This window comes from Mariprofundus ferrinatatus (assembly GCF_002795825.1).
Lineage (GTDB): Bacteria > Pseudomonadota > Zetaproteobacteria > Mariprofundales > Mariprofundaceae > Mariprofundus > Mariprofundus ferrinatatus.
This window is the reverse complement of the sequence record NZ_CP018800.1, coordinates 111,313-223,499: the sequence shown is the minus strand read 5'-3', so window position 1 is coordinate 223,499 and position 112,187 is coordinate 111,313. Positions and strand designations below refer to the sequence as shown.

The following is a 112,187-nucleotide window of genomic DNA, read 5'->3' as shown; positions in this document are numbered from 1 at the left end:
GTGGTACGCGGATAGCGGTTGAGAATATCGGCCACCTTATCGAGGGTGCTGTTGAATGCAGGCTTCAGCTGTGCCGAGTTGTAGTCGAAGGAGACCTCAGAGTTCATGGTGATCTTCAGGTTCTCATTCTTCAAACGCTCGATCTCAACCTGGTTGGCGCGGCGCTCTTCCGCCAGCACGCGGTTGAATTCGGCCTGCTGGTTATCCATGTAACGGCCCACGCCGGCACCAATCGCACCACCTGCTGCCGCACCGATCAGTGCGCCGCGCAGTGCGCCGCCGGAGCGGTCCTGCTGATGCCCGATCACGGCACCTGCAATTGCGCCGATTGCCGCACCTGCCGCAGCCTTCTCCTTCGTATGCTTATTCGGATCATCCGGGCTGCTTGCACATCCGGCCAGAACCAGGCCTGCCGCAACCGCCATCATCATCATTCGTTTCATCAATCTATCCTCCGTAACACCTTAACTGTTTCAATCACCGGCAGGTCGAACTGCCGGCCGGAAACCTGCATGGCTTCCAACTTCACATATCTGCCTGATCTTCGCAAGCCTACCCGTTTCCCGATGAACATAAAGTAAGTACGGGATGAAATAATGCATCACACTTGCCGGATCGGCGAACTGTATCACTCACCCTCAGGCTAGATTCTATGACGACTATCACCAAGTGTAATTTGCGCACCGCCGGTACAGCTTGCCACCCCCTTCTGTTTTCATAGAGAGTGGGTGCATGGATGAATCCACCCTAAGACTTGCCGCATTTGTCGCCATCTTCGGCTGCATGGCTTTGGCCCAGACAGCTGCCCCGCGGCGCAGGCTCCGCTTCGGATATCGTCGCTGGCCCGCCAATCTCGGCATCGTGCTTCTTAACACGTTTCTGGTGCGCCTGCTCTTTCCGGCGGGCGCGGTTGGCGCTGCACTCTGGGCCGATGCAAACGCTGTCGGCCTGTTCAACCTGGTCGAACTGCCGCCAGCTGCGACCGTTGCTCTCTCGGTGATTCTGCTTGACCTGATCATCTACTGGCAGCATGTAATCTTTCACGCCGTGCCAATGCTCTGGCGCCTGCACCGCGTCCACCATGCCGACAACGACATTGACGTCACCACAGGCCTGCGTTTCCATCCGATCGAAATCATCCTCTCAATGCTGGTCAAAATTTCATTCATTATCGCAGTTGGCGCACCTGCCACTGCCGTAGTGATATTCGAGATCGTGCTTAACGGCATGGCAATGTTCAACCACGCCAATGTACGCCTGCCGAGACAGATTGACTCGGCCATTCGCCTGCTGCTGGTCACGCCCGATGTTCACCGCGTGCACCACTCCGTCATTCCTGCCGAGACCGACAGCAACTTCGGCTTCAACCTGAGTATCTGGGACCGCATTTTCGGCACCTGGAAAGCGCAGCCTGACATGGGGCACGATGGCATGACTATCGGCCTGACCCAGCTACAGCATGCGCCGACCCACAGTCTGGCATTTATGCTGCGCTTGCCGTTCCAAGGGGATTTGGGCCAGTATCCGAGCAGTAACCGGAAAAAGGAGCGGCTGGATGTGTGACGAGAAGGTAAACCGCTGCGAATGCGTGAATAAAACATTCGACAAGCTGAAGGTATTCGAAAACCTTGCCGCAGCCCAAAAGGCAACCGGCTGCGGCATCGAGTGCGAGGGATGCCTGCCCTATCTGAAGCTGATGTTTGCCAGCGGCGAAACCGCTTTCGATATCGACGACTCCCGCCTGGCGGATTTCCAGTAAGTGATGGATTCACGCAGCGGCATGAATATTCTGGTTCCGGCAGCCGCCTTTGTGGTCATTGTTGCCGGCATGCAGGCGGCAACATCCATGCTGGTTCCATTCCTGCTTGCCGCATTCATTGCCATCATCTGCCTGCCGCCACTGAAGTGGCTGACATCGAAAGGGTTCTCCCCGGCACTGTCTGTTCTGTCGATCACGCTGGTGCTTGTGTTGCTGGGAAGCCTGCTCGGTGCCTTTGTCGGCGCCTCTGTTGCCGAATTCACCAACAACCTGCCCATCTACCAGGCCCGTTTGAACCAGCAGACCAGTGATTTGATCACATGGCTTGCCGGATTCGGCATAAGCCTCGACACACAACTGCTTCGCGACAATCTCGACCCCTCCATCGCCATGGGCATGGCTGGCAAACTGCTGTCAGGACTCGGCAACGTGCTGGCCAACACCTTCCTGATCGTGCTGACGGTCATCTTTCTGCTTATCGAGATCACCGCACTGCCTCACAAATGGTCTGCCATGGGCGAACACGCACCCTCGACCGGCGGCTTTGAACGATTCGTCGGCACGGTCAGCTCCTATTTTGCCATCAAGACCTGGATCAGCCTCGCTACCGGCACCCTTATCGCGATCTGGCTCACCTTTGTCGGCGTTGATCATGCGCTGCTCTGGGGCCTGGTCGCATTCCTGTTCAATTTCGTTCCCAATATCGGTTCGATTATTGCCGCGGTCCCAGCTGTACTGCTGGCACTGGTACAACTTGGCCTCGGTGACGCCCTGCTGGCGGGGCTCGGTTTTGTGGCGGTGAATATCGTGATGGGCAATGCCGTGGAGCCGCGTTACATGGGTAAAGGCGTGGGGCTTTCAACCCTGGTGGTGTTCCTCTCACTGGTGTTCTGGGGCTGGGTATTGGGCCCTGTCGGCATGCTGCTCTCGGTGCCGCTGACCATGATCGTCAAGCTGGCGCTGGAAGCGCGTGAGGATACGCAGTGGCTGGCCATATTGATCGGCCCGGACATCGAAGCTCGAGATAGTTAAAGCAGGCTTCTACTTACCCTCTTTTTTCAGCAACTCAGCAAGGCCTGCAAGCCCCTTGAAGGTCGAGCCGCCTGCCTCGTCACGTTTCACATCCCCGTGCGCATCGGCCTCGAGATATCGCTGGTGTTCATTATCGTGGCAGTAGATGCAGAGCAGCTCCCAGTTGCTGCCGTCAGGCGGATTGTTGGCGTGGTTGTGATCTTTGTGATGCACCGTAAGTTCCTTTAACTGTTTACCTGAGAAATCCCGGCCACAGCGGCCGCAAACCCATGGAAACAGTTTCAGGGCCTGTTCACGATAGCTCTCGTTACCCATCAGCCAGAGGGCCCCTAGAAGTGCTGAGGCGTGAGCATCTCAACCTGCCCGACTCCAAACATCGCGCCCATTACCCCAAAGATAATCGATCCAATCACCGAAAGAATAATAAACGCCGGAATCGACGCGATTGCCGCCTTCACCATGAATATCACCATCGACATAAACGGCATCTTGATATCGATAATCGTAACCTCTTTACTCATTTCTCATCTCCTGTTTCGGTTGCAAGTCCGGAGTGACGCAGCAGTGCATCAACCGATGGTTTCCTGCCGCGAAATGCCGCGAAAGCATCCATGATCTCGCGACTGCCGCCAATCGAGAGCAGCTCTCTGCGCAGTCGCGCAGCAGTATCGCTGTTCAGGATACCCTCCTCCTCGAAGGTGGCATATACATCGGCAGAGAGCACCTCCGCCCACTTGTAGGAGTAATAACCCGCCGCATAGCCACCGGCAAAGATATGCGAGAAACCGTTCTGGAATTTATTAAAAGCTGGCGGGATCAATACCGCCACCTCGCCACGCACCCGGTCGAGCAGCGTCTGCACCGACCCTTTCTCCGGCTCATACTCGCTATGCAGTAGTACATCGAAGAGTGCGAACTCGATCTGGCGCAACATCATCATTGCAGACTGGAAATTCTTGGCTGCCAGCATCTTGTTGAACATGGCATCGGGCAACCCCTCCCCTGTTTCAAAGTGGTGGGCGAAGAGATCGACGACCTGCCGCTCCCAGCAGAAGTTTTCCATGAACTGGCTCGGCAGCTCCACCGCATCCCACGGCACACCGCGGATACCCGATACACCGAGTTCGGAGACTGTGGTCAGCATGTGGTGCAGACCGTGGCCGAACTCGTGGAAAAGGGTTGTCACCTCGTCATGCGTCCAGAGTGCCGGGCGGCTACCGACCGGCGCATCGAAGTTGCAGACCAGGTATGCCACAGGCAATTGCAGCGAACCATCCGCCTTCCGCCAGCGCACAATGCACTCATCCATCCAGGCGCCGCCGCGTTTATGGGCACGGGCGTAGGGATCAAGATAGAAAGCTGCGATCTTCTCATTCTGGCCATCGAAGAGTTCAAAGAAGCGGACATCTTTATGCCATTTCGGCACATCTTCCCGTTCACGGATAGAGAGGCCGTAGAGCTTCTCCACCAGTCCGAACATGCCGGCAACCACGCTCTTTTCGGGGAAGTAGGGTTTGAGCTCCTCCTGGCTGATCGCGTATTTCTTCAGCCGCAGCTTCTCAGAAGCGTAGGCGATATCCCACGCATGCAAGCCTTTAAGTCCAAGCTCGCCCGCTGCAAACGCCTTGAGCTCCGCCATATCGTTCTCGGCGGCAGGTCTGCTCTTCTCGGCCAGTTCGCGCAGGAAACCGGTCACCGCATCGACATCGGCCGCCATCTTGCTGGCCAGCGATTTGGCTGCGTAGTGGGAAAAGCCGAGCAGCTCAGCAGCCTCTGCACGAAGCCTGAGTATCTCGTCGATCACCGGCGAGTTATCGAGCTTGCCGGATGATGCGCGCGTAACATATTCCCGGTACATCGTTTCGCGCAGCGCACGGTTTTCGGCATACTGCATGAACGGGATATAGGAGGGTGCATCAAGCGTGATGAGCCAGCCACCCTGTTTACCGGCCTGCTCCGCACGCTGTGCCGCTGCCGCCAGCACCGACTCAGGAAGACCCGCAACATCGGCCTTATCAGTGATGTGCAGTTCAAAAGCGCGAGTCGCATCCATCACATGCTGTTCGAATGTGGTGGAGAGCTCGGAGAGGCGTATCTGGATCGCCTTGAACTGCTCCCTGTCCTCACCCTCAAGTTCTGCACCGGAGAGCTTGAAGTCGCGCAGCGCATGTTCGATCACCTGCCTGCGCTCTTCGGAAAGCAAACTGAAATCGTCACGCTCGCGCACCTTGCGGATTGCGGAGTAGAGCGCCTCGTTCTGCCCGAGTTCCGACGACCACTCGGTCATCTTCGCTACACCCTGCTGGTAGATCGGACGCAACTCTTCCGAGTCGCACACCGCATTGAGGTGCCCCACAGGGCCCCATACACGGGAGAGTCGTTCCTCGATCTCCTCCAGCGGCATCATCAGCGAATCCCAGTCCGGGGCGGCAATCTCCGTCAGCCTTGCGACAGTTTCGCGGGCGCGGGTCAGCTCGGCATCTATCGCCGGCAGCACATGCTCCGGCCTGATCTGGTCAAACAGTGGTAGTTCGGCGGTGATCCCTTTCAGGATCGGGTTGCTGGAAGTCTCATTCATGTCCGGAACGATAAGTCACCCCGCCCCCGACGCAAGCCCTTACGTTCTGCGTGAATCAAGTTAACTCATTGATTATCGAATGACTGTTTCCGGCGCCGGAAACAGCCATTCGAAGCCTCTAATATATACCAATAGAATCATAGAAGTGCGCAGACCTGGCAAACCCCCTACACTTCGGCGCACGGAGTGGTCCGGACGGTCGCGTTGGATGCTTGCATCCACCGAGGAAAGTCCGGGCTGCACAGGGCAGAACGCCGGCTAACGGCCGGTGGGGGCGACCCCGAGGAAAGTGCCACAGAAAACAGACCGCCGTGGCTTGCCACGGTAAGGGTGAAAAGGTGCGGTAAGAGCGCACCGCCCGGTCTGGTAACAGACCGGGGCACGGTAAACCCCGTTCGCAGCAAGGCCAAATAGGGAAGTATTGGCGCGGCCCGCGTTTGCTTCCGGGTAGGCTGCTCGAGCCTGCCGGTAACGGCAGGCCTAGATGAATGACCGTCATCCCGCTTGCGGGAGACAGAACCCGGCTTACAGGGCCACTCCGTATTTTATTCTTCTGTCGAATCCCGCTAGCGTTGGGAAACGATGATGATCAGGGACAAGAGATGAGCTTAAGCTTTACTGATGCGGCCAAGGCAAAGCAACTGCGGGAGTATTTCGCCCGCAACGGTCGCATCTATATTGTGATCGATGCGACCGGTGATGATGTGCAGGTGCCCGAATCGCTGATGGGGGACCCGGCGCTTCGACTGGTCCTCAATGCCCGTATGCCGCAGGCGATCCATATCCGTGACGATGCACTGGACTCCGACTTCTCCTTCTCCGGCACCATCTTCCCGTGCAAGATTCCGATGCATCGCATCTGGGCCGCCTACCTGCCTGAGGGCGATCTCGAGCAGGGTATTATCTGGGACGATGCCGTACCCGAAATGATCAGGGCAATTGTACAGGCGGTGCGCAGCAATCTCGCTGAATCCGAAGCGCAGGATGAAACCGGAGCAGAAGGAGAACAGTCTGCCGAAGGGCTCACAGGAGCCGCCAGCCCGGCAAGTTCGCCCATTACCGTCATCAACGGCGGCGGTGAGCAGAAACAGGGAGCCGAAGAGGCGCAGCCGCAAGCACGCAAGACAGGTCACCTCCGGGTCGTCAAATGATCAAACGTATTATATCCCTCCTGCTGCTTTTGCTTGTTCCGCAGCTTGTGCTGGCGGCAACCGATGCCCGCATGCAGATCGAGGTGGTTGCCAAGGACTCCAATACGGCTGAATTCCTGCGCGCCAATATCGACAAGGCAGCCGAGCTGGCACTGCCGAAGCTGTGGCAACGGATAGTCCTGCAGGAGGCGCTGAACAAGATTCCCGACAGCACCAATGCAATCCGTTTCCTGCAGCGCGCTACGCCATCCCAAAATGGCATGATGGTCACCTTCGATCAACGTCGCGTGCTCTCGTTCCTGAAACAGAACCGTATCCCGCACATCGCCGAACAGCCTGCCTGGAACCTCTCCGTACAACTCTCCAGCGCCTCGGGTCGTGCCATGCCGGAGTCGGCCGCCATGCTTGAACAGTTTGCGGCGGAAGAGGCCGAAACCTGGGGTTATGGCATCAATGCCGCCAAGGCGTCACTTGTGTTGCACTGGCGCTGGCTGGACAGCCGACAGGTGGAACTGAGTGTACGCGGCACTTCTAAGCTGGGTGAATTTTCGGAAACACGCGCGGCCGGTGCGGGCGACCCGTTCCGTCAGCTCAAGCCATGGCTCTCCAGCGTGCTGCTTAGAGCGCGTGATGCCTACGCATCCAATGCCCCCAAGGCCGTGCCTTCAGGAGGTATCGAAGCCGCCAATGGTGTCGCCATGCCGCAGAACAGGAGCGTGTTTCTGGTCGTTGAGCGGCATGCATCCCTGCCAGAGCAGGTGCTGTTTGAGGAGGAGCTTCGGCGTGATCCGCGCGTCCTCGAACTCTCTCTCAGGCAGACGAATCGTGATGGACAGCAATATCGCATGATCCTGAAGGGCGAGGATGAGCTGTGGCTTCCGCAGTGGTTCAAGCGCAGAGGGTTAAGCCTCACATCTTCTGTGGAAGGATGGGTGGCTCGCTAGGCTCGTGAATGGTCCATAACCGAATCCTCAACATCCCGAACATCCTGACGCTTGCCCGCATCGTCATTACCCCGTTTATCATTTTCGCGATCATGGAGGGGGAAGCGGTTTTCGCACTGATCCTGATGGGCATCGCCGGCATCACTGACATGCTTGACGGCGCCATCGCCCGCTACTTCAACCAGCGCAGCATTGTCGGAGCCTTCATGGATCCGCTGGCCGACAAGCTGATGCTGATTAGCACCATCGTGACGCTCTATTTTATCGAGGAGATCCCGCTCTTTCTCTTCCTTGCAGTCGTATTCCGCGACCTTGTCATTGTCGTCGGCGCCATCGCCTATGAAATGGTGACGGGGAAACTCGAGATGGAGCCGACCATGAGCTCCAAGATCACCACCTTCCTGCAGATCACGCTGGTGCTGACAGTGCTGGCTGATATGGCATGGGATTTGCCATCCGAACTGTTCGAGCTGACGGTCATCTGGAGCACCTTCACCTTCACCTGTATCTCAGGCGTCCAGTACATGGTGGTCTGGATGCGTAAGGCGGTCAGCGACGAAGGCGCCGGCTAATGACAACCAAGAAAAACCAGTTACGCCTGCAGCTTCCGCTACCGGTGAGTTACGATTATCACAGCTGGCTGCGCCACAGCGGTGTCGAAGAGGCGTGTAACCGGCTGGCGCTCTGGACTGTGCATGGCGGCCGCGTCTGGCTCGATTCCGTCACGGTGGCCGGCAAGAGCCACCTGCTGCGCACGATGGCGGCGGATCACCCGAGCATCGCACTTCTCGAGATCTGCGGTGATGAATACAGCGGCGCAAGCTGGCACCTGGTACAGCAGTGGATGAAAGGACTGGAGGCCAGAAGTCACTGGATGATCGATATCCAGGCAGGACCTCTGCCGCAGGCCGTGGCCCATGCGCTCTTCCACGTGCTCGAGCGGGCGCGCGATCTGCAGCGGCCGCTGATCGTGGCATGGCGCGGCAATGTCGACCCCCTGCCTCCGGAGCTCTCCTCACGCCTGCTGGCCATGGAAAAGATCACCCTGTCGCCACCGCGGGACGATGCGCTGCTTCTCCAGATCCTTGGCAACAGCGCAGGAAAACTGCAGTGGGATATCCGCGAGCAGGTACTGCAATCGATGCTCACCTACCTGCCACGGGATCTCGATATTCTTGTTTCATCGCTCAGGGAGCTGGAGCGCCTCTCCTTTGAACAGAAACACAAGCCGGGTCCAGCATGGGTAAAACAGCAGCTAATCCGAATTGCCGAAGAGCTGCATCCCCGGCTGCTCTAGCCCTTTAGCCAGCCATCCAGCGCTTCAAGCGCGCGCTCGGAGACCGAACGACGGCGCTCGGCCCTTGAAAAGCGGCGTTTTCCTTCGCGCTTCTTGCCCGGTGGAAGCAGCCCGAAATTGACATTCATCGGCTGGAAATCCGAAGTTCTGGTTTTCGAGATATGTGCCAGCAGTGAGCCGTGAGCCGTGATTTCGGGTGGAGCATCGGGCTCCTCGCCCCTGGCCATCGCGGCAAGAAACCGTCCTGCCATCAAACCCATGGCGGCAGACTCGACATAACCCTCCACGCCGGTGATCTGACCGGCAAAGAGAATACGCGGATCACTCTTTAACCGCAGGGTCCCATCGAGAAGGTCCGGTGACTTGATAAAGGTGTTGCGATGCAGCGACCCCAGCCGGAAAAACTCGGCCTGCTCCAGTCCGGGGATCATTGTGAATACACGCTTCTGCTCGCCGTAGGTCATCTTGGTCTGGAATCCGACCATGTTCAGAAGCGAGCCCATACGGTTATCGCGCCTGAGCTGCACCACCGCATACGCCTTTTCACCGCTCACCGGATGATCGAGACCGACAGGCTTCATCGGCCCGAAGCGCGGTGTATCCTCGCCGCGCTCGGCCATCTCCTCGATCGGCATGCAGCCCTCGAAAAAGGGGATATCCTCGAAATCCTTGAAAGCGACCTTCTCGGCGTCGATAAGCTCCTTGATAAAGGCCTTGTACTGCGTCTCATCCATCGGGCAGTTGAGGTAGTCGCCCTCCTCGCCTTCGGCGACATTTTTATCGTAACGGTTTTTCCAGTAGCAGATATCCATGTTGATCGACTCGGCATCGATTACCGGCGCAATGGCATCGAAAAAGCAGAGGCGATCTTCGCCGGTCAGCTTCTGGATCTCCTCATAAAGCGCATCGGAGGTGAGCGGCCCGGAAGCGATCAACAGCAGCCCCTCCGCCGGTATTTCGGTCACTTCGCCGTTGACGAACTCGATCAGCGGTTCGGCATTCAGCCTCTCCGTCACCATATCGGCAAACTGTTCGCGATCAACGGCAAGTGCGGTACCGGCCGGAATACGTGCAGCATCTCCGCAACCCATGATCAGCGAATCCATGCGGCGCATCTCTTCATGCAGCAGCCCTACGGCATTCTCGAGATGATCAGCGCGGAAGGTGTTGGAACATACAAGCTCGGCACATTTGGACGTGTTGTGGGCCGGCGTCATTTTCGCCGGCCGCATCTCGTGCAGCCGCACCGGCACACCGCGTCTGGCCAGCTGCCATGCGGCCTCGGATCCGGCCAGACCTGCACCGATAATTGTTACGGTTTGAATGGGTGAAGAGGAGTCGTTCATGGGCAGCAGGCTAATCGGAAACTTGCATCAGGCCAGCGAAAGAAACGCCTCCACCCGTTGCGGTTCAGGCATGTGCAGAGAGGGGATGGGAAGCAACGCTTCCTCACACGGATTGACGGCGCATAACAGCGTATGCGCGAATCCGAGGTGCAACTTACTCGATCAGGGAGTAGAGCAGATTGATCTCCTCAGGCCAGATCGTCTCATCAATCGTCTCCAGCACCATGGGGATATCGTTGAAGGCGTCGTGGTTCATGATAAAGCGGAAGGCATCAAGCCCCATTTCACCCTGTGTCAGTGAGTGGTGGCGATCCACCCTCGAGGCGAAGGCGGCCTTGGATCCGTTAAGATGCATGCCGCGCAGATATTCGTAACCGACAATATTATTGAACTCACCGAAAGTGTTCTCACAGTCGTCCATGGTACGCAGATCGTAACCGGCTGTGAATGTGTGGCAGGTATCGAGACAGACACCTACGCGACTCTTGTCATCAACCTGATCGATAATGGCTGCCAGATGCTCAAAGCGGAACCCCATGTTGCTGCCCTGACCGCTGGTATTTTCGATCACGGCGGTGACCCCTTGGGTCTGCTCAAGCGCCAGGTTGATCGATTCGGCAATTCGGGAGAGGCAGGCATCTTCGGAGATCTTCTTCAGGTGCGAGCCGGGATGGAAGTTGAGCAGCGGCAGCCCCAACTGCTCGCAACGCCGCATCTCATCAACAAACGCATCGCGCGACTTCTGCAGCCCCTCCTCTTCGGGGTGACCGAGATTGATCAGATAGCTGTCGTGAGGAAGCACATGTTTCGGTTCGATTCCGGCCTGCTCAAGATTCTCTTTAAATGCTGCGATACTCTCATTCGTCAGCGGCTTCGCCACCCACTGCCGCTGATTCTTGGTAAACAGGGCAAAGGCCTTCGCCCCGATCTCAACGGCCCGGCCCGGCGTGTTCTCGACACCGCCCGCAGCACTCACATGTGCACCTACATATTTCAAAACAGAACTCCGAATCTGGGATCGGGGCAGACTATAGAATCGGCGTGATGATCACACCCCCGCAACATCAAGATCAGCCTCTTCAGGGCAAGGGACACACGACTGCTCAAACTCTTCAGCCGGCAGGGGGCGGGCGAAATAGTAGCCCTGGAACTTCCGGCAGCCATACTGCTTTAGAAGCTCGAACTGCTCTTCGCTCTCCACCCCTTCGGCAATCACCTCCAGTCCAAGGGTCTCTCCGACCTTGATGATCGCCTGCACGATCGATTCATCGCTGGTATCAACTCCAAGGTCGCGAACAAAACTCTGGTCGATCTTAAGCACATCGAGAGGCAGCTTCTTCAGGTAGGAGAGGGAGGAGTAGCCTGTTCCGAAGTCATCCATGGCGAGACTGAGATCCGCCAGGCGCAACAGGTGGAGCTTCTCGATCAACTCCTCCGGATTGGCATGACCGATACTCTCGGTGATCTCCAGTTCGAGATTGGATGGGTTCACCCCGGACTCCTCGATGGTCTGATGCACCTGTCGGACAAAGCCCTCCTCCATAAACTCCTTCATACTGATATTCACTGAGAGCGTGTAATCCTTCATCCGCTCATTCTGCTGCCACTGATTGAGTTTCTGGCACGCCTCCTTCATGAGCCACTGCCCGACAGGAACAATCAGCCCGCTCTCCTCACAGACCGGAATGAACTCGAATGGGGGAATCATGCCACGTACAGGATGCTTCCATCGGATCAGCGCCTCGGCACCGATGGTGCGCCCCTTGTCATCCACCTGCTTCTGGTAGTGGAGGACAAACTGCTCCTGCTCCAAGGCATCACGGAGATCCGACTCCAGCTGGCTGCGCTTCTCCAGCGATGCCTGCATTGCAGGGTCGAAGAAACGTAAACCGTTACGCCCCAGCTTCTTGGCCTCATACATGGCGATATCTGAATTACGGAATATCTCCTCCACGCTCACATCCATACCCTGGAAAAGGGTGGCGCCGACACTGCCTGTGCAGCTGAAGTTCCTTCCTTGCAACCGGTAGGGCGCAGCAAGTGTGGCTACAAGCTTCTCACCGACATGCCTGGCACCCTCCACAGCCTGCTCTTTATCGCTTCCGAGCTCATGCAGGATGATCACAAACTCATCCCCGCCGAGCCTTGCAACGGTATCAACCTCGCGAAGAACCGCCTGCAGCCTGTGTGCCACCTCTTTAAGCAGCGCATCCCCCTGATCATGCCCAAGTGTATCATTGATGATTTTGAAATTATCCAGATCAATAAACAGCAATCCGCCATAGTGCCTGCTGCGTGCGCTCTCCTTCAGGTTGTGCTGCAGCTGTTCGACAAGCCGGCGCCTGTTCGGAAGCCCGGTAAGCGGATCGTAGTAGGCCAACCGCAGCACCTCCTCCTGAGCCTCCTTGACCGCAGTAATATCCGAGAACATGGATACATAGTTGACGAGCCGTCCTCGCTCATCCGTCACGCTGCTGATCGTAGCCCACTTCGGAAAGATCTCCCCGTTTTTGCGGCGGTCCCATATCTCGCCCTGCCAGACGCCATACTCGTTAAGGTGCCGCCACATCTCCTGGTAGAACTCATCAGTGTGTCGTCCCGACTGCAGGATGCGGGGATTCTTACCGATCACCTCCTCCCTGCTGTAGCCTGTGACCTGCAGGAAAGCATCATTCACCCTGAGAATATTGGCCGCCGGATCGGTGATAAACATCGCTTCATGTGCGTTAAAAACGGTTGCGGCTATCTGCAACTCCCGCTCGGCGAGCTTGCGCTGGGTCACATCGGAGACCGTGGCAATGACATGGTGATCATCGTTCATGTGAAGCGGGCAAAGCTCAACCTCGACAAAAAACTCTTCGCCATCCTTGCGCCGGGCAACGTGGTTATCTCCCTCACCCATACGCCTGCGCTGTTTCGGTTCTCCCTGCTGATACTCAACACGTCCGTCGCGATGGATGTCGACAAGTTCCGCGGGCATAAGGGCCTCTACCGGCAGCCCCAGCATCTCCTGAATGGAGTATCCGAACAGGTCAGCTGCAACGTTGTTGACTCGAATCATTCGACCATCCGCATCAATCACGATGATCCCCTGGGGAACTGTTTCAATCACGTGGTTGGCGTAGGCCTCACTCTGCCTCAAGTGATCATGAAGTGAGCCGAGCTTCCGCTCCTGCTGTTTGATGCCGTTCAACATCTGGTCAAATGCGTGAACAAGGGTGCCAATCTCCCCTGATGCCTTCTCTGGCAGCTCGACTTCCCGGGAGCCATCGGCAATGGCCATAGCACCATCGGTCAATTTCTCAAGCGGGGCAAACATCCGCCGCAACATGACTGTCATAATCAAACCAAGCAGCAGCAGAATCCCCAGAAACCCGAGCGAAAGCATGTTACGCAGCGTTGCCATCTGCTCATCTATCAGGGCGTCAGGGAGGCTATAGATCAGGGCCAGGTATCTTTCCGGCTGGCTCAGGTCGTAGTGGATCTTGCCGGCGGCCAGATGCACCTTCTCTCCTGCTATCGTGAGTGACTGCGTCTCGATCCCTTTGGGGTATTCCCCCAACCTCGAAAACTCTCGCAATTGCTGCTCGGGATTATGCAGCAGAAGACCGGGCATCTCCTGTTGCCAGCGGTAGCGCTGCCCCAGATCAAATCCGAATGCCTTCCCGGGATCAGGGTGGAAAAGAAAGTCCCCGTCCTGATTGGCCAAGTAACCCTGAACACCGGGGCGAACCGGCTTCATAATTTCGGCAAGGCCAGGGCCGATATCCAGATTCGCCACGACCATGCCGAACAGCTTCCCGTCCCCCGCAAAGACAGGCGCCGAAGCCCTGACTGTCTGAACATGGGGCTGTTGAACCTGGCCATGCTCGCGATTCAGGGTGATGTTGGAGATATATACGGATCCCTCGCTCAGCTTCAGCGATTCCCTGAAGTAGTCGCGATCGCCCTTTGCCTGCAGTTGCGCATCCGCTGCAACCACCAGCCCTTCCTGCTGCCGTTCAACGCGAACCAGCTCCCTGCCATGATCGGCCACACCGATATAACGGAGCTGGTAGTAACCGGGATTGGCCGTCAGGAAAGCCTTGAATATCTCCTGAAGTCGCTGCTTCCAGGCCGCTATCGTGTCGCCACCGTCCCGATCTGCAATAGCACCTCCTGTGGCACGGACAAGGGCCTGCACAGGCGGGGTCTGGGCCAGAAAGCGGGTCTGCTTGCGCAGCTCGTTGACATAAACCTGCAGATGGGCGCTACGGCTGCTTACCGCATCCTCCATCGCAGCCGCATAGGAAGCACGCAATGATTGGCGCTGATCGTTCTGGATCTTGAAGAAGAGAAGTGTCGCGCCGACCAGAAGAATGCCCAGAACGACAAACATCACCCTGCCCCGCAGGTTCACTCTATCGGCACTAGCCATATTTACTCATTCGAGTTTTCATCTCCTGAGGTCGCCTCTGGTCGGTTCGACATAAAAAGTTATATGCAAGCAAACAACATGCCATACCTTAGTTTTATCTGCTAGATAAGCCCCTTGTGGAAATAGCGGTTTAGCATGGTTTCGTTGCCAATCAGGCCACCACTATGAATATAGAGAGTGGGGCCCTCGAGCAAGGCGGGATGCTGCATCAATGTATGCCACATCTTTGCCCCGTAGATCAGGTCGAACGCGATACCCGCCGCTTTAAGCTCCCGCCAGATCGACAGCAGTTCCGGATAGGGTTTTGCAAAGTGCTGTTTTTTACTGCTCTCGATGATGCACAGGTTGTCAGGGATGTCGCCGAGGGCTCGCATCTGCAGATGCAAATAGTCGCTGTCTCCCACGACCGGCGTGGTCAGGATATTCAGATCAGGCAAAGCACATGCCAGGTAATAGGCAGTGGTTCCAGTGCCTGAAGGGGTCACAACATTGAGACTCGCCATCCCCATCTGCCTCTGCCAGCTGGTGATCTCCTCCGCCAGTATGTTGATGCCACGCGCTGCCAGCGGATCAGCTCCGCCCTGCGGCACCAACAGCTCCGATTCCTCCTGTGAATCTTGCAGATCAGATATCGCCTGGTGATAGCGCTCCGGGCTGACCTCATGCAGCTGCATGCCAAGCTCAATTGCCAGCTTGAAGTTGCCGGTTGGATGCTCTTTCAACCGCCCGGGAAGAGCCTTGGCAGTGTAGTGGAACTGCCAACCCTTCTGCCTGCATAGTGCGGCAATGGATAACATGGCATTGGACTGTGTCCCACCGTATGAAGTGAGACGCCGATATCGTTCAGCAGGCATCTGCATCAGGCTGTAGAGCTTACGGTATTTGTTGCCGGAGAGCAGCGGATCGATCAACTCATCGCGTTTGACGAAAAACTCGCGACCGCGAAACATGAAGCGCTCCACCGGAGCAGGCAGTGCGGCCGTCCCGTCCATCAGCTGCGGGTCAGCCGTGCGATAATATCCCGATGCTGCGGGTAGAGTTGCAGCAGGGTATGACGTTCAGCCATCTCGAAATCGTCAAAGTCGAAACCCGGCACCACCGTACAACCGACCAGCGCAAAACCTCCAGATGATACAGTCGCTCCGAACCAGTCGCCTGCCGCCACTACATGATGAAATGCTTCTCCCTGATCCGGATTGCGCCCGAGCTTTTTTCTGCTGTAGCCCCCCGATTTGTCGATCACATGTATGGTCAATCCATCACCATCGTAAAAGTGCCACAGCTCATCCTGGCGGATGCGGTGAAAGGCAGAAAAATCAGAACCTTCGAGCAGAAAATAGATACTGGTAGCAAAGGCGCGTGCGCCACCGAAGCGCGGCGGCAATCCGGCTGGCGGAACCGATTCAGCTGAGCGGTAAATTTCCCGGTACCACCCCCCTTCCGGATGCGGTTTAAGCGCCAGCTGATGAATGATTTTCTGAACCCTGCTCATGGGCCAACCCTATCCAGAGAGATCGAGATGGAAACTGCGGCGAAGTCTCCGGCTTGCAGATTGAAAAAATCGACTCCATACTCGCTTCATGCGACTGGTGCTCTTACTCTCTCTTATACTGCTTACGCCTGTTACTGTGCAGGCAGAGAACGGCCAGCCTGCCGGCACGCGCATCACCATCTCCGCCACAGCAGAGGCAGAGCTGCCCAATGATGAGGTGGTGATTCTCTACCGGGTGGAGAGAGAGGGCAAAGATGTGAATGATATTCGCCGGCAGGTCAACCGGATCACCACGGCGATCCAGAAGCGACTACAGCTCGAGAAAGGTGTGAAGGTCGAAACCACCAGCCGCAGAATGCAGCCGGTATGGCAATATCCGAAGAATAAACCGCGCATCCGCTCTTCATGGCATTTAACCCAGTCAGAACAGGTTACCAGCAGCAATCTGGATGCTCTACCCGAATGGCTCGATGCGATCGAAACCGAAGGGGCACAGCTCTCCAACCTGCAGTTCAGGATCAGCCGCAGTGCCACACGCAAGGCCCAGGATGCGTTGCGGATGCAGGCAATCGAGACATTCAGAAACAAAGCCGCCACTGTCACCAGAAGCCTTGCCGCCAAAAGCTTCCGCATTATTCGTCTGAACAGCAGCAGTCAGGCACCGCAGCCGGTGGTCTATCGGAGCGAGATGGCAATGATGGCCAAGGCTGCTGATGCAGCGCCTCCCTCGTTGTCTTCCGGTGAAGGGATGATCCAGATCACGGTGAATGGTGAAATTGAAGTGCCGTTCACTGATTTTCCAGCGAAATAGCGAGCCCCGCAGCTTGCTCACCTGCCAGATGCCGTATTGTGTGCTATGATCCATGCTGAAGTAGGGAGAGGCGTCAGCTTGAAACATAAAATCCTCATCGTTGATGATCAGGCCTCCCTGAGGGATGCCTACGGTGAAATCCTCGAACATGCAGGGTTCAACGTCTGCAAGGCCAAAGATTACGATGCTGCCATTGCCATGCTCAATGACGGCTCCATCGACCTTGCCCTTCTCGATATCCTGCTGGAGGGGAAATCAGGCCTTGATCTCCTATCCTACATCCGGGGGCATCACCCGATCTGCCCTGTCATTATGATGTCCGGTTATGCGGATAAGAAAAACACCATCGAGGCATTGCGGCAGGGCGCTGCAGACTATCTTGAAAAGCCTATCGCACCGCTTGAACTGGTCCACAGCATCAGGCACAGGCTCAATTACCGCGCCCTGGAAAATGAGAATCAGCAGCTGCAAGAGTATCAGGCGATGCATCATCGGCTGAAGAAGAGTGAAACAGAGGCCCGTATGGCCAATGAGCGCCTCAACTTTCTTCTCACCTCGACTGCAGCGGTCATCTACTCGGCAAAAACCAACCATCCCTATGGCACTACATTTATCAGCGACAACATTAAACGCATGTGCGGACATGATGCCGAAGAGTGTCTTAACACCCCCTCATTCCGAATTCACGCCACCCATCCGGATGACCTTGAGTCTGTGGAGAGTGAACTGGAAAAGGCGCTTGAGCGGGGCAACAACCGTTTCGAATACAGGTTGCGCCACAAGGATGGCCACTACTTCTGGGTTGCGGATGAAATTCGTCTGGTGAAAAACCCGTACGGGGAACTTGAGTTTCTGGGGTTCATGTCCGATATCACAGAGCACAAACTGCATGAAGACAGGATCAGGGAGATGGCCTACTCGGATCTTCTCACCGGCCTGCCGAACCGAAGTCTCTATTATGACCGACTGAAGCAGTCCATTGCACAGGCGCATCGTAACAGAACAGAGATGGCAGTACTGTTCCTCGATCTGGACTATTTCAAGCCCATCAACGACGAGCTGGGCCATGAGTGGGGGGATAAAGCGCTCATCGAGGTGAGCAGAAGGTTGCTGGAGTGTGTGCGTGAAACGGACACGGTAGCGCGTATTGGCGGCGACGAATTCAGCATTATTCTTGTCGATATTGCCTCGGAAGAGGCAGCCGCTGTTGTTGCCGACAAGATTATCAGCCGCATTCAGGAGCCGATGATACTCAAAGAGAACAGCTATGTTCTCGGAGTCAGCATCGGTATATGCATGAAATCTCATCAGGATGTGGATGCCGAGGCCTACATGAGGCTGGCTGATGATGCCATGTATCAGGCCAAGCAGATGGGGCGCAACCGCTACTGCATCCATCGTCCCGGCGACGAAGGCATGAACGATGCAACAACCCAGGAGCTCATGGTAGAGAAAGCGCTGCGTCATGCCATTAGCAATGACGAACTGGTGATTCACTATCAGCCCAAGGTGGGGCTTGCAGATGGCATGATCACCGGCATGCATGCACTGTTGCGCTGGGATCGCGGCAAAGAGGGCATGTTCTATCCCGACCAGTTTCTCCCTGTAGCCAACAGAACAGGCCTGATTGTGGCGATTGGCGAGTGGGTGCTGCGCAACGCCTGTGAGCAGAACCGGACCTGGCAGGATGAGGGGCTTCCGATTGTTCCTGTTTCAGTCAATGTGACGGTCGAACAGATCAGGCATCCTGACTTCAGCGAAGTTGTGGCCCGGATTCTCGAAGAGAGTCGCCTTGAAGCCAGCATGCTTGAGCTGGAGATCAGCGAAAGCACCCTGATGCAGTACGGGGCTTTAGCCATCCCCACCCTGAACCAGCTCAATGAACTGGGTGTCAGAATCACGATCGACAATTTCGGGGCAGGCTACTTCTCGCTGCAGGCCCTGCAGGCCATGCCGGTGCACGAACTGAAGGTGAACCGCTCGCTTATTAAGCAGATTGGAAGCGGCAATGACAGCAGTCAGATTACCAATGCAATTATTTCCATGGGCCATATCCTGAATCATCAGGTGGTTGCCGAAGGGGTGGAAACGGCCGATCAACTGCAATTTTTACGTGAGCATAAGTCCGATGGCATGCTGGGCTACCTCTCCAGTCCGCCTGTGCCTCCGGACGAGTTCGTGCGCCAACTGAAAAACAGAAGGTCGATGCTCGATCATTGAGGTCGTAAAAGCCTGTTACGCATAAAAAAGGCGGAGTTTCCCCCGCCTTTTCTGATCCGCTGAGATAGTCAGTCAGCTGCGGCTGGTGACTTCCAGAAGATGATATCCGAACTGGGTTTTCACAGGCCCCTGCACGGTGCCGACTTCGGCAGAAAACACCACCTTGTCAAACTCCGGCACCATCATTCCCGGGCCGAACTCTCCCAGATCGCCACCGTTACGGCCTGAGGGACAGCGTGAGTTCTGGCGCGCTATCTCCGCAAAGTCTGCTCCGGCTTCAATAGCCGCCTTCAGTTCTATACATCTATCTTCGCTATCCACCAGAATGTGGCGGGCTGTTGCTACTGTCATGAATCACCTCGAAAATTTTCTGCACCCTATCAGTTCATTTTCTTCGTTCAAATTGAAGCAGTTTTTTCTTCCAGTCGATGCCGCAGGCAAAACCGCCAAGGCCATCGGCTGCAATGACGCGGTGGCAGGGAATAAGGATCGGCAGCGGGTTGGCCCCGAGCGCCTGACCCATCGCCCGCGGGGATGTTTTCAGTTCATGGGCCAGTTCACCATAAGTTCGCACTTCGCCTGATGGAATATTCAACAACGCCTGCCGCATGATCTGCTGAAATGGGGTCGCCGGTTCTGCCAGTGGTGGCAGCGAAGTGATCTCGCGATCGAAATATGCAGCCAGCCAGCGCGATACGGGATCTTCACCGCATTCGGCCGAGGAGGAGCTCTCCAGCATAACCCGATGGCATCTATTGCCATCCCACTCATAAGAGATGGGGCCGAGCGGTGAATTGAACAGATAGGTCATCGCGCCACTCTATGGAAGCTGGTGCGCGCTGGCACCCAGAATCCTGTTCAGTGCGTGCCGACTGCGAGAATGCCGACTAGGCTGCCGCAATGGATTGGTCTCTCTTCTTCTCCGCACTGATCTCCTCCACCCTCTTTCCGGGCGGCTCTGAGGTATTGCTGCTCTATCGCCTGAACGAGGGTGGAAACGCAGTGGCGCTCGTATTGATCGCCACTGCAGGCAACGTGCTCGGCAGCCTGATCACCTATGGCATGGGGCGTCTGGGCAATGAAGCCGTGCATAAAAAATGGCTGCGCATCTCCGAGTCACAGACCGAACGGGCCGAACTCTGGTTCGGGAAATATGGCCGGCCATCGCTTCTTTTCGCATGGCTGCCCGTTATTGGGGACCCACTCTGCCTTGTGGCAGGCCTGCTGCGCTGCAGCCTGATTACGTTTGTAGTACTGGTATCGATTGGAAAGCTGGCCCGCTACGCCGTGCTGGCAGCACCGTTTGTTTGAAGCGTTCGGATCTGAAGAAACAGTGGCAGCGAACTTTACCCAGTGGTGAACAGCCCTCGAAGAGCAACCGCGAGCATCGTATCTGCTAACCCTAAACTCGTTTTACCCACATCACGCCACATTAAGATGTTTGGGAATGGTGAAGCTAAACCTGCTGCCCTTACCAAAGGTGCTCTCTAAGGCATGCCCTCCCTTCAATAGATTATGAATAATGAGCTTGGTCAAATACAGGCCGAGGCCTGTGCCACCCGCCACAGTAGATAGAGGGGTATCCAGCCGCTCAAATGCTAGAAACACACGCTCTTGATCCTCTTTCTTGATGCCAATACCCTCATCCATCACATCTACCTGTATGTTTTCACCATCTTCGCTGGCGCAGACCGTGATGACCCCCCCTGTGCTGTATTTCACAGCATTACTAAGATAGTTGAGCAGGCACTTGATCAACCACTCCCTGTCCGAGTGAATGGAGATGTCGCCATTTTGTTTAACATATATCCTGATTCCTTTCCTCTCGGCTGCCGGTTTAACCTTTGCAACCGCCTCATTGATAATCTCAATCATCGAAAATGACTCTGCTTTGGCCTTTACACTTCCTGACTCAAGCAAAGACACCTCGAACACCTCGGTTATTAGTTCCAGCAGCTGTTGCCCCGCAGCCTCAATGCGAGTCACGCGGTCCAGCTGGATATCGGTGAGCTTCCCCTCCATGCCATGCCTCAACATGGAGGCGAAACCGATAATGGCATTCAAAGGGGTGTGGAGCTCGCTCGACATCGTGGAGAGAAACGCGGATTTAAGCTTATCCACCTCTTTGAGTTGGTTGTAGGCGATGGTCAATTCGCGAGTTCGCTCACGCACCCTCTTCTCAAGCATCTGATGTGCATGCAGCAGCCCTTCCTCAGCGCGCTTACGCCCGATGATATTGGTGTAAAGAGAGAGGCGACTGATGAGCAGGTTGTCATCAATAGGTTTGGTCAGATAATCAATGGCCCCCACCTCGTAGCCATGTTTAATGAACTCTTCGGCTTTAAACACAGCGGTGATGAAAACAATGGGTATCTCCCTGGTTCGGCTTGTCATCTTCAGGTGCTTGGCAGTCTCAAAGCCATCCATTCCCGGCATCTGCACATCCATGAGTATCAGATCGACCGGTTGTTCGATAACAATTTTCAGGGCTTTTTCACCCGAGTCAGCCTCTATGACATGAATGTTTTTCACCCGTTTAAGCAATGAGTGCAGCGTAAATAGGTTATTGGGGTTGTCATCGACAATGAGAACATTATAGGGGCTGCCATCAACACCATTGAACTCTTTTAACCCTGCCATCTATAAAGCCTCCTTTACCCATTTCCAGCCCTGAATATCGATTGCCGTCTCACATATTTATCGCCTCTGGGAAAACGTCCCGATACAGAGAGCGCCAGAACACGCGGCATCTCCTCGCCACACGCAAAGCTATCACTCAACAATAGCGGCGAAATCCTATGCGTCTAACGCCCTTCTTATTGTTCTGCCAAGCTCATCAACGTCGTAAGGCTTATAGAGAACGATAGCATCGCTCGAATGAATATCGCCAAGCCGCTCCTCTTCTTTGTTATATCCTGTGGTAAAAACAACCTTAATCTCAGGACGAATCTTCTTCATAAGCCCAACTGCTTCAACACCTCCAAGCTTTGGCATCATGATGTCGGTAACAACGATGGAAACTTCATCTTTATTGGCCTTGAAAACATCAACGGCCTCTGAACCATCCGAAGCTACCAACACCCGATAGCCAATCGATTCAAGCACCTCTTTGCTTGTCTCGAGAATGTTTTTTTCATCATCGACCAGCAGGATTAGCTCACCAACCCCTCTCTCGCTTACCTCACACTGGCGAGGGGAAAGCTCAATCTCTTCTGCCTCCTGTAAGGGCAGGTATAGCAGGAACAGTGCCCCTTCACCTTCAACGCTCTCAACCTCCATACAGGCCTGGTGGGCATGCATCGCCCCACTGACCATTGAGAGGCCGAGCCCTGTCCCCTTGCCGATTTTCTTGGTTGTATAAAAGGGCTCGAGAATATGAGGCAGGTCATCCGGGCTGATACCCGTTCCATTATCTCTTATGGCGAGACAAGCGAAGTTGTCAGCGTCGACTTCAGGGTGCCTGGCAAGAAAATCGTCATCAGCAGAAAACTCACTTAATTTGATAGATATCAAGGGCCCTTCGACCGTCATCAATGCATCACAGGCGTTGTTGATGAGATTGATCAATGCCTGCTGAAGAAGGTTCGCGTCCCATTTGACTGTCATGGGGACAGCTCCAACATCCAAGTCCAGCCGGATATGTTCCGGTAGCGAAACCCGATGTACTTTTATGACCTCCTTCAGAAAGAGAGGCAAGTTGATCGGTGTTTTCTGGATCACCCCTTTACGTGCGAAAGAGAGCAGGTTTTTAATCAACTCAGCACTTTTGAACGAGAGTTTCTCAATAATATCCAGCTTCTCAATCACCTCTGGAAGCTGTGAGGCTAGTTTTTTTGCCAAATATAGGTTGCCTGTAATTCCGGCCAATGAATTATTAAATTCGTGGGCAATTCCTCCCACCAGTGTTCCAAGCGCCTCCATCTTCTGAGCCTGATAAAAGCGATTCTCAAGCTCCTCATTCTCGCTCAAATCCTGCTGAAGGCAGACAAAGCCGGTGGTTTCACTCAACTGGTTCTTGATGGGTGAAATCGTCACCATGGCCGGATAGAAACTGCCATCCTTTTTCCTGTCGATCATTTTGCCATGCCAGACCTGACCGGAAAGTATGGTATTCCACATCTTTTCATAAAAAATCGCTTGTTGCTTGCCACTCTTAAGAACCTTCGGCTTCTGCCCGACAACCTCATCACTGCTATATCCGGTAAGTTCAGAGAAGGCAGGGTTCACATATTCGATGATACCGCTGCAGTCTGTGATAAAGATGGATTCACCAGCTTGCTCGACAGCCTGAGACAGCCTTCGCAGTACGGCTTCCGCTTCCTTGGCTTTGCTGATATCCACTATCATTGCAGTCAGATAATCAATGCCACCCTGCTCTTTGCATACGCTGCGCACTGCGAAATGAGTGTGAACAACTTGGCCGCCTTTGTGAATAAACCGTAGTTCGATCGTATAGCCATCAGTCTCGCCGCTTAATAATGCGTTGATAGAATCCTCATCGAGGTTTTGATCATCAGGGCAAACCAACCCAGACCAGGGCATGTGCATCAACTCATCACGGCTGTAACCCAGCATGAGACACAGGGCATCGTTCACCTCTTGCCAGCTCCTGTCGGGGTTAACAATCGCCATGCCTACAGTAGAGCGTTCGAAATAAGAGCGGAAACGCTCCTGGCTTTCAAATTCGAGTGTTTTTAGCGCCTTTCGAAGTGCCGTTTCACGTTCAAATATTTTACGGTAAAGTCTGATACGGTTAAGCAACTGGTTCTCATCCAGTGGTTTTGTCAGGTAGTCAATTGCACCCACTTCATAGCCATGCTTGATAAACTCAGCGCTCTTGAATACCGCTGTGATAAAAATAATTGGAATATCCCTCGTGCGCCTGGTCATTTTCAAATGTTCTGCAGTTGAATAGCCATCCATCCCGGGCATTTGGACATCCAGAAGAATCAGGTCGATGGAATTCTCAATAGTGGTTGCAAGCGCAGCCTCGCCGGAGGAAGCCTGCACGATTTCACAATCATCCAGTCGCCGAAGCAGAGACTCCAGCGTAAACAGGTTATTTGGATTGTCATCTACAATCAGGATTTTGAAGGGAATATCATTGCCCCCTGTCAGATCAACCATCGATAAACCTTCTTCTCTTTGTTTTCAGCTTTAAAAAAACGATTACCATCACCCAGACTCAGTGACTCTTTATCCCCCAGAGTTAGAAAACCATCGCGATGCAGGGAACGCGAGAAGAGCTGCATCACTCGATTTTGCAGCTTATTTGAGAAATAGATAATGACATTACGGCAGAGGATAAGTTGAAATTCATTAAAGACCCCCTCATCGACCAGCGAATGGCGGAAGAAGAGCACCTTATTGCGTAATTCCGGCGCAATTTCGAAGATGTCGCCGTGCTTTTCAATATAATCCGTAAACTGCCGAGCACCTCCACTTAATCGATAATTCTCCTGATACTCATCCATCTTCTGGCACGAATAGAGGGCATTTTTTGCCTCATAGAGAATGTGTGAGTTGATATCCGTTGCGTAGATGGTGGTCTTTTGCAACAGCCCAGCTTCTTTAAGCAATATAGCCAGCGAATATGCCTCCTCTCCACTTGAGCAGCCAGCCACCCATATCTTGATATGCGGAAAGCTTTCCAGAAACGGGAATGCCTTCTGGCGCAGGTAGTCGAATTGCTCAGGAGACCTGAAGAATGTAGTCACATTGATGGAGAGTGCGCTGAACAGCTGCTCAAAGGCCTCCGGATTGGTCAAAACATCCCGCTGAAGCGTGAAGAAATCAGCAGCGCCGGATGATTTAAGCATCACCTCGATTCGCCGCTGCAGGGTGCCAGATTGATACTCGGTGAAGTCATAACCGTACTGCTCCCTGACAGCTTCTAGAAAGAAGCTGATCGTGTGCAGGTCGGGCAGGCTGTTCTTGATCACAGCACTGGAAAAAAAACTCTGAATTCCTTTCCTGCTAAGAACATGATCGTAATTGCCGCTGTTGATGCCATTTTGTGGCAGTTTCTTTGCCTCGCACTCTTCAGGGGACTCAATCAATACGGTTGCGCCTTTATCGCGTAGAACCTTCAATGCTTCCACACCATCATCGCCATAACCGCAAAGCAGGGCGACCATCAGGCTGGACTCATATTCGTGCGCCAGTGACTCAAACAACACCTGAATCGATGGGCGGGCAAAGCGGACTTTACGGTCGCGCGTCAGATAGACCTGCTGATCATGGATGCGAAGCTGATGGCCGGGAGGGGCGATATAGATGGTAGCCGGCTCAACCGGCATCATATGGTGCGGCATGAGCACGCTGTATTCGGTGCGCATTTTCAACAGTTTATCCAGAAGGTTTGGCTGATCCTCGGAGACATGTTGAACAATAAAAACAGTCAACTCAGATAATTGCAGCGATTCGATGATATGAAGAATTTTCGCAAGGCTGTCTGCCGAGCCACCTAGAGCTAGAGCCTTGAATGCTGGATGCCTTTTGTTCTCACTTATTGCCAGATCATTTCTGGAGTTGATTTTCAGTTTATTCAAATAATGAGAAAGACTCGGATGATGGGTTCGTATGCGTAATGGCTCCTCACCCGAGGAGTAAGATGCCAGCACTTTGATCAGCTTCTCCGGAAGCAGTCGGGCATCAAAGAAGTTAACTTCAGTCGCCATGCCTGCTGAGTCGTTGATGGCACTGATAAGCTCCTTCTGCTCTTCGGGTGCTGAAAGCTCGCCCATAACCAGCAGGCGCCTTTTTCCTCCACCATCATGGACAGATAGGCTCATCTCCCCTTCTCAATCCAGGCATGGCTCAGCTTAATCAGCCTTTCGTATTCGACAGGTTTGGAGAGATAGTCATTGGCACCGATCTGCAGGCATTTTTCACGATCTTCCTTCAGCGCCTTGGCAGTTAACACGATAATGGGAATGCCTTTCAATGCATCATCTGCCCTGATCTTGCTGATCGCCTCATAGCCATCCATCTCCGGCATCATGATATCCATCAGGATCAAGTCGAACTGCTCCTCCTTCAGTTTCTTAAGCGCACTATTACCATTGACTGCATCAACAACCCTCGCACCGTGTTCCTCAAGCGCCGAAGTAATCACAAAGAGGTTTCTGGCATCGTCATCGGCAACAAGGATATTACTCCCCTTGAGTACCTTCTGATCAGCATGAACAGGGTGCGGCTGGGCCGGGATGGCTGGAGCCAATTGCTGATTAGAAGTCGTGCGAAGGAAGTGTTCAATATTTTCAATCAACCGGCTTTGCGCCCCGGAAGACTTGACGATGACCGTATCTGTAAACTTGGCAATAGCTGCCTCATCATCGGCATCTGGGGCTGAGGTGGCGCCGATAACGATAGATATATCGGGCCACCGACTCCTTAACTCGGCACAGATATCCAGCATCGCTCCTTTAGAGGGGACTGCATCAACGATGGCAAGCAGCTTCTCCTCTGCACCTATCGATTCAAGGGATTCATCCGAATCACTCATATCGATGGCCTGAACGCCCATCGTTTTCGCCAACTCCAATATTTCCACATAAGAGATCGCTTCGCCTGCATAAACAAGAATAGATTTCACCCCGCTGCTGATCGTCTGAAGAATGGCATGGGCCACATCGGTGATGTCATCACTTGTGACCGGCTTCTGCAGGTACTCCAGAGCACCTTGCTTCAGCAGGGCCTCGTCTTTATCCCGGCCGGACACGATATAGACGGGAATAGTCTTGGTATGAGCGTTCTTCTTTAGGCGGGCAAGCAGGTCAACGCCATCCATGTCCGGCAGTCCAAGATCGAGGATGATGCCAGCAGGGTGGTATTTGGCGACCATCTTCAACCCCTCTTTACCGCTATGCGCAACCACCGTTTTGCAGCCATTTTGACGGTTAATGTCGATAACAGCTTCACAAAAGTCGCTGTCGTCATCGATAAGAAGAATTGGACGATCTTCATCACGGAGCTCTGCACGATCATCTCCTGCTGCCTCTGCATAATCCCGCGCATCTACGGAGGCAGGAGCCTTCGCCTGTTCCATTTTCCCGGGCAGGTGAACGGTAAATGTGCTCCCCACGCCCTCTTTACTCTCCACGCTCACCTTTCCGTTGATCAGCTCTGCAAATTTCTTGCTGATGGAGAGTCCAAGACCTGTGCCTCCGAACTCTCTGGAGATGGAGCCATCCACCTGCTGGAACTCATTGAAAATAAGCTCAAGTTTATCTTCAGGGATGCCAATGCCGGTATCGCTGACCGAAATTTTGATCGGCAGCTCTTCATCCTCGATCATTGCAGCAGTAAGGGTTACAGATCCCTTTTTGGTGAATTTCATGGCGTTGGAGAGAAGGTTGCGCAGGATCTGCAGAAGTTTGTTTTTATCGGTGTTTAGTGATCCATGCAGCCGATCGTCAACAATAAGGCTCAGCCCTTTATTTTTTGCGCTATCCTCAAACTGGCTCCTCAGCTCATCCAGCAGCTGAGTGGAGTCAAAGCTCTCCTGAATCAGTTCGAACTTACCGGCCTCCACCTTCGAGAGGTCGAGGATGTCATTGATCAGGCGCAGCAGCTCATTGCCCGAGTGGTGGATAACATTGGCCCGTTTGACATCCTCATCATCGAGATGCCCGTTCTCATTGCGCATCATCATTTTGGAGAGAAGAATGACCGAGTTGAGAGGGGTGCGCAGCTCATGCGACATATTGGCCAGGAACTCCGATTTATACTTATTGGAGAGCTCCAACTGCTCAGCCCTTAGGGTGAGTGCCTCTTTTGACTCCTGCAGCTCTTCTGTCTGCATCTGCAGTTGCTGCTGCTGCTCCTCCATCTGGGCATTGGTCTGCTGCAGCTCCTCTGTCTGTTGCTGCAGTTGCTGCTGCTGCTCCTCCATCTGGGCATTGGTCTGCTGCAGCTCCTCTGTCTGTTGCTGCAGTTGCTGCTGCTGCTCCTCCATCTGGGTGTTACTCTGCTGAAGGGCACGGCTCTTCTCTTCAGAAACCTTCAGAAGGGTCGAGATTTTACCACTCTGGATGGCCATGTAGATCAGCGATGCAATGATACTGGCTGATTCGTCAAAGAATTGCTGTTTAAGCTCGGTGAATGGCTCAAATGAGGCGAACTCAACAACGCCACACAGCCCACCCTCATAGATCAGCGGGAAGGTAAAGGTATTCAGCGGGGTCTCACTGGTGGTGCCTGTACTGATCTTTCTCTCTTTGGGGATCTCCTTGAGCAGGATCGCTTTGCGCTCACGTGCAACCTGGCCAATAGCCCCCTCTCCCAGCTTGTAGTGGGAGGAGAGGTTGGCTCGCTCGGTAAACATATAGGAGCCTAGAAGATCAAGCGTCTCCCCTTCATCTGATTCACTGTAGAGATAGATTACACCATGGCCGGCATCGACATAGCGGCCGATAAAGGAGACAGCCTTTTCCGCCAATTGCTGCAGGTTATTCTCACCTGAGAGCTCACGGGCAAGCTGTGTAAGCCCGTCGGAGAGCCACTCCCGGATCTCATTCTCCTCCCTGTTTTTCTTCAGGGTGGCAGTCATATTATTGATAGCCATGCTCAACTTGTCCTTGTCGGAGAGAACGTGAACCTGCTGTGAATAATCACCTGAGGAGATCGTGTCGACCTGTGTGGTCAGCGCCTCCAGGTTGGCTATTACGCTGTCACTCGATTTAAGCATGGCACTGATCTCATCATCCGCCCTGTAGTCTATCTCCTCACGTCGCAGTTCACCCTGACTCAGGCGCTGCATCTGGCGGGTAAGGGTTATCAACGGGCTCAGCAGGCTGTTGATGGAGAGACGGCCGGAGATAAACACGAGCAGAAGCGTCATAACAAAGATGATGGCTGATATGGTGACGAACTGGTTGAGCTGGGCCAGCACCACATCTTCATCAATCATACCTAGCAGATACCAGTAGTTGGTTTTGTCCTGGGGGTTGGGGTAGATCTTGGTAAAGCTGATAACCTTATTATCCAGCTCAATAAGACCGCTCTCCTTTCCGGAGATGGCGGCAAATATTTCGGGGTGCTCGCTGGCAAAGCTGACATGGTGACCCAGAAGGTGGCCCCATGACTTCTCCGCATCGGAGTTGTAATAATAGAAGCCATCTGCCGAGATCAGCTTGTAGTCGCCATCACTGCCTTCATCGACGCTTCTGACAAACGAGAGAATGTAATCGGCATATATATTGATCACCGCCACACCGTACTTCACATGGTTGGCACCATATACCGGACGGGCATACCTCAGCACCGGGATGTGGGGCTTCTCGATTTTGCCATACTCCCTGTTAAGGTCCAGTGACGAGGTGTAGAGCCCATCTTCTTCCATCATATAGGTTTCACTGAAGTAGGCCTCATGGTGCCTGTCCTGAAGGTTGCGCCCTTTCTCAACCTGCACTTTCCCTGCTGCCCTGTCACTACGGATACTGATGACCTCAGCCCCGTTGTTATCCAGGAACCGGATCTTGTAGAGATAATCGTAGTTACGCATAAACGCTTCGAATGCGTCTGTCGTGGAACTTTTCCAGATGGCGGCACTGCCGGGAACCTTCAGATCCTGCCAGTAGAGGTATCGTTTCAGCCCGTAATAGCTGGATATAAAGTTCATGTCATTGGCAACCAGAGACAAGAGCTCCATGGTGCTGCGGGAGACATCGTCCGTCTTCTCCACCACCTGCGCCAATGCATGCTGGCGATAGGCCTCCCTGGCTGACTGATAGCCGTAATAGCCGACAACCGCGATAGCGATCGTTACAACCAGATAGAAGAGGGTGAACATTTTCCTGCGGATAGCCAGCTTCTCAATGCCGGTTTTGCGCAATATTGCCTCACTCCATCTCATCTCAGGCTCCTATCTTAGCTGTTCGATCAAGCGCAGCTTTCTGGTCACCCAGCTTATGAGCTGCTGCACATCGGCCGGTGTCTTTCCTTCAAAACGCTCTGCAGGAGGGGCAATTGTAGTGATATCAAGGCTTGCCTTGAGCGTCTGCAGCTCGGCAAAGGCCATCCCCACCATATTGAAAACATCGGATGGCTCTACATCTTCACTCTGCTCAAATGCTGAAAAGTCGGTGCGCCCGATACCAACCTGCCCCTGCAGCCGCTGAATCTCACCCATTAGTGCAAACACGGAGGCCAGTGTATCGACAGGCTTGGCACCTTCGACCTTTGCTGGAGGGAAGGTCTGATCATCGACAAGGCGCTGGCGAAGAATGTCATCAACATCATGATCAATCTTCATGACAACAGCGAACACATGATTGGGTGAAATCGGCTCTTGATTAAGCAGTTCAATATTCAGCGATATCTGGTGAAGCTTGTTGAAAACATCAATCGGCCTTTTTCCTGAATAGCTTTTTGCGGCAGAAACCTGAGCTGAGATGCCCAGACGGGTCTTGATAATTCTAAGTTCTGTGAGGATTCTCTGGGCCTGTTCATAAACCAGCTCTGAGTCCACAGACATCTTCGGTTCCAGAGAAACTATGCTGAAACGGGAGAAGCCGTTCTTTTCCCGCAAAATCTGGACTTTGGTCAGTACAACATAGGCCTTCTCAAAAACGTGGCGCGGTTTCAACTCAGCCTTGTAGGGCTTCGGATGAATTCTTGCGGAGATCTTGAAGTGCTTGAGCAGAAGCTCCACCTCTTTCTCAATCTGAACCGCCTCTGCATAGGCCTGGGATGGGCTGATAAATACCGACATCTCCTGAGCAACAGTCGTACCTGCATACAGGAATAACAGCCCCACCAGACAAACGAGGTACTTCATCATAACTCGGAAACAGATCATCGATCACCTCCAAGCCAATTTTTCCTCTGCAGAAACCAGTAACCGAGCAGAAGCGCCACAATGGCACTAATGAGGGTGTATAACAGTCCGAAATATGTAAGCGCTGAGGCTTCCTGAATACGCCCTACTCTCAAGCGGCGCTCCACATCTTCAAAGGTGGCCAGCTCGACGCGGATCTGATCCATGATTGACTTCCCGGTACCCGCCTTCACCATGTTAATTACTTCACCCAGTTCCACCAACTTCTCATTCATCTTTTTGCGCGCATTGATCTCGGGAGTGCCTGCCATAATCTGCCATTGACTGGCATCCTGAAACAGCGCCTCAACATGAGGAATAGCCTCCTGTGATTGCCTGCGGCAATAGCTGGTTAATTGATCAAAATACTTAATAAGCATTTCGCGGCCACTGTCATATGGCTCGAGAAACTCATCCTGACCAGTGATCAGAAAACCGCGTTCGCCTGTCTCCATATCAACCATGGCCTTGGTGACCTGAAGCAGCAATAGGCGTCCTTCAGTCAGACCATCCCGTTTGAAAACCTGATCAAGCAGGTCTGCCCGAACTCGAATGCGATCTAAAATCTTCTTACCTGTGCGCTCAACCAGCATAGCCTGCAGCCTTGCCATGCTGCCGCCTGTTACATCTACCTCGCGACGCTTATTTATCTCGGGTATGGCGGCCTGTTCCTTCCATTGATTGATTAGCCGTCCAATCTTCCGGGCTTGCTCTACCTGAGGTGGATTGTCCGCCACCAACTCTGAAAGATAGCCAATGGCATTATCGATCTTGTTATCAGCCAGATTGTAGGGTTCGAGAAAACGCTCCTCACCGGTCAGCAGGAAGCCGCGCTCGGAAGTTTCCATATCGACTATCAATTTTGCAATCAAACCGGCCTGCTCTATCACCTGATCAGTATGATGAACCCACTCATTTTTTTCTTTTATGAGTATCATTGAAACCGAACTAACCAACCCAATAGCAAGAACCAGTAAAAAGGGAGCGGATGCCTTGAGCCAGGGTCTTCTTGTGTCTGGAATCATGTCGTCTTATTGACAGCCACGGTCAATAAAGGGAGGGGCACGCCATTAAGAAAAACCAAGCACCGGCAAGAACCTAAGCGAAACATTAGCACCCCCAAGACAACCAGGCCGAACCTGCCCATAGGCCATTTATGCATCTCGTGACAATACATATTAATTATAGATGAATAATCCCTCTGTTTCTACAAGGTTCTATTATCAGTCATGAGTCAGCCTTCGCTAAAGGCCAGCTTTTCTGGTTTTGTAAGCAAAGAGGGAGAGGGGGGTGGTAACTACACAGAAGCGCCATTGAATTGCATGAGTGCGGAAAACAACAATAGCGGCAACTCCTGTTCATGCTTCAAACTCCCGAATCACCCTGTCATGACAAGAGCTGCAGCCAGAAGGGCAGTGTCAGCAGCGACAGCGCAGTGGTCAGCGTCACCGCTTCGGCATAGAGAGCCACATCGAGCTTGAAACGGTCACAGATCACAAGCCCCAACACCATCGTCGGCATGGCACCCTCAATCACAACGGGGGCCAGGTATTCATCCGGCATACCGGTACCGATAGCTGCACTCCATGCAATCAGGGGCATCAGAATTAACTGAATCAATATAACCGGGAGCAGAACCGGAATTCGTGCCATCCAGCCGGACTGCCAGCGCAGTGCCATGCCGACGGAGAGCAGCATCAGGGGAACTACGGCAGCCCCCAGCGTAGATAGCGTCCCATCAAACCAGACCGGTATCGGCACCTTGGCAGCACTTAATGTGAGGCCAGCCAGTGCAGCCCAGACAGCCGGTACCCGGAAGAGGCTGACCAGCGGATGCATACCCTCGCCGGAGCCACCATAATATCGCGCCAGAATGATACCGATGGTGAACAGCAGCGGGGTTGAGGCCAGCAGGTCGAAATGAATCGCCACCACCCGGGCCCAGTCACCGAATGTTTGTGAGAGAACCGGAAGGCCCAGATAGGAGAAGTTGCCGAAGGCACTGGCCAGCAGCAGTGCGCCGACAGCGCGATTGGCCTGTCCGGGAAGGAATGCACGAACCAGCTTGCCATTGCCATAGAGCAGGAAAGCAGCCAATAGCGACAGCAACACGCTAAGCAGTGCCACGACAGGAATACGAATCGTATTCAGCCCGACAGGGAACTGCCACAGCACATGCAGTACCAGGGCAGGCAGGAAGATATGGTAGACCGATTGTGCCAGATGAGAGCGGATCGTCTCGGCGGATTTCCCGCCAAGCACCATTTTCCAGGCAACACCGGCCACAATGATAAGGGCCATTCCAAGCAGGACATTCAACATGGGGAGAGACTACACCTTGGGCCGGATCGTCACTATGCCGGAATAAGTGGGGGTATCAGACTTTGTAACGACGCTGGAGATCGCGTTTGATATCGCGCTCTTTCACATCCTGGCGCTTGTCGTGCATCTTCTTGCCACGGGCGAGTCCAATCTCGAGTTTGGCAAAGTTGCGCGCATTGAAATAGAGCTTCAGCGGCACCAGCGTCAGCCCCTTCTCCTTCAACTTGCCGAGCAGGCGCTCCAGCTCTTTCTTGTGCAGAAGCAGCTCTTTCGTCCTTGCGGGGTCTGCAGGGTTGTTCTGGTAGGCGGGCTTGTAGGGGCTGATATGGCAGCCGATCAGCAGCACCCGGCCGTTACGGATAATGCAGTGCCCCTCGGCCAGATTGGCCTGGCCGGCACGGATCGACTTCACCTCGGGGCCGGTCAGAATGATGCCCGCCTCAAAGGTTTCCAGAATATGATATTCGTGCCGAGCACGACGGTTAACAATAGCCATGGACGGGATGCTAACCCGAATTCCTCAAGTGGCCAGCAATGCTGTTGTGATCAGGGCCTAATACCCACCCCAGCGCTTCTTACGGCGAACCCGCACATAGGGCAGCAGCAGCCCGAGCAGAACACCGGCCAGGATTGCGCCGCCACCAAGCATAAACCAGCGCTGGTGGGCACTGTTGGTCAGGTCCTCGGTATTTTCGCGATACTCCTCAAGCGCCCGTTTTGCCTCAGCCGAGTCGGCCTTCAGCGACCGGTTCTCCTCAAGCATTTCGGCTGTCTCGGCAGAAGCTTTTTTCAACAGCGCAAGTTCTGCCTCAATCCTGTCCTTCTCCCCTCTCAGGTTATCCCTGTCGGATTCAGCTGCAGCCAACCTCTTTTTCAGTTCACCCAGCTGATTCAACTCCTTCTCGAACTGTGCAAGGCGATCTCTGGCTGCCGGTGTATTCATCAGATAGCGGCTGAGAATCCACCCCTCCTTGCCATCGGCTGTCCTGATATGTGCGTAGCCGTCCGCAGATTGGCCCAGCAACTCCACGGCCGTACCGCTGGAGAGCATGCGAACAATCTTGTGGCCGGTGCTCTGCCCTGCACGCATCGGCAATTTGGCCTGATCAACGATATAACGTGTTTCAGCCTCGGCCGCCCCAGCAAAGGCGACGAAAAATAGTAGTGTGATCAGAACTCTCATGAAACCCATACCCCTGAAAAATCAGCCCATTATCGCGATTCCTGTGGCAAAATCCAAGTTTTTAGGCGACCCTTTCACAACTCTCCCTGTATCCGGAGGGAAGAAGGAGGTGCCTCTTGCCTGAAGATCACAACATACCATGGTCAAATCCCGATGACAGCACCATCGCCCGCCTGCTGAGGGATGCGAAAACAGTTGCCGTCTATGGCTGCTCGCCAAAAGAGCATCGCACCAGCCATCAGATCGCGGCATTCCTGATCAAGGCGGGATACCGCGTTTACCCCGTGCATCCGAAAGCCGACTCGATCCTCGGCCAGAAAGCCTATCCGGATCTCGCCTCGATCCCTGAGCATGTCGATATCGTTAATGTCTTCCGCCGGGCTGAGTTCACCCCTCCGGTAGCCAAAGAGGCTGTTGCAATGGGTGCCGGCTGCCTCTGGTTACAGCAGGGCATTATCAATGCGGAGAGCTGGAAAATCGCGACCGATGCAGGCGTGGAGTGTGTAATGGATCGCTGCATCGCAGTGATGCACCGGCTACTGCTGAGATAGACCTTTCAGGTATTCGCGGCGAATGGTCTCCACCCTTTTCCGATTGGCATCGAAATCGGAGTGGCCAACACGGGAAGCAGAGCGCAGATGAATCACCCCCGCCTGCCGGTCAAGCCGCGCTTCGAAATCATCGATAAAACGGAAAAGCCTGGAGCTGTAGGTTGCATGCAGGTAACCATCTCTCTCCTGTTCAATCGTACCGCCAGAGTGAATAACAGCCTGCCTGAGCAGTTGCCACGCCCGCTTTTGCGAGTGGCCGCTGAAGATGGCAATGGGTTCACTTCTGTTTCGCACGTTGGCGGACAGGATGGCTTCACTGCAGAGGCAGTTCGGCTTGTCCGGGCAGGCTCGAAGCATGCCATCCTGCAGCCCTAATGTTTTCGGTGGTGACTGCGACTGGATGGCCATGGCTGCAAACGCAGTCAGCGCCAGAAGCAGAATGGTGATCACTGCAATTGCCATTTTTTTCAGTTTCGCCTCCCTTGTCGGGGTATCTGACCGTTCCCTGTGATGCCTATCATAGCCATCTACAGGCGCGCTGTGAAAAGTTTGCTATAATCGAAGCATCGTTCCAAGGAGGTCTGTATGAAAGCTGCATCCATTCGATTATTATATCTGTTTATAGCACTAAGCCTGCTCTCTTTGCCCGCCACCGCCAACGCGGCCAGCAAAGAGGAGATTAATGCCAAGGTCAGGGCAACCCTGACCACATTTTACTCACAGGTTAAATCCGGCAAGGAGCTTGCAAACAAGGCTGTCGGCATCCTCGTCTTCCCCGAGGTATTCAAGGCCGGCATCGGCATCGGCGGTGAATATGGCGAAGGTGCGTTACTTGAGGGCGGAAAAACCACCGGCTACTACAACACAGCTTCAGCCTCCATCGGCTTCCAGCTGGGGGCGCAGATGAAATCTCAGATTATCATGTTTATGACCCGGGATGCGCTCACGAGCTTTAAATCCAGCGACGGCTGGAAGGCCGGTGTCGATGGCAGCGTTGCAGTGGTCACCGTTGGAGCCGGGGGTGATGTTGACACCAACACGATCAAGGATCCGATTATCGGCTTCATCTTCTCCAACAAGGGACTGATGTTCAACCTCACCTTTGAGGGCTCCAAGATCACCAAACTCGACAAATAGCATCTCAACGACCAGATCAGGGGCCCGCCTGTGCGAGCCCCTGTTGCTTTGACAGCCAGCCGTTACAATCGGCTCATGCGAATCCTTCTTCTCTCCGCCTATGATGCGGCCAGCCATCGCCAGTGGCGACAGGGGCTTGCGAACAACCTGCCGGAACATGAATGGTGCGTATTAGCACTCCCTCCCCGCCATTTCTCATGGCGGATCCGTGGCAACGCTTTTTCCTGGGCCGGCGAACAGCGACAGATGCTGAACGAGCCATACGACCTGATCCTTGCAACATCGATGGTCGACCTTGCCACCCTGCGCGGCATCGTCCCCGGCCTTTCCACAACACCCGCCATCATCTACTTTCATGAAAACCAGTTCGCCTATCCTGAATCTGGCCATGCGCACCCGAGTGTGGAGGCACAGATCACATCCATCTACTCAGGACTCGCCGCCGACCGGCTCGTCTTCAACTCGGCATATAATCGCGACAGCTTCCTGGCCGGGGCCCTGGCGCTGATCAGGAAGATGCCGGACCACGCCCCAACCACCCTGATCGATTCACTGGCGGCAAAGAGTCTGGTGCTGCCGGTGCCGCTGGATGAGGCATGTTTTGCCCGCCGTGAAAGAAATAAAGAGGGGCCGACGACCCTGTTATGGAACCACCGCTGGGAGTATGACAAGGGGCCTGAACGGCTTCTCCTGCTGATGCAGAAGCTGGAAACAGCAGGCCTGGACTACCGCATCCACATTATCGGCCAGCAGTTCAGAGCTATGCCTGAGAGTTTCGATGCCATGCGCATGCAGTTTTCGCACCGCATAGGCAAATGGGGCTATATCGAGGATCGAGCGGCTTATCTACATATTCTCCGCAGCAGTGACATCGCAATCTCGACTGCCCTGCACGACTTTCAGGGCATTGCCATACTGGAGGCAGTTGCCTGCGGCTGCACTCCTGTCGCCCCCAGGCGGCTTGCTTATCCGGAATTTATTCACGCGGGTTATCTGGCCGAATCATGCGCAGATGACGCCGACAGGGAGGCTGCAGCGATGGCGGATAGAATCATCGCCCTTTCAAAACATACGGAACCGGCAGCCATTGATATCTCGAAACTGGCATGGCGCCACATGAAGCAGCGCTATCGGGCGCTTCTCGCCTCTGCATCGACCTGAATCAAGACATCAGAGAGATGCCTGTGAAGTGAGCATGCATCATCATCAGGGCGACATAGATAATTGAACTCACCACCAGCGCAATGCCATCCTGCATCAAGGCCATCTTGCGGCCAGAAGGCCTTGCTCCACGCCGGTTTGCAGAGGCCATGGCAAACAGGGAGTAAATCAGGAACGAACCGAACAGCAGAAGCGACGCGGCATCGCCGTTGGCAAACAGGTGGCCCGTTGCCCAGAAGGTGATGCCCCAGAGCATCGGGTGGGCGGTGATTCGTCTCAGACTCGTCTCCAGCTTGAAAGAGACCAGGGCAACAAGTGCGAGAAGCATCATCAGCCCGGTGACATGCATACCCCACGAAGGCGGTTCATACACCTCTATGAAATCAGCATCTCCCTTGCCGAGCACGATCAGCACAAGGCCCGCCAGCGAAGCCAGTGCAAAGATGCCCTTATAGCCGTTGTCGCCAAACTTCCCGACAAGAGAGGAGCGCAGTGACCCCATCGCCGGTATCAGGTGGATGGCAAAAAAGATGACCAGTCCGACAATTAACAGTTCCATATAAACATCTCCCCTTCGCTTGAATTTATCTGCTCCGAAACGTTATGGTTCCTGCGTTAAGAATATATGAAAAGAGGAGACATAACAGAGCAAATGCGCATATACATCCGTTCTCTGCTGTTTCTTCTGCTGTCCACGCTTGCCGCCTGCTCGCTGGAGAGCGGGGCACCCGTCTTAACGCAGACTCAGCTACTGGATGCCATCAATAGCGGAGAGAAAATTCTCATCCTCGACGTCCGTACGCCAGAGGAATATGCGCAAGGATATATTCCCGGAGCCAGGCACATTGACCACCGCGAAATCGATGGGCGACTGCATGAGATTGCCGGTTACAGACAGCATCCGGTTGTGGTTTACTGCCTCTCCGGCATGCGGGCATCCATGGTGGAATCAGCCCTGCTGGAAAATGGATTCGAGCGCGTATTCCATCTGCAGGGCGACTGGTCGGCATGGAAGACAAACAACCTTCCGGTCGCAATACCGGAGCCTCAGACGGGTCAACTGTGAGTACTCATCCGCACCAATTTAGATTATAGTTCCGGCCTTTATTGCTGGACTAATATTTTCTGACTGAGAGAAGCAGCCCATGAGTTCTAAGAAATACATGACAGGTAGCCTTGACCTGACCAAACACGATACCGGCACCGGCGCCCACCGCTCCCGCAAGCCGGTATATATGGATTTCCTGCCGCCATGTAATCATGCATGTCCTGCCGGCGAAGATATTCAGGCATGGCTGGCTCTTGCACAGGCCGGCGAATATGAGGCTGCCTGGCAAAAGCTTCTGGAGAACAACCCGTTTCCTGCGATCCATGGTCGCGTCTGTTACCACCCATGCGAAACCGCGTGCAACCGCAACTACACAGATGACACGGTAAGCATCCATGCCGTCGAGCGCTTCCTCGGCGATCTGGCAATGGAGAAGGGGTGGAAGCCCGAGTTTACGCCGAAACCAGGGGGTAAACGCGTTCTGATTGTCGGCGCAGGCCCTTCCGGCCTCTCGGCTGCCTACCATCTGATTCGGCTGGGCCATGAAGTGGAGATCCGTGAAGCGGGCCCGGTGGCCGGCGGCATGATCCATTTCGGCATTCCCGCCTACCGTATGCCGCGTAAAGAGCTCAACCAGGAGATTCAGCGCGTTGTCGACATGGGCGCCAAGATCGTTCTCGACTGTCGGGTCGAGGATATCGAGAAGGCAAAAGCTGAAGGTGGCTTCGATGCGGTATTTATCGCAGTCGGTGCACATCTGAGCAAGAACATTGAGATCCCCAGCCGCGATGCACGTAAGATGATGGATGCGGTGAGCTTCCTGAAGAGTGTTGAAAACGGCGAAGACCTGCAGCTGGGCCGCCGCGTTGCCATCTACGGCGGCGGCAACACCGCCATGGATGCAGCCCGTACCGCCAAGCGCCTGGGTGCCGAAGAGGCCGTAATTATCTACCGCCGCGACCGCGCCAGCATGCCTGCCCACGATTTCGAGGCGGATGAGGCGATTGAAGAGGGCGTGAAGATCAACTGGCTGCGCACCATCAAGGAGATCGACTGCACCACCATGACCGTTGAGGTGATGGAGCTGGATGCGGATGGCCGGCCGCAACCAACCGGCAGGACTGAAACACTTGAAACCGACGCACTGATCATGGCCGTTGGCCAGGATACCGATACCGGCTTCCTGAAAAAGGTGGAAGGCATTGAGTTCAACTGGGACGGCACAGTGATTGTCGGCCCGAACATGATGACCGGCGCGGACGGCGTATTTGCCGGCGGCGACATGGTGCCGAGCGAGCGTTCCGTGACCATTGCAACAGGCCACGGCAAGAAGGCAGCCCGCTATATCGATGCATGGCTGCGCGGTGAGAGCTACCAGCCGGCAGCCAAGCACCCGATCGTCGAACACGACAAGTTACAGCTCTGGTACAGCACTGAAGCGCCGAAACGCAAACAGGGCGAGCTGTCGCCTGAAGCACGGCTTGGTGGCTTCGAGGAGATCCTGCAGGGCTACTCGGAAAAAGAGGCGCTGTTTGAGGCCAAGCGCTGCCTCTCCTGCGGCAACTGTTTCGAGTGCGACGGCTGCTATGGCTCCTGCCCGGAAGATGCGATCATCAAGCTGGGCAAAGGCAAACGTTATCTATACGACTACGACAAGTGCACCGGTTGCGCCGCATGTTTTGAGCAGTGCCCGTGCCACGCTATCGAAATGGTCAAGGAATAAGGACGATCCCACATGACAGAGAAGAACAAAGCCAAACAGGTTACCTTTGACGGCGGCAGTGGTGTCGCCCATATCGCCTACCGAGTAAGCGAAGTCTGCTCGATCTATCCGATCACGCCATCCTCTGACATGGCCGAACAGTGCGACCAGTGGTCTGCCCAGGGAAAGAAGAACATCTGGGGCCAGGTCCCCGATGTGATTGAGATGCAGTCCGAAGGCGGTGCAGCAGGCACCGCTCACGGCGCACTGCAGACCGGCGCACTGACCACAACGTTCACCGCATCACAGGGACTGCTGTTGATGATCCCCAACATGTACAAGATTGCCGGCGAGCTGACATCAACAGTCTTCCATGTGGCCGCACGTTCGCTGGCCACACAGGCACTCTCCATCTTCGGTGACCATCAGGATGTGATGGCTGCCCGCTCCACCGGTTTTGCCATGCTCTCGTCAGCATCGGTTCAGGAAGCGCACGATGCCGCCCTGATTTCACATGCCGCCACCCTTAAGGCACGCATTCCGTTCATGAACTTCTTCGACGGCTTCCGCACCTCCCACGAAATCAACAAGATCAGCCTGATCTCCGATGAACAGATCAGGATGATGATCGACGATGAACTGGTTTACGCGCATCGCCGTCGCGCCCTTGATCCTGACAACCCGTTTATCCGCGGCACCGCACAAAACCCGGATGTATACTTTCAGGGCCGCGAGAGCGCCAACCAGTTCTACAATGCAGTCCCCGGCATCGTGCAGGAGACCATGGACAAGTTTGCCGATCTGACCGGTCGTCAATATCATCTTTTCGACTATTTCGGCGCCGATGATGCCGAGCATGTGGTCATTATCATGGGCTCCGGAACCGAGACGGTTGAAGAGACCATCAAAGTTCTTAATGCACAGGGAGCAAAACTTGGCGTGATCAATGTGCGCCTATACCGCCCCTTCTCCCGCAAGCACCTGATTGCAGCGCTGCCTGCATCCGTGAAGAAGATTGCAGTGCTCGATCGCACCAAGGAGCTGGGAGCCTGCGGCGAGCCACTCTATCAGGATGTGATGGCATCACTTTCCGAGTCGGTGATGATTGGTGAACTGGCGGCACTGCCACGCGTAATCGGCGGCCGATACGGCCTCTCCTCCAAAGAGTTCACCCCAGCCATGGTTAAGGGTGTTTTCGAAGAGCTGGCGAAGGATAATCCGAAAAACAGCTTTACTGTCGGCATCAATGATGACGTTACCCATACCAGCATCACCTATGACAAGCGCTTCAATATCGAGCCAAAGCATGTCACCCGCGCCCTTTTCTACGGCCTGGGCTCTGACGGCACCGTTTCGGCGAACAAGAACAGCATCAAGATTATCGGTGAGAACACCGATCTGAACTGCCAGGGTTATTTTGTTTATGACTCCAAGAAGGCGGGTTCACAGACCGTATCGCACCTGCGTTTCGGTTCCGACCCGATTCGCGCCCCCTATCTTGTTGATTCGGCCAACTTTATCGCCTGCCACAAATCCACCTTTATTTCACAGGTTGAGATGCTCGACAAGGCGGCAGAAAACGCCGTATTCCTGCTCAACAGCCCTACACCTGCCAACCAGGTATGGGATGAACTGCCGAAACAGGTCCAGCAGGCGATCATCGATAAAAACATCGACTTCTATGTGATCGATGCCTCGACCGTTGCCCGCGATGCAGGCATGGGACGTCGCATCAACACCATCATGCAAACCTGCTTCTTCGCCCTCTCCGGCGTGCTGCCGCGTGACGAGGCGATTGCACAGATCAAGGTTGCCATTGAAAAGACCTATGCCCGTAAAGGCATGGATGTCGTTCAGCAGAACTTCAAGGCAGTGGATGCAGCCCTCGACCATCTTCACAAGGTGGAGGTCTCTGCAGTAGTCAGCAGCCACCGTGACATGGATTTGATGGTGCCGGTTCAGGCTCCGGAGTTTGTCCAGAATGTGATCGCACCCATGCTGGCCGGCAAGGGTGATGATCTGCCTGTTTCCATGATTCCGGTTGATGGCACCTACCCTTCTGGCTCGGCACAGTGGGAAAAACGCAACGTTTCCGATTTCGTACCGAAATGGGAACCGGATGTGTGTATTCAGTGCGGCAATTGCAGTTTTGTCTGCCCGCACAGTGTCATCCGTGCCAAGTTCTACCATGAAGATCACCTGGAGAGGGCACATGACGGGTTCCCGTCCGCACCGGTATCGGCTCGCGGCTTCCCGGAAACACGCTACACGCTGGAAATCTACCAGGAAGATTGTACCGGCTGCGAAATGTGCGTGCATGCTTGCCCGGCATTCGACCTGACTGATGAAACGAAGACAAAGAAGGCGATCAACATGACGGCCAAAGCGCCGCTTATGGAACAGGGGCGCAAGGATGTGGAGTTCTTCGAAAGCATCCCTTACAACGATCGCGCTACGATCGACTACTCTTCTGTTCGCGGCGCCCAGTTCCTTGAGCCTCTGTTCGAGTTTTCGGGTGCATGCTCAGGCTGTGGTGAAACACCGTATGTACGCCTGCTGACCCAGCTCTTCGGTCCGCGGCTGCTGGTTGCCAATGCCACCGGCTGCTCCTCTATCTACGGCGGCAATCTGCCTGCAACACCCTGGACATCGAACAAGGATGGCAGGGGACCAGCATGGTCGAACTCGCTGTTCGAGGATAATGCAGAATTCGGTCTCGGCATGCGTATTGCCGCCGACCACCATGCCCATATGGCCAAGCAGCAGGTGGAGGCATTGAGCGAATTCCTTGATCCGCACTTTATGGATGAACTTCTTAATGCCGACCAGTCAATCGGCTATGAAGTTACCAAACAGCGCGAACGTGTTGAGAAGCTGAAGCTGGTACTCGAAGGCATCGACGACCCGCGTGCCAAGAACCTGCTGACGGTGGTTAACCATCTGGTTCGCCGCAGCGTCTGGCTGATCGGTGGCGACGGCTGGGCCTACGATATCGGCTCAGCGGGCCTCGACCACGCGCTTGCATCTGGCCGCAATATCAACGTACTGGTGCTCGATACCGAGGTCTATTCCAACACCGGTGGCCAGGCCTCCAAGTCGACGCCGATCGGTGCAACCGCGAAGTTCGCATCGGCTGGTAAGCCGGTTGGCAAGAAGGATCTGGCACTGCAGGCAATCTCCTACGGCAATGTCTACGTTGCGCGAGTAGCCATGGGTGCCAACCCTCAGCAGACACTGCTGGCGATGCGTGAAGCGGAAGATTATCCGGGCCCGTCCATCATCCTTGCCTACAGCCACTGCATTGCTCACGGCATCGACATGACACAGGGACTGCATCAGCAGGATATGGCTGTGGCTTCCGGCTACTGGCCGCTGATCCGCTACAACCCGATGCTGCGCCAGGCCGGCAAGAAGCCTTTCGTACTCGATTCCCCTACGCCAACAATGAAGGTGCGGGATTACGCATACACCGAGATGCGCTACAAGCTTTTGCAGCGCAATCATCCGGAGGAGGCGGAGCGCCTGATGAATCTGGCTCAGGAGTCAGCCGATCTGCGTTGGGCAACCTACGAGCATATGGCTGAACAGGATCCTTCGGAGTTCCAGCCGATGAAGTAACAGCGCCTCCCCGGTTTTCCGGGGAGATGCCTGTTGCATCAGCCTTCTAGTGTCAACTGACAGGAGAGCAAGTTATGGACTATGACATCCTGATCGTCGGTTCCGGTCCTGCCGGACAGCATGCCGCGTGGCAGGCTGCACGCATGGGCAAAAAAGCGGCTATTGTGGAGCGTAAGCCGAGCATCGGAGGCGCAGGCCTGCAGACCGGCACAATTCCATCCAAGGCACTTCGCGAAGCAGCCTACCTCGCATCGCGTGCCAGCGACCACGGCATGCGCATCGCCTCCGGTGCACTCTCGACAACCCGCTACGGCCTGCTTGCCGATGCTGTTCGCCGAAAGGAGATGGTCATTGCACAGCAGGAGTCGGTGATCGTTAAAAGGCTGCTTAAATCCGGGGTATCGGTCATCCCGGGCGAGGCCTCTTTCTTCGATGAGCACACCCTTGAAATCATTGACGCCAAAGGCAGGTCCAAAACCCTTTCAGCCGAGGTGATCGTACTGGCCACCGGCTCCAGGCCGCGCCGTCCATCGCACATCCCGTTCGACAAGAAAACCGTGCTCGACTCAACCTCGATTCTTAATCTCAAAAAACTGCCGAAAAGCCTGCTGGTGGTCGGCGGCGGCGTTATTGCCTGTGAATTTGTTTCGATCTTTGCCGCTCTGGGCGTAGAGGTCACGATTGTCGATTCTCACGAACAGCTGCTCTCCTACCTCAGCGAGGATGTTGTCGGTGTGCTGGCCGAATCATTTGAGAATATGGGTGTGCAACTTCATATGAAAGAGCGGGTGGCTGCCATCAGCTGCGAAGAGGGGCGCACCCTTACACTTCTGGAATCAGGAAAGAAGCTCTACTCCGAAGCAGTACTTTACGCACTGGGCCGGGAACCGAACTCCCAGAACCTGAATACCCCCAAGATCGGCATCGAACTGGATAACGGCTGGATTGCCGTTAATGAGGATTTCCAGACCAGTATTCCCCACATCTATGCCGTTGGCGACCTGATTGGCAGGCCCGCGCTGGCCTCCACCGGCATGGAGCAGGGGCGCGCTTGTGTGCTGCATGCCTTTGCGGGAAAGACACACGCCATGCCAGAGCACCTGCCGATGGCAATCTATGCCATCCCGGAACTCTCCTGGGTCGGCAAAACCGAGAAAGAGGCCAAGAAAGAGGGGCTCAATTACGTGGTCGGACGCGGCTACTTCAAAGAGAGCGCCCGCGGCCAGATCAGTGGCGATACCATCGGATTGGTAAAACTGATTGTCGATGCCGAATCGCACAAGCTGATCGGTGTCCATATTGCCGGCGAGCATGCCAGTGAACTGATCCATACCGGCCAGTTACTGATGCATTTTGGCGGAACGGTGCATGACCTGGCAGCCAATGTATTCAACTACCCGACACTTGCCGAGTGTTACAAACTTGCGGCTCACGACTGTCTGGAAAACCTGAACAGCTGACATCCGCTGCCAGCAAGGGGCTGCAACTCCGAAAATAAGGGTGTATAGTGGTGCTTCTATGGAAGACACCATGCACAGACCCGCTGCATGGACAATGTTCACTGCGGCCCTTCTGCTTGCCCTCTCCGGCAACATCCAGCATTCACAGGCTGAAGACGCCGCTTCAAAACCGTATCCCGAAACCCTGGCGGTGATGCAGATGCTCTATGGCATCGAGACTCGCGCAGAGTACCGCTTCAACCTTTTTTCAGAACGCGCCAAAGAGGATGGCTATGGGAGAACCGCCCATCTCTTTAAGGCCATCTCCCTCTCCGAGAGTATCCACGCGGCGCATTTCAAAGCGCTGATCGAAGAGCTGGGTGGCACAGTTGCCATGGTTGATTTCTCTTCGATTAAGGCTGAAAGCACGAAAGAGAACCTTGAATACGCTGCGACAACAGAGCTTGCCGAAATCAACAACCAGTATCCCAGATACATCGATCGCATTAACCCGGAAAATCATCAGCAAGCGATGGAATATGTTCGCTTTGCATGGGAGGCGGAGAAACATCACCGCGCCCTGATCGTGAAAGTCCATAGCGGCGCCGATCTCTTTTTCGACAAGCTCTTATCCAGCATGGATGCAACCAGCTCGCGTTATTACGTCAACCGGAACTGCGGCACTACCGTCAGCAAACTGCCGCCGGATGCGTGTCCTGTCTGTCACCTTCCCATTAATAGCTATGTCGAGGTAGCCCGCCCCTGATCTGCACGACCTGTAAATAAACTCAGTCTGAAACATTTTCTGTTACAATAGGGTTATGCCACTTCCCCCCTCGCCCGGCCGGCTTCTGCTGCTTATCGTACTTTCGATTCTGGCCGGTACGCTGCTGCTCTCGCTGGTCCAGCTGGGTGTGATATCCCTGATGGTGGAAAAACTTGGCATTTCTCCAATGCAGGGCATCCTGTTTCTGATTTTTTCACTGATAGGCAGCGCGCTGAATCTGCCACTGGTGTCGATCAAGGCGATCATGCCGGATAACGGCATCAACGTTGAAGTGGCCCAGAAGGTGCTGGGCATTCCGGTACCGAAATTTCAGGGCAAGACCATGATCGCCATCAACGTCGGCGGCTGCATGATTCCGATCGTCTTCTCGGCAAGCCTGATTTACCGCTTCCCGATCGGCACGCCTGAACTCCTGCTCTCGGTCGGTATCTGTTCAATCATCTGTTATCTCTCCAGCCGGCCGATCCCCGGTGTCGGCATCGGCATGATGCCACTTGTCGCTCCCGTCACTGCCGCCATTATCGCAGTGAGCTTTGGCGGCGAATATGCTGCCCCGCTTGCCTATATCACCGGCACACTGGGCGTACTGGTCGGAGCTGACCTGATGCATATCCGTGATATCGCCCGGCTCGGCACACCCGTCGCCTCCATCGGTGGTGCCGGCACCTTCGACGGCATCTTTCTCACCGGCATCGTGGCTGTACTGTTAACTTAAGCAGCAACAAAAAAGGCTCCCTCGGGAGCCTTTTTCAGTTCATCAAAACCGTTAAATGTGAATCGCCCGGTCGTCGGAATCGAGCACCGACTCGTGGATCATCTCCGACAGTGTCGGATGCGGGAACATGTGGTGTGCCAGCTCCGCTTCAGTGGTTTCAAGCGTCTTGGCAACACCAAGCGAAACGATCATCTCGGTCGCCTCTGCCCCTACGATATGTGCACCGAGCAGCTCCCCGGATTCGGCGTGGAAGATCGTTTTGACCATACCCTCGGTCTCAGCCAGCCCCATCGCCTTGCCGTTGGTGCCGTAAGGCATTCGGCCGACCTTGTAGGGGATTCCCTCATCCTTACACTGCCTCTCGGTCTTTCCGCATGACCCCACCTGCGGCTGGCAGTAGGTGCAGCCCGGCACATTTCCATAATCGACCGGGTGCGGATGTTTACCGGCAATAGCCTCGACGCAGACAATGCCCTCATGGCTTGCCACATGCGCCAGTGCAGGGGCCCCCACCACGTCACCGATCGCATAGATGCCCGGATGATCGGTACGGTACCAGTCGTCAACCGCAATGGTGTTGCGCTCAATCTGCATGGCGGTGTTCTCCGCACCAATGGCATCGGTATTACCAATCACACCGACCGCCACCAGGCAGACATCGCCCTCAACCGTCTCTCTCTTGCCCTTGGACTCATACTCGACGACTGCCTTGCCATCCACGTTCTTAGCCGAAGATACCATGGCGCCGGTAATGATCTTGATCTTCTGCTTCTTGAAGCTGCGCTCAACCACACGGGAAATTTCGTGATCCTCCAAAGGCAGAATCTGATCTGCCGCCTCAATCACAGTCACATCGGAGCCCATCGCCTTGTAGAAATAGGCGAATTCCATGCCGATGGCACCGGAGCCGATCACCACCAGCTTTTCGGGCAGTGCCTTCGGGGCAAGTGCCTGCTTATAGGTGATGACCACCTCATGGTCGACCTCCATACCCGGGAAAGCGCGGGCGCGGGCTCCAGTCGCAACAATCACATGCTTGGCCGTGACCTGCTGCGAATTACCTTCGCTGTCTTTGACCATCAATCTGTTGCCGGCCTCGAATGAGGCGTATCCCTCGATATGGGTCACCTTATTCTTCTTAAACAGGAAACCGATTCCCTTGTTGAGCTTCTCGGAGATGGTACGCGATCGTGCCACCGCCTTGTCGAGATCGGGGTTGGCTTCGCTCACCCCGATACCCAGCACATCACCACTATGCTTGATGATGTTAATCACTTCGGCAGTGCGCAGAAGCGCCTTGGTCGGGATGCAGCCCCAGTTCAGGCAGATACCGCCCAGATGGGTCGACTCGATACATGCCACCTTCATGCCAAGCTGAGCAGCCCGAATCGCAGCCACGTATCCGCCTGGCCCGGCACCGATCACCACAACATCATACTCTCCATCGGGATTGAACAGACCGGCAGATTTTAGATGCAGCGTCTCCGCCTCATCAGCATCGTGCACCGCATGCGAGGTAATGGAAGCCGGGTGCATGTCCGGCACCGACTCAGCCCCGAGTGTGTCCGCCTCTTCAGACTCCTCATCCTCCCTGATCTCGATCGCCCGGTCAGGGGTCAGGCCGTCAGGCTCATAATCGTCGGCGACATCTTCATCCTCTTCGCGAATTACGGCGATCGGGGCACCCACTGCGACGATCGAACCTTCAGGCTCAAGAATCCTGTGCAGGATACCCTCGTCGACAACCTCCATCTCCATGGTCGCCTTGTCGGTCTCGATCTCAGCCAGCACTTCGCCGGAAACAAGTTCATCGCCCTCTTTCTTCAGCCAGCGGGCAATACGTCCTTCGGTCATGGTCGGGGACAACTGGGTCATAAACAGATCAATCGGCATACGCTTCCACCTCATGGAAAATCACCGCTTCGACACTAGGGCACAAGACGGTTCGAATCATATTTTTCAGACAGTTGACCTAGATAAGCACACTGGCAGGCATTTCGATATGCTTCTTCAGGGCGGCCATGAATTCGGCTCCGACCGCGCCATCCACCACGCGGTGATCGCAGGAGAGGGTCAGTGTCATCATCTTCTTTACGCCAACCGCGCCATTTTCAACCACAGCGCGCTCTTCGGTAGCACCAACAGCGAGAATCGCCCCCTCCGGCGGGTTTACAATCGCAGCAAACTGACTGATGCCATACATGCCGAGATTTGAGATCGAGAAAGTGCCGCCCGAATACTCCTCCGGCTGCAGTGCGCCGGCTCGCGCTCGCGTAGCAAGCTCTTTCACTTCGGCAGAGATGTCGGCAATCCCCTTCTGTTCGGCGAATCGAATCACCGGGGTAATCAGGCCACCCTCTATGGCTACCGCCACCGAGATATGGGCATGTTTGTGTTGCAGGGTATGGCTGTCTGTCCAGCTGGCATTGGCAGCAGGCACGTCAGCCAGCGCTTTTGCCACGGCTTTGATAATAAAATCATTCACGCTGAGCTTGAAAGCACCATCTGCCGCTTCATTGAGCTGCGCCCTGAGATCCATCAGGCGATCCATTGCCACATCGAGGCTCAGGTAGAAGTGCGGCACCTGCTGCTTCGACTCGCTCAGTCGACGGGCAATCGCCTTGCGCATCATGGAGTTCTCAATGCGCTCGAACTCATCTTCGTGGTAGGGCAGTGGCCCCGCCGGTAATGGCCTCGACGGAGGTGCGACAACAGCAGGAGCATTCCCCCCGATATTGATGCCACGCCTGACCGCACTCTCGACATCGGATCGGGTGATACGACCATTTGGGCCTGTGCCTGTAATCGCGGCCAGATTAATACCCTTCTGTTTGGCAAGCCTGCGCGCCAGCGGGCTGGCCTTGATACGACCTTTTTTAGCTACGGGTGCCGGTGCAGCAGCAGGAGCCTTCCCGGCCACTGCAGCAACAGCTGGCGCTTCGACCTCTGTCTGCGCGACCGGGGTTTGCGCTGCAGCCCCTCCTCCTTCCGGAACATAATCGGCAGGTACATCTTCACCCTCTTCCGCAATCACGGCGATCACACTGCCGACGGGAACCACGGAACCTTCGGGGGAGATGATTTTGTGCAGGACACCCTCTTCAACCACCTCCATCTCCATGGTCGCTTTATCGGTCTCCACCTCTGCCAGGATCTCTCCCGATTCCAGTGTATCCCCCTCCTTCTTCAGCCAGCGGGCAATACGCCCTTCGGTCATTGTTGGAGAGAGCTGAGTCATAAACAGATCAATCGGCATTATTTCCCCTTACGCTTTTCCGCACGCCACACGGGCGGCTTGGACTATTTCGGCCACACTCGGCAGCGCCATCGCTTCCAGGTTGGCGGCATACGGCATCGGAACATCCTTGCCGGTCACCCGGATAACCGGCGCATCAAGATCATCAAAGCCCCGCTCCATAATGCGCGCGGAGATCTCGGCACCGATACCGGCAAAACGCCACCCCTCTTCGACGACTACGGCACGATTGGTCTTGGCCACCGAGGCCAGAATCGTATTCTCATCAAGCGGCCTGATCGTTCGCGGATCGATCACCTCGGCCTCGATACCCTGTCCGGCCAGGATTTCGGCTGCCTGCAATGCAAAACCGGTCATGCGCGAATGCGCTACGATGGTGACATCGCTTCCTGCCCGTTTCACATCAGCCACGCCGAGCGGAATAATGTACTCCTTATCGGGAACCTCTCCGACATCACCGTAGTTGATCTCGTTCTCGATAAACACAACGGGATCATTGTCGCGGATTGATGCTTTTAGCAGCCCCTTCGCATCCGCCGGATTGGAGGGCATCACCACCTTCAGACCGGGCACGTTGGCCAGCCAGTTCTCCAGACTCTGCGAATGCTGGGCGCCAACGCGGGCCGCGGAACCGCCCGCACCGCGAAATACCATCGGCACATCATACTGGCCGCCGGACATGTATTTCATCTTTGCTGCCGCATTAACAATCTGGTCCAGTGCCAGAATGGCGAAGTTCCAGGTCATAAACTCGATAATAGGTCTCAGCCCGGCCATGGCAGCACCTACGCCCAGGCCGGCAAACCCGAGCTCGGTAATCGGTGTATCAATAACACGCTTTGGCCCGAACTTCTCCAGCATCCCCTGCGAAACCTTGTAGGCGCCATTGTACTCGGCCACCTCTTCGCCCATGAGGAATACGCGATCATCGCGTTTCATCTCCTCGACCATTGCCTGGTTCAGTGCTTCACGATAGGTCATCTTGCTCATCTTCAGTTCACCTTGCCTGGATAGGGATATGCATTCTCGATCGGGTCGTTATAGATATCAGTCCACAGTTCGGAGACGTCCGGTTCCGGCTGCGCCTCCGCATCTTTGGCAATCGCCGCAACCTGCTGCTTGATATCCTTGTCTTTCTGTTTGAAGTGCTCTTCGGTAGCCAGCCCGGCATCGATCATCTGCGCCTGCAGGCGTGCAATCGGATCGCGGCCGCTACGCCACTCGTCCACCTCTGCGCGTGTCCGGTAGGTTGCCGGATCGGACATCGAGTGCCCGCGGTAGCGGTAAGTGATCGCCTCAACCAGCATCGGCCCCTTGCCTGAGCGCGCATGCTCCATCGCTTCTCGCATCTTCTTCTCGAACTCCAGCACATCCATGCCGTCAATCTTCATGCCGGGAATCTTGAATGAGATGCCACGCTTGAAGAGATGGGTCTCTGCCGATGCGCGATCCAGCGAGGTGCCCATGGCGTACTGGTTATTTTCGACCACGAAAACGATCGGCAGCTTCCATAGCGCAGCCATGTTGAACGATTCGTAAACCGCACCCTGATTGATTCCGCCATCGCCCATAATACAGATGGTCACACGGCCATCATCCTTGTACCAGCTGGAGAAGCCGAATCCGAGGCCGACAGGCACCTGCTCGCCGACAATGCCATTGCCACCGGCAAAGTTCCTGTCGATATCAAACATATGCATCGAACCGCCCTTGCCTTTGACTATGCCGCCGGAACGGCCCAGCAGCTCTGCCATCACGGCCGTCGGGTCTGAGCCGCGCGCCAGAATATGGCCATGATCACGATAGCTGGTCATCATGTAGTCGGTTGGCTCGGAGGCCTGATGCAGGCCGACGCAAACCGCTTCCTGCCCATTGCAGAGATGGCAGAATCCGCCGATCTTTTTCAGGCCGTAGAGCTGGCCTGCTTTCTCTTCGAAGCGGCGGATAAACAGCATCTGGTCATGGATCTCATGCAGCCTCTCTTGCGGAAAAAAAAGACCATCGTGAGTGATACCAGCTTCCGATTTCTGCTTTGCAGACATGATGCCTCCGGCAAATAGTAGTTGGCGAATGCTGCCGCCAGCTCACAACTCCAGCAACCACAACTGTTTTATACACATTTTTGCGACATGGCTCACAGAGCTGCGGCGTATTGAGGGCAGCGTGAGAGGGCTCTGAGCAACCATTATCAATTTAGAGGAAGGTAACAGCCATGACAAGAACCGTCTCCTTCAATAAAGGTGAATCACTGATCAAACAGGGAGATCATGGAACCACCGCTTACCTGATCCAGAGTGGCTGGGTCCTTATCGAACAGAAAAAAGAGGGGGGAACCATCTTTCAGACCAAGATAGGAACCGGCGAGATTATTGGTGAACTGGCACTGGCTGGACTGGTAACACAACGCAGCGCTTCGGCAACAGCCATCACTGACGTGACAGCCGAAATCATCGACAGAGGGGCCCTGATTCGCATGGTTAACGGCCCGGCAAATAAGCTGACGCCTATACTGGCCGCATTTCTTTCGCGGCTGAAAAGTACCATGGTTGATGAAAAAGATGCGCTCAAAAACAGTGCCGGCGAAAGGCCGCACGCCTTGGTCGTCGGCCTGAACAGCATCTCCAGGCAGGCTCTTTGCAATCTGCCTTGCACTATCTCACACCTTCCCTGGACACTGGGTGCCCATGTTCCACCACAAAGTGTGACAGATCTGTTTCGAACAGCATGCGAAGCTGATATCCAGCTGACCAAAGCCAACAGAAGAATTCGTGAGCACCATATCAGCATTGAGGCAGGCGAGCAGGCGAGCCTGCAACTGCGTTTAATGCAGCATGGCGATTATTGCGAAGTGAATGAGAAACGTGTGGGATATGGTGCATCCAGCAGTATCGAACCCCTGCCAACCGGTTATCACATGATCCGCTTCGGTGACCCCATTGACCCATATGAGTTCGGTATCGAGGTTTTAGAATAAGGGGCTTTCAGCAGCCCTGATCTACGAAGAGGATCCCATGAACAGTGATCGACGGCTCGTCTATTCAACCGAAAATGGCCCGCTCGACAAGCCGATGCGGGGCAAAAAAAGCGGGCGCAAAAAAATGTCGCCGCAATCGTCCTCGCCTGCAATCACAAGCCCGGGCAAACAGGGTGTTCGTATCCGACGCGAGTCAAAGGGGCGCGGCGGCAAAACCGTTTCGATCATCGACGGCCTGGCACTGGATGGAAGTGAACTGAAGGTGTTGCTGAAAAAACTGAAAGCGCAGCTCGGAACAGGCGGCGCGGTTAAAAACGGCAGCCTTGAAATTCAGGGTGAACATCGCGAAAAACTTATGCAGCTGCTGGAACAAGAGGGCGTCAAAGCCAAGCTCTCCGGCGGGTGAGTTCAGGAGCCAAAGGATTCAGCACAAAAGAAAAGGCGGAGTTTGCACTCTCCGCCTTTCAGGATATCTGTTGAGGAAACTTCTTACTGCTGCTGACAGTGTGTGATAACTTACAACACGATGATGACAAAACCGTGACATGGCTCACAACTGGAAAGATTCCCTTCAACGTTATTTATGCACACTCTCAAATAGCGGAAAATCCTCGAACACCTGGTGGCCATTTCGCTTTGCTTCGGCATTCGCCTCTACAATCTGATCCAGCGGCATGGAGGCATAAGACTCGCAGGATTTGCGGTGCCGACAGTCGCAAGCAACACAGGCTGTCAGCTCATTCTTGAAGCCGCGGCCTTTGCCATGCTTGAGGCACCAGATCAGCCCCATGGCTTCAGAAGTTCACGACCAGCGTAATAGCCGTCTCTACATCCAGCTTCTTGATGCCGGCAGGAACCTTGCTGTTGTGTTCAAGCTTCACGGCAATCTTGCTTGAAAGATGCGAATTCAGGGCATGTTGCAGGCCGGTAATCGATTCAGTAGCCCAGCCGCTCTTGCCACCTTCGGTCGAGATTTCCTGCGTAAACAGGGCCGAATCGCTCACCTTCCAGTTCAACCCGGTTGCAGAGCGGATAATAGCCTCACTCTTCTTGGTACGGTCGGTGAACCGGGTCTGCCTTAAACCGCCACCCAGCTCGAACTTCCAGAGCAGGGCATCTGTTTTTACCAGATCACGGCCATAACCGACTGTTTCACTGAAGCGGCTCCGAAACCCTGCAAAGCGGTCGCTCTCGAAACCGAGGCGGCCAAAGACGTAACCGCGCTCTGAGAACTTCCAGTCCTCCTGCAGACTGGCCTTGTAGGTTTCGGCCGTCGTTCTGTTGCGATCAGTAGAGTTATTGGCACTGCCGGTCAGTGTGCTACGCACTATTTCGCCATCGTGCACTGACTTGGCCTTGGCATTCACGGTCAGGGTCTGGGTATTGCCCGAGGTCTGCACTGCGCCAAGTTCGACATTGTTTTTCCAGGCGCTTGCCTCCTCTTCTGCAATGGCGGCAATCGGAGAAATCATCATTATGGATAGAAAGGGGATAACTGTCTTTTTCATCATGGCGCGCAGACTAGGGGCACAAATCCATAATTCCAGCTAGAAATGCTTGCTTACAGTGTAATTCAAGATTAGAGAGCTATCATATCGTCGGCAGTTGGCATGATTGCCCGGCAGGCAGAGAGGGGGGAGCAAATTGGGGAGTTCTGAATGAACAGCGTGTTGATCTCGGTCACGCTGTATCTTATTTCTGCCAATATCATGGCCGGGGTCATCTATGTGTTCGGCCAGAAAAAAGTGGGGCTGTTGTGGCTTGAGTATCCGTTCATCTATACGCCGCTGATTATCTTCCAGTTCCTGATGCCTCAGTTTATGTCTATTCCGGATCTGGCTGAAACTGAGAACGCCCTGAAATACTTCCTGTTTATGCTGCAGGGGTTCAGTTGCGGCGTTATCGGGGCGATGATTCTTCTTCCCCGCTTCTTCATTCCAGCCACCACAACGATAGAGAAGCTGAAGGTCACAGCGCTGAGCAGCCTCGCCATGGGGGGAGTGTACCTTATTACACGCTGGATCTTCTTTGAGGCACTACGCTTTCTTATCCCGCAAATGCGCGGCGGTTAAGCACTTTGTGGCGGCTCGGAGTGAGTAGTCTATAATCATAGCAGTGGAGGCAGTGTATGGAAGACCTCAAAGGCTCAGAATCATGGCGCATTTTCAGAATTATCAGTGAATTCACTGAAGGCATTGAAACCCTCAACAACCTGCCCTTCTCGATCACCATCTTTGGGGCGGCGAGGGAAAAACCCGGTGACAGCTACTATGAAGCCACTGTGGAAATTGCCCGGAAACTTTCACTGGAGGGCTTTGGCATCATCTCGGGCGGTGGCCCCGGCATCATGGAGGCGGCCAACAAGGGGGCAAGAGAAGGGGGCGGCAGATCAATCGGGCTGAACATCTCGCTTCCAGAGGAGCAGACCCCCAACAGCTACCAGAATATCTCCATCAATTTCCGCTATTTCTTCGTTCGCAAGGTGATGTTCGTTAAATACTCGATGGGTTACATCTGTATGCCCGGCGGCTTCGGCACGCTCGACGAGTTTTTCGAATCGTTGACGCTGATGCAGACGCAGAAGGCATTTCCGCTACCGCTGGTGCTTTTTGGCAGCGATTTCTGGCATGACCTTCTCGAATGGGTGCGTAACACGGTACTGGATGCCGGTTATATCTCCGAGGGTGACCTGCGGCTGGTGACCGTCACCGACGATATTGATGAAGCGGTTGCGATCATGTGCAGGCACCGCACCTGGAAACAGCATCAGGTTGAGATCGCCGCTACCGACGGCCTGTAACTGTCACCCCTCAGAGCGTGATGTAATCTCAATCAGGTGATACCCGAACTGGGTTTTTACCGGCCCGTGCACCTTATTCAACTCAGAACTGAACACCACATCATTAAACTCTTTGACCATCTGGCGCTCGCGGAATGTTCCGAGATCACCGCCACGGCTGCCTGACGGACAGCTTGAGTGCTGCTTCGCCAGCTCGGCAAAATCACCCCCGGCTTCAATCTCCGCCTTCACTGCCTCGCACAGTTCACGATCCGTCACGAGAATATGGCGCGCCGATGCTGTTTTCCTCTTCCTGTTCCATCCGAACATAATAACTCCTTACTGCTCTTGCTTTTCAATTAACTGTTTGATGACGAAACCTGCCAGCATAAAACCGAACAGGTTCGGCATATAGGAGATGGTTCCATTCACAGCTCGCGGAAGCCTGTTTGCATCATTGCCGACAGGTTCCTGAGGCAGCGGCTTGATCGGAAACTCGCCTGAAAAAACCACCGGGTAGTCCAGTGAGGCCCCGGCCCGGCGCAGCTTGCGTCGAAGGTTGACCGCCAGGCCGCAGTTATAGGTTCGGTCCAGCGTGGTGATCTCGGCTTTCGTAACATCGAGTCTGCCGCCTGCGCCGAGGCTTGAGGCGATGGGGAGCCCCATCTTCTGGCATGTGGCCACCAACAGGGCCTTGCAGGCCACCGAATCGATACAGTCGATCACATAATCGAAATCACCAGCGGCAAGAAATGACTCCATATTGTCATAGCCGAGAAAACCGACATGGGCATTGAGTCGAATCTCCGGATTGATATCCCTGATTCGCTCGCCCATCGCCTCTGCCTTTGCCTCTCCAATAGTGCTATGCGTACAGACCAGTTGCCGGTTCATGTTGGAGAGGCCCACGGTATCATGGTCAACAATCGTCATGGCACCAATACCAGCGCGGGCAATCGCCTCGCTCGCCGCACCTCCAACGCCGCCAAGACCAACCACCAAGATGTGCAGCCCTTCGAGATAATTGAGACCCTCTTTTCCAACGAGGATTTCGGTGCGCTCCTGTGCGTGAGTCATATTCTGAACAGCTCCATGGTGTTGGCATTGCAGGTGCGTACAAGCGCCTCTGCATCAATGCCGCGAAGCGTAGCAATATGGTCAACTATTTCGATCAGAAAAGCAGGCTCGTTTCGCATACCGCTGCGGGCACAAGGTGGCTGATCAGGCGCATCGGTTTCGAGCAACAGTCGCTCAATCGGCAGCGCCTTTACAATACCCTGCAGCCTGGTCGCCCGCTCATGTGTTACGGCCCCGCCTATACCGAGATAGAAGCCCAGATCAAGCAACCTCTCAGCCTGCTGCCGGGAGCCTGAAAAGCTGTGTACCACGCCACGCAGGCCCGGATAACTTTTCATTTCATGGATAACCGTATCAACGGTTTTATAGGCGTGAACAATGACCGGCAGTTCAAATTCGGCAGCCAGACGAAGCTGTCCCCGAAACCAGGACAGCTGTTCATCCACGCCAAATTTGCATAATCCGGCATCGAGACCGCACTCTCCGACAGCCACAGCATCTTCAAGAAACGCCGGCAACAACTCCAGGTCATCATCGCTGTGCCGGTCGCAGAACCAGGGGTGCATGCCGAAGGAAGGAAGGATCGATTCATGCTTTGACGCGAGCGTTTTCAGTTTATCCCAGCCCTCCCGGCTGACCGCAGGAACAATAAACCGCTCAACCCCTGCCACTCTGGCCCGCTCGACCACTTCTGCTCTGTCGACATCAAAGCGCGCATCATCAAGATGGCAGTGGCTGTCGATCAGCTGCATCACCCCCATCTCCGCTCACTCACCGTGGAGGATTAAAACAGGCTTTCGCAACCGGACCACGTTGCCGACTCTTCACTTGGCCTGCCGTCAAGCAACCCCTGACACGCATCATTGCCGCTGCCGCCATCCATCATATCCTGACCATCGCGATCGAAGAGCTGGTCGTCGCCGTCACCACCATTCAGCTTATCGTTTCCGTACCATCCATATAAGCGATCATCGCCGCCGTTGCCGAATAGCCGGTCGTCGCCATGTTCGCCATAGAGGGTGTCATCGCCGTCGCCACCCTCAAGATGGTCGTCTCCCGGGCCGGCACTCAGTTTATCCTTGCCGGGGCCTCCCGTGAGCTTGTCATTTCCCTTATCACCCGTGAGTTTGTCATTACCCTCACCGCCATCAAGCTGGTCGTCACCGTAGCCACCCAGCAGCTTATCCTCGCCCGCCTCACCGAACAGGCGGTCATTGCCACGACCACCCTTGATCTCATCATCGCCACTGCCGCCACAGATCACGTCGTTGCCGCTTTTTCCGTCGATCTTGTCGTTGCCGCCAAGAGCTGCAATCACATCATCCCCTTCCGTACCAGTGATCCTGTCCTCTTTCTCAGTGCCGACAATCGTCGCGGTAAGTCCGTCACACGTTTCGGCGTGGGAAAGTGACGGCATCAGCATGATTGCTGGCAGTAGAAACAGATGTAACAGGGGTGTTTTTCTCAAGGAGACCTCCTTTGCCGGAAGCAGAAGCATAAACAGGAAGCATGCCGATTGCATACTGCCTCTGTAGAGCGGCACTCATTGCGATATTTTCAGCAGCATGATTAAAGGGGCATGCCCCCTTCTCAGCTCAGGCCTCCGCAGCCTGCATCTTGGCAACCTCGGCATGCACCTCCTGCATGTCGACCGCCCTGATCTGTCCGATCAGCTCCTCCAATGCCGGTTTCGGCAGCGCTCCGGCTTCGGAGTAGAGCAGCACATTCTCCCGAATCACCATCAGGGTCGGAATGGAGCGGATATTGAAGTGGGCACCCAGCTCCTGCTGCTGCTCTGTATTCACCTTGCCGAAGAGAATATCGGGATGATTTTCCGATACGGATTCGAAGGTCGGCCCGAACATCTTGCAGGGGCCACACCATGGCGCCCAGAAGTCGAGCACCGTGATATCGCTTGCATCCACCTTCTGCTTAAAATTCTCTTTGGTCAGTTCTACCGTAGCCATCTAGACCTCCTTAAAACAGCTGTATCATCCCTGACTTACCCTGACGTTTATCGGCCAGCCAACGTCAGGCAACTCTCAGGAGTCCGCATTATATTATGATTTGCTAATATATCAACCCCCGGCAGATATCCGGCGCTGTTGATTGGCACAGAAGCAGCTGCTCTGGCAAGCTGCGGGGATGACATTATACGCATCCGATCTCCCCGAAGTGCCATTCCGGGCCATGCATGACGTTCACCTTGAAGAGGTGGAGATGATCAATGCCATCGATGCCTTGATTGAAGACCTCGAGGCGGGCGATGCTGCTGCATATACCCTTGATGAAAGGCTGGCCGGGCTTCTTGCCCATACGAAAGCGCATTTCTCCAATGAGGAGCGGCTTATGCTGGAGGCCCGTTTCCCGCCCTACCCGGTGCATAAGGGTGCGCACGATCTCTTCCTTCGCGAACTTGAGGCTGCGATTGCTGACTGGAACGCGACACATCGGATTGTGGCGATCGCCGCCTTCATGCGCGGCCGGCTCCCCGACTGGATGAAGGATCATATCGGCAGCATGGACTTTGTAACCGCGCGCTTTCTCGCCATGCGGGAATAAGCGGCTGATGCGGGCATGAACAGCCTTGAACAACTTGTTATCGATAACGCCTATACCCGTGCCCTGCCGGGTGATCCGGAGCGTGCGAACTTCACGCGTCAGGTAACAGGTGCCTGCTATTCGTTTGTTCAGCCGACCGCTGTCAAAGCGCCGGCATTGCTCGCCTGCGCAGATGAGGTGGCAGAGCTGCTCGGTATCTCAAAAGAGAGTTGTAAATCCGTGAAATTTACAGAGCTCTTCTCGGGCAACCGGCTGCTGCCGGCCATGGTGCCCTACGCCAGCTGTTACGGCGGCCACCAGTTCGGCCACTGGGCGGGGCAGCTGGGCGACGGCCGCGCCATCAATATCGGTGAAGTGATCAATGCAAAAGGCGAACGCTGGAGCCTGCAACTCAAAGGGGCGGGTCTCACACCCTATTCGCGCAATGCCGACGGACTTGCCGTTCTTCGCTCCTCGCTGCGCGAGTTCCTCTGCAGCGAGGCGATGTTCCATCTCGGTGTTCCGACCACGCGGGCACTGTCACTGATCACCACGGGCGAAGGTGTACTGCGTGACATTCTCTATAACGGCAATGCCGGTTATGAGCCCGGAGCCGTGCTGTGCCGCGTCGCCCCCTCCTTCACACGCTTCGGAAACTTCCAGCTCTTTGCCGCACGCGGTGAAATCGAACTGCTGCAAAAGCTGCTCGACTACACCATCCTCACCGATTTCCCCGGGATTGGTGCACCTGCACCGGCAGTATACCTGGCATGGTTCGAAGAGGTGTGCCGGCGCACCGCCGAGCTGATGGTGCACTGGATGCGGGTCGGATTTGTGCACGGGGTGATGAATACCGATAACATGTCGGTGCTGGGGCTGACGATCGATTACGGCCCCTACGGCTGGCTGGAGGGATACGATCCGGAGTGGACCCCCAACATCACCGATTCCGAGATGCGCCGCTACCGCTTCGGCAACCAGCCTCAGATTGCCGGCTGGAATCTGGCCCGGCTTGCAGAGGCGCTGATCCCGCTGACCGGATCAGTTGAACAGTTGCAGCAGGCGATGCAGGTCTATTCAACCACTTACGAAAACGGCTGGTTCTCCATGATGGGGGATAAACTCGGGCTCTCGAAAATCACCCGGGAGGATGAACCTTTGATCAGGGAGCTGTTGGGTATTCTGCCGCTGGTTGAAACCGACATGACCATCTTCTTCCGCAAGCTCGCCGATATTGAAACCGGCCATGATCCCGAACTGCGCAGCGATGAACAGTTGATCGCACCGCTGCTGGATGCCTACTACGATCTCGGCGCACTCGACGAGAGCTACCGCACACGCTTTGCGAGCTGGATGCGCAACTACATTACGCGCCTGTGCCGGCAGGGGAGCGGTGATGCCGAGCGTCGCCAGAAGATGCATGCGGTGAATCCGAAATACGTACTGCGCAACTACCTGGCCCAGCAGGCGATCGACAGGGCCGAATCCGGCGACAGCTCGATGATCCACGAACTGCTGAACCTGCTTCGCCGCCCCTATGAGGAGCAGCCCGAAAACGAACATTTTGCCGCCAGGCGTCCCGAATGGGCGCGCAACCGGGCAGGCTGTTCCATGCTCTCCTGCAGCTCCTGAACGACCTGTCGGCTGCAGCTGCTACAGGTTTCTTATTCCCCTGCTATGATCATATATGATCAGGTGGTTCACAGGCGGAAGTGCTGCGGGAGGCTGGTATGGTGACGAATATTGCAAAGGCGATCCTGTCCGTTCTGCTGGCGGCAGTGGTCAGCGGCTGCGCCCTGGGCATCTCCGAGATTCCGGTGGCCGAACTTGAGAAGAGGTATGCCAGCAACCCGCCCCTCTATATCGATGTTGACGGTCTGCAGGTTCACTACCGGGAAGAGGGAAAAGATAACGATCACACCCTTGTGATGCTGCACGGCATTCTCGCATCACTGCACAACTGGGAGGTATGGAGCCGGGAGCTTGCAGGCAGATACCGGGTGATTTCGCTCGACCTGCCAGGCCATGGCCTGACTGGCCCGGCCAATTTCGAATACAATACGGAGAATTACATACAGTTTATCAACAGCTTTGCGTCCAGGCTCGGGCTTGAAAAGTTCACGCTGGTGGGCAACTCGCTGGGTGGCTATTTCGCCTGGAACTACGCCATCAGATATCCGCAGCAGGTGGAGAAGCTGGTGCTGATCGATACCGCCGGCTTTCCGCTAAAGAAGATCCCGTTCCCCGTCAGGGCATTTACCGCGCCGCTTCTGGGCGAGATATCCATGCATTTCACACCCCGCATTGCCTCCTCCATACTGCTGCGAGAGGTCTATGCCGAACCCTCCAGAATCAGCGAAGCGATGACGGAGCGCTACTACGAACTGCAGCTGCGGCCGGGAAACCGCAGGGCTTCTCAAACACTGTTTAAACGTAACCTTGAGATACTCAGGCAGGAGCCTTCGGGGCTGGAGCAACTGACCATGCCGACCCTGCTGATGTGGGGCGAACAGGATCACTGGATTCCCGCCGACCCTCATCTGAAGCGGTGGCAGCAGGCTCTGCCCCATGCAAAGGTGGTTATCTATCCCGATGCCGGACATATGCCGATGGAAGAGATCCCGGTGCGTTCGGCCCGCAATCTTCACCAGTTCCTGAGCGGAGCGGAGATTACTGACACATCCGAATAGCGGTCAGATCAGCGTCAACTGCTCCTTCGACGGCTCTAGTGCCCAGTCAACAGATGCCATGCCATGGGCCTCAAGATAGGCATTGGCACATGAAAAGTGCCGGCAGCCGAGAAAACCCCGATGGGCGGAGAGCGGCGAGGGGTGTGGCGCCGTAAGGATCAGGTGCTTGCCGCCCTCTATCAGGGCCGCCTTGGATTGTGCAAAGCTGCCCCAGAGCATGAAGACCAGATGCTCGCGGTTTGCGCTCAGGGAAGAGATCGCAGCATCGGTAAACTGCTCCCACCCCTTACCCTGATGGGCGCCGGCCCTCTTCTCCTCCACCGTCAGCGTCGCATTGAGCAGCAACACCCCCGCATCTGCCCAGGCGGCGAGACAGCCATGGCCGGGAGTCACGATGCCGAGATCTGAAGCCAGCTCCTTGTGGATATTGCGCAGCGAGGGAGGAACAGCCACACCATGCGGCACCGAGAAGCTGAGTCCGTGCGCCTGATTCGGCCCGTGATAGGGATCCTGCCCCAGAATCACCACCCGGACCTTTTCGAAGGGTGTTGCTGCGAAAGCAGCAAACCAGTGACTCCTGGCCGGATAGATCGTGCCCCCCTCCGCCTGTCGGGCCTTGAGGAATGCCTGCAGCTCCAGCATGTAGGCTTTGTCGAACTCAACCCCCAGATGGCGCCGCCATGACTCGTGCAGCATCATTTTCACTCTTTATTCACCTCAACCGTTTCCGGATTCCCGGCCTGTTTCCAGCCGCCGCCAAGAGCCTTGTAGAGCTGCGTCAGGCCCGTGTGGATTCTCACATTGCTGATGACAATCTCCTCACGCGTTGTGATCAGGGCACGTTCAGCATCGAGCATGACCATAAAATCCTCTTCTCCGGCCTCATAACGCAGGCGGGCAATCTCAAAGGCGCGTACTCGCGACTGCTCTGCAAGCCGCAGCCCCTTCAGGGTAAGCCACTCGTTGCCATATCGCGTCAGTGATGACTCGGCATCCTCGAGCGCCAGCAGCAGGCTCTGCTCATAACGGGCAAGCGCTGCCTTCGCTTCGGCTTTTGCCACATCAACACGGGCTGAGATCGCGCCACCGGCAAAGAGCGGCCAGCCCAGTGCTGCCCCAAGCGAACGGGTCATGGTGGCCGGCGTAAAGAGGTCGCTGAACAGGCGGGCACTGCTGCCGATCGCGCCGGTCAGCGAAAAGTCCGGAAAAAGATCGGCTGTTGCAATACCGATGTTGGCCGTGGCAGCAGCAAGTTCGCGCTCCGCCAGCTGAACGTCAGGCCTGCGCATGAGTATCTGAGAACGCAACCCCACGGGCACCCGATCGACCACATCGGGCATCGGGCCTGCCTCAGAGAGTGCCTCGGCATGAAATTCCGGTGCCTCACCGGTCAGCACGGAGATACGGTAGATTAGCGCCATCGCTTCCGCCTCAAGGCCCGGCAGCTTTGCCTCGATGCTTTCGCGCTCTCCCTCTGCCCTCGCCAGGTCGAGCCCGCTGCTTGCCCCAAGCTCCGATTGCGCACGCGCGATCGCCTCCACCTCGCCGAGCAAGGCAATGTCGCGCCGGGTCATGGCCAGACGGGATTGCACTCCGCGCAGTTCGAAATAACCGGCCGCAACCTCGGCGGCCAGCGAAAGCGTGAGCCCCCTGTGGGCGGCTTCAGTGGCTCCGACCCGGGCCTCGGCCGCCTCTACGCTGCGGCGGGTGCGTCCGAAAAGATCGATCTCCCAACTGGCATCGAGCGCTGCACTGAAGGTGTTTCGTGTTCCGGTCGTTGCCCCGAACACATTCTGTCGGCTGTACCGGCTGCGGCTGGCTGAAGCGCCTGCATCAATGCCCGGATAAAAACCGCCGGCCGCTTCGCGCCGCAGCGCTCTGGCACGTTCAACATTGGCGAGAGCCACTGCCATGTCGCGATTGTTCACCATCGCCTTCTCAATCAGCCCTGTGAGAAGCGGATCATTAAACTGGCGCCACCATCCGATATCATCGGCCGCAACGCCTGCAACCCGGAGGGCCTGTTGGCTATGCCAGCTGTCGCTGTGCTTCTGAGCAGGGGTCTCGTAATCGGGCCCGACCGCACAGCTGTTCAGAACAAGGATTGCCGCCAGCAGGGAGAATCGTTTCATATCCTCTCCTCATGCTCGACAAGTTCGGCCTCAAGCCGGCGACCCGTGGCCCTCGGTGATGAGGTGTGGCTCGACCAGAGTCGATAGATCACGGGTACGATAAACAGGGTAAAAAAGGTCGTGACCAGAACACCGGCCAGAATCACCGTGCCGATCACCAGCCGCGTTTCGGAACCTGCCCCTGAAGAGAGGATTAACGGTACGGCACCCATCGCCGTGGTCAGCGCAGTCATGATGATCGGACGCAACCGTTTGCCGGTCGCCTCGATGATGGCGTCGCGGAACTCGACACCCTCGTCACGCAACTGGTTGATAAATTCGACTATCAGGATGCCGTTCTTGGCGGCTATACCGATCAGGATAATCAGGCCGATCTGGCTGTAGATATTGAGGCTCATGCCGAAGCCCCAAAGGGCAGCCAGCGCACCGGTAATCGCCAGCGGGACGGTGAGCATGATGGTCAGCGGATGCAGGAAGCTTTCGAACTGGCCGGCCAGAACGAGAAAAGCGACCATCAGCGCCAGCGCAAAGACGAGATAGATCGACGATTCGCTGTCGATAAAGTCCAGAGATGGCCCCTTGTAATCAATCGTGGCTCCCGGAGGCAGCTCTTCGCGCACCACCCCCTCGAGATACTCCAGCGCCTCGCCGAGCGAATAGCCGTCAGCAAGGTTGGCCTCCAGCGTAATCGCGCGCTGCCGGTTGTAGCGGTTGAGCGTGCTGCTGTCAGCGAATTCGCTGATTTCGACGAGACTGGCAAGTGGGATCAGCTGGCCGCTGCGTTCAGAACGCACCCGGATGTTGGTTATGTCGGAAGGCTGCTGCTTGAGCGCCTTCTCGCTCTCCAGCAATACATCGTACTCCTTGCCCCGGTCGATATAGGTGGTCACCCGACGCCCGCCCATCAGCGTCTCCAGCGTGCGATTGATCTCGCTCACCGAAACACCAAGCGCATCGGCCCGATCCCGGCGCACCTGCAGGCCGATCTGCGGCTTGGTCTCATCGTAGTCATGATCGAGAGCGACAAGTCCCGGGTTTTCAGATGCCCTGGCGATCAGAATATCGCGCCAGCCAGCCAGCTCCTCGTATGTCGGGCCACCGATCACGAACTGCACCGGCTTACTTTCACCGCCGCCGAATGCCTGCCGCACGGTAGAGAACACACGTACGCCGGGAATATCTGCAGTGAGCCTTTTCACCTGCTCGAGGTAATACCAGATCGGTTGGCGGCCGCTGTTCCAGTGGCTTAACACAACAATACCGCGGGCGTCGCTGTAGTTGGCAGTGGTGCCGAAACTGCCTGGGGCGCGCATCAACAAACGCTGGAACTCTCCGGTCTCGGTAAACGGCATCAGGCGCCGTTCGATCTCATCCATATGTTCACGCACGTAGGCATAGGAGGCCCCTTCAGGTCCCTTGATCATGATGTAAAAGACTCCGCGATCCTCTTTCGGCGAGTACTCCTGCGGAATCTGGCGCAGCAGCAACATCGCCAGCAGCAGCATTACCGCGATGACCAGCAGCGCCAGTGCGGGGCGATCGAGCAGCGTATTGAGCTTATGCAGATAGAACTCGCGCAGGCGTGAGAAGGAGCGGTCAATGCGCAGGCTCAGGCCGCCACTTTCACTGCGCCCCTGCAGCAGTTTGGAGGCGATCATCGGCGCAATGGTCAGCGCGGCAAAGGTGGAGAAGACAACCGCAGCGGTAATGGTGATGGCAAACTCACTGAACAGTCGCCCGATATCTCCCTCCATAAAGGTGATCGGTATAAAGACCGCGGCCAGAACAGCGGTCGTGGCGATCACGGCAAAACCGACCTGGCGGGTACCGCGAAAGGCCGCGACCAGTCTCGACTCCCCCATCTCCATGCGGCGGTGAATATTTTCCACCACCACAATCGCATCATCCACGATCAGGCCGATGGCAAGCACCAGCGCCAGCAGGGTTAGCAGGTTAATCGTATATCCGAAGGCATAGAGCACTGCGAACGTTGAGATCAGCGAGATCGGCACCGTGACCGCAGGCACCAGCGTGGCCCGCACATTGCCGAGAAAGAGGTAGATCACCACGACCACCAGCAGCACGGCAATGAGCAGGGTTTTAAATACTTCGTTGATGGCGTTGTCGATAAACAGGCTGGAGTCGTAACTCTGCTCCATATGCATGTGCGGCGGCAGCACCTCGTTCACACGCTGCATCTCTGCCTGGGCGAGCCTTGCAACCGACAGGGTATTGGCTTTCGACTGCTTGACGATTCCGATACCGACCATCCGGATACCGTTGCCGCGCAAGGTGCTGCGCTCCTCGGTCACGCCGAGTTCTACCCGTGCCACATCGCCAAGCCGCACCAGATAGCCGTCGTTTCCGCCTCTCAGCACCAGACCGCGAAAATCATCGACGCTGCTGTAGCTGCGCTGCATGCGCACCGTAAAATCACGTTTTTCCGACTCCAGAACACCAGCAGGAAGCTCGACATTCTCCTGCCGTAACACCTGCTCGATATCGCCCGCCGTCAGCCCGAATGCCGCCAGCCTGTTGCGATCCAGCCAGATGCGCATCGCCTGCTCCTTGCCGCCACCGATTCGCACACGCGCCACACCATCGAGAGAGGCAAAGCGATCCTCAACATAGCGTCTGGCATAATCGGTCACCTGCATGGTGGTCATGTCCTTGCCGGTCAGGTGCATCCATTTGATGATCCGCTCGTCGGCATCGGACTTGCGGATATCGGGCGGGTCAGCGCCATCAGGAAGCTCATCCATGATGCGCGAAACACGGTCGCGGATATCATTTGCGGCGTCATCGATATCGCGACTGATGTTAAAACGGACCGAGATATCGGAGCGGCCATCGAGGCTTTTCGAGGTGATCGAACGGATCCCCTCGATGCCGGCAATGCGTCCCTCGATCACCTCGGTAATGCGTGTCTCCACGACATTGGCGGCAGCACCACGATAGTCGGTGGTGATCGAGACAATCGGCGGATCGATGTCCGGATACTCGCGCAGCGGCAGATTGCTGAATGAGAGAATGCCGAAGACAACCAGCAGCAGGTTCAGCACCACGGCCAGCACAGGCCGCCTTACGCTGGTATCAGACAGCCACATCACTGCCTGCTGTCAGAAGATATTTGAACATGTCGATCATGCCGCTGATTACCGGGCCGCTTCCGCGGCACCATCACGCTCCGGAATCGCCGTCCATGTTTCGCTGATGCTCACCGGCTTACCGTTCTGGACAAAGCCCATGCCGCGTACCACCACCAGCTCACCGGCCTTAAGCCCCCTGCTGATCTCAACCAGACCACCCGCGCGCAGACCGATCTCTACCGCCCTGATCTCCGCCCTGCCGTCAGCACCGACCAGGGTAAGGAGATGCTTCTCCTGCTTCTGCGTAACCGCCTCTTCCGGAACCACAACGGCCTGCCGCTCATTCTTGCGCAGCACCACCCGCATCAGACTTCCGGGCAGCAACAGCCCCTCCGTATTGTCGATCACGGCACGCAGGAAAATGGAACGGGTCACAGGATCAATCCGCGAATCGATGGCGGAAACCAGGCCGGTGAAACGCTTGCCGGGTTGCGCCTCGCCCGTCGCCTCAACGGCAGAGCCTGCCTTCAGCCCCTGCAGCTGGGTGGACGGGATGGTGAAATCGAGCTTGATCGCGCCGGCCGCGTCGAGGGTGGTAATCACCGTGCCGGGCTGCACCAGCGCGCCGGGACTCACCCGGCGGATACCGAGCCTGCCGTCAAACGGTGCGGTAAGGGTCAACTCGGCAATGCGTGCCCTGATCTCCTGTATGTTGCTGGCCGAAATCGCGGCAAGAGTTCTGCGCTCATCCAGATCGCGGCCTGCCGCGGCCTTGCGTGAGAGAAGTGTTTCAAGCCGTTGGATCTCCCGCTTGTGCTCGGCAAGCTGTGCCTCGGCGGCGGCAAGCTGCGCCAGCTCCTCATCCTGATCCATGCGTACAATCAGATCGCCTTTGCGCACCAACTGGCCGTCACTGAAAGCGACCTCTTCGAGCCTGCCGGCCACCCGTGCGGTAATCGTGACAGCTTCGCCGGCCTGCGCTGTTCCAAGCGCTTCGACCCGGTCGTGCAGGGTGACAGCATATGTCTTCAGCACCACAACCGGCTTGCCGGTGGCCTCTCCGGAACCACTCCCCTGCTCCGAACAGCCGCCTGCCAGCAGTGTCAGCAGTGCTGCAATCAAAAGGGGGGGAGAGAACCGGCAGAGATTCATATCGTGATGCTCGCAATAATATGTGACATATCAGCGTACTCTATGGCTAAAAAACATGCATGCGAAACTACTTTTACAATGATCATCGAAAAGCGACAAATTGTCGCATGGATGCAGCCACCTCCTCCGGCTTGGTCTATAATAGTCATACAGGAGGCGGCCTATGCAGCGACCTTTACAGATTACCGTCCACAATCTCTCACTCTCCGATGCAGCCGAAGCGCGCATTCAGGGCAGGGCAGACAAACTGGAGCACTTTTCAGAACGCATCATCGGCTGCCGTGTCACCGTCGATGCCCCGCACCATCACAAACAGAAGGGGGAGAGCTACGAAGTCCGCATCCTCATCACGCTTCCCGGCGAAGAGCTGATGATCAAACATGAACCGAATGAGGATATCTATGTCGCCATCCGCGACGCTTTCGATGCCGCAGAGAGAAGACTCAAGGAGCACAGCGAGAGGCGCAGCGGCGAGGCAAGGCTGCACGGCGGCAGCTAAATCCGATAACGGAAGCGACCATGCCACTGCATGATATGGTGCGCGATCAGATCGAGCATCGCGGCGTACACGATGCGCGCGTGCTGGAAGCGATGCGGACGGTGCCGCGCCACCGCTTCGTGCTGCCGCAAGACAGATGCGACGCCTATGGTGATTTCCCGCTCCCCATCGGCTTTCACCAGACCATATCGCAGCCCTATATCGTGGCCTACATGTGCGAGCTGGCCCGCCTTGAGCCGAGCGATCACGTGCTCGAGCTGGGTACCGGTTCGGGTTACAACGCCGCCGTCATCTCCCGGCTTGTCGATCACGTCTATTCCATTGAAATCGTTCCGGAGCTTGCCCGGCGCGCTGCTGAAAAGCTGCGCCAGCTGCACTACGACAATATCACTGTCCGCCTCGGTGACGGCCACGATGGCTGGCCGGAGGCAGCCCCCTTCGATGCCATTATCGTCACCGCCGCGGCAGAACAGGTTCCACAGCCACTGCTCGACCAGCTCGTTGAGGGGGGGCGACTGGTGATTCCCGTCGGCAGCCCCTTCTCGTCACAGGAGCTGATACTGCTGGAGAAACGGCAGGGGGTGATCAGGGCCGCACCGAAGCTTCCGGTCCGTTTTGTACCGCTGACCGGAAAAGGGCAAACGCAGGATTGATGTTGTCCGATAGCAGAATATGATTTCGCTGCTAAGATAAGAGTTAGCAATGGATGCTTCGGGGGCATGGAGCAAAGCAACCCCGCTCGTGACGGACCAATGGCAAGAAGAGCAAAAACATGGATAGAGACTATTTTGGCCCTCCCCTGGTGGGCTACCGGTGTGCTTGCAGCGGGATCTCTGCTTATCCCTTACTTCATACAGGCGATTTTCCCTGCCGGTGCGACCCAGGCGGGTTTCGCCTTTAAGCGGGGCATTGTCAGCGGCGCCGAGCTGCTCTCTTATTTCCTGGCGGCAAGCCTGTTCATTGTCGCACTGTACGGTCTCGGAAAGGCACTCTTCGCAGGCCGCCCCTCCGGCAATAGAGCCCGCACAAAAGCTGCTCCGGCCACCCCCGATGCGGCTGTGAAGGCTCCGGCAGAAGCAGCAGATGTTGCCGGGGAGGCTGCTCAGGAGTGGAGCCTCGAGCTGTTGCAGTCGCTTTCAAAAGGCCGCTTTAAAACGCTCTGCAGGGCGCTGTTCGAGGATCTGGGGCTGCTTGCCCGGGAGAGCGACTGCGGCGCCGATCTCGACCTCTATGCAGGAAATTCGCCGGAGTCGCCTGTCGCCATTGCCAAGTGCAAAGCGAGCAGTGATCCCGTGAATGCCGGCGACATTCTGGAGTTCTGTGGCATTGTCGATCAGACCGGTATCGGCAAATCATATTTTGCCACCGCCTCGTCGTTCACCGAAGATGCACGCAATTTTTCAGAGACCTGCGACGTCTCTCTGATCAGCGGCTTGCAGCTGCTCAGGCTGATCACCTCACGCTCTCCTGCAAAATCCGCCGAACTTTTCGAGCTCGCCACCGGTGAAGCGGCCGGAAACCTCAACAACTAAACGCTCACTCAGGTTTACGCCAACCCCTCTGAAGCGTTCACTTCCCGTTCACTGTTGAGGAGCTCTTCCCTACGGTCCCTGGCCAGCAGCATGTAAACGGCCGGCACCACAAACAGGGTGAACAGCGTGCCGATGGAGAGGCCGGTAAATATCACCAGCCCCATGGAATAGCGCCCGGCCGCACCCGCACCACTGGCCAGTACCAGCGGAATAACCCCCAGCACCATCGCTGCCGTGGTCATCAGAATCGGACGCAGACGCACACTGGACGCTTCGATGATTGCATCGAGTTTCGACCTGCCTTTGAGCTGCAGTTCGTTGGCAAACTGAACCATCAGGATACCATGCTTACTGATCAGCCCCATCAGCGTCACCAATCCTACCTGTGTATAGATATTGATCGAGGCGAGGCCGACATTGATAAACAGCAGTGCCCCCAGCAGTGCCAGAGGAACGGAAACCAGAATCACCAGCGGATCGCGGAAACTGTTGAACTGGATGGAGAGCGCGAGAAAGACAATCACGATGGCGAACAGCATGGTGAAGACAAATCCGCCCGACTCCTGCATATACTGGCGCGACGGCCCGGCATAATCGGCCGTGTAACCGCTGGGCGCCTCCTCATTCAGGATGTTGCGCATAAAATCGAGCACCTGCTGCTGCGATACACCCGGCGCATACACGCCCATGATCGTGGCTGAATTGAGCTGCTGGAAACGGTTGATCGACTCCGGCACCACCTCATAGGAGATCGATGCGATGGTGGACGCGGAAATCATATCTCCGGCCGGTGTCCGGATATAATAATCAAGCACCTGCTCGGGATTCAGCCGGAACTCCTGCCCGACCTGCGGCATCACGCGATAAGAGCGGCCGCCTATAGAGAAATAGTTCACATAACCGCCTGCAAGAGCTGCACCGAGGGATGCGCCGATATCCTGCTGGGTCAGGCCGAGGCTGGTCGCCATGTCACGATCCACCACCAGTGTACTCTGCGGTTTATCGATCTTCAGATCGGAATCAATAAAGAAAAACATGCCGCTGGCCTGCGCCCTGGCCAGCACCTTGCCGACAATCTCATTCAGATTCTCGAAGGACTCGGTGGTTTTGATAACAAACTGCAGCGGCAGACCGCCGGAGCCGGGCAGGGCCGGAAACTGAAATGCGGCAACATGTGCACCGGCAATCGTATTCCACTTCTGCTGCAGAATCTGCTGCAGTTCTGCAGCGCTGCGGTCGCGCTCATCCCACGGCTTGAACATTACGCCGCCAATCCCCTGGTTGATCGTTGGCATGCCGGTGAGCTGGAACATCTGGTCATATTCGGGCAGATCCCTTGCCAGTTCGAAGGCCTGATCGGCATAGACCCCCATCTGCTGGGCGGTGGCATTGGGGGCGCCGGCAACATGGGCCAGTACAATGCCCTGATCCTCCTGCGGCGCCAGCTCCGCCTTGGAGGTGGCAAACAGATAGACCACTCCGACCAGCAGCAGCCCCCCCATCACCACCATCACAGGCCATGTCGCCAGTGTGCCGGTTAACCTGCGCCGGTAGGCGTCGTGCAGGCGTGAAAACTGGCGATCAATAAAGATCACCAGCGGGCTCTGCTGCTGTTTGGGCCTGAACATCTTGGAGGTCATCATCGGCGAGAGGGTGAGCGCCACGATGCCGGAGATGGTGACGGCACCGGCCAGGGTAAAGGCGAATTCACTGAACAGGGCGCCGGTAAGGCCGCCCTGAAAACCGATCGGCACATAGGCGGCGATCAGAACCACGGTCATGGCGATAATCGGACCGCCCAGCTCGCGCGCGGCCATGATCGCCGCCTCAAACGGGCTCTTGCCCTCATGGTGCATATGGCGATCGACATTCTCCACCACGATAATGGCATCATCGACCACCAGCCCGATGGCCAGCACAAGCGAGAGCAGGGTGAGCAGGTTGATGGTGTAACCGAGCGACTGCATAATAAAAAATGCGCCGACCAGCGAGAGCGGAATGGCCACCAGCGGCACAATGACCGCACGCCAGTTGCCGAGAAAGATGAAGACCACAAAGGCGACAATCAGCAGCGCCTCAACCAGTGTTTTGATCACCTCGTCAATGGAGCTTTCAATAAACCTGGTACCGTCATAGACAATCTTGCCGGTCAGGCCGTTGGGCATCTCTGCCTGTATGGCCGGGAAGGCGTCGCGCACGCGCTTGATCACCTCCAGCACATTGGCATCGGGAGCCACCTTGATACCGATAAATACCGACTTCTTGCCGCCAAAGGCCGTGGTCAGGTTATAATCCTCCGCCCCCAGCATCACATTGGCGACATCCTGCAGGCGTACGATGGCGCCGTTGCTCTCGCGGATGGCCAGCTGTTTGAACTCATCCACCGAGTGCAGGCTGGTGGCCGCATTGAGTTCAACGCTGACCATCTGCCCCTTGCTGCTGCCCAGGGCCGCGAGATAATTGTTTGCCGCCAGGGCCGCGTAGACATCGGAAGCTGAAATGCCAAAGGCCGCCATGCGGGCGGGATCGAGCCATGCTCGCAGGGCAAACTGGCGTGCCCCGATAATCTCGGCGCGCTGCACCCCCTCGATACCATCGATCTGCGGCTTCACCACGCGCAACAGATAGTCCGTGACACTGTTGCTCGCCAGCACATCACTGAAAAATCCCATGTACATCGAGGCAATGGTCTCGCCGACCTGCACGGTGAGCACCGGCTGCTGCGCCTCGGCAGGGAGCTGATTCAATACGGCATTCACCTTGGCGTTGATATCGGTCAAGGCCCGGTTGGAGTCATGATTCAAGCGCAGGGTGGCGGTGACAGTGGAGGCCCCGCTGACACTGACGGATGAGAGATAGTCAATGCCTTCAGCCTGTGCAACGGCACTCTCCAGCGGCTGGGTGATAAAGCCGGAAACCGTCTCGGCATCGGCACCATAATAGGCTGTACTCACCGTCACCACGGCATTCTGCGTTTCCGGATATTGCCGAATCGGCATATCAAGAATGGCCTGCAACCCCAGCACCAGCAGCAGCAGGCTGATGGTCGTGGCCAGGACCGGCCTGCGGATAAAGATATCGGTGTAGCGCACCCTACCTCTCCTCCGGCTTCGGTGCCGCTTCGTTGGCAGGCAATACGGCATTGTTAATAATCAACGGTGTGCCGTTTTTCAGCTTCAACTGGCCGGAGGTCACGACTGTATCCCCCTCCTCGATCCCCTCCAGGATGGCGACCTGGTCACCGCGTTTTTCACCGGTCTTCACAAACACCTGTTGTGCCAGCAGCCGGGGCTGAGAGTCGGGCTGTTCAGCACCCTTCTCAGCCCTGGCGACAAACAGGGTGGAGCCGTAGGCGTTATAGCTGATGGCCGTCTGCGGCAGCGTCAGCAGCCGCTGAGGTTCGCCGCTATTGATCCTGACATTGACGAACATGCCGGGCAGCAGCATGCCGTCTCTATTGTCGATCCGCCCTTCGATGCGCACATTACGCGTCGAGCTATCCACAGCGGCATTGATGGCGCTGATCGTGCCGGCGACCTCAGCCGTCTCATCCTGAGCCCGGGAGACGCTGATACCCTGGCCCGGCTCCAGCAGCGGAATGAATTTCTGCGGCAGATTGAAATCCACATAGAGGCTCCGGCTGTTCTGCAGGCTTACAATCGGCTCGGCCGGATTAATAAACTGCCCCTGGCTGATGCGACTGACTCCCAGCCGCCCTGAAAATGGCGCCCGAATATGTTTTTTATCTATAACGGCCTGTTGCTGAGACTCCTGCGCCCGGCGACTGGCCAGCTCCGCTTGCGACGCATCCAGCTGTGCCTGACTGATGGCGTGAATCTTGAACTGTTGCTGGTTACGTTTGTGGTTGATCTCCGCCAGCTTGCGGCTTGCAGTCAAGGCCTGCAGATGCGCCATCTCCTCGGCGCTGTTCAACTCCAGCAGCAGATCGCCCTGTTGCACCTCATCACCGGATTTAAAATGGATCTCCTTCACCATACCCGACACCTCTGCGCTGATATCGACGCCTTGCACTGCACGCAGGCTGCCCACCGATGCGAGCCGGGGCTGCCATAACTGCCGCTCCACCTGCACTGCCGTAACCGTGGCGGGGGGCTGCGCATTGGCCGACAGGAACTGCTTCATCATGCTGGCGACAAACAGCTGATAACCGACAATCGCAGCGAACACGCAGCCAACGCTGATCAACATAATAGTCATGCGTTTACTCATAGTTTTTCTCATTGCTGTTTCTCCATCACATCCGCATTTCCACTGCTATGGCCCTGTTGCCAGCCGCCGCCGAGCGCAAACATCAAGGCGGCTGTGTCGTTAAACATCGCAGCGCGAGCCCTGATCAGGTTGATGCGCAGCTGCTGATAGCGCTGCTGGGCATCGAGCAGCATCAGCAGGCTGACCGCCCCCTGGCTGTGCTGCTCCCGCACTATGGCGAGTGTCTCGCCAGCCAGTTTTTCCGCCTCTGTTTCCAGCCGCAGCAGCCTTCCATCCAGCGCAATGGCGGAGAGGGCATCCGCGACATCTGCAAAGGCTGTAAGAACACGCTGGCGATAGTCAGCCGCCGCCTGATCGAAATCGGCCAGGGCGGCGCGTCTTCTGGCGCGCAGCTCCCCGGCCCGGAACAGCGGCTGGGTCAGGCCTGCCCCCAATCCCCAGACCACCGAGCCGGCATTGAAGAGATCGGCGATTTTTGTTGCCTCTGTTGCGTAGCTGGCGGACAAGGCGAGCTTGGGATACATGTTGCTCGTTGCCACGCCGACCCGGGCATTGGCCTGGTGCAGTGCCGCTTCGGCGGCCAGCACATCGGGGCGCCTGCGGGTCAGCTCTGAAGCTATCGTCAATGGAATCTCATCGGGCAGCACCAGCTCATCCATCGCCATTTCCGGCTGGCCCTGTCCATCCGGCATGTTGCCGGTAAGCACGGCAAGCTGGTGGCGCATGGAGGCCACGGCCTTCTGCAGGGGAGGCAGCTGGCTGCGGGTTTGCGCCAGCGTGGTGCGCTGGCTGAGCAGCTCCGCCTTGCCGATGACACCAAGTTCAAACTGCTTTTCGCTCATCTCCAGCAGGCTGGTGGCATCCGCAATAATCGCTTCGGTTGCCTTGACCTGCTCACGCAGCGATGCCTCGGCTACTGCTGCCGTAACGATATTGGTGATCAGCGTCAGCCTTGCCGCTTCAAGCTGACAGGCCTCATATGCAACGCCCGCTTCACCCAGCTCCAGGTAGCGCTGGCCGCCGCCAAATGCATCAATGCTATAGCTGAGCTGCAGCGCGGCATTATGCACCGTGAAGATGCGCGGGTTGCCGGCATTGCCGAATGAGGCCCCTGAGATCCTCTGCCGTGAGCTGTTCAGTGCGGCGTCGGCCCTGGGAAACAGTACCCAGGCGCTGTCGGCATCCAGCGTTTCACGCGCCGAGATCAGTCTCGCTTGCGCTGCCGCCAGTGTCGGGCTGTTGGCCAGCCCCTGCGCAACAAGTTGCGACAGTGACCGGGATTGAAACAGCTGCCACCACTGCTCCGGGACGGCATCGCTGGTCACAAGCTTCGGCGACGCCCCGCCATCGTGCCCGGCTGTGACTGCGCTGCCGTAGGTTGCATCCTTTGGCGGCTCCGGCGCCTTGAAGTCGGGGCCCACGGCACACGCTGAAAGAAGCAGCATGCAGGTCAGATAGGGGGTGAAGGGCTTCACGACTGCGGCCCCTGGCGGGCATCAGAAAACCAGGTGGTCTGATCTATGCACTGCTGCGCCATGCGCCGGCAACGTGCAAAGACCGCCTCTGGGTTCTCCTCCTGCCAGCCGTAACCTTTGAGGAAATTGCTGTAGTTGGTGTAAAAGTATCTGTCGCTCTCATCCGCACCATCGGGACAGAGTGTGCTGGCATATCCGGACTGCGCGGTGCTGGATAGCCCTACACATAACCCCCACATGCCATGGGTAAGGTGGCTCGCCAGCTGCTCAACCTGGTTCCGATCCAGCTGCTCGTAGCCGCTCAGGCTCGTCTCGATCGCCTCAACCACGATGCCGAGAAACATCCCGGCCAGCTCCACATGCAGCTGATTCAGCTCATTGGCCCTCTGCTTTGTCGCCCTTCGCCAGACCGACGGCATCAGCGAGAGGTTATCAATCTCAATCAGGTCGGGGTGGCGCATGGAGATCTGCCAGCTGCAGAGCGCCGTGGTGATGATCTTCTCTATAGCGCTGACGGGCTGATCGGCGATGGCGTTGAAGACGATCCTGTGCTCCAGGACCAGCGTCAGCGCACAAGCGACCAGCAGATCCTCTTTGCTCTCGAAGTGGGAGTATATGGTGCCCATCGAATATTTCGTTTCGCTGGCGATATCGGCCATGCGCAGATCCAGGAAGCCACGCTGGGAAAGCAGCGCAATGCTCTTCTCGATGATCTCCCTCTCCCTGAGTTCACGCTTTTCTCGCCGCTGCATAGCCACCCCGCCGGATTTCCGAATAATATTCGAATATTAATCGAACATTGCTCGCGGGTTCAACTGCTTTATTTCTAAGGGTTATATCTATTGAAGAAATGTATCAGGCTATTTCTTGCACGGACCAAGTCGTTTGCCGGTGATCCGGCTTGTAATCTCCATGCCTTGCGTTGTTATCTGCATCGAGCCCTGCATCGAATCGCCTGTATAGGTTGAGCTACCGTTCATCTCGGAAGGGACACCCTGACTGCTGCAGCGCATGTGCCATGTCACCGTGTTACCGGAGACGGTCTGCTCAACCGTTTCGCAACTCTTATTACCTTGCTCCTGCGTGGGAACCATCATCTCGTTGGTGAGGCACTGCCGGTAGATTACAGGTGGCATGGCAGGCATCCCTTCAGGCATGCCACGCATCTCCATCTGGCTTGTCATCTCCCACTCGCCCTCTTCGAGCAGTTGATCGTCAGAGCAGGCCGTGGCTGAAAAACAAACCAGCAGAGTGAGAGAGAGCGCATTGAAATGATTCATTCTGGCCTCCGCTGATAATCGTTACCTGAAGTTACTATAGCAGAAAATGGAGCCATTCGGCTTGCGATTCATCATTTCGACTGGCCGGTATGGGTGAAAAGATGGATAGATTCGACGCAAAGGCGTAACGTGCAGCCAGCTGGCCAGTTGGAAGATACGGCTAGCGTCCAAAAAATGACCCTTCTTCAGCAGTCTGGCTGACAGGCATCCCACCACCGAACTGAGTCAGCCCATCACTGCAGACCGTTCAGTGGCTTGTAAAGCATTGCCAGGAGCAACCATCATGAGCAAAGAACATAAAAACAGCAGAGAAGGTAAGAAGCACGCAGTTTTGACGAATAAAGAAAAGAGAGCAGCAAAGAAGGCCAAAAAATCGGCCCAGGCCCATTCAGGAGAGCCGCAACGTATTCAGGCTGACCGGGTATAATAAAAGGGAGCCGAATGGCTCCCTTTTTAACTGATGCCTGAGAAGGCAAAAGCCTTTATTGCTCTTCAATCCAGCCGTTAAGCGCTTCGACAATCATCTTCGCCTGCTTGGCGTTGGTGATATTGAACTTGGAGCGGGGCACATATTCGCCGTTACGCTTCTGGTAGCGGCGGATGGTGAACTTGTCCTCACCGTAGGCTTCGGTTTTAAAATCCCAGTTCGCATAGCGGAACATAATCGTGGTCCATGCCCCCTTGCTGAGGATTACTTTGTCCAGCTGCTTGGTGGTAAGGATACCGCCCTCTTCAAAATCGATGGTCAAATCATCAGGTGTCATAGGGTTCTCTCTCTCGTGTCGCGGGGTGGAAAATCGGGCGAACCCTAACGTCCCGCCCCTGTTTTGCACTGGCCGATTCGGGCCGGGCCGCAAAATACCGCTTCGCGAGTGCGTTGACCGCCCCCATTATCTCCATTCCCGACAAAAACATGTGGTTGAATAATCGTCCGATTGAGAAGACCCTGAAGAGATGTTTCATATAGTGGATGATGATAACTATATTCGCGAGTTCCTCAGCGAATTACTCATCCTTCTAGGCCATGGGGTCGAATCGTTTGCCTGCCCGCTACAATACCTGAGCTACATGGAAAGCCCGGGGTTCACCCGGCCCATCTGTGTATTCACTGATATCAGGATGCCGGAGATGAGCGGCTATGAGATGATTGAAGAGATCCACAGGCGTTATCCCGAACAGCGCATTGTCACCATCTCCGGTTATTCACAGGAGAAGCCCCCCGGCCTGCGCACCTGTCAGTTTATCGGCAAGCCTTTCAACCCTGCGGACATTGAACAGCTGGTGACCACGCTGGCCAAGTGCCATGCGATGGATGGCGCCCCTGACGCGGGAGGGGATGTTCGCGGCGGCGCACCGGATGAGTCCTGGAAGTGCCCTATAAACTGTTTCGAGTGTGACAGAAACAAACGACCCGCATAGCGCCTGACACACAACAACCCATATATAGAGCTCATCACCTTTGTCCCGATATTCCGGAAGAATTGAAATCCTGTCGCCTTTTTTCAACATCGCGCACCTCCTTGATAAGGAAGGTTATATTGTACCAGGCGAAATACCCTTTGCCAGGCAGAAATTTCAATGAAATTCCCGTTTATGATAAGACGAAAAAAGGGGAGCCGATGGCTCCCCTTTTTCTTTGCACTGGCTACTGATCAGACGATCAGCCGCGAGTAACTTAGCCGCACTTACTGTCGCCGCACTCGAGACAGCAGTTGCAGTTATCAAGCCTTACAACCGCCATGGCGCCGCACTTTCACATGACGGATGTTCCCATGCTATTCAGCCGCTCTAATCCATTGATGCGATTGCCTCGAACTTGCGTTCCAGGATCGAGTACCTGCTTTGACTGACTGCATCAGGAGGAAGCTGCCCGGCCAGAGCGATAAACAGATCGGAATCTTCCGCCCACTGTTTGAAGGTGTATGCAATGAAGCGGCGTAGTAATGCATCGCTTTCTTCGATTTCGGCGTATAGCTCTTCACGGCCATCGATCAGCGTTACGATATCCTCGAAATCATGGCTGGCCAGATAGTCTCCATTACCGCGACCATTAAAGGCCTCAATCTTGGTTGCGATGAAGTAAGGGGCGCTCACTCGCCTGATAACGGCGCCATCGGCCAGCCGCTCCTCAACCGCATGGACTATGGCATCGCTATACCAGCGGTTGCTGAACCCAAGTATCTCTTCATCATCGGGCATCAGGTCGATAATAAGGTCACCGCTGCGCCAGCGACAACGGATGCCACTTTCAACATCCGGAGTGAACCCTCTCTTTTGCATCTCTGCTTCAATATCGTGAAATTCCAGAGCGCTTGCCACCTCTACAATCAGATCAACATCCATCGTAGCGCGCACATCAGGCGCAGCTGTATCGGTAATCAGCAGGCCGGTTGTGCAACCGCCCAAGAATACCACCTGCTCCCTCAGATCACCCAACCTGTCAGCGACCAGCCCTAGCATAGCCAGGTTAGCGTTCCTGTTCAGGCCCATGCATTTAACCGCTGTCTCAGCAGATTTTCAGCGATTTCGCGCTCGCGGACCCGCCCGTCCCGGATAGCATCGACCAGTGCGAGTAGCTCATAGAGCGCCGCATCCCGCTCTGCAGCCATCGGCACTGACCTGTAGAGCGGCGAAAACGATGGGCCGCGATCCTTACCCTCAGCATGAGGCCATACGGGTGGATTCTCATCGTTCAGGTGCAGCTGATCGGCCACCGGCGAAACCGCATAGGCAGTCTTCATACCCCGGACAATTGCGCCGTGATCCGGTGGGAAGGCGTATTTCACACCATGAATCAGAAACTCCCCCAACGCCTTGCGATTAGGCATTGGTTGCTTATCCGGGCCAAGCTGCACAAGCAGGCGCGCCTGCAGGGCACGCTTGACTCCGGCATTGATCTCCGATGCGCTCATAGCCAGTTCATTAGCTAGCTGTACGTAACGCCATGGCCGCCCCTTAAGAGCCACCAACTTGAGTACAACAACGATATCCTGTGGTTTAAGAATCATGATGCATACGCTATTCGCGATTCGCGAATCGTGCAAGAGGCCTAAAGCACAGGTACAATCTCGACAAATAAGCGGTAAAAGATTGCGTTCTCGCCTTTACGAAAAAAGGGGAGCCGATGGCTCCCCTTTTTCTTTGCACTGGCTACTGATCAAATGATCAGCCGCGAGTAACTTAGCCGCATTTGCTGTCGCCGCACTCGAGACAGCAGTTGCAGTTATCAAGCCTTACAACCGCCATGGCGCCGCACTTGTCGCACTGTTGCCCTTTGGCAACGGCATCGGTGCCCAGCTTCTCTTCGGCCTCCTGACGCTTGGCCTGCAGCTCGGCGTTGTTGAGCTGCCCCTCCATCATGCCGATGGAGATCAGGTGCTGCTGGATCACCTCGCCGATCTCGGCCACGATCGAGGGCATATATTTGCCGCCGCGCTTGTAGTAGCCGCCGCGCGGATCGAATACCGCCTTCAGCTCCTCGACCAGGAAGGTGACATCGCCGCCCTTGCGGAAGATCGCCGAAGTGATGCGGGTCAGCGCCACGATCCACATGAAGTGCTCCATGTTCTTGGAGTTGATGAACACCTCGAACGGGCGACGGTGGCGGGAGCCATCCGGCTCGGTCACCCAGACATCGTTGATGGTGATGTACATGGCGTGCTCGGAGTTCGGCGTTTTGATCTTGTAGGTGTTGCCTTCGAGGATATCGTCGCGCTCGAGCAGTGGCGCGATATGGTGGACCGTCGCCTCCTCCTTTTTCGCCTCACTCTCGGGCTTCTTCACCTCGTAACCGGTGATCTTCTTCTCGATTTTAATTGCCATCATTTACCTCCGTGCATGCGCGGGACTCTCTTCCCGGTCGTGCCCAAAATGTTGCAGCGTGTTCTCATGGTTGCCTTTCATGTCCGGACGCTGCGGCCGGTGGTTGCGGGTGTTCTCATATCCGCCCGAACAAGCGACGGGAGAACCAGCCAATACCCACAGATTTCTGGCGGGAGAGGAGCCATCCGTAGCCCCTCCCCCGTAACTTCACAACTGCGACACAGGAGGTGTCGCCAAAGATGACAAGCGCGCTTTTCATCTTTGTGAGGATCGGGAAAAGGACGCTTTTGCCGATCCGTAAAAGGGGGCGGGCAGGAGCCCGCATCCCGGGTCAAACCATCAGAACTTACCGTAATACCCCTCTTTCAGTGCATCGAAGAGGTTGGCGGCCGTGTGCATCTCGCCGTCGTACTCGACCTCCTCGTTGCCCTTCGCCTCGATCTCGGTGCCATCCTCCAGCTTGAACTTGTAGGTGGTGTTGGCGAGATCGGTCTCCTTCACCAGTACACCCTGGAACGCCTCGGGGTTGAAGCGGAAGGTGGTGCACCCTTTCAATCCCTGCTCGTAGGCGTAGAGGTAGATATCCTTGAAATCCTCATACGGGAAGTCGGTCGGCACGTTGGCGGTCTTGGAGATCGATGAGTCCACCCAACGCTGTGCTGCGGCCTGGATATCAACATGCTGCTTCGGCGTCACCTCATCTGCGGAGATAAAGTAGTCCGGCAGTTTGTTCGCCACATCATCGGTAAACGGCATCGCGTCGGCATTGACCAGCTCGCGGTAGGCGAGCATCTCGAAGGAGAAGACATCCACCTTCTCTTTACTCTTCTTGCCCTCGCGGATGATGTTGCGTGCATAGTGATGCGCGAAGGAGGGCTCGATACCGTTGGATGCGTTATTGGCCAGCGAGAGCGAGATGGTGCCGGTCGGGGCGATCGATGAGTGGTGGGTAAAACGGCACCCCTTGTCGATCATCGCCTCGATCATCGCCGCATCCTCTTCCGAACCGGTGGCGAGGAACTTCTGCATATATCTGGAGTACTTCGCCCACAGGACCTTACCGGCCAGCCTGTCGCCGATACGGATGCCGTCGTTGGCCATCTCGGGACGCTTGGCCATCATCTCCGGCGTCACCTGATACTCCTGCTCAAGCGCGGGGGCAGGCCCCTTCTCATCGGCCAGCGCAAGACCTGTCTGGAAACCGGTACGCGCCATCTCGTAGGCGATCTGCTCGGTGAACTGCAGCGATTCCGGGGTGCCGTAGGGGGTGCGCAGCATGGTCAGGGCGGAACCGAGACCGAGGAAACCCATACCGTGGCGACGCTTGGAGAGAATCTCCTCGCGCTGCTTCGGCAGCGGCAGGCCGTTGATATCGACGACGTTGTCGAGCATGCGGGTGAAGATCGCCACCACCTTGCGGTAGGCCTCCCAGTCGAAATGGGCGCTGTCGGTGAACGGCTCGCGCACGAACTTGGTCAGGTTGACCGATCCGAGCAGGCAGGCGCCGTAGGGCGGCAGCGGCTGCTCGCCGCAAGGGTTGGTGGCACGCACATCCTCGCAGAACCAGTTGTTGTTCAGATCGTTCACCTCATCGATCAGGATGAAGCCGGGCTCGGCGTAGTCGTAGGTGGAGGCCATGATCACATCCCAGAGCCGCTGCGCCTTCATGGTGCGGTACACCTTGCAGGCGACATGACCGCGATCGTCCTTCACCGCATCTTTCGGCGGGTTGGCCACATGTTTGAATACGATGCGTGTCTCGGCATCGTCGATCTCGGTCTGGCTGGCCGGGAACACGAGATCCCAGTCGCCATCGTTCTTCACCGCCTCCATGAAGTCGCGGGTGATCAGGCAGGAGAGATTGAACTGACGCAGCCGCCCGTCCTCGCGCTTGGCACGGATAAAGTCGGTGATATCGGGGTGGGAGATATCGAATGTCCCCATCTGGGCACCGCGGCGGCCGCCGGCACTGGATACGGTGAAGCACATCTTGTCGTAGATATCCATGAACGAGAGCGGGCCGGAGGTGTAGGCGCCGGCGCCGGACACATATGCCCCCTTGGGACGCAGTGTGGAGAATTCGTAACCGATGCCGCAGCCGGCCTTCAGCGTCAGTCCCGCCTCGTGAACCATGGAGAGAATACCGTCCATCGAATCGGGGATGGTGCCGGATACGGTACAGTTGATGGTGCTGGTGGCCGGCTTATGCGCCTCGGCACCGGCATTGGACATGATACGGCCGGCAGGGATCGCACCGTTGGCCAGCGCCCAGGTGAACTTCTCGAACCACTCGTCGCGCTTCTCCTCATCCTCGACCGCAGCCAGTGCCCTGGCAACGCGCTCATAGGTTGCTTCGATATCCTCATCGACGGCGTTCCCGAACTTGTCCTTGAGGCGATACTTCTTATCCCATATATCGAGCGATGCCGGCTGGAAACCGATCTCTGTCACCGCTTTATGCTGCGCCCCGTCAACCGACGCGATCTTCAAAATATTCGTGTTTGCACTCATGCTAGTCTCCCTCCGGCACTGCTCCGGCAAGCGCGCCGGAATACGAAATCTGCGGAGGAGTGTAGGCACTATATCTAGGGTGTCAAGCAATCTTGTTGCACTAACTGTAGTGTTTTTGCATGCACATCTTATGCACTGTTTATCCACAGGTTATGCAATAAAAAGGGGCGTAGCCCTATATATATAAAGGCTTTGTTTGGAGACTCGGCGTCGGCCTGATACGATGCGCATCCCATGAACGAGACAACCCGAAATATCGACAGCGACACAGCATCCGGCAGCCCGGAGGGCACAACCCACTTCGGCTTTGAGACCGTCAGCGGAAGCGAGAAGGTGAACCGCGTGATGGGCGTATTCTCATCTGTGGCCAGCCAGTACGACATCATGAACGACGTCATGAGCGGCGGCATGCACCGGCTCTGGAAACGGCGCATGATCGCAACTGCCGCCATCGGCGCAGGAAGCCGCGTACTCGATGTGGCGGCGGGCTCCGGCGATATCGCCATTGGCCTTGCCAGGAAGATGGGGCCGACCGGCCGCGTGGTACTCACCGACCTGAACGGCCCGATGCTGGCCGAGGGTGCGCGCCGGGTGATCGATGAGGGGCTGCTGCCGGGCCGCGCCGACTGCATCCAGTCCGACGGCACCAGGCTCGCGTTTGCCGACAACGCCTTCGACTGCGTTACCATCGCTTTCGGCATCCGCAACTTCCTCGATATCGAGGCTGGCTTAAGGGAGTTCTACCGCATCCTGAAGCCGGGGGGACAGTTCATCTGCCTGGAGTTTTCACGCCCCGTACTGCCCGGGCTCGACGTCATCTACGACGCCTACTCCTTCAATATCATTCCGCTGATGGGCGAGAAGGTGACCGGTGACCGCGACTCCTACCAGTACCTGGTCGAATCGATCCGCCGCTTCCCCGATCAGAAGCGCTTCGACAAGCTGATCAGCAGGGCCGGATTCGACCTCGTCAGGCACGACAACCTGACCGGCGGCATCGTCGCCCTGCACCGCGGGTATAAGGTTTAATTCATGATACGGACTCGGAACATCCTGTCCTCGCCTTATGACGCAACCCCAAAAGCGCGGTTTTGCGGTTGCTCACTAAAGCCGCACGTCCTGTGCGGTAGTGGAGCCCGCACGTGAGCGTGATGTTTTTACCATTGCGACTTATACCGGTGCCTGTGCAGTGCGTGGTCATGACCACGGTGCTCGACCTGGTCTTCTCTCGCGACGCAAACCTGAAGCCCTACATGGCCGATCTCGAGGGGCGGGTTTTCCGCATCCATGTCTCTGACACCGATGCGATCATGTTTCTCGGCTTTTCGCGCGGCAGGGCCTGGGTCCACTCCACCTATGACGGCACCCCCGATGTGCGCCTTACCGGCACCACGGCAGGCTTTGCACGCATGTGCTTTGCCCATGAGGACCCGGACGACCTTGTTTTCCAGCAGGTGCTGAAACTCTCCGGGGACTCCGATGCGATGTTGCGCTTCAAAAAGCTTTTTGCCGCTGCCGATCTGGACTGGGAGCGGGAGCTGCGCGCAAACTTCGGCGACTTTTTCGGCACCCGTGTCGCCCGCGCGGCCCATGCACTGGTCGCCACTGAGCAGAAGCTGGCCGAGGGTACGAGAAAGATGGTGCAGCAGAACCTGCAGGGGATGGATATTCCCGACCGTGAGCGCCTGCAGCAGTGGCAGGCGGGTGTCGAACACCTCTCCCACCAGATCAGCCGACTGAAAGGGCGCATCACCCGCCTCGAGCACCGGCACGAACATCTCATCGAAGAGAAGGTCGACTCCTGAACGTGGCATTCACCCCTATATGATCCGACTCCCCTCCAACCTTCGGCGCAACCTTCGCCTGATGCGCATCGGCCACATCCTGGCCACCCACGGCATGGCAGCGCTGGCAGTGCGCATGCGGCTCTTCTATCCCTATGTATGGCTTGTACAGCTGTTCAGGGGCGATGATCTGCCGAAGGATCTCGGCGCCCAGATCAGACTGGTGCTTGAGGAGCTGGGCCCCACCTTTATCAAGTTCGGGCAGATGCTCTCCACCCGTGTGGATCTGCTGCCGCTCGATGTCGCCCTGGAGCTGAAGAAGCTGCAGGACAATGTGCCGCCGGAACCGATCGCAAAGGTCCGACGCGTGATTGAGCAGAGCTTCAAAAAACCGGTGACCGGCGAGGGCGGTGTGTTTGCAGCCTTCGATGAGACACCGGTTGCCGCCGCATCGATCGCCCAGGTTCATTTTGCCGAACTGAAAGATGGCCGCCATGTCGCCGTGAAGGTGAGGCGGGATCATATCAGCCGCACGATCGAATCGGATCTCGCCATCCTTAAACTGCTGGCCGGCCTCTTCGACCGCTACTTCCCCGAATACCACCGCCTGAAGGCACCCCAGGTGATCGAGGAGTTCGCCGTGACCATCCGGGGGGAGCTGAATCTGCGTGCCGAAGCGGCCCACGCCAGCCGCTTTGCCGAGAACTTTGCCGGGGTTGAGGGGGTACGGGTTCCCGAGGTGATGTGGGACTACACCCAGACCGAGGTGCTGACCACCGAGCGCATCTCCGGTATCCCGATCGATGAGAAAGAGAAGCTGGAGGCGGCGGGGCATGACTGCCTGAAGCTCTGCGAACGCGCTGCCACCCAGTTCTTCCGCATGGTGTTTGTCGACGGCTACTTCCATGCCGACATGCATCCCGGCAACATCTTCGTTGCCGACAATGGCGATCTCATCTTTATCGATTTCGGCATCGTCGGTCGCCTTGATATCAGATCGCGCCGCTATATTGCCTCGATGCTTCTGGCCTTCCTGCAGGAGGATTACCGGCGCGCCGCCGAGGTGCATGTCGAGGCGGGCTACGTGCCGGCCAACACCGACATCTCCGCCTTCGAGGATGCGCTGCGGGAGATCGCCGTTCCGATCTTCAACCGGCCGCTTGGTGACATCTCGATTGCCGAACTGCTGCTCTCGATGTTCGCCGTCACCGAACGCTTCAAGATGGAGACGCAGCCGCAGCTGCTGCTGCTGCAGAAAACCATGGTTGTGATCGAAGGGGTGGCCAGGGAGCTCGCCGATCAGGCCAATGTCTGGATGCTCGCCAGGCCTTTGATCACCGAATGGGTCTCCCGCCATATGGGACCCGTCGGCCGGGCCGAGGCAATCGGCGAGGAGATTCACGGCCAGCTGCGCGACTGGATGCAGCTGCCTGCCAAGATTGACAGCGTACTCTCACGTATCGACGAGGGATCGGTCACCTTCACCAGTGAGCCGTCACGCCTCTCCACCGCAATAGGCGCCATGCTCTCGGCTGCCGGCGGCGGCTGGCTGGTCTGGAACAGCGCGAACGATGCAGGCAGCGGCCTGCTGCTGCTCTCAGCCGCCCTGATGGGTCTCGGTTTCGTGCTTGCGGTAAGCCGCACCTGACAGAGGTTGGTGGTTTCATCTCTTTCGTCTATAGTTCGCAGCGATTTTCCAGGTTTCACCCAACTCCATTACTTAAGGCAGGATATTCATGAGCCGAAATTTTGTATTTACATCCGAATCCGTTTCCGAGGGTCACCCGGACAAGGTTGCTGACCGCATCTCCGACGGCATTCTCGATGCCATTCTCGAGCAGGACAGGTACGCACGCGTAGCATGCGAAACCATGGTCACCACCGGCCTGGCGCTGATTGCCGGCGAGATCACCACATCTGCCGTGATCGACTATCAGGATGTTGTACGCAGCGCCATCAAGGAGATCGGCTACAACAGCTCAGCCATGGGCTTTGACTGGGAGTCCTGCGCGGTACTCGTAAGCCTCGACAAACAGTCGCCTGATATCGCCATGGGCGTTAACGAAGGCGAGGGGCTGGATCTCGACCAGGGTGCCGGCGACCAGGGGCTGATGTTCGGATATGCATCCAACGAAACCGAAGTGCTGATGCCAACCCCGATCCATCTCTCGCACCTGCTGGTGGCCAAACAGGCAGAGAAGCGCAAGAACGGCACGCTGAACTTCCTGCGCCCCGATGCGAAGTCCCAGGTCACTGTCCGTTACGAAAACTACAAGCCTGTCGCTATCGATGCCGTGGTACTCTCCACACAGCACAATCCGGATATCGAGCACAAGGTGCTCTGCGAAGCGATCATGGATGAGGTGATCAACCCGGTACTCGGATCAACCGGCCTGCTGCACTCCGGCACCGAGTATCACATCAACCCGACCGGTCGTTTCGTGATCGGCGGCCCGGTTGGCGACTGCGGTGTTACCGGTCGCAAGATCATTGTTGATACCTATGGCGGCTTCGGCCACCACGGTGGCGGCGCATTCTCGGGCAAGGATCCGACGAAGGTGGACCGCTCCGCCTGCTACATGATGCGCTATGTCGCCAAGAACATTGTCGCTGCAGGCCTGGCTGATCGCTGTGAGGTGCAGGTGGCCTATGCCATCGGCGTGGCACACCCGCTCTCCGTCATGGTCAACACCTTCGGCACCGGCAAGATCGACGAAGGAAAACTCTCCGGCATCGTGCGCGAAGTCTTTGACCTGCGTCCGAAGGGGATTGTGCAGGCGCTTGATCTGCTGCGTCCGATTTACGCACAGACTGCAGCTTACGGTCACTTCGGCCGTGAACTGCCTGACTTCACATGGGAGAAGACCGATAAGGTTGATGCCCTCAAGGCAGCCGCCGGGGTATAATTACAGTCCGGAGCAGATGCACTCCGCATCTTCCGGATGAGATAACGGCAGATCCGGTCACTTCAGGGTGGCCGGATTTTTTGCCGGACTGAGGAGCACTGCAGTGCCGCAAAGGCGGCACCAGGCTCAGTCGAAAAATGTTCAACGGTGCTCATATTTTTATGCCCGGCCATTGCAAACAGCCGGGCAAGCCATAGGAGTATGAGAATGTCTGAATTTACCGATTATAAAGTAGCCGATATGTCCCCGAAAACCATCGCCTGGGGCCGCAAAGAGCTGACCATCGCCGAAACAGAGATGCCGGGGCTGATGGCCACGCGCGAAAAGTATGCTGCCGAGCAGCCGCTCAAGGGTGCACGCATTGCAGGCAGCCTGCACATGACCATCCAGACCGGCGTTTTGATTGAAACACTGACTGCACTCGGTGCCGAAGTGCGCTGGGCATCATGCAACATCTACTCGACACAGGATCACGCTGCTGCAGCGATCGCTGCCGAGGGTGTTCCGGTTTTTGCCCATAAGGGCGAGACGCTGGAGGAGTACTGGGAGTTTTGCCACAACATCATGGAGTGGCATGACGGCGGCACGCCAAACATGATTCTTGACGATGGTGGCGATGCCACGCTGCTGCTGATTCTCGGCGCCAAGGCGGAGAAAGACCCCGCGGTACTGGATAACCCCGGCTCTGAAGAGGAGGAGTATCTCTTCGCATCCATCAAGAAACGCCTGGCCACGCAGCCTGGTTACTACACCAGCCGTCGCGATGCGATTCGCGGTGTAACCGAAGAGACCACCACAGGCGTACACCGCCTCTACCAGATGCAGGAGGCTGGCGACCTGCCATTCCCGGCCATCAATGTGAACGACTCTGTGACCAAGTCCAAGTTCGACAACCTCTACGGCTGCCGCGAGTCACTGCTGGACGGCATCAAGCGTGCCACAGATGTGATGATTGCAGGCAAGATCTGCGTGGTTCTGGGTTACGGCGATGTCGGTAAAGGCTGTGCACAGGCATTCCGCGGCATGGGTGCCACCACCTGGGTGACCGAGATCGATCCGATCTGCGCCCTGCAGGCGGCCATGGAGGGCTACCGTGTTGTGAACATGGACGATGCATGCGCACTGGGCGACATCTTCGTCACCACCACCGGCAACTACCATGTCATCACTCACGACCACATGGCTGCAATGAAAGATCAGTCGATCGTCTGCAACATCGGCCACTTCGACAACGAAATTGATGTGGCCAGCCTGAAGAAGTATGAGTGGGATAATGTTAAGCCACAGGTGGATCAGATCATCTTCCCGGACGGCAAGCGCATCACGCTGCTGGCTGAGGGCCGACTGGTGAACCTTGGCTGCGGAACCGGCCATCCGAGTTTCGTCATGTCCAACTCCTTTACCAACCAGACACTGGCGCAGATCGAACTGTTCACACAGAGCGGCGAGTACAAGAATGAAGTCTATACGCTGCCTAAAAAGCTGGACGAAGAGGTGGCACGTCTGCATCTGGCCAAGGTTGGCGTTAACCTGACGCCACTGTCTCAGGAACAGGCTGATTACATCGGCGTACCGGTGGAAGGTCCATACAAGCCGAACCACTACCGCTACTAAGGATTGCGCGGGGGCAGTGGCCATGAAGATCAATACTGTTCTGATTGCCACTGCCTTTGCCTGCCTTGTTGCCGGCCAGCCTGGCCAGGCAGCTGGCGGACTCGGCATTGATGCCCGCTTCGACCTGACCAATGACGGCATCGTCGACGCCTCGGACTGGCAACGCATGACCGAGGATGCCAAGCGCGCCTATGCCAATGAGTCGGTCAAGGCGATGGGCGAAGATCCCCATGCCGTTCTGGAAGGGAGTGAAACCCGCGGAGCTCACTTCCTGAAAGCGCTTCGCTCGGTCTACGAATAGAGCACCGGATATGTCAAACAAGAAAAGCGCCCATGAACAGGCGCTTTTTTTATGCCGCCTGCCTGCTTTGCCGCAACAGCAGTTCAATATGATCGATCCTCACCGGTGCGGGAGGGTGCGAGTCATACCACGCGCTGTGCAGCGCATCGGGGGTGAGGGTGCTGGCATTGTCCTCGTACATCTTCACCAGGGCATCCGCAAGCGCCTGCCCGCTGCTGTTGGCGACCGCATATGCATCAGCCTCAAACTCGTTTTTACGTGAGAAGTAGCTCATCAGCGGCGTGATCGCGAAAGTGAAAACCGGCAGCACCAGCATGAACAGCACCAGCGCTGCATGATTGGAGGGCTGCTTTACCCCCAGCCCGACATAAAACCATGCCTGCTGGCTCAACCAGCCGAGCAGGGCAAAACCCAGAAGATTCATCATCACCATTACAATCAGCCGCTTTTTGACATGGCCGTGGTGAAAGTGCCCCAGCTCATGGGCCAGCACCGCCTCGGTCTCCAGCGGCTCCAGCTGATTAATCAGGGTATCGAAAAAAACAATGCGCTTGGCGTTGCCAAGGCCGGTAAAATAGGCGTTGCCGTGGCTGGAGCGGCGCGAACCGTCCATGACAAACAGGCCGTTACTTTTGAATCCGCAACGATCAAGCAGCGCCTCGATGCGCTGCTTCATCTCCCCGTCCGGCAGTGCGGTGAACTTATTAAACAGCGGCGCGATGAACGTCGGATAGGCCCAGATCATGAAGAGCATAAACAGCGTCAGAAACAGCCAGCCATAGAACCACCAGAGGTCCCCGGCCCCTTCCATCAGGGCCAGAATCACCCATGCCAGAGGCGTACCGATGACCAGCATCAGCGCCAGCTGCTTCACCATGTCGCTGACAAAGAGTGCGGCGGTCATTTTGTTGAACCCGAAGCGCGCCTCGATGGCAAAGGTGCCGTAGAGCTCAAGCGGCAGATCCAGCAGGGAACCGATCAGGGCGAAGAGAATCAGAAAGGCGACACCGCTCCATACTTCGGAGAGCCCGAACGAGGCGGTGATATCCGAGAGAAGGGCCAGGCCGCCGCCAAGTGTCCATGCGAGCAACAGCAGCAGCCCCCAGATCCGACCGATGTTGCCCAGCTGTATCTTGGCCCTGGTGTAGTCAGCAGCCTTCTGATGCGCAGACAACGGAATCTTTTCGGCAAAACGGGGAGGGACAGCCCCCCTGTTACGCAGCACCGAATTTTGCTGCCGCCAGGAGAGATAGAGACCTGTCATCGTCGCCAATAGTGCGAAGCTGACCACGCTCCATGTCCATGCAGTAATCATCGCTATCACCTCAAAAAAACCGGCCGCCGTTTAGAGCGGCAGCCGAAAATATTTAAACCGGGCAGGCGTGTTAATCCTCGATCGTTGCCAATCCTCTTTGAAGTGTCAGAGAGGCCTGCAGCAACGGCATCAGCAGTGCCGCACCTTTACCGCCACTCAGACTTCTCTTCAGATGCATCATTGCCTCAAGCCCCAGCTCTTCAAGCACAATGCGGTGAGCACTCTCATCGGAGACGAAACTGGCCAGCAACCAGCCCGCAATGCGCACATCCCATGCCGTAGCAGCAAGCGCCGCAACGGCAGATGCCTTGCCATCGAGCAATACCGGCACACCTTTACGTGCTGCCGCACGGAAGAATCCCGCCATCGCTGCCAGCTCTAAACCGCCAAGCTCCCTCAGTATATCGTGTGATGGGGTTCCCCGGGCACGCTCGAGGGAAGCCTCAAGGGCCATCAGCTCATCCGGATAGCTCTCATGGCTGCCCGACTCCAGCGCCTCTTCAGGAGCGACACCCGCCAGTTCACAGAGCAGGGCGGCAACCGATACATGGTCGCCGGATGCAAGTGAGCTTGTCGCCAGCAGGTTTGCCCCATCGCTGATCGCCCTGGCAGCCAGCTCCTCTCCGATACCCACGGCTTCCCAGTACTCCTCCTGGCTCATCGCAGGCTCTACCCTGATATCGCCTGAGCCCGACTCCCTTACGGTTTCGCTATCAACACCCGTGATCTCATCCCTTACACCGAGATTGACAATGCTCAAGGATGCCCCTGCCTCTTTTGCCAGCTTCCGAATGACGGAATCGGAAGATGTCGCATGGGCGACCCGTCCGGCAGTGCCTGACCTGGAGTCCTGATGCGACAATGAGGCCGCAACGCCGTGATCGGCGGCAAACAGGACGATGGCAGGCTTCAGCTGGTCGGGAAGCTCCTTGCCCTGTCGCTTGGCAAACCAGTTCGCCACATCCTCAAGCCGGCTTATGCAACCGGCAGGCTGAAGAAGCGAGCTGTAGTGTTCGCTTTCCGGATTAATGACAGGAATTTCCATCATTCACTTCCCCCTGAGCAGTGCGACGCATCGAGCACCCTCACACAAGTATAGCCGGAAAACCGGCCTTTGCGACCCTGAAGGAAGCTCACTCCGCGAGGTAGGAGTCGATCAGTGAGCAAATCGCATCCGGAGAGACATCTTCGGCCAGAAATGCGTTGCCGATACCGTGCAGCAGAATATAGCGGATCCGGCTGCCGACATTCTTCTTGTCATGCCCCATCGCATCGAGCCACTGCTGTGCAGAAAATGCCGGAACATCGACAGGCAGGCCGACCTGTCGGTAACAGGTGCGGATCGCATCCTCGGTGCCTGCAGGCGCATGGCCGAGCTGTTCCGAAAGGCGTGCGGCCATCAGCGTGCCAATCGCCACGGCTTCACCATGCAGGTAGGTGCTATAGTGGGTCATCGATTCAATCGCGTGGCCGAATGTGTGGCCGAGATTAAGCAGCGCCCGCTGCCCCTGTTCTGTCTCGTCGGCCATCACCACCTCGGCCTTGTGACGGCAGGAGCTAAGAATCATCTTCCCAAGCACATCGGCATCAAGGTTGAGGGCGGCATGCATGTTTTCCCGCATCCATGCAAACAAAGCGGCATCGCGGATCAGGCCGTACTTGACCGCCTCGGCGATACCTGCCCTGATTTCACGCAGCTCCAGCGTGTTCAGCACCGTGGGATCAATCCAGACCAGTTTCGGCTGATAGAAGGCGCCGATCATGTTCTTGCCGTGCGGATGGTTGATCGCCGTCTTGCCTCCGACACTGGAGTCCACCTGTGCCAGTACGGTCGTCGGCACCTGGATAAAGGGAATGCCGCGCCGGTAACAGGCTGCTGCAAAGCCGGTCATATCACCGACCACGCCACCGCCGAGCGCAATCACCGGCTCATTGCGCGAAAGCTTGGCCTCCATCAGGGCGTCCATGATCAGGCCAAAGCTCTCCATGGTTTTGTAGCGCTCGCCATCGGCAAGGATGCATTCGGATACCTGCCAGCCAGCCAGCTCCAGTGAAGTGCGCACAGAATCCATATAGAGCGGAGCAACGGTGACATTACTGATCACCATGCAACGGCTCGGGGAGCTGAACAGCCCCGCCATCGCCTCACCGAGGCGGCCGAGGCAGCCCGGTTCAATATGGATATCGTAGGAGCGTGGGCCCAGTTCGACCCGGTAGGTGTGTTGTGCAGTGCCAGTTTCACTCATTAGCCAACTCTGACAGTTTCGGCACGACCTGAGCAAGCCGGAAATTACGCGGCCGGTTCAAACCTCAGGGCCACGCCATTATTGCACCAGCGCTGACCGGTCGGCTGAGGCCCGTCGTTGAAGACGTGCCCCTGATGGCCGCCGCAGCGGGCACAATGGTATTCGGTACGCGGCCAGACCAGTCTGAAGTCCCGTTTGGTTTCGACATGCCCCTCAATCGGAGCGTAGAAGCTCGGCCAGCCGGTGCCGGAGTCGAACTTGGTATCGGAGGAGAAGAGCGGCAGATCACAGCCGGCGCAGTGGTATGTGCCTTTATCGTACTGCTTGTTAAGCGGACTGCTAAAGGCGCGCTCGGTGCCCTCGTTGCGCAACACCTCATACTGCTCGGGGGTGAGCAGCTTACGCCACTCGGCATCCGACTTTTCAATCCTCTTAATCATCCTGTTACTCCTTTTTTCTCCCGCCTGCAGCAGGCGCGGCATCGCCAGAACCACGCCGGCCGCCAACCCGGCCCTGAGAAAGTCCCGCCTATTCATGCGACGCTCCCCAGAGCTGCTCAAGGCGCTGATCGCGGCCGCAGTTGTAACGGTAGAATTTATAGCGGATAGGGTTTTTTAAATAGTAGTTCTGGTGATACTCCTCAGCAGGCCAGAACTCGCCGGCCTCGACGATCTCGGTCACCAGCGGTGCGGCAAACGATTTGGTTTTCTCGATCTTCAACTTCGATGCCTGCGCCAGTTCGTGCTGCTGCCCGTTATGATAGAAGATTGCCGGCCGGTACTGGCTACCCACATCGCAAAACTGGCGGTTGGCGGTGGTCGGGTCGGAGTTGCGCCAGTAGACCTCCAGCAGCTTCGCATAGGAGACCCGTGCCGGATCAAAGACAATCTGTATGGCCTCGGTATGGCCCGTTGAACCGGCTGAAACCTCTTGGTAACTCGGGTTCCGCTTGCTGCCACCGGTATAGCCGGAGGTGGTAGAGATCACCCCGTCCAGTTCATCAAACGGATGCTCCATGCACCAGAAGCAGCCAGCCGCAAAGGTTGCCTTCTCCATCCCTTTTGCCTCTGTGGTGTTCGTTAATGCCATCATCATCGCCATCGCCAACAATATTATTCGCTTCATACAGCCTCCTGAATGCCAGTTAGACGTCCAGATGCACAGATCATTACAGACTATTTCTGAATTTCAGATGAATGATCGCGACAGGATGGGCACAATCCCGGCATGGACGAATTTGATCTCATCGTGATCGGCGCAGGTGCGGCAGGGCTGATGTGCGCCGGAACCGCCGCCACATACGGAAAATCGGTAGTGGTTATCGACCATGCCGAGAAGGCGGGCAAAAAGATTCTCATCTCGGGAGGCGGGCGCTGCAACTTCACCAACCGCTTTGCCACCGCCGGCGATTTCATCTCAAGCAATCCCCACTTCTGTAAGTCGGCACTGGCCCGCTTCACGGCTGCCGACTTTATCGGGATGGTTGAGCGCGCCGGCATCAAATACCACGAGCGCGATCACGGCCAGCTTTTCTGTGACGATTCCGCCAGAGAGATTGTCGAACTGCTGCTGCGGCCGTGCCGGGAGCACGGCGTCAATATGCAGCTGAACTGCACGATTGGCAGCATTCAAAACAATGGCCGCTTCGTGGTTGATACCGACAGGGGCACTTTTCGGGCCAGCGCGCTCGTCATTGCCACGGGTGGACTCTCCATTCCGAAAATGGGGGCGACCCCGTTCGGAATAAGGCTGGCTGAACAGTTCGGTCTGCAGATTGTGCCAACGGTTGCGGGACTGGCACCCTTCACCTTTACCGGCAGGGAGAAGGAGTCGCTTAAAGCCCTGGCCGGCATATCGCTGGATGTTTCGGTACATTGCCGCGGCAAGAGCTTCGCGGAGGCGATGCTCTTTACCCATCGCGGACTTTCTGGGCCCGCCATGCTGCAGATCTCATCCTACTGGCAGCCTGGTGATACTCTGGAGATCGACCTGCTGCCGGGCATTGATGTCGAGGCACTCCTGGCTGAAAAACGGCAGTCACGCCCGCAGGCGATGCTGGCCACGATCCTCTCCGAGCAACTGCCGAAGCGGCTCGTCCAGCTGTTGTGTGAAAGCCACATCAGCGACATGCGCATGTCACAGATGAGTGAACGGACGATGGGTGAGGTCGCAATCCGTCTCCACTGCTGGCGACTGAAGCCGAACGGCACCGAAGGCTACCGGACCGCCGAAGTCACCGTCGGCGGCATCGATACCAACGAACTCTCATCCAAAACGATGGAGGCGAAGAAAGTGCCCGGCCTCTACTTCATCGGCGAGGTGGTGGATGTCACAGGACACCTCGGCGGCTTCAATTTCCAGTGGGCCTGGTCATCCGGATACGCTGCGGCACTTGCCATCGCCGGCCATATCTAAGACTGCCTCCGTACAGGACAGGCCACAGGATAGCCGTTCGGCCGGGCTTTAGAGCGCCAGCAGGGTGAGGGCCACGGATGGACAGGATAAATCTTATCTGAAATAGGTCGGATCGATATTGTATTTACGCAATAGTTTGCGAACCGTATTGCGGTTCAGCCCCAGCATATCGGCCACCTTCAGCTGATTGCCGTTGCAGCGCTCCATCGCCAGCAGCAGCAGCGGCGGCTCTACCTGCTCCAGCATATGCTGGTACATATTCACCGGCTTGGCGTAACCGAGCTGGTGCATGTAGTTGCGGGTGCAGCGGGTAACCGCTTCGGAGAGCGTCTCCTCCCCCCTCTTCATGTTATCGACATTGCCCAGCGCCAGCGCCACGTCGGAGAGCGTAATGCTTGCACCCGGCGTCAACACCGCCAGCCGGCGCATCACATTCTTCAGTTCGCGCACATTGCCCGGCCAGTCATGGCGGGTGAGCAGGTCTGCCGCATCATCAAGCAGGATCGGTGCATCCATGCCCAACTCCTCAACCGCCTGATCGAGCAGGAAGTTTGCCAGCTCCATGATATCATCACGGCGCTCACGCAGCGGCGGAATGTGGACGGGAATCACATTCAGGCGGTAGTAGAGATCCTCCCTGAACTCCCCCCTGCTGATTTTTTCGGGCAGATGCTGGTGGGTGGCGGCAAGCAGCCGTACATTGACCACTTTTGATGAACTGCCACCAACGCGCTGAACACGCCCCTCCTCGAGCACGCGCAACAGCTTTGCCTGCAGTGCTGCCGGCATATCACCGATCTCATCAAGGAAGAGGGTGCCGCCATCGGCCTGTTCAAAACGGCCCTCGCGGGTTTTATCAGCACCCGTAAAGGATCCCTTTTCGTGACCGAACAGCTCCGACTCGAGAAGTTCGGCCGGAATTGCCGCCGTATTGATGGCCACAAACGGTTTTTTGGCCCGCTGGCTTCGCTCATGCAGTGTGCGCGCCACCATCTCCTTACCGGTACCCGACTCACCGGTAATCAGCACGGTAAGGTCGGAAGCCGCCACGCGGCCAAGGGTGCGGAAGAGGTTCTGCATTGCCTGGCTGCGTCCGATAATCATATCGTGCTGCACATTGATGGCAGGTTTATCTTCCACCTTTCTGGTTTTCTTCTTGGGGCGCACGCGCTGCACGAGCTGGCGCACCTCGTTGATATCAAACGGTTTCGGCAGATACTCCATGGCGCCAATGCGGTAGGCCTCGGCGGCATGGCCGAAGGTGGTTTCGGCAGTCAGCATCACTACAGGCATGGTGAAAACGCCGGTGGCCAGCAGATCCATGCCGTTGCCATCCGGCAGATAGACATCGAGGAATGCGATATCAAAGGCGCCATCAGCCAGCGCTTCTTCAGCTTCGGCAATCGTGCCGGCCTGCACAACCTCCACCGCCTCCTCTTTGAGCACACGGTCAAGAATCCAGCGAATCCCATCGTCGTCATCAATCACCAGTGCCCGCATCACTGCTCCTCCTGCCCTGTCTGCCTGACCGGCAGATGCAATGTCATTGTTGTTCGTCCGTTTTCACTTTTCACGCTTACCCTGCCGCCATGCTCCACCATCACCCGCTCCACCAGAGCCAGGCCCAGACCGCTGCCGCGTGTTTTTCCGGTCACATAGGGCTCAAAGAGGCGCTCACGCAACTCCTGCGGCACCATACGTCCATCGTTGGTGATGCGCACCTCGACCACCTGTCCGCCATGACCGGGCAGGTGCACAAGCGGCGCCATGCGCGTCTGCCACTCAATAGAGGTCTCAGCCGCCTCGCAGGCATTCTGCCAGAGATTCTCCAGTGCCTGCCTGAGCCGGGCGGGGTGGGTCAGAATCTCCGGCAGACTCGGATCGAACACCCGATGCACATGGATGCCATCCTGGTAAACGGTCACCTCCTGGATCAGGGCATGCAGGTTGGTCATCTCCATCTTCACCTCAGCCCTCGGCCCCACCTGCAGGAAGGCATCGATACGGTCACGGATGCGGTCCACGCCGCTCAGCATCTGAATTACCGCCTCCCTGTTTGTGCTGGAGATATCCTCCTGTTCGGCAAGCCACTGCGCCGCTCCCCTGAGTGCAGCCAGCGGGTTTTTCACTTCATGTGCCATCTCAAGTGCAATACGCGCTACCGCCTCGGCCATTTCGTGGCGTTTGTTGTGCCGCTCCACCTCGCTTCGTGCCGCTTCCGGCACAAAGAGCGCGGAGATGCCCTCCTCATGGCAGCCCAAATGCAGGGATACCGGCATCCCCGTTTTCAGAATGGATATCTGATGGTCGGAGACGCTGCTGTGCGGCGTCAGCCGCTCAAACAGTTTATCAATCTCGGCACGTGGTGAAAAAATACCGTTCATATGCACGCCGATCAGTCTGCGCTCAGACCTCCCCAGCACCTCCTGCGCAGGGATGTTGCAACGCACCACCCGCGCATCGTGATCGAGCAGCAGAAGCGGCACAGGTACCGCAGCAAGCGAGATCAGATCAGGCGACATCGGAGAGCTCATCCTCATGCTCACCAAGACCCAGGAAGTAACCCTGTGCAAAATCGAGCATCTGCTGCCAGTCGTTCATCACCTGGAAGTGGGAGCGGAAATCGGCTGAACCGCGCAAACCCTTGCTGTACCAGATCACATGTTTACGGGCCATTTTCGAGGCGAACTTCACCCCGTGGTGCTCGGCAAGGTTGTTCATGTGTTCGATAACGATTGCCCAGCGCTCTTCAGCTGTCGGCGCAGCAGGCTTCGGCTCCCCGGTCAGTGCGGCATACACCTCACCGAGAACCCAGGGATTGCCCTGCACCGCGCGCCCGACCATGACGCCATCACAGTTCGAGATGCGGATCATCTCTTTCGCGGATTCTCCGTCGACAATGTCACCATTGCCGATCACCGGGATCGAACAGGCCGCCTTGGCCAGCCCGATATCCTCCCAGTTTGCGTGGCCGTGGAACATCTGGGCGCGTGTGCGCCCGTGCACCGTCAGCATCTGGATGCCACTCTCTTCGGCAATGCGGGCGATATTCTCGACATTCTTCGAGACCTCATCCCAGCCGGTGCGTATCTTCAGTGTCACCGGAACATCAACCGCCTTGACCACGGCCTCCAGCACGCGCGCTACCAGCGCCTCGTCTTTCAGCATGGCGGAACCTGCTGTCTGCTTGCAGATCTTCTTCACCGGGCAACCCATATTGATATCGACAAAATCGGCCCCGTGTCCAACCGCCCAGCGTGCCGCCTCGGTGACAAACAGGGGATCGGAACCGGCAATCTGGATCGATGCCGGATGCTCCTCCGCGCCGAGTTCGGCCATCCGCTCGGTGCGCTCGCGCCCCATATCCACGGCACGTGATGCAATCATTTCGGTGACCACAAGCCCGACGCCAAAGCGTTTGCATATCTTGCGAAACGGCAGGTCGGTGATGCCTGCCATCGGCGCCAGCACCAGCGGCACATCGATATTGAAGTTGCCCAGTTTGAAACCTGGGAGAAGGTGTTTGCTCTTATCCAAGTCCGAATCCATCCGTTTGCGTACAACATGCTCTGCTGCCTAAATATTGGGCAACACTACCGATTCGCAACCCTTGCGCCAGCGCTATCAAACACTGATTGCACTTAGATTGTGCAATCGTCAGCCTCACGGCCATGAACTCCAGCAACAACCACCGCATCCACTGGCCCAACACCCACTTCATTCAATCAGTGGCCGACCCGAAACAGTTCCCTGAGATCGATATGCCGCAGATTGCCGTGGCCGGCCACTCCAATGTCGGAAAATCCTCGCTGATGAACGCACTGTTCGGGCGCAAGGATCTGGTGAAAACCTCGAAGAAGCCGGGCTGCACCCGCCTGCTCAATCTGTTCGATGTGGATGGAAGGATGCTGATCGTCGACCTGCCCGGCTACGGCTATGCGCGCGCTCCGAAAAAGGAGCAGAACCGCTGGATCGGCATGATCGAGGGCTATATCGCTACGGCCAACCTTAAACTGGTGCTGGTATTGCTCGATATCCGCCACGGCCCGAAGGATTCGGATCTGCAGCTGATCGAGTGGCTTAATGAGGCAGGTGTGCGCTGGCTGCCGGTTGCCACCAAGGGCGACAAACTCTCCGGCAACGGTCGTGCCAAGCGATTGAAAGAGATGACCGAAGCGATGGGGGGGCTGCTCAAACCGCTTCCCACCTCAAGCTTTAAGGGCATGGGCATCGACAAACTGCGCGAAGCGATTCAGGCCGAGACCTTCAGATCACCCTACGCCGGTCTTGTTGCCGAAGAGGATTAAACCTCGTAATCCACCACGGTGCGGGAAACCGCAGCACCTTTGACCAGCGGAATCACCGCTACGTGCTCGGGATGCGCCTGATAGGCATCAAGCGCTTCGCGGCTCGCAAGCTCCGAGTAGAGCACCACATCAGCAGACTGCTCCGACTCCAGAAAATCGATGCCGACCTCGATCTTAATCAGCCCCGGGATCTTCCCGTCCAACGCCTCCAGCCGCGCCTTGATCTCCGCAGCGTCACGCTTGTCCCTCAATTTCCACATCACGATATGTTTGACCATGTTCCCAACTCCTTGTTGGTCAGCTTTCTAATATTTGGATGAATAAGTTGCAATTGAATGGCTGTCTTCGGCTGTCAGCTCAAGCGGTCGATTCATGAGTTGAGTGCAGTCTGATTCTGGCATCCTGCCAAGCTCACCGACATGGAAAGTCGAGGAGATCAGACTTGATTGAACAGTTTTGTTAGGCTGTTGCCATGGTCCAATTTCCGCAATCACTACTTAAATGGGGAGCACCCGACTTCAAGAGGGCGATCACGGACGAAATCCAGGCGCTATCAACCAGAGAGTTGCCTCTGCAACAGGGGCTACGAAACGGAAGTGTGGCTCTGGGTGATGATATTCAGGCCATGATTCTGAATGTGCAGGAATCAGACACATCCATCCGGGTGAAGGCAGGCATCTTCTACAAATCGATCATTGCCGGTTGCAGCTGCGCCGACGATCCGACTCCGACGGATGTGGTTAACGAGCACTGCGAAGTGATGATTGCGATCGATAAAGGGTCAGGCGCGGCAACAATTACACTGCTGCCGGAGTGACTCTGTTGCCCTTGATCAATGAATGCGCGAACGCAGGTCGTGGGTTCTCTCCACCATGGTTGCGGCAATTTCTTTCACATGCTCAGAAGCCGCCTCGGTTTCACCTGACAGCTCCGACATATTTGATACAACTTCCTGCATATTCTGCATGCATGCGTTGGCCTGCTGGGCGCTGACGGAAATCTCGCGTGTCGCATAGGCCTGCTCATCCATGGCCGTCGCCACCTGTTGGCTGTGTTCATTCATTTTACTGATAATCTGGCCAATGCTTGCAATGGCCTGCGCTGCATTTGCACTGTCGGACTGGATCGATTTAATCTGCTCACTGATCTGCACGGTGGCACTGTGCGTCTGATGGGCCAGTTCCTTCACTTCATTCGCCACAACCGCGAAACCACGGCCGGCCTCTCCGGCTCTTGAGGCCTCGATCGTCGCATTCAGCGCCAGCAGGTTGGTCTGCCGGGCAATGGCATTGATCGTATCAACCACCGAACTGATGTCCGTGATGTCTGCGGCCAGCTTCTCCACCAGAGTATTGGAGTGCCCTGCTTCCTGCACGGCCTGTTCGGAGACCTTCAGCGTGGCTTCGATCTGGCCTGAAACCTCCTTGATCGACGCATTCATCTCTTCGATCGCCGCGGCAGTACTCTGAACATGTTCTGTGCCTTCATTGACGCCACCGGATATACTATGCGTCGCCTGTGTCAGGGAGTGGGCCACACTCATCAGCCTTTCGGAGGATCCATTCATCTCCTCAGACTCTTGTGAGATATTGTTGACCAGCCCGCCAATCTCAAAGGCTTTAAACTGCAGGCGCGATTGCAGTGTCTTGATGCGATCCATGATGTGGCCGAGCTCATCATCCCGCTCTTTGGTCACATTCATATCGTAGTTGCCCTCAATGATGCCCAGCAGTCCCTCATCAATACGACGATGGGACGCTGCACTCGAGCGCAGCGTCAAAACAGTCGTAACGATTGCCGGGATTAACAGCCCCGCGATAACGCCCTGAACCCAGATGTGGCCGGCAAATGGCAGACCCAGCAAGGCGAGCGTGCAGGCTGCACCAATAAACAGCTGACGGTGGGCCAGCTTAATGCGTTTACGCCACGGGAAATGGAGGGTGGAGGGGAGGGTGAACTCGCCTTTCCAAACTTTCTTGTAAAGGTTGCCAAGTGTTTCAACTTCGGTTCGTGTTGGTTCGGTGCGGATAGAGATATAGCCGGAGATTTCACCATTCTTGAATTCCGGTGAAGCATTGGCCTTTACCCAGTAATAGTCGCCGTTTTTGGCCCGGTTCTTCACAAAGCCTGTCCAGGGCCTGCCTGCCTGAATGGTTTCCCAAAGGTCGGCAAATGCTGCCGGCGGCATATCGGGATGACGTACCAGGTTGTGCGGTTTGCCCATCAACTCTTCGCGGCTGTAACCACTGACATCAACAAAGGCCTGATTGACATATGTGATGCGCCCCTTGAGGTCGGTCTTGGATGCCAGAATTCTGTTATCCAGTGATATCTCATGATCCGTAACCGGCAGGTTCTTTTTCATCGGCTGCAACCCTCCTGAGTTGAACCTGCTGGGCCTGTCAGTAGACAGTGGCTGATAAGCGGCTTAACCAGGCAAAAGGGTCAGCCTTCTAATCGGATCTCGGTGCTGTGACTCTGTATACGCATAAACTGGAGCAACCAGGCGCCAGTAGCAGAAATGTTTCAACAGAGCATCGGTGAAATAGTGCTCGGCAACCGAATCTCCCTCTCCCCAGAGGTAGCCCTCTCTATCGGCAATAAAGCAGCATACTTTAATAAAAAATCACGATTTTATGCAGGCGCCTGACGGACGGCCTGAACCGCTGCTTATCCGGCAGTTTGAGATGTCCGGTTTGAAGCCCCTAGGCGTTGACCATCCGGCGACTTGAAGGAACAGGGCTCTCCATCGGGCGCAGGCCGAGTTTGGCGAACAGCTTCTGATCGTTCTCGGCATCCTGGTTGCCGGTGGTAAGCAGCTTCTCGCCGTAAAAGATCGAGTTGGCGCCAGCCAGGAAACAGAGCGACTGCATCTCTTCGCTCATCTCCTCGCGGCCTGCCGAGAGTCGCACGTGGCTGCCCGGCATGGTGATGCGGGAAACGGCGATGGTGCGAATGAATTCGAAGTTATCGAGGGTCTCGGCAAACTGCTCGTCTTCGGCAACCGGCGTGCCTTCGACCTTCACCAGCATGTTGATGGGCACAGACTCCGGGTGCGGATTCATGCGGGCAAGCTGGGCCACGAGACCGGCGCGATGGCGACGCGACTCCCCCATGCCGACAATGCCGCCGCAGCAGATGCTCATACCTTCGGCGCGTACGTTTTTGAGGGTATCAAGGCGCTCGTCATAGGTGCGGGTGGATATAATCTCTTTATAGTAGTCGGGATCGGAATCAAGGTTGTGGTTGTAATAATCAAGGCCTGCCTCTTTCAGCTTATGCGCCTGATCGGGAGTAAGCATGCCCAGTGTTGCGCACGCCTCCATATCCATCTCTTTGATCTCGCTGATCATATCGCAGACCAGGTCGAACGCGCGCGCCTTCGGCTCTCGCCATGCAGCGCCAATACAGAAACGGGATGCACCCTTCTCCTTGGCAACCCTGGCGGCGGCGATCACCTGCGCTTTTTTCATCAAAAGTTCGGACTCAACATCGGTGTTGTAGCGGGATGACTGCGGGCAGTATTTACAATCCTCGGGGCAGCCGCCGGTTTTGATGGAGAGCAGGGTGGAGAGCTGTACCTCGTTGGCATCGAAATTGGCCCGGTGCGCCTGCTGGGCACGGAACATCAGATCATTGAACGGCAGCGCAAACAGCGCCTCGATCTCATCTACACTCCAGTCATAACGCATGCATCTCTCCTTGAGGCCTGAGCTCAAGCCTTTGTTAACCTTGGGGAGGCGAAGGGTAAACGGCTTATGTCGATAGGGCAAAAGGAACAATCAAGCTGGCGCCGTGGAACTGCCCTGATTGTGAGCCAGCCATAGCGATGGCCAACAGCATCAACCGTCAGATAACGGGTTCGTACTTCTGCTGTCGCAGCTCCTGGCGGATACGCAGTACCTTGTTTAAACTCATGGAGAGAGAATCCATGCCGAGATTAAGCAATGTCCCCGTCCACTCCGGATTGGAGGAAAGTTCGCCGCAGATGGAGATAGGAATCCCGGCCCGCCGTGCTGCCTCTGCGGCCAGCCTGATAAGATGGAAAACTGCAGCGTGACCGGACTCGTAGAGGCCTGCCACCTCCTCATCGGTACGGTCGGCGGCCAGGGTGTACTGGGTCAGATCGTTGGTTCCGACCGAGAAGAAGTCGCTCACCGTCGCCAGTTCATCGGCGATCAGCGCACTGGCAGGTACCTCGATCATGGTTCCGATCGAGATCGGCGCCCTGAGTGCAAGCTCTCGATGGCACTCCTCGGCCAGCCTGCGCACCTCTTTTATCTCCCCGATGTTGGTCACCATCGGGATCAGGATATGAACAGGCCCCTCTTCACCGGCGCGAAGCATCGCACGCAGCTGGCTGCGCAGCAGATCCGGCCAGCGCAGCAGCAGGCGTATGCCTCTTAAGCCCATGGCGGGATTGGCACCGCCCTCGATATTGGTAGTCAGATCATGGTAACGCCACGGCTTGTCGCCACCGATATCAAGCAGCCGCATGGTGACCGGCTTACCCTTCATGCGCCGCACGATCTCCACATACTGCTCGAACTGCTCATCCTCGCCCGGCATGCCTGAATTATTGAGAAAAAGGAATTCGCTCCGGTACAGGCCGATGCCGTCGATACCGATATGGTCGGCAACATCAAGCTCCTCGGCAAATTCGATGTTGGCCATCAGCTTCAGTTCGTGGCCATCGCTGCTTGTCGATGGCAGACAGGCATAGGCATTGAGCTCAGCCTGCGCGAGACAGAAATCAGTGATCGAGCGGGCATAAGCCTCCTCCTCCCCATACTCCGGATTAAGAATCCAGCGTCCCTGCTCGGCATCGAGAATTATCGTTTCGCCATCCTCGACATTGGCCAGGCAACCCACCGCACCAACCAGCGCCGGCAGCCCGATACCGCGGGCAACAATGATATTGTGGGCATCGACACCACCCTGTTCGATGACTACGCCGGCAACGCCGTGTCGCCACATACTCACGATATCGGATACGGAAAAATCATCACCGGCATAGATCACAGGATAAGTGGTGTTTCTCGCCTGGTTGAGACCCTCGTTCATTTCCGGCTGACTGCCAAGCAGATGGCGCAGGATTCGCCGGCCTGCATGCTCGATATCATCCTTGCGATTGCGCAGGTAGTCGTCATCGATCTTTTCAAAGGTCAGCTGAATCGCATCCATCTCCTGCCTGAGCGCCCACTCGGCATTGATGCACTTTTCAGTAATGCGATGGGTGGCGCGGTTCAGCAGTTCCGGATCGGCAATGAGCATGCGATGCACATCGAGAAGCAGGAGCATATCGTGGGTGCCGGTTTTCAGAAGGTGGGCGCGTTCGATATCAACCTCACTGCGCGCCTCATCGATCGCCCTGAGCAGTCGCTGCACTTCCACTCTGGTCTGTGCAGCCTCTATCTCACGTTCCGGTATCGGCTTTCTACCGTAGAGCAGCTTCTGGACACGCCCGATAACAATGCCTGAGCTCGAAGCAACAGCCCTGCCCTCTCGCCTGGGAGCTGGTGAAGGCAGCGCCTCGGAAGACAACGCTATTCGCCCTCGCCGAAGCGGTCGTTGACCAGTGCTTCAATGGCATCGAGCGCAACATCCGCATCATCGCCATCAGCACGAAGCATCAGTTCTGTACCCTTGCAGGCAGCCAGCATCATGATACCCATGATGCTTTTACAGTTCACCTCGATCTCATCCCTGATCAACATCACCTCGCTTTTGAAGCGTCCGGCCTCGGTTGCCAGTTTGGCAGAGGCACGCGCATGCAGCCCCAGCTTGTTTCGAATTCGGATATAGCGCTCAGCCATTACGGCTCTCATCCAGGCGCGGGGCAACACGCATATAGAGCCTGCCAGACTCCACCACCTGAGCGGCGAATTCAGAGAGATCATGAACCGTATTGCGCAGTGTCGCAGCCTTGATCAGCAGCGGCAGATTGAATCCCGACACCACCTCGACGCGCCCCTTCTCCAGCGCGCCCATCGCCACATTGCAGGGCGTACCGCCAAACATATCCGCCAGCAGCAGAACACCCTCACCGACATCGCATCCGCGGATCATTGCGCGCAGTGTTTTAGAAAGCTGCTCGGGAGAATCCCCGGCAACCACATCCAGCGTCTCAATTAACGACTGCTCGCCCACCACGTGCTCCAGCGCTTTACGCATTTCAGAAGCAATAGAGGCATGGCCAATCACGACAATCCCGATCACGATTCCTCTCCTTTCTGTTCAACATGCCTGCGCTCGACAATGCTCAGCTCCCGGTGCTGAATCACAGGCAGGGCCATCTCCTCGCGGGCCAGCCAGTCGGCTATCTTTTCGGCCATATATACGGAGCGGTGGCGTCCGCCGCTGCAGCCGAATGCGACAGTAAAATACTGTTTTCGCTCCTTGCGAATCATCGGCCAGGCAAAGCCGAGCCACTGCCGGATATGCTTCTCCGCTTCACCAACCTCCTCGCGGGCTTCCAGAAATTCGATCACTTCGCCATCGCGGCCGGTCTGCTGGGCCAGTTCAGGAACATAGTGGGGGTTGGGCAGGAAGCGCATGTCGAACACCACGTCAGCCATCGATGGCAGGCCATGCTTGTAGCTGAATGACATCATTGTGCAGTGCATTCGTTCTCTTTGCACCTCCGGCTTCTGCCAGAACTCTTCAGCACGCTCGGCAAGTTCGTAGGGGGTAAGATGGGAGCTGTCGAGAACAAGGTCTGCAATATTGCGGATCGGCATCAGGCTTTCACGCTCCAGGCGGATCGAGTCCATGATATCCACGCCTCCCGGAAACGGGTGGCGCCGCTTTACCGTGGAGAAACGGCGACGCAACACCTCATCCTCCGCCTCAATGAAAAGCAGCCTCCAATCCTCTTCGGCCAGCGTCTCTTGGATTGTGACCCGGATAGCGTGCGCTGTAAAACCGCTGCGGGCATCAAGACAGACGGCGGCCGGGCGTTTGCGCAGCCGCATGATCATCGACCAGTCGCGCAGCATCTCCAGCGGCAGATTATCGGTGCAGAAGTACCCCGCATCTTCCAGCGCATGCAGAACAGTACTCTTGCCAGCACCGGAGAGGCCACTGATCAGAATCACTTAACTGCCCTTCCTGATCCGTTCCTGCAGTGATTTCACAAATGCCTCGCCGCTGTGAATGCCCCGCTGTTTGAGCAACTGGTTACGCGCCGCGACCTCAACAAGCACGGCAAGCGAGCGGCCGGTCCGGATCGGGATCGGTACGCGGGCAATTGACACCTCGAGAATTTCGGTTTCGCTGTCCTCGCCAAGCACACGATCCTCGGCTGCCACCTGATCCCAGGGCACAAGTTCAACGACAAGGCTGAGCCGTTTGGCATCGGTAATCGCTGCTGCACCGTAGAGGTCACGGATATTGAGGATACCGAGGCCGCGAATCTCCATGTGATAACGCAAGGTGTCGGGGCTGCGACCGACAATGGCGGTGGGCCCCTTCCTCGAAAACTCAACCATATCATCGGCAATCAGACGACTGCCGCGACTGATCAGCTCCAGCCCCACCTCGCTCTTGCCGATGCCGCTGGAGCCGGTAATCAGCACCCCCAGCCCGAAAATATCCATGTAGACACCATGCTGATAGACCACAGGCGCAAGACGCTGTGAAAGATATAACATCATGTTGGTCATGAAGGTCGAACTGGGCAGTTCGGAAACCAGCAACGGCGTATCGGTTCGCCTGGCTGCTTCAAGAATAATCGCCGGCGGCTCCTGTCCTCGAGTGATGACAACACCGGCAAGACGAAGATCAAAGACGGCGTCAACCGCCTTCTTCTGCTCTTCCGTACTTCGGGTAGCCAGATAATCGAGTTCGGTTTTGCCAACCACCTGCAGACGATAATCACTCAAATTGTCGATAAACCCTGCAAAAGCGAGCGACGGCTTCTGCATTCTCGGGTGATCGATGTAACGATCGAGCCCCGCCTCGCCGACCAGCAGGCGCATCCTGGCAATCTCACCCTGTGCGGCCAGCAGTTCACGAATCGTGATACGGCGGGCCTGAGCCATTATGAGAGCCTTACCCGACTTGAGAAAATGGCAGCTATTTTTTCACTGCTGTCTGCCGCCATCACCTCATCCCGAATGCTCTTCTGCTGCAGTGTCCTGGCCAGCTGGGCCAGCAGTTCCAGATGCTGGCGATCATCCGAATCGGGCACCAGCAACAGCACGGCAATATGCACCGGTTCACTGTCAATCGAGTCGAAGTCGACCCCTTCCGGGTGACGGGCCAGCGCCAGAATGGGAAGGTTAAGGTCGGGCATGCGCCCGTGAGGAATAGCGACACCGTGGCCGATACCGGTACTGCCGAGCTGTTCGCGGGCCATGACGACCTCCATCACCCTGTCCGGGTCGATGGAGGTCAGCATATGGGCCAGCTCGGTGATTAAAGCCCGCTTACCACGCGCCTCTGAATCGAGCATGACATGCTCGGCTGTAAGCAACTCCACGACTCTCTTACTCTCGCCGACGATCAGGCAGCTTCCGGCTCGATCCAGCTGAGCGCGCCATCAGGCCTGCGGTAGATTGCATTCAGCTGTTCGGTCTGGCCGTTGGTGAAGAAAAGCAGGTCGCGACTGCCAAGCTCAAGCTGCATCACAGCCTCATCTACGCTCATCGGTTTGGCTTCGATCTGCTCATGACGCAATGTTTCAGGCTGGTGGTCTTCTGTCAGCTCCTCTTTGTCGTGTGCAATATCCAGAACGCGGTGAGAGACCTTGATCTCACGACCCTCGCGCTGGCCGCCATTCTGGTGCCGGCGAAGTTTTGCACGATAGCGCTTGAGCTGACGATTCAGCTTGTCGACAACCCCGTCAATCGATGCATACATATCCTCCGTCTCGTGGCTGCCGTGGATATTGACTCCACTGGCCTGCATGCCAACCTCACAGCGCTGGCGAAACTTCTCGACCGACAGTACAACATGAACATCTACGACATGGTCGAATGAGTGTTTCAGGTGTTGCAGCTTATCGTTCACATACGCCTTGAGCGGTTCCGTGAGTTCTACATGACGTCCGGTAATGGATACTTGCATGGTGTTACCTCCGCATTGGAATGAATAATAGTAGAAAGTCCATCCATGGTCTCGCTACTTTCAGAAGGGATTCTCCTGTAGTCCCTCCTTGTGTCCGGCTACCAGAAAAATTCCCGGAGCCGGTCGACTGACCTGACGGCCAGTCTCAGCGTGATGATGCGGCACGCCGCCGCTGGCTGCTCGGAGGCAGCCCTAACTGTTCGCGATACTTCGCCACGGTTCTGCGGGCGATTTCGATCCCCTCCGCCTGCAGTCGCTCGGCAATCGCCTGATCGGAAATCGGCTTGCCGGGTGGCTCCGATCCAATCAGCGCTCTTACACGCTGCTGAACACGATACACTGAAATGGTACCGCCGCCACGCGTTGGAAGACCGGCCGAGAAAAAGCGTCGCAACTCAACCAGCCCTACAGGTGTATCGGCATACTTGCCGTTGGTAACACGCGAAATCGTCGACTCGTGCAAACCGACCTCATCGGCCACATCCTGAAGCGTCAACGGCTTCAACCCTAACATTCCATACTCAAGGAATGCCCGCTGCCGCTGAGCGAGACAGATTGCCACTTTCATCAATGTTTCGCTACGCTGATCAAGCGCTTGCAGGAGCCACTTGGCCTCTTTCATCGCTTCGGCCATAAACTCCTTGTCCTTGCCGGTCCACTCATGCCCCTGCCACTGCTCATTCAGGCGGATGCCGCGCCATCCCGATGTTGGCACCTCCACCTCGATCTCGTTGCTGTTGGTGCGGCGAAAGATAATCTCGGGATGCACATAAAAGTTGTTATCGCCGCGCATACCGTGGCCGGGAAAAGGATCAAGGCGGCGCATGCGAAGCCGGGCCTGAGCAATAAGCTCTTCCGTGCTGCCGGCCATCCTGGCAAGCTCTGAATCCGAAGCAAAAAGATCCTGAGGAAAGTGCAGCAGGAGACGCCGCACCAAAAGATCGATTTCCGAATCATCCTCGAGCTGCAGCAACAGGCATTCGGTCAAATCCCGTGCGCCAAGCCCGGCCGGCTCAAGCTGATGCACCACTTCGACAAGCACCTTTTCAACCCTTTCACCATCGATACCGGGCAACTCCGACATTTCTTCAGCAAATTCAGCAGGATCGTTGCGGAAGTAACCATCATCATCAAGCGAATCGATAATGACATGGGCAATCTCGCGATCGACATCATCCATAGGCTCCCGATCCACCTGCTCATGTAGCGAGTCGCCAAGGCTTAACTCATCCTGCCACATCTGTTCACGATCAGGCATGTCATCGCGAGTGGAGCTGGAGTACATCGTCTCCCAGCGGTTGTCCCCCTGCTCCTTCCACTGCTCCTGCTCATCCATTTCGAGCGCACGCTGCTGTGCACCGGCCTCGTCCGGGGTGAACGACTCCTGATCTACCTCCAACAGGGGATTGCTCTCGACCGACTCCTCCAGATAGTGCTCAAGTTCGATGCTGTTCATGGCCAGCACCTTGAGGCTCTGAGTGAGCTGAGGGGTCAGTGAGAGTCTTTGTCCCAGTTTATGAGTAAGCCGGGTATCCATCAATAATTAGTCAACGCCTGTACAAAAACAGTATCGTTCAGGTTGTAGTGTTGCTGCTGCGGAGAAGAACCGCTTGAGAAGTCGTGATTGAAACAAACATAGAGTGCCATCAACATCCTTGTTATAACTCAGATTAGGTAAAATATCAAGTCGCGGCTCCTGCCAGATCGGCTTGAGCTGATACCTTACGCCTCTTTTTTAAGAGGTTCCAGAAGTTCTGCCAGCTCACCATTCTCCTGCATCTCCGACACAATATCGCAACCGCCGATGAATTCGCCGCTGATGTAGAGCTGGGGAATCGTCGGCCAGTTCGAATAGTCCTTGATGCCCTGACGCACCTCTTCACTGAGTAACACATTCACCGCAGCAAATGGAATATCATAACTGGAAATAATGGCAGCAACACGCTGGGAAAAACCGCACTGCGGAAAATCCGGCGTCCCCTTCATGAACAGCACGATGTCGTTTTCTTTTACTACCTTGTCGATCTGCTGCAAAACGGTTTCACTCATGTTGATTCACTCCTTAGGGGTCGAGGTTTTCAGAGCCAGCGCATGAATCGCCGCCTTCATATGCTCACCCAGTGCCGCATAAACCATCTGATGCTGTGCGATACGCGATTTTCCGGCAAAGGCCCCGGCAACAACCTCCATCTCGAAATGGTCGTCACCTGAATAGAGACGCACGTTCACCTGTGCGCCGGGAATTCCCAGTCGTACCAGCTCAGCAATCTCTTCGGGAGTAGGGGGCATAAACGTCCTGTAATGTGCCTGAGAATTTCAGCAGAAACTGGTGGGCTCACCAGGACTCGAACCTGGAACCAACCGGTTATGAGCCGGTAGCGCTAACCAATTGCGCCATGAGCCCGTCGTTTCCGCGAGAGGCAGGCAGACTAGGCGCTAAAAACGACGACTGCAATCATAAGAAGGCCAGGGATTCTCTCTCGGCGAAATGCAGCATCGTTCAGATTTGTGGCAAGGTAACCATCGAGCGCGTACAGTTGCCGCCATGAAACAGACCCTAGTCATTAAACCCACCCTATTTACCGAGCTTGGCCTTCCCGAACCACTGATGAAAGGTATCGAGGGGCTTGGCTTTACAGAGATGACCGATGTCCAGCAGG

General features: G+C 56.2%; 109 protein-coding genes, 1 tRNA gene, 1 other RNA gene and 1 riboswitch (2 of these 112 only partly in view). Of the genes, 42 read left to right on the top strand and 69 right to left on the bottom strand.

From position 1 onward, the window contains the following. A protein-coding gene (locus tag Ga0123462_RS01150; protein ID WP_100264622.1) for a YiaD family glycine zipper/OmpA-like lipoprotein crosses the window boundary here: on the bottom strand, positions 1 to 443 show its 5' portion. It extends 238 nt beyond the left edge of the window; 443 of the gene's 681 nt are visible here — the first part of the coding sequence; the start codon lies at positions 441 to 443; its stop codon lies beyond the left edge, outside the window. A gap of 289 nt (positions 444 to 732) precedes the next feature. Between Ga0123462_RS01150 and Ga0123462_RS01145 the strand changes: the two genes are divergently transcribed. Genes Ga0123462_RS01145 through Ga0123462_RS01135 form a run of 3 tightly spaced genes read left to right on the top strand, consistent with a single transcriptional unit; the run spans position 733 to position 2,791 of the window. After that, entirely contained in the window at positions 733 to 1,563 is an 831-nt protein-coding gene (locus tag Ga0123462_RS01145; RefSeq protein WP_100264621.1) for a sterol desaturase family protein, read from the top strand. Further along, positions 1,556 to 1,759, top strand: a complete 204-nt coding sequence (locus Ga0123462_RS01140) for a hypothetical protein (protein ID WP_100264620.1) — start codon at positions 1,556 to 1,558, stop codon at positions 1,757 to 1,759. The genes Ga0123462_RS01145 and Ga0123462_RS01140 overlap by 8 nt, the downstream gene beginning before the upstream one ends. Positions 1,760 to 1,762: 3 nt before the next feature. Then, positions 1,763 to 2,791: an AI-2E family transporter gene (locus Ga0123462_RS01135; RefSeq protein WP_100264619.1), complete on the top strand. Its 1,029-nt coding sequence runs from the start codon at positions 1,763 to 1,765 to the stop codon at positions 2,789 to 2,791. Positions 2,792 to 2,800: 9 nt separating this feature from the next. Here Ga0123462_RS01135 and Ga0123462_RS01130 read toward each other — a convergent pair whose 3' ends face one another. From Ga0123462_RS01130 to Ga0123462_RS01120, 3 genes are read right to left on the bottom strand one after another with little or no spacing between them, the layout of a single operon-like run. Then, positions 2,801 to 3,106, bottom strand: a complete 306-nt coding sequence (locus Ga0123462_RS01130) for a YajD family HNH nuclease (protein ID WP_100264618.1) — start codon at positions 3,104 to 3,106, stop codon at positions 2,801 to 2,803. 14 nt (positions 3,107 to 3,120) lie between these two features. Next, complete coding sequence (locus Ga0123462_RS01125) at positions 3,121 to 3,312, bottom strand: hypothetical protein (protein WP_100264617.1); 192 nt, start codon at positions 3,310 to 3,312, stop codon at positions 3,121 to 3,123. Next, positions 3,309 to 5,369, bottom strand: coding sequence for a M3 family metallopeptidase (locus Ga0123462_RS01120; RefSeq protein WP_100264616.1), 2,061 nt, complete (start codon positions 5,367 to 5,369; stop codon positions 3,309 to 3,311). The genes Ga0123462_RS01125 and Ga0123462_RS01120 overlap by 4 nt, the downstream gene beginning before the upstream one ends. A gap of 183 nt (positions 5,370 to 5,552) precedes the next feature. Between Ga0123462_RS01120 and rnpB the strand changes: the two genes are divergently transcribed. The 5 genes from rnpB to Ga0123462_RS01095 all read left to right on the top strand — a co-directional run bounded on the left by rnpB (position 5,553) and on the right by Ga0123462_RS01095 (position 8,761). Further along, positions 5,553 to 5,913, top strand: an RNA gene (rnpB, locus tag Ga0123462_RS01115) — RNase P RNA component class A. Positions 5,914 to 5,971: 58 nt separating this feature from the next. Further along, positions 5,972 to 6,520 carry a ClpXP protease specificity-enhancing factor SspB gene (locus tag Ga0123462_RS01110; RefSeq protein WP_100264615.1) on the top strand — a complete coding sequence of 183 codons (549 nt, stop codon included), beginning with the start codon at positions 5,972 to 5,974 and terminating at the stop codon, positions 6,518 to 6,520. Next, a complete protein-coding gene (locus Ga0123462_RS01105) occupies positions 6,517 to 7,464 on the top strand; it encodes a hypothetical protein (protein ID WP_100264614.1) in 948 nt (315 codons plus the stop codon). Before Ga0123462_RS01110 ends, Ga0123462_RS01105 begins: the two co-directional genes overlap by 4 nt. A gap of 8 nt (positions 7,465 to 7,472) precedes the next feature. Next, positions 7,473 to 8,036 (top strand): CDP-alcohol phosphatidyltransferase family protein, encoded by a 564-nt coding sequence (locus Ga0123462_RS01100; protein WP_100264613.1) that lies wholly within the window; start codon positions 7,473 to 7,475, stop codon positions 8,034 to 8,036. After that, entirely contained in the window at positions 8,036 to 8,761 is a 726-nt protein-coding gene (locus Ga0123462_RS01095) for a hypothetical protein (RefSeq protein ID WP_100264612.1), read from the top strand. The genes Ga0123462_RS01100 and Ga0123462_RS01095 overlap by 1 nt, the downstream gene beginning before the upstream one ends. Here the strand turns inward: Ga0123462_RS01095 and trmFO are convergent. The 5 genes from trmFO to Ga0123462_RS01070 all read right to left on the bottom strand — a co-directional run bounded on the left by trmFO (position 8,758) and on the right by Ga0123462_RS01070 (position 16,016). Further along, positions 8,758 to 10,107 carry a methylenetetrahydrofolate--tRNA-(uracil(54)-C(5))-methyltransferase (FADH(2)-oxidizing) TrmFO gene (gene trmFO / locus Ga0123462_RS01090; protein ID WP_100264611.1) on the bottom strand — a complete coding sequence of 450 codons (1,350 nt, stop codon included), beginning with the start codon at positions 10,105 to 10,107 and terminating at the stop codon, positions 8,758 to 8,760. The two genes, Ga0123462_RS01095 and trmFO, sit on opposite strands and share 4 nt — an antisense overlap. A 154-nt stretch (positions 10,108 to 10,261) precedes the next feature. Further along, on the bottom strand, positions 10,262 to 11,104 hold the full coding sequence (gene nfo / locus Ga0123462_RS01085) for a deoxyribonuclease IV (RefSeq protein ID WP_100264610.1): 843 nt from the start codon (positions 11,102 to 11,104) through the stop codon (positions 10,262 to 10,264). A gap of 51 nt (positions 11,105 to 11,155) precedes the next feature. After that, positions 11,156 to 14,524: a bifunctional diguanylate cyclase/phosphodiesterase gene (locus Ga0123462_RS01080; protein ID WP_100264609.1), complete on the bottom strand. Its 3,369-nt coding sequence runs from the start codon at positions 14,522 to 14,524 to the stop codon at positions 11,156 to 11,158. Between the two features lie 101 nt (positions 14,525 to 14,625). Then, positions 14,626 to 15,474, bottom strand: a complete 849-nt coding sequence (locus tag Ga0123462_RS01075; protein ID WP_232726487.1) for a pyridoxal-phosphate dependent enzyme — start codon at positions 15,472 to 15,474, stop codon at positions 14,626 to 14,628. Between the two features lie 41 nt (positions 15,475 to 15,515). Then, positions 15,516 to 16,016: a cupin domain-containing protein gene (locus Ga0123462_RS01070; protein WP_100264607.1), complete on the bottom strand. Its 501-nt coding sequence runs from the start codon at positions 16,014 to 16,016 to the stop codon at positions 15,516 to 15,518. Between the two features lie 88 nt (positions 16,017 to 16,104). Here Ga0123462_RS01070 and Ga0123462_RS01065 point away from each other — a divergent pair, with 88 nt between their 5' ends. After that, on the top strand, positions 16,105 to 16,827 hold the full coding sequence (locus tag Ga0123462_RS01065; RefSeq protein WP_100264606.1) for an SIMPL domain-containing protein: 723 nt from the start codon (positions 16,105 to 16,107) through the stop codon (positions 16,825 to 16,827). A gap of 78 nt (positions 16,828 to 16,905) precedes the next feature. Then, positions 16,906 to 19,047 carry an EAL domain-containing protein gene (locus Ga0123462_RS01060; protein WP_232726486.1) on the top strand — a complete coding sequence of 714 codons (2,142 nt, stop codon included), beginning with the start codon at positions 16,906 to 16,908 and terminating at the stop codon, positions 19,045 to 19,047. 72 nt (positions 19,048 to 19,119) lie between these two features. On the opposite strand, the gene Ga0123462_RS01055 is transcribed toward Ga0123462_RS01060, so the two are convergent. After that, positions 19,120 to 19,398: a peptidylprolyl isomerase gene (locus tag Ga0123462_RS01055; protein WP_100264604.1), complete on the bottom strand. Its 279-nt coding sequence runs from the start codon at positions 19,396 to 19,398 to the stop codon at positions 19,120 to 19,122. A 34-nt stretch (positions 19,399 to 19,432) separates the two neighbouring features. Next, positions 19,433 to 19,858: a methylated-DNA--[protein]-cysteine S-methyltransferase gene (locus Ga0123462_RS11570; protein ID WP_100264603.1), complete on the bottom strand. Its 426-nt coding sequence runs from the start codon at positions 19,856 to 19,858 to the stop codon at positions 19,433 to 19,435. An 89-nt stretch (positions 19,859 to 19,947) separates the two neighbouring features. On the opposite strand from Ga0123462_RS11570, the gene Ga0123462_RS01045 reads away from it, so the two are divergent. Then, the gene (locus Ga0123462_RS01045) at positions 19,948 to 20,358 is read left to right on the top strand and encodes a YqaA family protein (RefSeq protein ID WP_100264602.1); all 411 of its coding nucleotides are present in this window, start codon (positions 19,948 to 19,950) and stop codon (positions 20,356 to 20,358) included. A 111-nt stretch (positions 20,359 to 20,469) separates the two neighbouring features. Here Ga0123462_RS01045 and Ga0123462_RS01040 read toward each other — a convergent pair whose 3' ends face one another. The 9 genes from Ga0123462_RS01040 to Ga0123462_RS01000 all read right to left on the bottom strand — a co-directional run bounded on the left by Ga0123462_RS01040 (position 20,470) and on the right by Ga0123462_RS01000 (position 34,373). After that, on the bottom strand, positions 20,470 to 21,687 hold the full coding sequence (locus Ga0123462_RS01040; RefSeq protein WP_100264601.1) for a hybrid sensor histidine kinase/response regulator: 1,218 nt from the start codon (positions 21,685 to 21,687) through the stop codon (positions 20,470 to 20,472). A gap of 156 nt (positions 21,688 to 21,843) precedes the next feature. Beyond that, a complete protein-coding gene (locus Ga0123462_RS01035; protein WP_100264600.1) occupies positions 21,844 to 24,174 on the bottom strand; it encodes an ATP-binding response regulator in 2,331 nt (776 codons plus the stop codon). After that, complete coding sequence (locus Ga0123462_RS01030) at positions 24,162 to 25,841, bottom strand: CheR family methyltransferase (protein ID WP_100264599.1); 1,680 nt, start codon at positions 25,839 to 25,841, stop codon at positions 24,162 to 24,164. The genes Ga0123462_RS01035 and Ga0123462_RS01030 overlap by 13 nt, the downstream gene beginning before the upstream one ends. After that, positions 25,838 to 29,905: a response regulator gene (locus tag Ga0123462_RS01025; protein ID WP_100264598.1), complete on the bottom strand. Its 4,068-nt coding sequence runs from the start codon at positions 29,903 to 29,905 to the stop codon at positions 25,838 to 25,840. Before Ga0123462_RS01025 ends, Ga0123462_RS01030 begins: the two co-directional genes overlap by 4 nt. Positions 29,906 to 29,914: 9 nt before the next feature. After that, positions 29,915 to 30,850 carry a hypothetical protein gene (locus Ga0123462_RS01020; RefSeq protein WP_100264597.1) on the bottom strand — a complete coding sequence of 312 codons (936 nt, stop codon included), beginning with the start codon at positions 30,848 to 30,850 and terminating at the stop codon, positions 29,915 to 29,917. Beyond that, the gene (locus tag Ga0123462_RS01015) at positions 30,847 to 31,806 is read right to left on the bottom strand and encodes a CHASE3 domain-containing protein (protein WP_257790528.1); all 960 of its coding nucleotides are present in this window, start codon (positions 31,804 to 31,806) and stop codon (positions 30,847 to 30,849) included. The genes Ga0123462_RS01020 and Ga0123462_RS01015 overlap by 4 nt, the downstream gene beginning before the upstream one ends. 448 nt (positions 31,807 to 32,254) lie before the next feature. Further along, the gene (locus Ga0123462_RS01010) at positions 32,255 to 33,190 is read right to left on the bottom strand and encodes an AEC family transporter (RefSeq protein WP_100264595.1); all 936 of its coding nucleotides are present in this window, start codon (positions 33,188 to 33,190) and stop codon (positions 32,255 to 32,257) included. Between the two features lie 55 nt (positions 33,191 to 33,245). After that, on the bottom strand, positions 33,246 to 33,686 hold the full coding sequence (gene smpB, locus Ga0123462_RS01005; RefSeq protein WP_100264594.1) for an SsrA-binding protein SmpB: 441 nt from the start codon (positions 33,684 to 33,686) through the stop codon (positions 33,246 to 33,248). 57 nt (positions 33,687 to 33,743) lie between these two features. Then, positions 33,744 to 34,373: a TIGR04211 family SH3 domain-containing protein gene (locus Ga0123462_RS01000; protein WP_100266412.1), complete on the bottom strand. Its 630-nt coding sequence runs from the start codon at positions 34,371 to 34,373 to the stop codon at positions 33,744 to 33,746. A gap of 116 nt (positions 34,374 to 34,489) precedes the next feature. Here Ga0123462_RS01000 and Ga0123462_RS00995 point away from each other — a divergent pair, with 116 nt between their 5' ends. Further along, positions 34,490 to 34,924: a CoA-binding protein gene (locus tag Ga0123462_RS00995; RefSeq protein WP_232726484.1), complete on the top strand. Its 435-nt coding sequence runs from the start codon at positions 34,490 to 34,492 to the stop codon at positions 34,922 to 34,924. On the opposite strand, the gene Ga0123462_RS00990 is transcribed toward Ga0123462_RS00995, so the two are convergent. Further along, on the bottom strand, positions 34,910 to 35,386 hold the full coding sequence (locus Ga0123462_RS00990) for a DUF1499 domain-containing protein (protein WP_100264593.1): 477 nt from the start codon (positions 35,384 to 35,386) through the stop codon (positions 34,910 to 34,912). The two genes, Ga0123462_RS00995 and Ga0123462_RS00990, sit on opposite strands and share 15 nt — an antisense overlap. Before the next feature lie 123 nt (positions 35,387 to 35,509). On the opposite strand from Ga0123462_RS00990, the gene Ga0123462_RS00985 reads away from it, so the two are divergent. Then, on the top strand, positions 35,510 to 36,061 hold the full coding sequence (locus Ga0123462_RS00985; protein WP_100264592.1) for a BPSL1445 family SYLF domain-containing lipoprotein: 552 nt from the start codon (positions 35,510 to 35,512) through the stop codon (positions 36,059 to 36,061). Positions 36,062 to 36,136: 75 nt separating this feature from the next. Next, the gene (locus tag Ga0123462_RS00980) at positions 36,137 to 37,222 is read left to right on the top strand and encodes a tRNA-queuosine alpha-mannosyltransferase domain-containing protein (protein ID WP_100266410.1); all 1,086 of its coding nucleotides are present in this window, start codon (positions 36,137 to 36,139) and stop codon (positions 37,220 to 37,222) included. A 1-nt stretch (position 37,223) separates the two neighbouring features. Here the strand turns inward: Ga0123462_RS00980 and Ga0123462_RS00975 are convergent, their stop codons facing one another. Further along, complete coding sequence (locus Ga0123462_RS00975; protein ID WP_100264591.1) at positions 37,224 to 37,781, bottom strand: NnrU family protein; 558 nt, start codon at positions 37,779 to 37,781, stop codon at positions 37,224 to 37,226. Positions 37,782 to 37,874: 93 nt separating this feature from the next. On the opposite strand from Ga0123462_RS00975, the gene Ga0123462_RS00970 reads away from it, so the two are divergent. The 6 genes from Ga0123462_RS00970 to Ga0123462_RS00945 all read left to right on the top strand — a co-directional run bounded on the left by Ga0123462_RS00970 (position 37,875) and on the right by Ga0123462_RS00945 (position 46,531). After that, complete coding sequence (locus Ga0123462_RS00970) at positions 37,875 to 38,288, top strand: rhodanese-like domain-containing protein (protein ID WP_157821229.1); 414 nt, start codon at positions 37,875 to 37,877, stop codon at positions 38,286 to 38,288. 79 nt (positions 38,289 to 38,367) lie between these two features. Next, the gene (locus Ga0123462_RS00965) at positions 38,368 to 39,993 is read left to right on the top strand and encodes an NAD(P)-binding protein (RefSeq protein WP_100264589.1); all 1,626 of its coding nucleotides are present in this window, start codon (positions 38,368 to 38,370) and stop codon (positions 39,991 to 39,993) included. A 12-nt stretch (positions 39,994 to 40,005) separates the two neighbouring features. After that, positions 40,006 to 43,590, top strand: a complete 3,585-nt coding sequence (gene nifJ / locus Ga0123462_RS00960; RefSeq protein WP_100264588.1) for a pyruvate:ferredoxin (flavodoxin) oxidoreductase — start codon at positions 40,006 to 40,008, stop codon at positions 43,588 to 43,590. A 74-nt stretch (positions 43,591 to 43,664) separates the two neighbouring features. Continuing rightward, positions 43,665 to 45,050 carry a Si-specific NAD(P)(+) transhydrogenase gene (gene sthA / locus Ga0123462_RS00955; protein WP_100264587.1) on the top strand — a complete coding sequence of 462 codons (1,386 nt, stop codon included), beginning with the start codon at positions 43,665 to 43,667 and terminating at the stop codon, positions 45,048 to 45,050. A gap of 70 nt (positions 45,051 to 45,120) precedes the next feature. Then, entirely contained in the window at positions 45,121 to 45,795 is a 675-nt protein-coding gene (locus Ga0123462_RS00950) for a rubrerythrin family protein (protein ID WP_157821228.1), read from the top strand. 55 nt (positions 45,796 to 45,850) lie between these two features. Beyond that, positions 45,851 to 46,531 (top strand): DUF1614 domain-containing protein, encoded by a 681-nt coding sequence (locus Ga0123462_RS00945; protein WP_100264585.1) that lies wholly within the window; start codon positions 45,851 to 45,853, stop codon positions 46,529 to 46,531. Positions 46,532 to 46,582: 51 nt separating this feature from the next. Here Ga0123462_RS00945 and lpdA read toward each other — a convergent pair whose 3' ends face one another. From lpdA to pdhA, 4 genes are all read right to left on the bottom strand, one after another. Then, positions 46,583 to 48,424, bottom strand: coding sequence for a dihydrolipoyl dehydrogenase (gene lpdA, locus Ga0123462_RS00940; protein WP_100264584.1), 1,842 nt, complete (start codon positions 48,422 to 48,424; stop codon positions 46,583 to 46,585). A gap of 79 nt (positions 48,425 to 48,503) precedes the next feature. Then, complete coding sequence (locus tag Ga0123462_RS00935; RefSeq protein ID WP_100264583.1) at positions 48,504 to 49,787, bottom strand: pyruvate dehydrogenase complex dihydrolipoamide acetyltransferase; 1,284 nt, start codon at positions 49,785 to 49,787, stop codon at positions 48,504 to 48,506. Between the two features lie 9 nt (positions 49,788 to 49,796). Further along, positions 49,797 to 50,777, bottom strand: a complete 981-nt coding sequence (locus Ga0123462_RS00930) for a pyruvate dehydrogenase complex E1 component subunit beta (protein ID WP_100264582.1) — start codon at positions 50,775 to 50,777, stop codon at positions 49,797 to 49,799. Positions 50,778 to 50,779: 2 nt separating this feature from the next. Beyond that, the gene (pdhA, locus tag Ga0123462_RS00925) at positions 50,780 to 51,829 is read right to left on the bottom strand and encodes a pyruvate dehydrogenase (acetyl-transferring) E1 component subunit alpha (RefSeq protein WP_100264581.1); all 1,050 of its coding nucleotides are present in this window, start codon (positions 51,827 to 51,829) and stop codon (positions 50,780 to 50,782) included. Between the two features lie 170 nt (positions 51,830 to 51,999). On the opposite strand from pdhA, the gene Ga0123462_RS00920 reads away from it, so the two are divergent. Both Ga0123462_RS00920 and Ga0123462_RS00915 read left to right on the top strand, forming a co-directional pair. Next, the gene (locus tag Ga0123462_RS00920) at positions 52,000 to 52,761 is read left to right on the top strand and encodes a cyclic nucleotide-binding domain-containing protein (protein WP_100264580.1); all 762 of its coding nucleotides are present in this window, start codon (positions 52,000 to 52,002) and stop codon (positions 52,759 to 52,761) included. A 37-nt stretch (positions 52,762 to 52,798) separates the two neighbouring features. Continuing rightward, the gene (locus Ga0123462_RS00915) at positions 52,799 to 53,167 is read left to right on the top strand and encodes a translation initiation factor (RefSeq protein ID WP_100264579.1); all 369 of its coding nucleotides are present in this window, start codon (positions 52,799 to 52,801) and stop codon (positions 53,165 to 53,167) included. A 171-nt stretch (positions 53,168 to 53,338) separates the two neighbouring features. Here the strand turns inward: Ga0123462_RS00915 and Ga0123462_RS00910 are convergent, their stop codons facing one another. Both Ga0123462_RS00910 and Ga0123462_RS00905 read right to left on the bottom strand, forming a co-directional pair. Beyond that, positions 53,339 to 53,551, bottom strand: a complete 213-nt coding sequence (locus Ga0123462_RS00910; RefSeq protein ID WP_100264578.1) for a hypothetical protein — start codon at positions 53,549 to 53,551, stop codon at positions 53,339 to 53,341. A 4-nt stretch (positions 53,552 to 53,555) separates the two neighbouring features. Then, the gene (locus tag Ga0123462_RS00905) at positions 53,556 to 54,272 is read right to left on the bottom strand and encodes a DUF481 domain-containing protein (RefSeq protein WP_232726483.1); all 717 of its coding nucleotides are present in this window, start codon (positions 54,270 to 54,272) and stop codon (positions 53,556 to 53,558) included. A 147-nt stretch (positions 54,273 to 54,419) separates the two neighbouring features. Between Ga0123462_RS00905 and Ga0123462_RS00900 the strand changes: the two genes are divergently transcribed. Then, positions 54,420 to 54,833 (top strand): hypothetical protein, encoded by a 414-nt coding sequence (locus Ga0123462_RS00900; protein WP_100264577.1) that lies wholly within the window; start codon positions 54,420 to 54,422, stop codon positions 54,831 to 54,833. A 56-nt stretch (positions 54,834 to 54,889) separates the two neighbouring features. Beyond that, positions 54,890 to 55,561, top strand: a complete 672-nt coding sequence (locus Ga0123462_RS00895; protein WP_100264576.1) for an LOG family protein — start codon at positions 54,890 to 54,892, stop codon at positions 55,559 to 55,561. Positions 55,562 to 55,564: 3 nt separating this feature from the next. On the opposite strand, the gene Ga0123462_RS00890 is transcribed toward Ga0123462_RS00895, so the two are convergent. The 5 genes from Ga0123462_RS00890 to trxA form a co-directional block, all read right to left on the bottom strand. Next, entirely contained in the window at positions 55,565 to 55,870 is a 306-nt protein-coding gene (locus Ga0123462_RS00890) for a peptidylprolyl isomerase (RefSeq protein ID WP_100264575.1), read from the bottom strand. Positions 55,871 to 55,879: 9 nt separating this feature from the next. Further along, entirely contained in the window at positions 55,880 to 56,617 is a 738-nt protein-coding gene (locus Ga0123462_RS00885; protein WP_100264574.1) for a tRNA threonylcarbamoyladenosine dehydratase, read from the bottom strand. Beyond that, on the bottom strand, positions 56,614 to 57,369 hold the full coding sequence (locus tag Ga0123462_RS00880) for a TatD family hydrolase (RefSeq protein ID WP_100264573.1): 756 nt from the start codon (positions 57,367 to 57,369) through the stop codon (positions 56,614 to 56,616). Before Ga0123462_RS00880 ends, Ga0123462_RS00885 begins: the two co-directional genes overlap by 4 nt. 32 nt (positions 57,370 to 57,401) lie before the next feature. Then, positions 57,402 to 58,085: a calcium-binding protein gene (locus Ga0123462_RS00875; protein ID WP_198507352.1), complete on the bottom strand. Its 684-nt coding sequence runs from the start codon at positions 58,083 to 58,085 to the stop codon at positions 57,402 to 57,404. A 127-nt stretch (positions 58,086 to 58,212) separates the two neighbouring features. Further along, positions 58,213 to 58,584 carry a thioredoxin gene (trxA, locus tag Ga0123462_RS00870; protein ID WP_100264571.1) on the bottom strand — a complete coding sequence of 124 codons (372 nt, stop codon included), beginning with the start codon at positions 58,582 to 58,584 and terminating at the stop codon, positions 58,213 to 58,215. Positions 58,585 to 58,762: 178 nt separating this feature from the next. Here trxA and Ga0123462_RS00865 point away from each other — a divergent pair, with 178 nt between their 5' ends. From Ga0123462_RS00865 to Ga0123462_RS00855, 3 genes are all read left to right on the top strand, one after another. Continuing rightward, the gene (locus Ga0123462_RS00865) at positions 58,763 to 59,179 is read left to right on the top strand and encodes a bacteriohemerythrin (protein WP_157821227.1); all 417 of its coding nucleotides are present in this window, start codon (positions 58,763 to 58,765) and stop codon (positions 59,177 to 59,179) included. A 15-nt stretch (positions 59,180 to 59,194) separates the two neighbouring features. Continuing rightward, positions 59,195 to 60,790 carry a protein adenylyltransferase SelO gene (locus tag Ga0123462_RS00860; RefSeq protein ID WP_100264569.1) on the top strand — a complete coding sequence of 532 codons (1,596 nt, stop codon included), beginning with the start codon at positions 59,195 to 59,197 and terminating at the stop codon, positions 60,788 to 60,790. A gap of 98 nt (positions 60,791 to 60,888) precedes the next feature. After that, a complete protein-coding gene (locus tag Ga0123462_RS00855; RefSeq protein WP_100264568.1) occupies positions 60,889 to 61,848 on the top strand; it encodes an alpha/beta fold hydrolase in 960 nt (319 codons plus the stop codon). Between the two features lie 3 nt (positions 61,849 to 61,851). On the opposite strand, the gene ung is transcribed toward Ga0123462_RS00855, so the two are convergent. The 4 genes from ung to Ga0123462_RS00835 are packed head-to-tail and all read right to left on the bottom strand — an operon-like array spanning position 61,852 to position 68,221. Next, complete coding sequence (ung, locus tag Ga0123462_RS00850; RefSeq protein WP_100264567.1) at positions 61,852 to 62,547, bottom strand: uracil-DNA glycosylase; 696 nt, start codon at positions 62,545 to 62,547, stop codon at positions 61,852 to 61,854. A 2-nt stretch (positions 62,548 to 62,549) separates the two neighbouring features. Beyond that, positions 62,550 to 63,980, bottom strand: a complete 1,431-nt coding sequence (locus Ga0123462_RS00845; protein ID WP_100264566.1) for an efflux transporter outer membrane subunit — start codon at positions 63,978 to 63,980, stop codon at positions 62,550 to 62,552. Further along, positions 63,977 to 67,087 (bottom strand): efflux RND transporter permease subunit, encoded by a 3,111-nt coding sequence (locus tag Ga0123462_RS00840; RefSeq protein WP_100264565.1) that lies wholly within the window; start codon positions 67,085 to 67,087, stop codon positions 63,977 to 63,979. The genes Ga0123462_RS00845 and Ga0123462_RS00840 overlap by 4 nt, the downstream gene beginning before the upstream one ends. 48 nt (positions 67,088 to 67,135) lie before the next feature. Next, entirely contained in the window at positions 67,136 to 68,221 is a 1,086-nt protein-coding gene (locus Ga0123462_RS00835) for an efflux RND transporter periplasmic adaptor subunit (RefSeq protein WP_100264564.1), read from the bottom strand. A gap of 163 nt (positions 68,222 to 68,384) precedes the next feature. Here Ga0123462_RS00835 and Ga0123462_RS00830 point away from each other — a divergent pair, with 163 nt between their 5' ends. From Ga0123462_RS00830 to Ga0123462_RS00820, 3 genes are all read left to right on the top strand, one after another. After that, complete coding sequence (locus Ga0123462_RS00830) at positions 68,385 to 68,720, top strand: HPF/RaiA family ribosome-associated protein (protein WP_100264563.1); 336 nt, start codon at positions 68,385 to 68,387, stop codon at positions 68,718 to 68,720. 20 nt (positions 68,721 to 68,740) lie between these two features. Continuing rightward, positions 68,741 to 69,373, top strand: coding sequence for a protein-L-isoaspartate(D-aspartate) O-methyltransferase (locus Ga0123462_RS00825; RefSeq protein ID WP_100264562.1), 633 nt, complete (start codon positions 68,741 to 68,743; stop codon positions 69,371 to 69,373). 99 nt (positions 69,374 to 69,472) lie between these two features. After that, entirely contained in the window at positions 69,473 to 70,252 is a 780-nt protein-coding gene (locus tag Ga0123462_RS00820) for a restriction endonuclease (protein ID WP_198507351.1), read from the top strand. Between the two features lie 14 nt (positions 70,253 to 70,266). On the opposite strand, the gene Ga0123462_RS00815 is transcribed toward Ga0123462_RS00820, so the two are convergent. The 5 genes from Ga0123462_RS00815 to Ga0123462_RS00795 form a co-directional block, all read right to left on the bottom strand. Then, the gene (locus tag Ga0123462_RS00815) at positions 70,267 to 73,344 is read right to left on the bottom strand and encodes an efflux RND transporter permease subunit (protein ID WP_100264560.1); all 3,078 of its coding nucleotides are present in this window, start codon (positions 73,342 to 73,344) and stop codon (positions 70,267 to 70,269) included. A gap of 1 nt (position 73,345) precedes the next feature. Next, a complete protein-coding gene (locus Ga0123462_RS00810) occupies positions 73,346 to 74,482 on the bottom strand; it encodes an efflux RND transporter periplasmic adaptor subunit (protein WP_198507350.1) in 1,137 nt (378 codons plus the stop codon). A gap of 8 nt (positions 74,483 to 74,490) precedes the next feature. Beyond that, positions 74,491 to 75,957: an efflux transporter outer membrane subunit gene (locus Ga0123462_RS00805; protein ID WP_100264559.1), complete on the bottom strand. Its 1,467-nt coding sequence runs from the start codon at positions 75,955 to 75,957 to the stop codon at positions 74,491 to 74,493. Further along, positions 75,954 to 76,709, bottom strand: coding sequence for a TetR/AcrR family transcriptional regulator (locus tag Ga0123462_RS00800; RefSeq protein WP_100264558.1), 756 nt, complete (start codon positions 76,707 to 76,709; stop codon positions 75,954 to 75,956). The genes Ga0123462_RS00805 and Ga0123462_RS00800 overlap by 4 nt, the downstream gene beginning before the upstream one ends. A 108-nt stretch (positions 76,710 to 76,817) precedes the next feature. Continuing rightward, positions 76,818 to 77,237: a DUF3617 domain-containing protein gene (locus Ga0123462_RS00795; protein WP_100264557.1), complete on the bottom strand. Its 420-nt coding sequence runs from the start codon at positions 77,235 to 77,237 to the stop codon at positions 76,818 to 76,820. A 283-nt stretch (positions 77,238 to 77,520) separates the two neighbouring features. Between Ga0123462_RS00795 and Ga0123462_RS11415 the strand changes: the two genes are divergently transcribed. After that, entirely contained in the window at positions 77,521 to 77,664 is a 144-nt protein-coding gene (locus Ga0123462_RS11415; RefSeq protein ID WP_198507349.1) for a hypothetical protein, read from the top strand. Between the two features lie 55 nt (positions 77,665 to 77,719). Here Ga0123462_RS11415 and Ga0123462_RS00790 read toward each other — a convergent pair whose 3' ends face one another. Continuing rightward, positions 77,720 to 78,001, bottom strand: coding sequence for a hypothetical protein (locus tag Ga0123462_RS00790; RefSeq protein WP_100264556.1), 282 nt, complete (start codon positions 77,999 to 78,001; stop codon positions 77,720 to 77,722). A gap of 190 nt (positions 78,002 to 78,191) precedes the next feature. On the opposite strand from Ga0123462_RS00790, the gene Ga0123462_RS00780 reads away from it, so the two are divergent. Then, the gene (locus tag Ga0123462_RS00780) at positions 78,192 to 78,656 is read left to right on the top strand and encodes a response regulator (protein ID WP_100264554.1); all 465 of its coding nucleotides are present in this window, start codon (positions 78,192 to 78,194) and stop codon (positions 78,654 to 78,656) included. Positions 78,657 to 79,025: 369 nt separating this feature from the next. Here the strand turns inward: Ga0123462_RS00780 and Ga0123462_RS00770 are convergent, their stop codons facing one another. The 4 genes from Ga0123462_RS00770 to Ga0123462_RS00755 form a co-directional block, all read right to left on the bottom strand. Further along, entirely contained in the window at positions 79,026 to 79,727 is a 702-nt protein-coding gene (locus Ga0123462_RS00770; protein WP_100264553.1) for a hypothetical protein, read from the bottom strand. Further along, positions 79,718 to 80,245, bottom strand: coding sequence for a hypothetical protein (locus Ga0123462_RS00765; protein WP_100264552.1), 528 nt, complete (start codon positions 80,243 to 80,245; stop codon positions 79,718 to 79,720). The genes Ga0123462_RS00770 and Ga0123462_RS00765 overlap by 10 nt, the downstream gene beginning before the upstream one ends. Before the next feature lie 172 nt (positions 80,246 to 80,417). Continuing rightward, positions 80,418 to 81,059: a TSCPD domain-containing protein gene (locus tag Ga0123462_RS00760; RefSeq protein WP_100264551.1), complete on the bottom strand. Its 642-nt coding sequence runs from the start codon at positions 81,057 to 81,059 to the stop codon at positions 80,418 to 80,420. 339 nt (positions 81,060 to 81,398) lie between these two features. Continuing rightward, complete coding sequence (locus Ga0123462_RS00755; RefSeq protein WP_100264550.1) at positions 81,399 to 83,570, bottom strand: adenosylcobalamin-dependent ribonucleoside-diphosphate reductase; 2,172 nt, start codon at positions 83,568 to 83,570, stop codon at positions 81,399 to 81,401. Between the two features lie 234 nt (positions 83,571 to 83,804). Here Ga0123462_RS00755 and Ga0123462_RS00750 point away from each other — a divergent pair, with 234 nt between their 5' ends. From Ga0123462_RS00750 to Ga0123462_RS00725, 6 genes are all read left to right on the top strand, one after another. Further along, positions 83,805 to 84,599: a class I SAM-dependent methyltransferase gene (locus tag Ga0123462_RS00750; protein ID WP_100264549.1), complete on the top strand. Its 795-nt coding sequence runs from the start codon at positions 83,805 to 83,807 to the stop codon at positions 84,597 to 84,599. A gap of 122 nt (positions 84,600 to 84,721) precedes the next feature. Further along, the gene (ubiT, locus tag Ga0123462_RS00745) at positions 84,722 to 85,375 is read left to right on the top strand and encodes a ubiquinone anaerobic biosynthesis accessory factor UbiT (protein ID WP_232726669.1); all 654 of its coding nucleotides are present in this window, start codon (positions 84,722 to 84,724) and stop codon (positions 85,373 to 85,375) included. Between the two features lie 19 nt (positions 85,376 to 85,394). Continuing rightward, complete coding sequence (gene ubiB, locus Ga0123462_RS00740) at positions 85,395 to 87,002, top strand: 2-polyprenylphenol 6-hydroxylase (RefSeq protein WP_232726482.1); 1,608 nt, start codon at positions 85,395 to 85,397, stop codon at positions 87,000 to 87,002. 88 nt (positions 87,003 to 87,090) lie between these two features. Further along, complete coding sequence (metK, locus tag Ga0123462_RS00735) at positions 87,091 to 88,260, top strand: methionine adenosyltransferase (protein WP_100264547.1); 1,170 nt, start codon at positions 87,091 to 87,093, stop codon at positions 88,258 to 88,260. Between the two features lie 84 nt (positions 88,261 to 88,344). After that, positions 88,345 to 88,420, top strand: a riboswitch (S-adenosyl-L-homocysteine riboswitch). 47 nt (positions 88,421 to 88,467) lie between these two features. Beyond that, a complete protein-coding gene (ahcY, locus tag Ga0123462_RS00730) occupies positions 88,468 to 89,874 on the top strand; it encodes an adenosylhomocysteinase (protein WP_100264546.1) in 1,407 nt (468 codons plus the stop codon). Positions 89,875 to 89,896: 22 nt separating this feature from the next. Then, positions 89,897 to 90,175, top strand: coding sequence for a hypothetical protein (locus tag Ga0123462_RS00725; protein WP_100264545.1), 279 nt, complete (start codon positions 89,897 to 89,899; stop codon positions 90,173 to 90,175). A 49-nt stretch (positions 90,176 to 90,224) separates the two neighbouring features. On the opposite strand, the gene Ga0123462_RS00720 is transcribed toward Ga0123462_RS00725, so the two are convergent. The 5 genes from Ga0123462_RS00720 to msrA form a co-directional block, all read right to left on the bottom strand. Further along, complete coding sequence (locus Ga0123462_RS00720; protein ID WP_100266406.1) at positions 90,225 to 91,487, bottom strand: M48 family metallopeptidase; 1,263 nt, start codon at positions 91,485 to 91,487, stop codon at positions 90,225 to 90,227. A 73-nt stretch (positions 91,488 to 91,560) separates the two neighbouring features. After that, the gene (locus tag Ga0123462_RS00715) at positions 91,561 to 92,538 is read right to left on the bottom strand and encodes a nicotinate-nucleotide--dimethylbenzimidazole phosphoribosyltransferase (protein ID WP_232726480.1); all 978 of its coding nucleotides are present in this window, start codon (positions 92,536 to 92,538) and stop codon (positions 91,561 to 91,563) included. An 85-nt stretch (positions 92,539 to 92,623) separates the two neighbouring features. Beyond that, positions 92,624 to 93,736: a 3-dehydroquinate synthase gene (aroB, locus tag Ga0123462_RS00710; RefSeq protein WP_100264544.1), complete on the bottom strand. Its 1,113-nt coding sequence runs from the start codon at positions 93,734 to 93,736 to the stop codon at positions 92,624 to 92,626. A gap of 44 nt (positions 93,737 to 93,780) precedes the next feature. Beyond that, positions 93,781 to 94,272 (bottom strand): peptide-methionine (R)-S-oxide reductase MsrB, encoded by a 492-nt coding sequence (msrB, locus tag Ga0123462_RS00705; protein WP_100264543.1) that lies wholly within the window; start codon positions 94,270 to 94,272, stop codon positions 93,781 to 93,783. Continuing rightward, positions 94,265 to 94,861: a peptide-methionine (S)-S-oxide reductase MsrA gene (msrA, locus tag Ga0123462_RS00700; RefSeq protein WP_100264542.1), complete on the bottom strand. Its 597-nt coding sequence runs from the start codon at positions 94,859 to 94,861 to the stop codon at positions 94,265 to 94,267. The genes msrB and msrA overlap by 8 nt, the downstream gene beginning before the upstream one ends. A gap of 102 nt (positions 94,862 to 94,963) precedes the next feature. Between msrA and Ga0123462_RS00695 the strand changes: the two genes are divergently transcribed. After that, positions 94,964 to 96,151: a BaiN/RdsA family NAD(P)/FAD-dependent oxidoreductase gene (locus tag Ga0123462_RS00695; RefSeq protein WP_100264541.1), complete on the top strand. Its 1,188-nt coding sequence runs from the start codon at positions 94,964 to 94,966 to the stop codon at positions 96,149 to 96,151. Between the two features lie 93 nt (positions 96,152 to 96,244). Here the strand turns inward: Ga0123462_RS00695 and Ga0123462_RS00690 are convergent, their stop codons facing one another. From Ga0123462_RS00690 to dusB, 3 genes are read right to left on the bottom strand one after another with little or no spacing between them, the layout of a single operon-like run. Continuing rightward, positions 96,245 to 97,651 (bottom strand): sigma-54-dependent transcriptional regulator, encoded by a 1,407-nt coding sequence (locus Ga0123462_RS00690; RefSeq protein ID WP_100264540.1) that lies wholly within the window; start codon positions 97,649 to 97,651, stop codon positions 96,245 to 96,247. Then, positions 97,651 to 98,685, bottom strand: coding sequence for a two-component system sensor histidine kinase NtrB (locus Ga0123462_RS00685; RefSeq protein ID WP_232726479.1), 1,035 nt, complete (start codon positions 98,683 to 98,685; stop codon positions 97,651 to 97,653). Before Ga0123462_RS00685 ends, Ga0123462_RS00690 begins: the two co-directional genes overlap by 1 nt. After that, positions 98,663 to 99,688 carry a tRNA dihydrouridine synthase DusB gene (gene dusB / locus Ga0123462_RS00680; protein WP_232726478.1) on the bottom strand — a complete coding sequence of 342 codons (1,026 nt, stop codon included), beginning with the start codon at positions 99,686 to 99,688 and terminating at the stop codon, positions 98,663 to 98,665. Before dusB ends, Ga0123462_RS00685 begins: the two co-directional genes overlap by 23 nt. A 134-nt stretch (positions 99,689 to 99,822) precedes the next feature. On the opposite strand from dusB, the gene yihA reads away from it, so the two are divergent. Beyond that, entirely contained in the window at positions 99,823 to 100,458 is a 636-nt protein-coding gene (gene yihA, locus Ga0123462_RS00675; protein WP_100264537.1) for a ribosome biogenesis GTP-binding protein YihA/YsxC, read from the top strand. Here the strand turns inward: yihA and Ga0123462_RS00670 are convergent. Continuing rightward, the gene (locus Ga0123462_RS00670) at positions 100,455 to 100,736 is read right to left on the bottom strand and encodes a Dabb family protein (RefSeq protein WP_100264536.1); all 282 of its coding nucleotides are present in this window, start codon (positions 100,734 to 100,736) and stop codon (positions 100,455 to 100,457) included. The genes yihA and Ga0123462_RS00670 overlap by 4 nt on opposite strands. A gap of 194 nt (positions 100,737 to 100,930) precedes the next feature. Between Ga0123462_RS00670 and Ga0123462_RS00665 the strand changes: the two genes are divergently transcribed. After that, the gene (locus Ga0123462_RS00665; protein WP_100264535.1) at positions 100,931 to 101,275 is read left to right on the top strand and encodes a hypothetical protein; all 345 of its coding nucleotides are present in this window, start codon (positions 100,931 to 100,933) and stop codon (positions 101,273 to 101,275) included. 15 nt (positions 101,276 to 101,290) lie between these two features. Here the strand turns inward: Ga0123462_RS00665 and Ga0123462_RS00660 are convergent, their stop codons facing one another. The 13 genes from Ga0123462_RS00660 to Ga0123462_RS00600 form a co-directional block, all read right to left on the bottom strand. After that, on the bottom strand, positions 101,291 to 102,823 hold the full coding sequence (locus tag Ga0123462_RS00660; protein ID WP_100264534.1) for a methyl-accepting chemotaxis protein: 1,533 nt from the start codon (positions 102,821 to 102,823) through the stop codon (positions 101,291 to 101,293). 340 nt (positions 102,824 to 103,163) lie between these two features. Continuing rightward, the gene (gene bioB / locus Ga0123462_RS00655) at positions 103,164 to 104,150 is read right to left on the bottom strand and encodes a biotin synthase BioB (protein WP_100264533.1); all 987 of its coding nucleotides are present in this window, start codon (positions 104,148 to 104,150) and stop codon (positions 103,164 to 103,166) included. A 157-nt stretch (positions 104,151 to 104,307) separates the two neighbouring features. Then, a complete protein-coding gene (gene ptsP, locus Ga0123462_RS00650) occupies positions 104,308 to 106,002 on the bottom strand; it encodes a phosphoenolpyruvate--protein phosphotransferase (RefSeq protein WP_232726477.1) in 1,695 nt (564 codons plus the stop codon). A gap of 2 nt (positions 106,003 to 106,004) precedes the next feature. Further along, the gene (locus tag Ga0123462_RS00645; protein WP_100264532.1) at positions 106,005 to 106,274 is read right to left on the bottom strand and encodes an HPr family phosphocarrier protein; all 270 of its coding nucleotides are present in this window, start codon (positions 106,272 to 106,274) and stop codon (positions 106,005 to 106,007) included. Next, the gene (locus Ga0123462_RS00640) at positions 106,267 to 106,677 is read right to left on the bottom strand and encodes a PTS sugar transporter subunit IIA (RefSeq protein WP_100264531.1); all 411 of its coding nucleotides are present in this window, start codon (positions 106,675 to 106,677) and stop codon (positions 106,267 to 106,269) included. The genes Ga0123462_RS00645 and Ga0123462_RS00640 overlap by 8 nt, the downstream gene beginning before the upstream one ends. Continuing rightward, positions 106,674 to 107,555: an RNase adapter RapZ gene (gene rapZ / locus Ga0123462_RS00635; RefSeq protein WP_100264530.1), complete on the bottom strand. Its 882-nt coding sequence runs from the start codon at positions 107,553 to 107,555 to the stop codon at positions 106,674 to 106,676. Before rapZ ends, Ga0123462_RS00640 begins: the two co-directional genes overlap by 4 nt. After that, a complete protein-coding gene (hprK, locus tag Ga0123462_RS00630; protein WP_100264529.1) occupies positions 107,556 to 108,500 on the bottom strand; it encodes an HPr(Ser) kinase/phosphatase in 945 nt (314 codons plus the stop codon). Next, entirely contained in the window at positions 108,500 to 108,940 is a 441-nt protein-coding gene (locus tag Ga0123462_RS00625; protein ID WP_100264528.1) for a PTS sugar transporter subunit IIA, read from the bottom strand. The genes hprK and Ga0123462_RS00625 overlap by 1 nt, the downstream gene beginning before the upstream one ends. A 23-nt stretch (positions 108,941 to 108,963) precedes the next feature. Further along, a complete protein-coding gene (hpf, locus tag Ga0123462_RS00620) occupies positions 108,964 to 109,527 on the bottom strand; it encodes a ribosome hibernation-promoting factor, HPF/YfiA family (protein ID WP_100264527.1) in 564 nt (187 codons plus the stop codon). A 145-nt stretch (positions 109,528 to 109,672) separates the two neighbouring features. Further along, positions 109,673 to 111,064 carry an RNA polymerase factor sigma-54 gene (gene rpoN / locus Ga0123462_RS00615; RefSeq protein WP_100264526.1) on the bottom strand — a complete coding sequence of 464 codons (1,392 nt, stop codon included), beginning with the start codon at positions 111,062 to 111,064 and terminating at the stop codon, positions 109,673 to 109,675. 185 nt (positions 111,065 to 111,249) lie between these two features. After that, a complete protein-coding gene (gene grxD, locus Ga0123462_RS00610; RefSeq protein ID WP_100264525.1) occupies positions 111,250 to 111,576 on the bottom strand; it encodes a Grx4 family monothiol glutaredoxin in 327 nt (108 codons plus the stop codon). A gap of 6 nt (positions 111,577 to 111,582) precedes the next feature. Beyond that, a complete protein-coding gene (locus Ga0123462_RS00605; protein ID WP_100264524.1) occupies positions 111,583 to 111,816 on the bottom strand; it encodes a BolA family protein in 234 nt (77 codons plus the stop codon). 38 nt (positions 111,817 to 111,854) lie between these two features. Further along, positions 111,855 to 111,931: transfer RNA gene (locus Ga0123462_RS00600), tRNA-Ile, on the bottom strand. Positions 111,932 to 112,072: 141 nt separating this feature from the next. Here Ga0123462_RS00600 and Ga0123462_RS00595 point away from each other — a divergent pair. Continuing rightward, positions 112,073 to 112,187, top strand: partial view of a DEAD/DEAH box helicase gene (locus Ga0123462_RS00595; RefSeq protein ID WP_232726476.1) — the 5' end (the start) only. It continues 1,208 nt past the right edge of the window; the window shows 115 of its 1,323 coding nt (coding positions 1-115); its start codon is at positions 112,073 to 112,075; its stop codon lies beyond the right edge, outside the window.

What these genes read in the sequence shown, in the direction of transcription:
- Ga0123462_RS01145 (WP_100264621.1), top strand. Translation starts at nt 733, where the DNA reads ATGGATGAATCCACCCTAAGACTTGCCGCATTTGTCGCCATCTTCGGC.
- Ga0123462_RS01140 (WP_100264620.1), top strand. Translation starts at nt 1,556, where the DNA reads ATGTGTGACGAGAAGGTAAACCGCTGCGAATGCGTGAATAAAACATTC.
- Ga0123462_RS01135 (WP_100264619.1), top strand. Translation starts at nt 1,763, where the DNA reads ATGGATTCACGCAGCGGCATGAATATTCTGGTTCCGGCAGCCGCCTTT.
- Ga0123462_RS01130 (WP_100264618.1), bottom strand. Translation starts at nt 3,106, where the DNA reads ATGGGTAACGAGAGCTATCGTGAACAGGCCCTGAAACTGTTTCCATGG.
- Ga0123462_RS01125 (WP_100264617.1), bottom strand. Translation starts at nt 3,312, where the DNA reads ATGAGTAAAGAGGTTACGATTATCGATATCAAGATGCCGTTTATGTCG.
- Ga0123462_RS01120 (WP_100264616.1), bottom strand. Translation starts at nt 5,369, where the DNA reads ATGAATGAGACTTCCAGCAACCCGATCCTGAAAGGGATCACCGCCGAA.
- Ga0123462_RS01110 (WP_100264615.1), top strand. Translation starts at nt 5,972, where the DNA reads ATGAGCTTAAGCTTTACTGATGCGGCCAAGGCAAAGCAACTGCGGGAG.
- Ga0123462_RS01105 (WP_100264614.1), top strand. Translation starts at nt 6,517, where the DNA reads ATGATCAAACGTATTATATCCCTCCTGCTGCTTTTGCTTGTTCCGCAG.
- Ga0123462_RS01100 (WP_100264613.1), top strand. Translation starts at nt 7,473, where the DNA reads ATGGTCCATAACCGAATCCTCAACATCCCGAACATCCTGACGCTTGCC.
- Ga0123462_RS01095 (WP_100264612.1), top strand. Translation starts at nt 8,036, where the DNA reads ATGACAACCAAGAAAAACCAGTTACGCCTGCAGCTTCCGCTACCGGTG.
- trmFO (WP_100264611.1), bottom strand. Translation starts at nt 10,107, where the DNA reads ATGAACGACTCCTCTTCACCCATTCAAACCGTAACAATTATCGGTGCA.
- Ga0123462_RS01080 (WP_100264609.1), bottom strand. Translation starts at nt 14,524, where the DNA reads ATGGCTAGTGCCGATAGAGTGAACCTGCGGGGCAGGGTGATGTTTGTC.
- Ga0123462_RS01075 (WP_232726487.1), bottom strand. Translation starts at nt 15,474, where the DNA reads ATGTTTCGCGGTCGCGAGTTTTTCGTCAAACGCGATGAGTTGATCGAT.
- Ga0123462_RS01070 (WP_100264607.1), bottom strand. Translation starts at nt 16,016, where the DNA reads ATGAGCAGGGTTCAGAAAATCATTCATCAGCTGGCGCTTAAACCGCAT.
- Ga0123462_RS01065 (WP_100264606.1), top strand. Translation starts at nt 16,105, where the DNA reads ATGCGACTGGTGCTCTTACTCTCTCTTATACTGCTTACGCCTGTTACT.
- Ga0123462_RS01055 (WP_100264604.1), bottom strand. Translation starts at nt 19,398, where the DNA reads ATGACAGTAGCAACAGCCCGCCACATTCTGGTGGATAGCGAAGATAGA.
- Ga0123462_RS11570 (WP_100264603.1), bottom strand. Translation starts at nt 19,858, where the DNA reads ATGACCTATCTGTTCAATTCACCGCTCGGCCCCATCTCTTATGAGTGG.
- Ga0123462_RS01045 (WP_100264602.1), top strand. Translation starts at nt 19,948, where the DNA reads ATGGATTGGTCTCTCTTCTTCTCCGCACTGATCTCCTCCACCCTCTTT.
- Ga0123462_RS01040 (WP_100264601.1), bottom strand. Translation starts at nt 21,687, where the DNA reads ATGGCAGGGTTAAAAGAGTTCAATGGTGTTGATGGCAGCCCCTATAAT.
- Ga0123462_RS01035 (WP_100264600.1), bottom strand. Translation starts at nt 24,174, where the DNA reads ATGGTTGATCTGACAGGGGGCAATGATATTCCCTTCAAAATCCTGATT.
- Ga0123462_RS01030 (WP_100264599.1), bottom strand. Translation starts at nt 25,841, where the DNA reads ATGAGCCTATCTGTCCATGATGGTGGAGGAAAAAGGCGCCTGCTGGTT.
- Ga0123462_RS01025 (WP_100264598.1), bottom strand. Translation starts at nt 29,905, where the DNA reads ATGAGATGGAGTGAGGCAATATTGCGCAAAACCGGCATTGAGAAGCTG.
- Ga0123462_RS01020 (WP_100264597.1), bottom strand. Translation starts at nt 30,850, where the DNA reads ATGATCTGTTTCCGAGTTATGATGAAGTACCTCGTTTGTCTGGTGGGG.
- Ga0123462_RS01015 (WP_257790528.1), bottom strand. Translation starts at nt 31,806, where the DNA reads ATGATACTCATAAAAGAAAAAAATGAGTGGGTTCATCATACTGATCAG.
- Ga0123462_RS01010 (WP_100264595.1), bottom strand. Translation starts at nt 33,190, where the DNA reads ATGTTGAATGTCCTGCTTGGAATGGCCCTTATCATTGTGGCCGGTGTT.
- smpB (WP_100264594.1), bottom strand. Translation starts at nt 33,686, where the DNA reads ATGGCTATTGTTAACCGTCGTGCTCGGCACGAATATCATATTCTGGAA.
- Ga0123462_RS01000 (WP_100266412.1), bottom strand. Translation starts at nt 34,373, where the DNA reads ATGAGAGTTCTGATCACACTACTATTTTTCGTCGCCTTTGCTGGGGCG.
- Ga0123462_RS00990 (WP_100264593.1), bottom strand. Translation starts at nt 35,386, where the DNA reads ATGGCAATTGCAGTGATCACCATTCTGCTTCTGGCGCTGACTGCGTTT.
- Ga0123462_RS00985 (WP_100264592.1), top strand. Translation starts at nt 35,510, where the DNA reads ATGAAAGCTGCATCCATTCGATTATTATATCTGTTTATAGCACTAAGC.
- Ga0123462_RS00980 (WP_100266410.1), top strand. Translation starts at nt 36,137, where the DNA reads ATGCGAATCCTTCTTCTCTCCGCCTATGATGCGGCCAGCCATCGCCAG.
- Ga0123462_RS00975 (WP_100264591.1), bottom strand. Translation starts at nt 37,781, where the DNA reads ATGGAACTGTTAATTGTCGGACTGGTCATCTTTTTTGCCATCCACCTG.
- Ga0123462_RS00970 (WP_157821229.1), top strand. Translation starts at nt 37,875, where the DNA reads ATGCGCATATACATCCGTTCTCTGCTGTTTCTTCTGCTGTCCACGCTT.
- Ga0123462_RS00965 (WP_100264589.1), top strand. Translation starts at nt 38,368, where the DNA reads ATGAGTTCTAAGAAATACATGACAGGTAGCCTTGACCTGACCAAACAC.
- nifJ (WP_100264588.1), top strand. Translation starts at nt 40,006, where the DNA reads ATGACAGAGAAGAACAAAGCCAAACAGGTTACCTTTGACGGCGGCAGT.
- sthA (WP_100264587.1), top strand. Translation starts at nt 43,665, where the DNA reads ATGGACTATGACATCCTGATCGTCGGTTCCGGTCCTGCCGGACAGCAT.
- Ga0123462_RS00950 (WP_157821228.1), top strand. Translation starts at nt 45,121, where the DNA reads ATGCACAGACCCGCTGCATGGACAATGTTCACTGCGGCCCTTCTGCTT.
- Ga0123462_RS00945 (WP_100264585.1), top strand. Translation starts at nt 45,851, where the DNA reads ATGCCACTTCCCCCCTCGCCCGGCCGGCTTCTGCTGCTTATCGTACTT.
- lpdA (WP_100264584.1), bottom strand. Translation starts at nt 48,424, where the DNA reads ATGCCGATTGATCTGTTTATGACCCAGTTGTCCCCGACCATGACCGAA.
- Ga0123462_RS00935 (WP_100264583.1), bottom strand. Translation starts at nt 49,787, where the DNA reads ATGCCGATTGATCTGTTTATGACTCAGCTCTCTCCAACAATGACCGAA.
- Ga0123462_RS00930 (WP_100264582.1), bottom strand. Translation starts at nt 50,777, where the DNA reads ATGAGCAAGATGACCTATCGTGAAGCACTGAACCAGGCAATGGTCGAG.
- pdhA (WP_100264581.1), bottom strand. Translation starts at nt 51,829, where the DNA reads ATGTCTGCAAAGCAGAAATCGGAAGCTGGTATCACTCACGATGGTCTT.
- Ga0123462_RS00920 (WP_100264580.1), top strand. Translation starts at nt 52,000, where the DNA reads ATGACAAGAACCGTCTCCTTCAATAAAGGTGAATCACTGATCAAACAG.
- Ga0123462_RS00915 (WP_100264579.1), top strand. Translation starts at nt 52,799, where the DNA reads ATGAACAGTGATCGACGGCTCGTCTATTCAACCGAAAATGGCCCGCTC.
- Ga0123462_RS00910 (WP_100264578.1), bottom strand. Translation starts at nt 53,551, where the DNA reads ATGGGGCTGATCTGGTGCCTCAAGCATGGCAAAGGCCGCGGCTTCAAG.
- Ga0123462_RS00905 (WP_232726483.1), bottom strand. Translation starts at nt 54,272, where the DNA reads ATGATGAAAAAGACAGTTATCCCCTTTCTATCCATAATGATGATTTCT.
- Ga0123462_RS00900 (WP_100264577.1), top strand. Translation starts at nt 54,420, where the DNA reads ATGAACAGCGTGTTGATCTCGGTCACGCTGTATCTTATTTCTGCCAAT.
- Ga0123462_RS00895 (WP_100264576.1), top strand. Translation starts at nt 54,890, where the DNA reads ATGGAAGACCTCAAAGGCTCAGAATCATGGCGCATTTTCAGAATTATC.
- Ga0123462_RS00890 (WP_100264575.1), bottom strand. Translation starts at nt 55,870, where the DNA reads ATGTTCGGATGGAACAGGAAGAGGAAAACAGCATCGGCGCGCCATATT.
- Ga0123462_RS00885 (WP_100264574.1), bottom strand. Translation starts at nt 56,617, where the DNA reads ATGACTCACGCACAGGAGCGCACCGAAATCCTCGTTGGAAAAGAGGGT.
- Ga0123462_RS00880 (WP_100264573.1), bottom strand. Translation starts at nt 57,369, where the DNA reads ATGCAGCTGATCGACAGCCACTGCCATCTTGATGATGCGCGCTTTGAT.
- trxA (WP_100264571.1), bottom strand. Translation starts at nt 58,584, where the DNA reads ATGGCTACGGTAGAACTGACCAAAGAGAATTTTAAGCAGAAGGTGGAT.
- Ga0123462_RS00865 (WP_157821227.1), top strand. Translation starts at nt 58,763, where the DNA reads ATGACATTATACGCATCCGATCTCCCCGAAGTGCCATTCCGGGCCATG.
- Ga0123462_RS00860 (WP_100264569.1), top strand. Translation starts at nt 59,195, where the DNA reads ATGAACAGCCTTGAACAACTTGTTATCGATAACGCCTATACCCGTGCC.
- Ga0123462_RS00855 (WP_100264568.1), top strand. Translation starts at nt 60,889, where the DNA reads ATGGTGACGAATATTGCAAAGGCGATCCTGTCCGTTCTGCTGGCGGCA.
- ung (WP_100264567.1), bottom strand. Translation starts at nt 62,547, where the DNA reads ATGATGCTGCACGAGTCATGGCGGCGCCATCTGGGGGTTGAGTTCGAC.
- Ga0123462_RS00845 (WP_100264566.1), bottom strand. Translation starts at nt 63,980, where the DNA reads ATGAAACGATTCTCCCTGCTGGCGGCAATCCTTGTTCTGAACAGCTGT.
- Ga0123462_RS00840 (WP_100264565.1), bottom strand. Translation starts at nt 67,087, where the DNA reads ATGTGGCTGTCTGATACCAGCGTAAGGCGGCCTGTGCTGGCCGTGGTG.
- Ga0123462_RS00835 (WP_100264564.1), bottom strand. Translation starts at nt 68,221, where the DNA reads ATGAATCTCTGCCGGTTCTCTCCCCCCCTTTTGATTGCAGCACTGCTG.
- Ga0123462_RS00830 (WP_100264563.1), top strand. Translation starts at nt 68,385, where the DNA reads ATGCAGCGACCTTTACAGATTACCGTCCACAATCTCTCACTCTCCGAT.
- Ga0123462_RS00825 (WP_100264562.1), top strand. Translation starts at nt 68,741, where the DNA reads ATGCCACTGCATGATATGGTGCGCGATCAGATCGAGCATCGCGGCGTA.
- Ga0123462_RS00820 (WP_198507351.1), top strand. Translation starts at nt 69,473, where the DNA reads ATGGCAAGAAGAGCAAAAACATGGATAGAGACTATTTTGGCCCTCCCC.
- Ga0123462_RS00810 (WP_198507350.1), bottom strand. Translation starts at nt 74,482, where the DNA reads ATGAGTAAACGCATGACTATTATGTTGATCAGCGTTGGCTGCGTGTTC.
- Ga0123462_RS00800 (WP_100264558.1), bottom strand. Translation starts at nt 76,709, where the DNA reads ATGCAGCGGCGAGAAAAGCGTGAACTCAGGGAGAGGGAGATCATCGAG.
- Ga0123462_RS00795 (WP_100264557.1), bottom strand. Translation starts at nt 77,237, where the DNA reads ATGAATCATTTCAATGCGCTCTCTCTCACTCTGCTGGTTTGTTTTTCA.
- Ga0123462_RS11415 (WP_198507349.1), top strand. Translation starts at nt 77,521, where the DNA reads ATGAGCAAAGAACATAAAAACAGCAGAGAAGGTAAGAAGCACGCAGTT.
- Ga0123462_RS00790 (WP_100264556.1), bottom strand. Translation starts at nt 78,001, where the DNA reads ATGACACCTGATGATTTGACCATCGATTTTGAAGAGGGCGGTATCCTT.
- Ga0123462_RS00780 (WP_100264554.1), top strand. Translation starts at nt 78,192, where the DNA reads ATGTTTCATATAGTGGATGATGATAACTATATTCGCGAGTTCCTCAGC.
- Ga0123462_RS00770 (WP_100264553.1), bottom strand. Translation starts at nt 79,727, where the DNA reads ATGGGCCTGAACAGGAACGCTAACCTGGCTATGCTAGGGCTGGTCGCT.
- Ga0123462_RS00765 (WP_100264552.1), bottom strand. Translation starts at nt 80,245, where the DNA reads ATGATTCTTAAACCACAGGATATCGTTGTTGTACTCAAGTTGGTGGCT.
- Ga0123462_RS00760 (WP_100264551.1), bottom strand. Translation starts at nt 81,059, where the DNA reads ATGGCAATTAAAATCGAGAAGAAGATCACCGGTTACGAGGTGAAGAAG.
- Ga0123462_RS00755 (WP_100264550.1), bottom strand. Translation starts at nt 83,570, where the DNA reads ATGAGTGCAAACACGAATATTTTGAAGATCGCGTCGGTTGACGGGGCG.
- Ga0123462_RS00750 (WP_100264549.1), top strand. Translation starts at nt 83,805, where the DNA reads ATGAACGAGACAACCCGAAATATCGACAGCGACACAGCATCCGGCAGC.
- ubiT (WP_232726669.1), top strand. Translation starts at nt 84,722, where the DNA reads ATGTTTTTACCATTGCGACTTATACCGGTGCCTGTGCAGTGCGTGGTC.
- ubiB (WP_232726482.1), top strand. Translation starts at nt 85,395, where the DNA reads ATGATCCGACTCCCCTCCAACCTTCGGCGCAACCTTCGCCTGATGCGC.
- metK (WP_100264547.1), top strand. Translation starts at nt 87,091, where the DNA reads ATGAGCCGAAATTTTGTATTTACATCCGAATCCGTTTCCGAGGGTCAC.
- ahcY (WP_100264546.1), top strand. Translation starts at nt 88,468, where the DNA reads ATGTCTGAATTTACCGATTATAAAGTAGCCGATATGTCCCCGAAAACC.
- Ga0123462_RS00725 (WP_100264545.1), top strand. Translation starts at nt 89,897, where the DNA reads ATGAAGATCAATACTGTTCTGATTGCCACTGCCTTTGCCTGCCTTGTT.
- Ga0123462_RS00715 (WP_232726480.1), bottom strand. Translation starts at nt 92,538, where the DNA reads ATGATGGAAATTCCTGTCATTAATCCGGAAAGCGAACACTACAGCTCG.
- aroB (WP_100264544.1), bottom strand. Translation starts at nt 93,736, where the DNA reads ATGAGTGAAACTGGCACTGCACAACACACCTACCGGGTCGAACTGGGC.
- msrB (WP_100264543.1), bottom strand. Translation starts at nt 94,272, where the DNA reads ATGAATAGGCGGGACTTTCTCAGGGCCGGGTTGGCGGCCGGCGTGGTT.
- msrA (WP_100264542.1), bottom strand. Translation starts at nt 94,861, where the DNA reads ATGAAGCGAATAATATTGTTGGCGATGGCGATGATGATGGCATTAACG.
- Ga0123462_RS00695 (WP_100264541.1), top strand. Translation starts at nt 94,964, where the DNA reads ATGGACGAATTTGATCTCATCGTGATCGGCGCAGGTGCGGCAGGGCTG.
- Ga0123462_RS00690 (WP_100264540.1), bottom strand. Translation starts at nt 97,651, where the DNA reads ATGCGGGCACTGGTGATTGATGACGACGATGGGATTCGCTGGATTCTT.
- Ga0123462_RS00685 (WP_232726479.1), bottom strand. Translation starts at nt 98,685, where the DNA reads ATGAGCTCTCCGATGTCGCCTGATCTGATCTCGCTTGCTGCGGTACCT.
- yihA (WP_100264537.1), top strand. Translation starts at nt 99,823, where the DNA reads ATGAACTCCAGCAACAACCACCGCATCCACTGGCCCAACACCCACTTC.
- Ga0123462_RS00670 (WP_100264536.1), bottom strand. Translation starts at nt 100,736, where the DNA reads ATGGTCAAACATATCGTGATGTGGAAATTGAGGGACAAGCGTGACGCT.
- Ga0123462_RS00665 (WP_100264535.1), top strand. Translation starts at nt 100,931, where the DNA reads ATGGTCCAATTTCCGCAATCACTACTTAAATGGGGAGCACCCGACTTC.
- Ga0123462_RS00660 (WP_100264534.1), bottom strand. Translation starts at nt 102,823, where the DNA reads ATGAAAAAGAACCTGCCGGTTACGGATCATGAGATATCACTGGATAAC.
- bioB (WP_100264533.1), bottom strand. Translation starts at nt 104,150, where the DNA reads ATGCGTTATGACTGGAGTGTAGATGAGATCGAGGCGCTGTTTGCGCTG.
- Ga0123462_RS00645 (WP_100264532.1), bottom strand. Translation starts at nt 106,274, where the DNA reads ATGGCTGAGCGCTATATCCGAATTCGAAACAAGCTGGGGCTGCATGCG.
- hprK (WP_100264529.1), bottom strand. Translation starts at nt 108,500, where the DNA reads ATGGCTCAGGCCCGCCGTATCACGATTCGTGAACTGCTGGCCGCACAG.
- hpf (WP_100264527.1), bottom strand. Translation starts at nt 109,527, where the DNA reads ATGCAAGTATCCATTACCGGACGTCATGTAGAACTCACGGAACCGCTC.
- rpoN (WP_100264526.1), bottom strand. Translation starts at nt 111,064, where the DNA reads ATGGATACCCGGCTTACTCATAAACTGGGACAAAGACTCTCACTGACC.
- grxD (WP_100264525.1), bottom strand. Translation starts at nt 111,576, where the DNA reads ATGAGTGAAACCGTTTTGCAGCAGATCGACAAGGTAGTAAAAGAAAAC.
- Ga0123462_RS00605 (WP_100264524.1), bottom strand. Translation starts at nt 111,816, where the DNA reads ATGCCCCCTACTCCCGAAGAGATTGCTGAGCTGGTACGACTGGGAATT.